Origin of the sequence: Variovorax sp. NFACC27 (assembly GCF_048301545.1) — a bacterium.
Classification (GTDB): Bacteria; Pseudomonadota; Gammaproteobacteria; order Burkholderiales; family Burkholderiaceae_C; genus Variovorax; species Variovorax gossypii.
The window spans coordinates 1348979-1462516 of sequence record NZ_CP157613.1 but is presented as its reverse complement, the minus strand read 5'-3'; the positions used below and the strand labels follow the sequence as shown (position 1 = coordinate 1462516).

At 67.3% G+C, this 113538-nt stretch carries 103 protein-coding genes (2 of these 103 only partly in view); 40 read left to right on the top strand and 63 right to left on the bottom strand.

What is annotated here, in order from left to right; genetic code table 11:
* A protein-coding gene (locus tag ABL840_RS06835; RefSeq protein ID WP_093196840.1) for an efflux RND transporter permease subunit crosses the window boundary here: on the bottom strand, positions 1-2048 show its 5' portion. The gene continues 1123 nt to the left of window position 1, outside the view; the window shows 2048 of its 3171 coding nt (coding positions 1-2048); its start codon is at positions 2046-2048; the stop codon falls past the left edge of the window.
* Positions 2045-3220: an efflux RND transporter periplasmic adaptor subunit gene (locus ABL840_RS06830; RefSeq protein WP_256228265.1), complete on the bottom strand. Its 1176-nt coding sequence runs from the start codon at positions 3218-3220 to the stop codon at positions 2045-2047. Before ABL840_RS06830 ends, ABL840_RS06835 begins: the two co-directional genes overlap by 4 nt.
* A 320-nt stretch (positions 3221-3540) precedes the next feature.
* Between ABL840_RS06830 and ABL840_RS06825 the strand changes: the two genes are divergently transcribed.
* The 6 genes from ABL840_RS06825 to mdoH all read left to right on the top strand — a co-directional run bounded on the left by ABL840_RS06825 (position 3541) and on the right by mdoH (position 11390).
* Complete coding sequence (locus tag ABL840_RS06825; RefSeq protein WP_240652098.1) at positions 3541-3930, top strand: hypothetical protein; 390 nt, start codon at positions 3541-3543, stop codon at positions 3928-3930.
* A 91-nt stretch (positions 3931-4021) separates the two neighbouring features.
* Entirely contained in the window at positions 4022-5371 is a 1350-nt protein-coding gene (miaB, locus tag ABL840_RS06820) for a tRNA (N6-isopentenyl adenosine(37)-C2)-methylthiotransferase MiaB (protein WP_093196846.1), read from the top strand.
* Positions 5371-6798, top strand: coding sequence for a sensor histidine kinase (locus ABL840_RS06815; protein ID WP_093196848.1), 1428 nt, complete (start codon positions 5371-5373; stop codon positions 6796-6798). Before miaB ends, ABL840_RS06815 begins: the two co-directional genes overlap by 1 nt.
* Positions 6799-6856: 58 nt before the next feature.
* The gene (locus tag ABL840_RS06810; protein ID WP_093196850.1) at positions 6857-7525 is read left to right on the top strand and encodes a hypothetical protein; all 669 of its coding nucleotides are present in this window, start codon (positions 6857-6859) and stop codon (positions 7523-7525) included.
* A gap of 61 nt (positions 7526-7586) precedes the next feature.
* Positions 7587-8975, top strand: a complete 1389-nt coding sequence (locus ABL840_RS06805) for a sigma 54-interacting transcriptional regulator (RefSeq protein WP_093196852.1) — start codon at positions 7587-7589, stop codon at positions 8973-8975.
* A gap of 402 nt (positions 8976-9377) precedes the next feature.
* On the top strand, positions 9378-11390 hold the full coding sequence (mdoH, locus tag ABL840_RS06800) for a glucans biosynthesis glucosyltransferase MdoH (protein ID WP_093196854.1): 2013 nt from the start codon (positions 9378-9380) through the stop codon (positions 11388-11390).
* 50 nt (positions 11391-11440) lie between these two features.
* Here mdoH and ABL840_RS06795 read toward each other — a convergent pair whose 3' ends face one another.
* The gene (locus ABL840_RS06795; RefSeq protein ID WP_093299759.1) at positions 11441-11668 is read right to left on the bottom strand and encodes a hypothetical protein; all 228 of its coding nucleotides are present in this window, start codon (positions 11666-11668) and stop codon (positions 11441-11443) included.
* A 13-nt stretch (positions 11669-11681) separates the two neighbouring features.
* Here ABL840_RS06795 and ABL840_RS06790 point away from each other — a divergent pair, with 13 nt between their 5' ends.
* Entirely contained in the window at positions 11682-12578 is an 897-nt protein-coding gene (locus tag ABL840_RS06790) for an RNA ligase family protein (RefSeq protein ID WP_093196856.1), read from the top strand.
* A complete protein-coding gene (locus ABL840_RS06785) occupies positions 12575-13714 on the top strand; it encodes an AAA family ATPase (RefSeq protein WP_093196858.1) in 1140 nt (379 codons plus the stop codon). Before ABL840_RS06790 ends, ABL840_RS06785 begins: the two co-directional genes overlap by 4 nt.
* An 85-nt stretch (positions 13715-13799) precedes the next feature.
* Here ABL840_RS06785 and ffh read toward each other — a convergent pair whose 3' ends face one another.
* Positions 13800-15188 carry a signal recognition particle protein gene (gene ffh / locus ABL840_RS06780; protein WP_093196859.1) on the bottom strand — a complete coding sequence of 463 codons (1389 nt, stop codon included), beginning with the start codon at positions 15186-15188 and terminating at the stop codon, positions 13800-13802.
* Between the two features lie 115 nt (positions 15189-15303).
* Between ffh and ABL840_RS06775 the strand changes: the two genes are divergently transcribed.
* The 8 genes from ABL840_RS06775 to ABL840_RS06740 all read left to right on the top strand — a co-directional run bounded on the left by ABL840_RS06775 (position 15304) and on the right by ABL840_RS06740 (position 25837).
* The gene (locus tag ABL840_RS06775; RefSeq protein ID WP_093196861.1) at positions 15304-16119 is read left to right on the top strand and encodes a cytochrome C assembly family protein; all 816 of its coding nucleotides are present in this window, start codon (positions 15304-15306) and stop codon (positions 16117-16119) included.
* 156 nt (positions 16120-16275) lie between these two features.
* Complete coding sequence (locus ABL840_RS06770) at positions 16276-16539, top strand: PP0621 family protein (protein ID WP_093196863.1); 264 nt, start codon at positions 16276-16278, stop codon at positions 16537-16539.
* Positions 16536-18233, top strand: a complete 1698-nt coding sequence (locus ABL840_RS06765; protein WP_093196865.1) for a two-component system sensor histidine kinase NtrB — start codon at positions 16536-16538, stop codon at positions 18231-18233. Before ABL840_RS06770 ends, ABL840_RS06765 begins: the two co-directional genes overlap by 4 nt.
* Positions 18234-18237: 4 nt before the next feature.
* Positions 18238-19812 (top strand): sigma-54-dependent transcriptional regulator, encoded by a 1575-nt coding sequence (locus tag ABL840_RS06760; RefSeq protein WP_093196867.1) that lies wholly within the window; start codon positions 18238-18240, stop codon positions 19810-19812.
* The gene (ampD, locus tag ABL840_RS06755) at positions 19799-20404 is read left to right on the top strand and encodes a 1,6-anhydro-N-acetylmuramyl-L-alanine amidase AmpD (RefSeq protein ID WP_093196869.1); all 606 of its coding nucleotides are present in this window, start codon (positions 19799-19801) and stop codon (positions 20402-20404) included. The genes ABL840_RS06760 and ampD overlap by 14 nt, the downstream gene beginning before the upstream one ends.
* A 349-nt stretch (positions 20405-20753) precedes the next feature.
* Complete coding sequence (locus ABL840_RS06750) at positions 20754-23672, top strand: ribonucleoside-diphosphate reductase subunit alpha (protein WP_093196871.1); 2919 nt, start codon at positions 20754-20756, stop codon at positions 23670-23672.
* Between the two features lie 193 nt (positions 23673-23865).
* On the top strand, positions 23866-25116 hold the full coding sequence (locus ABL840_RS06745) for a ribonucleotide-diphosphate reductase subunit beta (RefSeq protein ID WP_093196873.1): 1251 nt from the start codon (positions 23866-23868) through the stop codon (positions 25114-25116).
* Between the two features lie 196 nt (positions 25117-25312).
* Entirely contained in the window at positions 25313-25837 is a 525-nt protein-coding gene (locus ABL840_RS06740) for a histone H1-like DNA-binding protein (protein ID WP_093299757.1), read from the top strand.
* A 105-nt stretch (positions 25838-25942) separates the two neighbouring features.
* On the opposite strand, the gene ABL840_RS06735 is transcribed toward ABL840_RS06740, so the two are convergent.
* From ABL840_RS06735 to ABL840_RS06705, 7 genes are all read right to left on the bottom strand, one after another.
* Positions 25943-26845, bottom strand: a complete 903-nt coding sequence (locus ABL840_RS06735; RefSeq protein ID WP_093196875.1) for a carbohydrate kinase family protein — start codon at positions 26843-26845, stop codon at positions 25943-25945.
* Between the two features lie 64 nt (positions 26846-26909).
* Positions 26910-28358, bottom strand: a complete 1449-nt coding sequence (locus tag ABL840_RS06730) for a zinc-ribbon and DUF3426 domain-containing protein (protein WP_093196877.1) — start codon at positions 28356-28358, stop codon at positions 26910-26912.
* Between the two features lie 85 nt (positions 28359-28443).
* Positions 28444-29334, bottom strand: coding sequence for a 50S ribosomal protein L11 methyltransferase (gene prmA, locus ABL840_RS06725; RefSeq protein WP_093196879.1), 891 nt, complete (start codon positions 29332-29334; stop codon positions 28444-28446).
* Positions 29335-29349: 15 nt separating this feature from the next.
* Entirely contained in the window at positions 29350-30699 is a 1350-nt protein-coding gene (accC, locus tag ABL840_RS06720) for an acetyl-CoA carboxylase biotin carboxylase subunit (RefSeq protein WP_093196881.1), read from the bottom strand.
* Positions 30700-30701: 2 nt separating this feature from the next.
* Positions 30702-31175, bottom strand: a complete 474-nt coding sequence (gene accB / locus ABL840_RS06715) for an acetyl-CoA carboxylase biotin carboxyl carrier protein (protein WP_093196883.1) — start codon at positions 31173-31175, stop codon at positions 30702-30704.
* A 100-nt stretch (positions 31176-31275) separates the two neighbouring features.
* Positions 31276-31824 carry a TlpA family protein disulfide reductase gene (locus tag ABL840_RS06710; protein ID WP_093196885.1) on the bottom strand — a complete coding sequence of 183 codons (549 nt, stop codon included), beginning with the start codon at positions 31822-31824 and terminating at the stop codon, positions 31276-31278.
* Positions 31825-32421, bottom strand: coding sequence for a hypothetical protein (locus tag ABL840_RS06705; RefSeq protein WP_093196887.1), 597 nt, complete (start codon positions 32419-32421; stop codon positions 31825-31827).
* A gap of 111 nt (positions 32422-32532) precedes the next feature.
* Here ABL840_RS06705 and mpl point away from each other — a divergent pair, with 111 nt between their 5' ends.
* Together mpl and ABL840_RS06695 are read left to right on the top strand one after the other, a co-directional pair.
* A complete protein-coding gene (gene mpl / locus ABL840_RS06700) occupies positions 32533-33936 on the top strand; it encodes a UDP-N-acetylmuramate:L-alanyl-gamma-D-glutamyl-meso-diaminopimelate ligase (protein WP_093196889.1) in 1404 nt (467 codons plus the stop codon).
* Positions 33933-34451 (top strand): cupin domain-containing protein, encoded by a 519-nt coding sequence (locus tag ABL840_RS06695; protein WP_093196891.1) that lies wholly within the window; start codon positions 33933-33935, stop codon positions 34449-34451. The genes mpl and ABL840_RS06695 overlap by 4 nt, the downstream gene beginning before the upstream one ends.
* Positions 34452-34459: 8 nt before the next feature.
* Here the strand turns inward: ABL840_RS06695 and ABL840_RS06690 are convergent, their stop codons facing one another.
* The 6 genes from ABL840_RS06690 to ABL840_RS06665 form a co-directional block, all read right to left on the bottom strand.
* Complete coding sequence (locus ABL840_RS06690) at positions 34460-35578, bottom strand: 3-deoxy-7-phosphoheptulonate synthase (RefSeq protein WP_093196893.1); 1119 nt, start codon at positions 35576-35578, stop codon at positions 34460-34462.
* 237 nt (positions 35579-35815) lie between these two features.
* A complete protein-coding gene (locus ABL840_RS06685; protein WP_093196895.1) occupies positions 35816-36349 on the bottom strand; it encodes a hypothetical protein in 534 nt (177 codons plus the stop codon).
* Positions 36350-36432: 83 nt separating this feature from the next.
* Positions 36433-37893 (bottom strand): metalloprotease TldD, encoded by a 1461-nt coding sequence (tldD, locus tag ABL840_RS06680; protein WP_093196897.1) that lies wholly within the window; start codon positions 37891-37893, stop codon positions 36433-36435.
* Positions 37894-37948: 55 nt separating this feature from the next.
* The gene (gene rodA / locus ABL840_RS06675; RefSeq protein WP_093196898.1) at positions 37949-39103 is read right to left on the bottom strand and encodes a rod shape-determining protein RodA; all 1155 of its coding nucleotides are present in this window, start codon (positions 39101-39103) and stop codon (positions 37949-37951) included.
* A gap of 32 nt (positions 39104-39135) precedes the next feature.
* Positions 39136-40980, bottom strand: a complete 1845-nt coding sequence (locus tag ABL840_RS06670) for a sensor histidine kinase (RefSeq protein ID WP_093196900.1) — start codon at positions 40978-40980, stop codon at positions 39136-39138.
* 6 nt (positions 40981-40986) lie between these two features.
* A complete protein-coding gene (locus tag ABL840_RS06665; RefSeq protein WP_170217082.1) occupies positions 40987-41721 on the bottom strand; it encodes a response regulator transcription factor in 735 nt (244 codons plus the stop codon).
* 399 nt (positions 41722-42120) lie between these two features.
* Between ABL840_RS06665 and ABL840_RS06660 the strand changes: the two genes are divergently transcribed.
* The 5 genes from ABL840_RS06660 (at position 42121) to mtgA (ending at position 47388) form a co-directional block, all read left to right on the top strand.
* Complete coding sequence (locus tag ABL840_RS06660; protein ID WP_093196904.1) at positions 42121-42714, top strand: YqiA/YcfP family alpha/beta fold hydrolase; 594 nt, start codon at positions 42121-42123, stop codon at positions 42712-42714.
* Between the two features lie 69 nt (positions 42715-42783).
* Positions 42784-44850 (top strand): ribonuclease catalytic domain-containing protein, encoded by a 2067-nt coding sequence (locus ABL840_RS06655; RefSeq protein WP_093196906.1) that lies wholly within the window; start codon positions 42784-42786, stop codon positions 44848-44850.
* 55 nt (positions 44851-44905) lie between these two features.
* Positions 44906-45760 (top strand): energy transducer TonB, encoded by an 855-nt coding sequence (locus tag ABL840_RS06650; protein WP_093196908.1) that lies wholly within the window; start codon positions 44906-44908, stop codon positions 45758-45760.
* A 23-nt stretch (positions 45761-45783) separates the two neighbouring features.
* Positions 45784-46632: a shikimate dehydrogenase gene (gene aroE, locus ABL840_RS06645; RefSeq protein WP_093196910.1), complete on the top strand. Its 849-nt coding sequence runs from the start codon at positions 45784-45786 to the stop codon at positions 46630-46632.
* Positions 46633-46644: 12 nt separating this feature from the next.
* Entirely contained in the window at positions 46645-47388 is a 744-nt protein-coding gene (mtgA, locus tag ABL840_RS06640) for a monofunctional biosynthetic peptidoglycan transglycosylase (protein WP_093196912.1), read from the top strand.
* On the opposite strand, the gene ABL840_RS06635 is transcribed toward mtgA, so the two are convergent.
* Complete coding sequence (locus ABL840_RS06635; protein ID WP_093197245.1) at positions 47354-47776, bottom strand: DUF2809 domain-containing protein; 423 nt, start codon at positions 47774-47776, stop codon at positions 47354-47356. The genes mtgA and ABL840_RS06635 overlap by 35 nt on opposite strands.
* Before the next feature lie 9 nt (positions 47777-47785).
* Here ABL840_RS06635 and ABL840_RS06630 point away from each other — a divergent pair, with 9 nt between their 5' ends.
* Together ABL840_RS06630 and ABL840_RS06625 are read left to right on the top strand one after the other, a co-directional pair.
* Positions 47786-48691, top strand: a complete 906-nt coding sequence (locus ABL840_RS06630; protein ID WP_176947383.1) for a 1-acyl-sn-glycerol-3-phosphate acyltransferase — start codon at positions 47786-47788, stop codon at positions 48689-48691.
* Between the two features lie 7 nt (positions 48692-48698).
* Positions 48699-49688 (top strand): phosphatidate cytidylyltransferase, encoded by a 990-nt coding sequence (locus tag ABL840_RS06625; RefSeq protein WP_093196915.1) that lies wholly within the window; start codon positions 48699-48701, stop codon positions 49686-49688.
* A gap of 149 nt (positions 49689-49837) precedes the next feature.
* Here ABL840_RS06625 and ABL840_RS06620 read toward each other — a convergent pair whose 3' ends face one another.
* Positions 49838-51916, bottom strand: a complete 2079-nt coding sequence (locus ABL840_RS06620) for a tetratricopeptide repeat protein (protein ID WP_093196918.1) — start codon at positions 51914-51916, stop codon at positions 49838-49840.
* A 151-nt stretch (positions 51917-52067) separates the two neighbouring features.
* Here ABL840_RS06620 and ruvC point away from each other — a divergent pair, with 151 nt between their 5' ends.
* Entirely contained in the window at positions 52068-52616 is a 549-nt protein-coding gene (gene ruvC / locus ABL840_RS06615) for a crossover junction endodeoxyribonuclease RuvC (RefSeq protein WP_093196921.1), read from the top strand.
* Between the two features lie 119 nt (positions 52617-52735).
* On the opposite strand, the gene glyA is transcribed toward ruvC, so the two are convergent.
* A complete protein-coding gene (gene glyA, locus ABL840_RS06610; RefSeq protein ID WP_093299754.1) occupies positions 52736-54058 on the bottom strand; it encodes a serine hydroxymethyltransferase in 1323 nt (440 codons plus the stop codon).
* 117 nt (positions 54059-54175) lie between these two features.
* Between glyA and ABL840_RS06605 the strand changes: the two genes are divergently transcribed.
* Positions 54176-55135, top strand: coding sequence for a LysR family transcriptional regulator (locus ABL840_RS06605; RefSeq protein WP_093299750.1), 960 nt, complete (start codon positions 54176-54178; stop codon positions 55133-55135).
* Positions 55136-55245: 110 nt separating this feature from the next.
* Positions 55246-56160 (top strand): hypothetical protein, encoded by a 915-nt coding sequence (locus tag ABL840_RS06600; protein ID WP_126469621.1) that lies wholly within the window; start codon positions 55246-55248, stop codon positions 56158-56160.
* 7 nt (positions 56161-56167) lie between these two features.
* Here the strand turns inward: ABL840_RS06600 and ABL840_RS06595 are convergent, their stop codons facing one another.
* The 21 genes from ABL840_RS06595 to dksA all read right to left on the bottom strand — a co-directional run bounded on the left by ABL840_RS06595 (position 56168) and on the right by dksA (position 80710).
* Positions 56168-56344: a hypothetical protein gene (locus ABL840_RS06595; RefSeq protein ID WP_019656766.1), complete on the bottom strand. Its 177-nt coding sequence runs from the start codon at positions 56342-56344 to the stop codon at positions 56168-56170.
* Between the two features lie 23 nt (positions 56345-56367).
* Positions 56368-57291 carry a UDP-3-O-acyl-N-acetylglucosamine deacetylase gene (lpxC, locus tag ABL840_RS06590; RefSeq protein WP_171022508.1) on the bottom strand — a complete coding sequence of 308 codons (924 nt, stop codon included), beginning with the start codon at positions 57289-57291 and terminating at the stop codon, positions 56368-56370.
* Positions 57292-57547: 256 nt separating this feature from the next.
* The gene (ftsZ, locus tag ABL840_RS06585) at positions 57548-58762 is read right to left on the bottom strand and encodes a cell division protein FtsZ (protein ID WP_093196934.1); all 1215 of its coding nucleotides are present in this window, start codon (positions 58760-58762) and stop codon (positions 57548-57550) included.
* A gap of 170 nt (positions 58763-58932) precedes the next feature.
* On the bottom strand, positions 58933-60162 hold the full coding sequence (gene ftsA, locus ABL840_RS06580) for a cell division protein FtsA (RefSeq protein ID WP_093196937.1): 1230 nt from the start codon (positions 60160-60162) through the stop codon (positions 58933-58935).
* Positions 60163-60190: 28 nt separating this feature from the next.
* Positions 60191-60979 (bottom strand): cell division protein FtsQ/DivIB, encoded by a 789-nt coding sequence (locus ABL840_RS06575; RefSeq protein WP_093196940.1) that lies wholly within the window; start codon positions 60977-60979, stop codon positions 60191-60193.
* A 2-nt stretch (positions 60980-60981) separates the two neighbouring features.
* Positions 60982-61953, bottom strand: a complete 972-nt coding sequence (locus tag ABL840_RS06570; protein ID WP_093196942.1) for a D-alanine--D-alanine ligase — start codon at positions 61951-61953, stop codon at positions 60982-60984.
* Complete coding sequence (gene murC, locus ABL840_RS06565; RefSeq protein WP_093299745.1) at positions 61950-63419, bottom strand: UDP-N-acetylmuramate--L-alanine ligase; 1470 nt, start codon at positions 63417-63419, stop codon at positions 61950-61952. Before murC ends, ABL840_RS06570 begins: the two co-directional genes overlap by 4 nt.
* 130 nt (positions 63420-63549) lie before the next feature.
* The gene (murG, locus tag ABL840_RS06560; RefSeq protein WP_093299742.1) at positions 63550-64614 is read right to left on the bottom strand and encodes an undecaprenyldiphospho-muramoylpentapeptide beta-N-acetylglucosaminyltransferase; all 1065 of its coding nucleotides are present in this window, start codon (positions 64612-64614) and stop codon (positions 63550-63552) included.
* The gene (gene ftsW, locus ABL840_RS06555; RefSeq protein ID WP_093196948.1) at positions 64611-65909 is read right to left on the bottom strand and encodes a putative lipid II flippase FtsW; all 1299 of its coding nucleotides are present in this window, start codon (positions 65907-65909) and stop codon (positions 64611-64613) included. The genes murG and ftsW overlap by 4 nt, the downstream gene beginning before the upstream one ends.
* Positions 65906-68116, bottom strand: coding sequence for a UDP-N-acetylmuramoyl-L-alanine--D-glutamate ligase (gene murD / locus ABL840_RS06550; RefSeq protein ID WP_093299740.1), 2211 nt, complete (start codon positions 68114-68116; stop codon positions 65906-65908). Before murD ends, ftsW begins: the two co-directional genes overlap by 4 nt.
* Positions 68117-68135: 19 nt before the next feature.
* Positions 68136-69314, bottom strand: coding sequence for a phospho-N-acetylmuramoyl-pentapeptide-transferase (gene mraY, locus ABL840_RS06545; protein WP_093299737.1), 1179 nt, complete (start codon positions 69312-69314; stop codon positions 68136-68138).
* A gap of 15 nt (positions 69315-69329) precedes the next feature.
* Positions 69330-70772: a UDP-N-acetylmuramoyl-tripeptide--D-alanyl-D-alanine ligase gene (locus ABL840_RS06540; protein ID WP_093299735.1), complete on the bottom strand. Its 1443-nt coding sequence runs from the start codon at positions 70770-70772 to the stop codon at positions 69330-69332.
* Positions 70769-72328: a UDP-N-acetylmuramoyl-L-alanyl-D-glutamate--2,6-diaminopimelate ligase gene (locus ABL840_RS06535; protein WP_093299732.1), complete on the bottom strand. Its 1560-nt coding sequence runs from the start codon at positions 72326-72328 to the stop codon at positions 70769-70771. Before ABL840_RS06535 ends, ABL840_RS06540 begins: the two co-directional genes overlap by 4 nt.
* Positions 72329-72330: 2 nt before the next feature.
* On the bottom strand, positions 72331-74085 hold the full coding sequence (locus ABL840_RS06530) for a peptidoglycan D,D-transpeptidase FtsI family protein (protein ID WP_093196956.1): 1755 nt from the start codon (positions 74083-74085) through the stop codon (positions 72331-72333).
* Positions 74082-74456 (bottom strand): cell division protein FtsL, encoded by a 375-nt coding sequence (ftsL, locus tag ABL840_RS06525; RefSeq protein ID WP_093196957.1) that lies wholly within the window; start codon positions 74454-74456, stop codon positions 74082-74084. Before ftsL ends, ABL840_RS06530 begins: the two co-directional genes overlap by 4 nt.
* A gap of 1 nt (position 74457) precedes the next feature.
* Complete coding sequence (gene rsmH / locus ABL840_RS06520) at positions 74458-75381, bottom strand: 16S rRNA (cytosine(1402)-N(4))-methyltransferase RsmH (protein WP_093196960.1); 924 nt, start codon at positions 75379-75381, stop codon at positions 74458-74460.
* A gap of 8 nt (positions 75382-75389) precedes the next feature.
* A complete protein-coding gene (gene mraZ, locus ABL840_RS06515; RefSeq protein ID WP_081270207.1) occupies positions 75390-75818 on the bottom strand; it encodes a division/cell wall cluster transcriptional repressor MraZ in 429 nt (142 codons plus the stop codon).
* 272 nt (positions 75819-76090) lie between these two features.
* On the bottom strand, positions 76091-77419 hold the full coding sequence (gene hslU, locus ABL840_RS06510) for an ATP-dependent protease ATPase subunit HslU (protein WP_093196961.1): 1329 nt from the start codon (positions 77417-77419) through the stop codon (positions 76091-76093).
* Positions 77420-77421: 2 nt separating this feature from the next.
* Complete coding sequence (gene hslV / locus ABL840_RS06505) at positions 77422-77967, bottom strand: ATP-dependent protease subunit HslV (protein ID WP_007832466.1); 546 nt, start codon at positions 77965-77967, stop codon at positions 77422-77424.
* 58 nt (positions 77968-78025) lie between these two features.
* On the bottom strand, positions 78026-79699 hold the full coding sequence (locus ABL840_RS06500) for an STAS domain-containing protein (protein WP_093299730.1): 1674 nt from the start codon (positions 79697-79699) through the stop codon (positions 78026-78028).
* A gap of 48 nt (positions 79700-79747) precedes the next feature.
* A complete protein-coding gene (gene dksA, locus ABL840_RS06495) occupies positions 79748-80710 on the bottom strand; it encodes an RNA polymerase-binding protein DksA (protein WP_240652156.1) in 963 nt (320 codons plus the stop codon).
* A 402-nt stretch (positions 80711-81112) separates the two neighbouring features.
* Between dksA and ABL840_RS06490 the strand changes: the two genes are divergently transcribed.
* Positions 81113-82615, top strand: a complete 1503-nt coding sequence (locus ABL840_RS06490) for a YdgA family protein (protein ID WP_093299725.1) — start codon at positions 81113-81115, stop codon at positions 82613-82615.
* Positions 82616-82694: 79 nt separating this feature from the next.
* On the opposite strand, the gene ABL840_RS06485 is transcribed toward ABL840_RS06490, so the two are convergent.
* The 13 genes from ABL840_RS06485 to ABL840_RS06425 form a co-directional block, all read right to left on the bottom strand.
* On the bottom strand, positions 82695-83747 hold the full coding sequence (locus tag ABL840_RS06485; protein ID WP_093196973.1) for a CobW family GTP-binding protein: 1053 nt from the start codon (positions 83745-83747) through the stop codon (positions 82695-82697).
* A gap of 110 nt (positions 83748-83857) precedes the next feature.
* Positions 83858-85072 carry a class I SAM-dependent rRNA methyltransferase gene (locus ABL840_RS06480; protein WP_093299722.1) on the bottom strand — a complete coding sequence of 405 codons (1215 nt, stop codon included), beginning with the start codon at positions 85070-85072 and terminating at the stop codon, positions 83858-83860.
* Positions 85073-85085: 13 nt separating this feature from the next.
* A complete protein-coding gene (locus ABL840_RS06475) occupies positions 85086-86084 on the bottom strand; it encodes a tyrosine recombinase XerC (protein ID WP_093299720.1) in 999 nt (332 codons plus the stop codon).
* Positions 86068-86703: a YdcF family protein gene (locus ABL840_RS06470; RefSeq protein ID WP_176947382.1), complete on the bottom strand. Its 636-nt coding sequence runs from the start codon at positions 86701-86703 to the stop codon at positions 86068-86070. The genes ABL840_RS06475 and ABL840_RS06470 overlap by 17 nt, the downstream gene beginning before the upstream one ends.
* A complete protein-coding gene (locus ABL840_RS06465; RefSeq protein WP_093196977.1) occupies positions 86700-87404 on the bottom strand; it encodes a DUF484 family protein in 705 nt (234 codons plus the stop codon). The genes ABL840_RS06470 and ABL840_RS06465 overlap by 4 nt, the downstream gene beginning before the upstream one ends.
* Positions 87401-88276 (bottom strand): diaminopimelate epimerase, encoded by an 876-nt coding sequence (gene dapF, locus ABL840_RS06460; RefSeq protein WP_093196980.1) that lies wholly within the window; start codon positions 88274-88276, stop codon positions 87401-87403. Before dapF ends, ABL840_RS06465 begins: the two co-directional genes overlap by 4 nt.
* A gap of 80 nt (positions 88277-88356) precedes the next feature.
* Positions 88357-88671, bottom strand: coding sequence for a GNAT family N-acetyltransferase (locus tag ABL840_RS06455; protein WP_093299717.1), 315 nt, complete (start codon positions 88669-88671; stop codon positions 88357-88359).
* 60 nt (positions 88672-88731) lie between these two features.
* Positions 88732-89553, bottom strand: a complete 822-nt coding sequence (locus ABL840_RS06450; RefSeq protein WP_093299714.1) for an alpha/beta fold hydrolase — start codon at positions 89551-89553, stop codon at positions 88732-88734.
* Between the two features lie 83 nt (positions 89554-89636).
* Positions 89637-91238, bottom strand: a complete 1602-nt coding sequence (locus tag ABL840_RS06445) for an MFS transporter (protein WP_093299712.1) — start codon at positions 91236-91238, stop codon at positions 89637-89639.
* Positions 91231-91629: a DoxX family protein gene (locus tag ABL840_RS06440; RefSeq protein WP_093197255.1), complete on the bottom strand. Its 399-nt coding sequence runs from the start codon at positions 91627-91629 to the stop codon at positions 91231-91233. The genes ABL840_RS06445 and ABL840_RS06440 overlap by 8 nt, the downstream gene beginning before the upstream one ends.
* 11 nt (positions 91630-91640) lie before the next feature.
* Entirely contained in the window at positions 91641-93536 is a 1896-nt protein-coding gene (locus tag ABL840_RS06435) for an amidohydrolase (RefSeq protein WP_418116349.1), read from the bottom strand.
* 95 nt (positions 93537-93631) lie between these two features.
* A complete protein-coding gene (locus tag ABL840_RS06430) occupies positions 93632-93925 on the bottom strand; it encodes a DUF1427 family protein (protein WP_093299935.1) in 294 nt (97 codons plus the stop codon).
* Between the two features lie 26 nt (positions 93926-93951).
* Positions 93952-94605, bottom strand: a complete 654-nt coding sequence (locus ABL840_RS06425; RefSeq protein ID WP_093299706.1) for a hydrolase — start codon at positions 94603-94605, stop codon at positions 93952-93954.
* Positions 94606-94783: 178 nt separating this feature from the next.
* On the opposite strand from ABL840_RS06425, the gene ABL840_RS06420 reads away from it, so the two are divergent.
* On the top strand, positions 94784-95695 hold the full coding sequence (locus ABL840_RS06420; protein WP_093299703.1) for a LysR family transcriptional regulator: 912 nt from the start codon (positions 94784-94786) through the stop codon (positions 95693-95695).
* A 25-nt stretch (positions 95696-95720) separates the two neighbouring features.
* On the opposite strand, the gene ABL840_RS06415 is transcribed toward ABL840_RS06420, so the two are convergent.
* Both ABL840_RS06415 and ABL840_RS06410 read right to left on the bottom strand, forming a co-directional pair.
* Entirely contained in the window at positions 95721-96062 is a 342-nt protein-coding gene (locus ABL840_RS06415; RefSeq protein ID WP_093196999.1) for a hypothetical protein, read from the bottom strand.
* Positions 96063-96084: 22 nt separating this feature from the next.
* On the bottom strand, positions 96085-96714 hold the full coding sequence (locus tag ABL840_RS06410) for a 2-hydroxychromene-2-carboxylate isomerase (RefSeq protein ID WP_093299700.1): 630 nt from the start codon (positions 96712-96714) through the stop codon (positions 96085-96087).
* Positions 96715-96799: 85 nt separating this feature from the next.
* Here ABL840_RS06410 and ABL840_RS06405 point away from each other — a divergent pair, with 85 nt between their 5' ends.
* Positions 96800-97987 (top strand): MFS transporter, encoded by a 1188-nt coding sequence (locus tag ABL840_RS06405; protein ID WP_093299697.1) that lies wholly within the window; start codon positions 96800-96802, stop codon positions 97985-97987.
* Positions 97988-97999: 12 nt separating this feature from the next.
* Here the strand turns inward: ABL840_RS06405 and ABL840_RS06400 are convergent, their stop codons facing one another.
* Both ABL840_RS06400 and ABL840_RS06395 read right to left on the bottom strand, forming a co-directional pair.
* Complete coding sequence (locus tag ABL840_RS06400; RefSeq protein ID WP_093197004.1) at positions 98000-98569, bottom strand: DUF3455 domain-containing protein; 570 nt, start codon at positions 98567-98569, stop codon at positions 98000-98002.
* Between the two features lie 218 nt (positions 98570-98787).
* Positions 98788-100431, bottom strand: a complete 1644-nt coding sequence (locus ABL840_RS06395) for an MFS transporter (RefSeq protein WP_418116222.1) — start codon at positions 100429-100431, stop codon at positions 98788-98790.
* Here ABL840_RS06395 and ABL840_RS06390 point away from each other — a divergent pair.
* The 4 genes from ABL840_RS06390 to ABL840_RS06375 all read left to right on the top strand — a co-directional run bounded on the left by ABL840_RS06390 (position 100430) and on the right by ABL840_RS06375 (position 103479).
* Entirely contained in the window at positions 100430-101377 is a 948-nt protein-coding gene (locus ABL840_RS06390; RefSeq protein ID WP_418116221.1) for a LysR substrate-binding domain-containing protein, read from the top strand. The genes ABL840_RS06395 and ABL840_RS06390 overlap by 2 nt on opposite strands.
* 184 nt (positions 101378-101561) lie before the next feature.
* Entirely contained in the window at positions 101562-102587 is a 1026-nt protein-coding gene (locus ABL840_RS06385; protein ID WP_093299692.1) for a M35 family metallo-endopeptidase, read from the top strand.
* Positions 102584-103054 carry a hypothetical protein gene (locus ABL840_RS06380; RefSeq protein ID WP_093299689.1) on the top strand — a complete coding sequence of 157 codons (471 nt, stop codon included), beginning with the start codon at positions 102584-102586 and terminating at the stop codon, positions 103052-103054. Before ABL840_RS06385 ends, ABL840_RS06380 begins: the two co-directional genes overlap by 4 nt.
* Positions 103055-103170: 116 nt before the next feature.
* Positions 103171-103479 carry a hypothetical protein gene (locus ABL840_RS06375; RefSeq protein ID WP_093299686.1) on the top strand — a complete coding sequence of 103 codons (309 nt, stop codon included), beginning with the start codon at positions 103171-103173 and terminating at the stop codon, positions 103477-103479.
* A gap of 110 nt (positions 103480-103589) precedes the next feature.
* Here ABL840_RS06375 and ABL840_RS06370 read toward each other — a convergent pair whose 3' ends face one another.
* Together ABL840_RS06370 and ABL840_RS06365 are read right to left on the bottom strand one after the other, a co-directional pair.
* A complete protein-coding gene (locus ABL840_RS06370) occupies positions 103590-104702 on the bottom strand; it encodes a serine hydrolase domain-containing protein (protein WP_093299683.1) in 1113 nt (370 codons plus the stop codon).
* 120 nt (positions 104703-104822) lie between these two features.
* Positions 104823-105089: a hypothetical protein gene (locus ABL840_RS06365; RefSeq protein WP_418116220.1), complete on the bottom strand. Its 267-nt coding sequence runs from the start codon at positions 105087-105089 to the stop codon at positions 104823-104825.
* Between the two features lie 376 nt (positions 105090-105465).
* On the opposite strand from ABL840_RS06365, the gene ABL840_RS06360 reads away from it, so the two are divergent.
* The 4 genes from ABL840_RS06360 to dkgB all read left to right on the top strand — a co-directional run bounded on the left by ABL840_RS06360 (position 105466) and on the right by dkgB (position 109986).
* Positions 105466-106647 (top strand): hypothetical protein, encoded by a 1182-nt coding sequence (locus tag ABL840_RS06360; RefSeq protein WP_418116219.1) that lies wholly within the window; start codon positions 105466-105468, stop codon positions 106645-106647.
* Positions 106626-107762: a hypothetical protein gene (locus ABL840_RS06355; protein ID WP_143123834.1), complete on the top strand. Its 1137-nt coding sequence runs from the start codon at positions 106626-106628 to the stop codon at positions 107760-107762. Before ABL840_RS06360 ends, ABL840_RS06355 begins: the two co-directional genes overlap by 22 nt.
* 137 nt (positions 107763-107899) lie before the next feature.
* Positions 107900-109102 (top strand): MFS transporter, encoded by a 1203-nt coding sequence (locus ABL840_RS06350; RefSeq protein ID WP_093299678.1) that lies wholly within the window; start codon positions 107900-107902, stop codon positions 109100-109102.
* A 59-nt stretch (positions 109103-109161) separates the two neighbouring features.
* Positions 109162-109986: a 2,5-didehydrogluconate reductase DkgB gene (dkgB, locus tag ABL840_RS06345; protein WP_093299676.1), complete on the top strand. Its 825-nt coding sequence runs from the start codon at positions 109162-109164 to the stop codon at positions 109984-109986.
* A 21-nt stretch (positions 109987-110007) separates the two neighbouring features.
* On the opposite strand, the gene ABL840_RS06340 is transcribed toward dkgB, so the two are convergent.
* From ABL840_RS06340 to ABL840_RS06330, 3 genes are all read right to left on the bottom strand, one after another.
* The gene (locus tag ABL840_RS06340; RefSeq protein ID WP_093299674.1) at positions 110008-110553 is read right to left on the bottom strand and encodes an RICIN domain-containing protein; all 546 of its coding nucleotides are present in this window, start codon (positions 110551-110553) and stop codon (positions 110008-110010) included.
* Positions 110554-110591: 38 nt separating this feature from the next.
* Positions 110592-111611, bottom strand: a complete 1020-nt coding sequence (locus tag ABL840_RS06335) for a patatin-like phospholipase family protein (RefSeq protein WP_093299671.1) — start codon at positions 111609-111611, stop codon at positions 110592-110594.
* A gap of 189 nt (positions 111612-111800) precedes the next feature.
* Positions 111801-112070 carry a hypothetical protein gene (locus tag ABL840_RS06330; RefSeq protein WP_093299669.1) on the bottom strand — a complete coding sequence of 90 codons (270 nt, stop codon included), beginning with the start codon at positions 112068-112070 and terminating at the stop codon, positions 111801-111803.
* A 228-nt stretch (positions 112071-112298) separates the two neighbouring features.
* On the opposite strand from ABL840_RS06330, the gene ABL840_RS06325 reads away from it, so the two are divergent.
* Positions 112299-113538, top strand: the 5' portion of a protein-coding gene (locus ABL840_RS06325; RefSeq protein ID WP_418116218.1) for a serine hydrolase domain-containing protein. Its footprint extends 86 nt past the window's final position; 1240 of the gene's 1326 nt are visible here — the first part of the coding sequence; the start codon lies at positions 112299-112301; its stop codon lies beyond the right edge, outside the window.

Sequence of the window (113538 nt, the reverse complement as noted above, 5' to 3'; positions counted from 1 at the left end):
CTCTGCAGCGTGTACTGGAAGCGCGCCTTGCTCTGGCGGCCGCCCAGTCGCAGGTTCTGCACCGGCTGCATGTAGACGGCGATGCCCGGGATCTCGCGGAAGCGCTGGCGCAATGATTCGAGCACCTTCGACATCTGCGGGCGTTCGCTACGCGGCTTGAGCACGGCGAACAGGCGGCCGGAGTTCTGCGTGGCCGTGGGTCCGCCCACGCCGACGAAGGAGCTCACGTAGTCGACGCTCGGGTCGTCCTTGAGCGCGGCGGCCACGCGGTCCTGCAGGGCCTTCATGGCGGTGAAGGAAATGTCCTCGGCGGCCTCGGTCGTGATCTGGATCTGGCCGATGTCTTCCTCGGGGAAGAAGCCCTTCGGGATGGTCGCGAACAGCCAGCCGGTGACGACGAAGGTCAGCGCCGCCGCCAGCAGCATCACCTTGCGGTGCATCAGCGTCCAGTCGAGGGTGCTCATGTAGGTCGAATGCACCTTGCGGTAGCCGCGCTCGAAGGCACGGCCGATGGCGGTGCCGGGCTCTGGGTGTTCTTCCTCGTGGTCGATCGCGCCTTCCTTGCGCGGCACCTGCTTGAGCAGCCGGCTCGCGAGCATCGGCACCAGCGTGAGCGACACCACGGCCGACACCAGCACCGCCAGCGCCACCACCACCGCGAACTCGTGGAACAGCAGGCCGATCACGCCCGGCATGAAGAAGATCGGGATGAACACGGCCACCAGCGAGATCGAGATCGACACGATGGTGAAGCCCACCTCGCGCGCGCCGCGCAGCGCGGCGGCGAACGGGTCCATGCCCTTCTCGACGTAGCGCATGATGTTTTCCAGCACCACGATCGCGTCGTCCACCACGAGGCCCACGGCCAGCGTGATGCCCAGCAGCGAGATGTTGTCGAGGCTGTAGCCGAAGGCGTAGAGCAGCGCCACCGCGCCGATCAGCGAGATCGGGATGGTCGCGGCCGGGATCAGCGTGGCCACCAGCCGGTGCAGGAACAGGAAGATCACCAGCACCACCAGCGCGATGGTGCCCAGCAGCGTGAGCTGCACGTCGTGCACCGCCTCGCGGATCGACAGCGAGCGGTCGTTCACCATCTGGATCTCGACCGACTGCGGCAGCTCGGCCTTGAAGCGCGGGATGAGCGCGCGCACCGCGTCCACCACCTGCACGGTGTTGGCATTGGGCTGGCGCTGCACGGCCAGCGAGATGGAGTCTTGCCCGTTGAAGCTGCTGGCGGTTTTTACCGACTCGAAGCTGTCCTCGATGGTGGCGACTTCGTCGAGCCGCACCGGCGCGCCGTTGCGCTGGCCGACGATCAGCTTGGCGAAATCGGCCGCCTTCATGAGCTGGCGGTTGGCCTGGATGGTGAGCGTCTGGCGCGGGCCGTCGAGCACGCCGACCGGCGTGTTGGCGTTGGCCGAGTTCACCGCCTTGGCAAGCTCATCGAGCGTGATGTTGCGCGCGTTGAGCAGGTCGGCATTGGCCTTGATTCGCACCGCGAAGGCCTTGCGGCCGTACACGCCCACCTGCGCTACGCCGTCGATGGTCGAGAGCGTGGGCGAGATGAGGTTCTCGGCGTAGTCGTTGAGCTCCGACGGATTCATCGACGGCGAGATCAGCGCGATGAACAGCACCGGCGCGTCGGCCGGGTTCACCTTGCGGTACGAAGGCAGCTGCGTCAGCTCCTGCGGCAACTGGCGCTGGGCGCGCAGCAGCGCGGCCTGCACGTCGACGGCGGCGGCGTCGATGTCGCGGCTGCTCACGAATTCGAGCGTGAGCGAGGTCACGCCCTGCGTGTTCACCGAGCTGATGGTCTGCAGGCCCGGGATGGTCGAGAACTGCTTCTCCAGCGGCAGCGCCACCGACGACGCCATGGTGTCCGGGCTCGCGCCCGGCAGCTGCGCGTTGACGTTGATGACCGGCGTGTTGTAGCTGGGCAGCGCGGCGACGGGGATGCTGAAGTACGCGAAGATGCCGATGACCACCACGGCGGCGGACAGCAGCACCGTCATCGCCGGACGGCGGATGCAGAGCTCGGAAATGTTCATGCGCGTTCCTTGCGCGGCGGCTTGATGTCGGTGCCGTCGGAGGACGCCGCGCTGCCGGGCGTGACGCCCGTGGTGCCGTTGGACGGAGCACCGGGAGCGCCCGGCGCCGCGACGGGAGCCTTCGCATCCACGCGCACCTTGCCGCCGGGTCGCACGTTCTGGCTGCCCTCGATCACCACCTGCTCACCGGGCTCCACGCCGCTCACGGCCACCTGCGTACCGAAGGTGTGAAGCGCCTTCACCTTGCGGCGCGTGGCGGTCTTGGCCTCGTCGACGACGTAGAGCGAAGCACCATCGGACAGCATCATCAGCGCCGCGGCCGGCACCACCGTGGCGCCGTTGAGCGTGCGCACCGTGATGCGCGTGCCGACGAACTGGCCGGGCCACAGGCTCTGGTCGGCATTTGCGAACACGGCCTTGGCGCGCACCGTGCCGATCTGCGGATCGACGGTGTTGTCGACGAAATCGAGCGTGCCCGTCAGCAATTCCTTGCGGCCGGTGACGACCGCCTCGACCTTCGAGCGCGAGCGCGCGGCCTCCAGCAGGTCCTGCAGGTTGCCTTCGGGCACGGGGAAGCTCACGGCGATCGGGTCGAGCTGCGTGACGGTCACCAGCGACAGCGTCGGCTGCACCAGCGTGCCCGGATAGATGTTCACGGCGCCGATGCGCCCCGCGATGGGCGCGCGCAGCGTGGCGTAGCCCAACGCCACCTGCGCCGACTGCACGGCCGCGCGGTCGGCGGCCACGGCGGCGCGCTGCGCCTCCAGCTGCGAGAGCGTGGCGTCGGCCGCGCTCTTGGCGATGAAGTTCTGCGCCACCAGGTCCTGGCTGCGCTTGTACTGGCGCTCGAGATCGGCCAGCGTGGCCTCGTCCTTCTGCTGCTGGGCGCGGGCGCGCGCGAGATTGGCCTGGTCGTTGCGGTCGTCGAGCGTGAAGAGCAGCTGGCCGGCCTTGACGAACTGGCCCTCCTTCACATGCACCGCGCTCACCGTGTTGGTCACCTGCGGGCGCAGGTCGACGCTGTTGAGGGACACCACGCTGCCGTTGACCTGCACGGTCACGGGCACGTCCTGCTTCTTCGCCGTGGCCAGCGTCACCAGCGCGGGCATGCCGCCGCCGGCACCCGCGTTCGGGGCCTTGGCGCTCTTTGTGGCGGACTTGTCCGCGGACATGCTCCACCACCCGCCTGCGACGGCTACGATCAACACGCCCGAAAGGGCGACGGCGACACTTTTCTTCATGGGTTCTTGTGCACTTTGGGCTGACAGCAGCTATTGAATCAGCAGCTGACTTCCGAGGATCACGCCCTCTGTAAAGAAATGTAAAGCAGGTCAACCCGAAGCCCGCTCAACACCCTGTGGCCGACGCGAGGAAACACACCCCCTCGCTAAAATCCCCGGTCCACAGCCTCTGGATAAACCCCATGAACCGCTGCAAGAAACCTACGAATGCTCTCACTTACATAGCGCTTTGCACAGCAGCCATGGCGGCCATGGGCCTTTTCCCGCTCGCCGCCAGTGCCCAGGACGAAGTGCCCCGCCCCCAGACCCAGAACGAATCGCTCGTGGGCGGCCGCGTCTTCCCCGTCGGCACCCTGCGCGGCAAGTTCATGGTGACCAATGCGCCCGACGTCGAGCTCGACGGCAAGCCCGACCGCCTGGGCGCCGGCGCGCGCATCCGCAGCGGCCAGAACATGCTGGTGATGCCCGGCGCCATCATTGGCCAGAAGTACCTCGTCAACTACACGCGCGACGCCGCCGGGCTGCTGCGCGAGGTGTGGATCCTCACGCCCGACGAAGCCACCGCCAGCCGCGAATCGCTGAACAAGCCGTTCCTGAACGTCTGGCCGTTCACCTCGAACGACACCCTCAACACGCAGTAAGAAAGAGACGGGTGGCGGCGCAGCCTCTTGCGCTGCGCGCCATATGCCGTTGCGCCCCGCCGCCGCGCCGGGCCACGAGAGAGAGCTCCCCATGAAAAAAGTATTCATCAAGACCTTCGGCTGCCAGATGAACGAGTACGACTCGGACAAGATGGCCGACGTGCTGAACGCAGCCCAGGGCTACGAGCCCACGCAGAACGTGGACGAGGCCGACCTCATCCTGTTCAACACCTGCTCGGTGCGCGAGAAGGCACAGGAAAAGGTGTTCTCCGACCTCGGCCGCGTGAAGCACCTGAAGGCCAAGGGCGTGAAGATCGGCGTGGGCGGCTGCGTGGCGAGCCAGGAGGGCGAGGCCATCATCGCGCGCGCACCCTACGTCGACATCGTGTTCGGCCCGCAGACCCTGCACCGCCTGCCCGAGATGCTGAGCGACCGCGAACGGCTCGACCGCCCGCAGGTGGACATCAGCTTCCCCGAGATCGAGAAGTTCGACCATCTGCCGCCCGCGCGCGTGGAAGGCGCCACCGCCTTCGTGTCGATCATGGAAGGCTGCTCCAAGTACTGCAGCTACTGCGTGGTGCCCTACACCCGCGGCGAGGAAGTGAACCGCCCGCTCGACGACGTGCTGGTCGAGATCGCCGGCCTGGCCGACCAGGGCGTGCGCGAGATCACGCTGCTGGGCCAGAACGTGAATGCCTACCGCGGCAAGATGGGCGACACCGCCGAGATCGCCGACTTCGCGCTGCTCATCGAGTACGTGGCCGAGATCCCCGGCATCGAGCGCATCCGCTACACCACCAGCCACCCGAACGAGTTCACGCCGCGCCTGATCGAGGCCTACGCGAAGGTGCCGCAGCTCGTGAGCCACCTGCACCTGCCGGTGCAGCACGGCAGCGACCGCATCCTGATGGCCATGAAGCGCGGCTACACCGCCATGGAATACAAGAGCACGGTGCGCAAGCTGCGCGCCATCCGCCCCGAGCTCGCGCTGAGCAGCGACTTCATCGTCGGCTTCCCCGGCGAGACCGAGGACGACTTCAACAAGATGATGAAGCTGATCGACGACTGCCAGTTCGACGCCAGCTTCAGCTTCATCTTCAGCCCGCGTCCCGGCACGCCGGCCGCCGCGCTGCACGACGACACCCCGCACGAGGTGAAGCTCGCGCGCCTGCAGAAGCTGCAGGCCGTGATCGACGTCAACGTGAAGCGCTTCGGCCAGGCGCTGGTGGGCACCACGCAGCGCGTGCTGGTGGAAGGCGCCTCGCGCAGGGACGCGAACGAGCTCATGGGCCGCACCGCCTGCAACCGCGTCGTCAACTTCGAGGGCGACGCCCGGCTGGTCGGCCGGATGATCGACCTGCGCATCACCCGCTCGCTGGCCTACACGCTGCGCGGCGAGGTAGCGACCAACGAATCGCCAATGGCGCTCGCCCACCACTGATGGCGAAGCGACCGTCCATACGGGGCTCGTTCCAGCAGCTCCTCCTCTTCGCCTTTCTCCTGATCACCGCGCTGCTGGTCGGCGTGGCGCTGCGCTCCGTGCTGCAGTACGACGCGCTCATGACGCAAAGCCGCGACGCGGCCGCGCGCGCGCTGCGCCTGTCGGGCGCCTCCCAGTCGCTGGCCGAGCGCAGCGCCGCCATGGAGCGCGCCGGACGCCAGTCGCTGGTGCTGAACGACGCCGTGCTGCGCCGCCGCTTCGACGACGCCGCGCGCGAGGCGCACCAGGTGCTCGAGCGCCTCGAGAAGAACGGCCTGCCGCCCGCCGGCATCGACATGTGGCGCAACCAGCTCGGCGTGATCGAGGGCCTGATGAGCGGCAGCGCCGACAGCGCCCTCGCCCGCGAGAGCACGATGGCGATGCAGTTCCGCGAGCTCGACGCCCTCAACACCAACATCGCGCAGCAGGCGCAGTTCCTCATCGAGACGCAGAACGACGCGCTGGCCCGGCGCATCGAGAACGCGCGCCGCCGGCTGATGCGCGAGGTGGTGGCCGCCAGCGTGCTGGCCGCGGCCCTGGCGCTGGCCTTCGGCATCTGGCTGGCGCGGCCCTTCAAGCGGCTGGAACAGGCCATCGTCGGCCTCGGCCAGAACCGGCTCGACGAGCCCATCGACATCCGCGGCCCGGCCGACGTGCGGCGCGTGTCGCAGCAGCTCGAATGGCTGCGGCTGCGCCTGACCGAACTCGACGCCGACAAGGCGCGCTTCCTGCGCCATGTGTCGCACGAGCTGAAGACGCCGCTGGCTGCACTGCGCGAGGGCGTCTCGCTGCTGGAAGACGGCGTGACCGGCCCGCTGAACCCGGCGCAGCTCGAAGTGGCGCAGATCCTGAACCAGAACACGGTGTCGCTGCAGGGCCAGATCGAGGCGCTGCTGCGCTTCAACGCCGCCGCCTTCGAGGCGCGCGAACTGCGCCGCGAGCGCACCGAGCTGCTGCCGCTGATCGAGGAGCAGATCGAGGCCCAGCGCCTGCAGTGGCAGTCGCACGGCCTGCGCGTGCGGGCCGAGGGCGACCCCGTCACGGCCACGGTCGACCGCTCCAAGCTCGGCACCGCCATCGCCAACCTGCTGAGCAACGCCATCCGCTTTTCGGTAACGGGCGGTGTCATCACGCTGGCCGTGTCGCAGACGCCGGAAGCGGTGCACATCGACGTGAACGACGCCGGGCCGGGCATCGCCGAGGGTGACCGCGACCGGATCTTCGAACCTTTCTTCCGCGGCGAGCGCCAGCCCGAACACACCGTGAAGGGCACGGGCATCGGACTTTCCATCGTGCAGGAGTACATTGCAGCCCACGGGGGCCGCATCACCCTGCAGCCCGGCGGTCCCGGTGCACGCTTTCGCATCGAACTGCCGCGCACGGCCTGACCGCCCCGGCGTCCCCCTCCAGATACTGTCCGACCGCCTCGCGTCCTTTCTTCGACCCATGTCTTTTCCGTTCGTCCGCCGTTCCTCCTTCGCCGGGGCGATGACCGTGCCTTTCGTCCTGCTGCTGGCCGCCTGCGCCTCGCAGCCCAAGCCGCCCCCGGAGGCCGATGCGCTGCCGCCGCCTCCGGTCATGCCGCGCGTGATGCCGGTGGAGGCCGAGCCCAAGGCGCCGGCCACGCAGCCCGCGGCCTCGCTCTTCACGCTGATGACGCAGGGGCCGGTGGCCTCGATGCTGTCGTACGCCGACAAGGTGCGCCCGCTCAACGGCGCCGACCTGAGCGCCGAGATCGCCCGCGTGGGCGACCCCGGCGATTCGCCCACGGCGCAGATGCAGGTGGCGCTGCTGCTCTCGCAGACCCGCGTGCCGGCCGACCTGGCCCGCGCGCTGGGCCTGCTGCAGCGCGTGATCTCCAACCCCGCGCCCGAGGCGCAGGCGCTGCAGCCGCTGGCGCGCGCGCTGGCCGCACGCTACGTGGAGCAGCGCCGCGTCGAGGACGACCGCGACAAGCAGGTGCAGGCACTGCGCGACAGCCAGCGCCGCATCGACCAGCTCAACGACCGCATCGAAGCCCTGCGCGCCATCGAGCGCAGCTTCGCGCGGCCCAACACCAACCCGGCGCCGGCCATGCCTGCCGCGCCGCCCAACACAGGCAAACCGAATCAATGAGCGCAGCGCCGGGCCGCCCCAAGCAAGCTCGCACCGCAGTGCGAAGCACGGAGGTTTTTCGATGAGTACCACCGGCGCCCGCCTTCTCGTGGTCGACGACGACCCGGACATGCTGCGGCTGCTGTCGATGCGGCTGAGTTCGGCGGGCTACCAGGTCACGGCCGTCACTTCGGCCGAGACAGCGCTCACCCAGCTCGAGATCGAACATCCGCAGCTCGTGCTGAGCGACGTCCGCCTGCCGGGGCGCGACGGCCTCCAGCTCTTCGACGAGATCCGCAAGCGCCATCCCTCGCTGCCGGTGATCCTGCTGACCGCGCACGGCACCATTCCCGACGCGGTCGAGGCCACCGCGCGCGGCGTCTTCACCTACCTCACCAAGCCCTACGACGGCCGCGAGCTGCTCGACAAGATCGCGCAGGCGCTGGCACTCGGCGCCCCCGCCGCCACGCCGAGCAAGGCCGGGGACGACAGCTGGCGCTCCGAGATCGTGAGCCGCAGCAACCGCATGGCCGAGCTGCTGGCCGAGGCGCGCATGGTCGCCAAGTCGGACGCATCTGTGCTGCTGCGCGGCGACTCCGGCGCCGGCAAGGAAATGCTGGCGCGCGCCATCCACAAGGCCAGCGCGCGCGCCGACAAGCCCTTCGTGGCGGTCAACTGCGGCGCCATTCCGGAGGCGCTGCTCGAGTCGGAACTCTTCGGCCACATGAAGGGCGCCTTCACCGACGCCCACGCCAATCACAAGGGCCTGTTCCAGCAGGCCGACGGCGGCACGCTGCTGCTGGACGAAATCGGGGACATGCCGCCCGCGCTGCAGGTCAAGCTGCTGCGCGTGCTGCAGGAGCGCGCCGTGCGGCCGCTGGGGGCGAGCCAGTCGATCCAGGTCGACGTGCGCATCGTCTCGGCCACGCACCGCGACCTCGACGCCGCAATGGAGGCCGGCCAGTTCCGCGAGGACCTGTATTACCGGCTGAACGTGGTGACGCTCACGCTGCCGCCGCTGTCGGCACGCCGCGAAGACATTCCGCTGCTGGCCAACCACTTCCTGCAGCGCTTGTCGACCAAGTACGGCAAGCGGCTGTCGGGCTTCGCGCCCGAGGCGCTGAAGGCGCTGACCATGGCCGCCTGGCCGGGCAACGTGCGCCAGCTCTACAACGTGGTGGAGCAGGTCTGCGCGCTGTCGAGCTCGCCGCTGATCCCGCTGGCGCTGGTGCAGCGGGCACTGCGCGTGCCGACTGTGGAGGTCCAGACCTATGCCGAGGCCAAGCAGCGTTTCGAGCGCGATTACCTCGTCGGCCTGCTGAAACTGACGGACGGCAACGTGGCCGACGCCGCCCGCCTGGCCGACCGCAATCGCACGGAGTTCTACCGGCTGCTGCAGAAGCACGAGCTCACCCCGGGACACTTCAAGGCCGACGCTGTCGCTGGGGGCAACGACGCTGTCGCCGAGTAGCGACGCCTCTAAGTCGTTGATTTGTATGGCGTATGCCCACCTGCCCTGGCGGCTTGTCGGGATTCGGCGACAAAAACAGGGTTTTTGAGGCCCTCTGGCGGGTCCAGCCCCCGAAAAATGCCTTCGGATCGCCCTAAGCTGTTGATCTGAAAGCGTTTTTCCAGCCTGGCACAGGGTTTGCCCCTGTACTGGCATGACAGCACTTACCAGCCCATCTTTCGCACTGCGCCAGCAGCGCGACGGCCTGCGTCAAAAGCAGTTTTCCCCCTCGCGGCCCCGCGCCGCGGGCCATTCGCTGGCCGCGCTCGCAAGCGCTGGCGGCGCCGCAACGGATTGCGTCTTCAAGCGCCTTCCGGCCATTGGCGACACCCCCTCCCTCGACAAGCAACGTTGGTAAACCGCATGAAGCCGAACGACTTCTCCCAACTGAACGTGCTGGCCGACACCGATTTCTCGCGCCGCAGCCAGGTTCGCGAAGAACGCCACCCCAACTCCGTCACCGCCCCCCCGGTCAACCGCGGCTCCATGACGCCCCGCCCCTGGCGCGGTTTCTGGAACAGCCTCGGCACCGCCGCGCTGGTCAAGCTCGGCGCGGGCCGTGACGCCGAAGCCGGCGCTCACCCCACCACCGAAGCCAAGCAGCCCTGGCAGCGCGCCGCCGCGCGCCGCCGCTTCGCCTTCATGATGCTCACGCTGCTGAGCACCGTGATAGCGTCCTCGCTCTTCGCCAGCGTGCAACCCGACTACGACAACCTCTGGCTCGAATACGGCCAGATCGGCCTGTACGGCCTGCTGTCGGGCTGGGTCGTGACCGGCTTCGTGACCGCGCTCATGGGCTTCTACGTTTCCGTGCGCGGTGACAAGTACTCCCTCTCGGCGAAGCAGGTGGCCCACCACCCGATGAACCCCGAGGCACGCACCGCGATCATCATGCCGATCTGCAACGAGGACGTGGCCACCGTGTTCGCCGGCCTGCGCGCCACCTGCGAATCGGTCGCGGCCACCGGCCACGCGAAGCAGTTCGACGTGTTCGTGCTGTCCGACAGCTACAACCCCGAGACCGCCGCCGCCGAGCGCGCCGCCTGGGAAGACCTTCGCGCCGCGCTGGCCGAGAGCCCGAACCAGCCGCAGGTCGAGGTGTACTACCGCCTGCGCACCCGCCGCACGCACCGCAAGGCCGGCAACGTGGCCGACTTCTGCCGCCGCTGGGGCAAGGACTACCGCTACATGGTCGTGCTCGACGCCGACTCCGTGATGAGCGGCGACTGCCTGACCTCGATGGTCAAGCTGATGGAAGCCAACCCGACCGCCGGCATCATCCAGACCGCGACGCAGGCCATCGGCCACGTCACGCTGCACGCCCGCGCACAGCAGTTCGCCTCGCGTGTCACCGGCCGCCTGTTCACGCTGGGCATGCAGTACTGGCAACTGGGTGAGTCGCACTACTGGGGCCACAACGCGATCATCCGCGTCGAGCCCTTCATGAAGCACTGCGCGCTGGCCCCGATCAAGGGCACCGGCGGCATGTCGGGCGGCATCATGTCGCACGACTTCGTCGAAGCCGCGCTGATGCGCCGTGCCGGCTACAACGTGTGGCTGGTGTCCGACCTGGTCGGCAGCTACGAGCAGCAACCGCCGGACCTGCTGGCCGAACTGCAGCGCGACCGCCGCTGGTGCCAGGGCAACCTGCAGAACGCCCGCCTGATGGCCGAGCCCGGCATCCACCCGGTGCACCGCGCGATGTTCGTGACCGGCACCATGGCCTACGTCTCGGCCCCCCTGTGGCTCGCGTTCCTGACGCTGGGCACGGCCCTGTGGCTAAGCGGTTCGAGCCTGGTTTCGAGCTGGAACGTGCTGCCCGCCGAACTGGCCGGCCTGTGGGTCTGGACCCTGTGCCTGCTGTTCCTGCCGCGCGTGCTGGGCATCGCCGCCGTGCTGATGCGCGGCGAGCAACGCCAGTACGGGGGCCTGTGGGGCCTGGTGAAGAGCTCGGCGATGGAAGCCGGCCTGGCCATCGTGCAGGCTCCGGTCCGCATGCTGGCTCATTCGCTCTTCGTGCTGGTCGCCCTCACCGGCATCAAGCTCGACTGGAAGTCGCCTCCCCGCGAAGCCGCCGCCGTGCCGTGGAAGGTCGCTGCCTCGCAGCTGGCTCCCATGACGCTGGTGATCGCCATGCTGGCCGTCGGCGTCGCGATGATCGATCCGAGCGCGCTGGTCTGGCTCATGCCTGTCGGCCTGCCGCTGCTGCTGGCGATTCCACTGACCGTGCTGACCAGCCAGATCGCGCTGGGCACCACGCTGCGCGACCGCGGCTACCTTCTGATTCCCGAGGAATCGCGCTCGCCGGCCGTGCTGCGCCGCGCATGGATGCACGCGCTGCGCCTGGCTCGTCCGGCAGCGCTGGCAACCGCCTGATGCGCTGAAGACACACCGCCTCGAAAAGCCGGCCCCTGGGCCGGCTTTTTTCATGGCGCGTGGCTAGAATCGCGCACTTCTTTTTTCATCCACCCACGGATCCCTTCGATCCACAGGAGCGCCAAGTGCCCCGTTTCGCCGTCATCACTCTCTGACGCCGACAACACCGCTTCATTGCCGGTCATGTCGGGCGCCAAGCTGCGCTTTCCGCTGACCGCAATCCGTTCCCCAGCTTCCAGCTTCGCTCCCGCACGTTGTCGGTTCTTCCTGGTTTCCATCCGGAGAACAAACGTGTTTCCTCTCTCTTCTCTTTCATCGATTCCGCTGCTCAAGTACCCGCGTACTGCGCACCTGGAAGACTCGCGGCTGCAGGCCGGCGACAGCGACGACGGCCAGACGCCGTTGTCGGAACTGCACGGCATGCACGTCGTCATCGAGGAAAAGCTCGATGGCGCCAACGCAGCCGTGTCGTTCACCTCGGCGGGCGAACTGCTGCTGCAGTCGCGCGGCCACTACCTCGCGGGCGGGGCCGGCGAGCGCCAGTTCAACCTGTTCAAGCACTGGGCCGCCGCTCATGAAGCGGCGCTGCTGGAGCGGCTCGAAGACCGCTACGTGATGTACGGCGAATGGTGCTTCGCCAAGCACAGCTGCTGGTACGACCGGCTGCCGGCCTTCTTCCTGGAGTTCGACATCTACGACCGGCAGTCGCAGTGCTTTCTCTCGACGCCGGCGCGGCACGCGCTGCTCGACGGCGGCCCGGTGCTGCCGGTGCCCGTGCTCTACGAGGGCGAAATACCGCGCCATGCAAAGGCTCTGCGCTCGCTCGTGCGGCCTTCGCTGGCGCGCAGCGCGGACTGGAAGACGGCCTTCGAGCAGGCCGTGACGCAGGAAGGCCAGCCGCTCGATCTCGTGCGGCAGCAGACCGATCTGTCGGACCTCGCCGAGGGCCTGTACCTCAAGACCGAATCGGACGGCCGGGTGACGGGCCGCTACAAGTGGGTGCGCCCGGATTTCGTCCAGACCATCCTCGATTCGGGCTCGCATCACAGCCGCCGGCCGGTGCTGCCGAACCAGCTCGCGCCGGGCGTGGACCTCTACGCGCCGGCGCCGCGGCTGACATGGCAGGACCTGGGCCTGCGCACCTTGCGCGATCCCGCCGAACTGGCAACCCAAGGGAGGCAGCGATGACATACGACGATCTGCGCTCCCTGGTGCCAGCTCCCGGCAAGGACACCGACTGGGCGCAATGCTGCGACCTGCTGCCGGCCCTGCTGCGCCTCGAGGAGACGCCGCAGGACCCGTACTACCACGCCGAAGGCAACGTCGGCATCCACACGCGCATGGTGCTCGACGCGCTCATGCAGGACGACCACTACCAGCGCGCCGATGCCGACGGCCGCTTCGTGCTGTTCATGGCCTGCCTGCTGCACGACATCGCCAAGCCCGACACCACCGTGATCGACGAGGCCAGCGGCCGCATCGGCCAGCCCGGCCATTCGCGCCGTGGCGCAGTCGACGTGCGCGTGCTGATGTGGAAGGCCCGCGTGCCTTTCGCGCTGCGCGAGGCGGTGTGCCGGATCATCGCGGTGCACCAGGTGCCCTTCCATGCCTTCGCCTCGCGCAAGGGCGTGCGGCCCGAGTGGCTGGTGCACAAGCTCTCGTGGGAGCTGAGCCTGCCCGACCTGTGCTGCGTGGCGCGCTGCGACATGCTGGGCCGCCACTACGAGAAGCGTGCTGACAGCATGGCCGACATCGCGCTCTTCGAGCAGTTGGCGCAGGAGGAAGGCTGCTGGGAAGGCCCGAGAAAGATGGCCGACGCCCATACGCGCCTGGCCTACTTCCGCGGCGCCGACACCAGCCCCGACTACGCGTTGTTCCAGAACGCGGGCTCGCAGGTGACGGTGATGTGCGGCCTGCCTGCCAGCGGCAAGAACCACTGGGTGGCGCAGCACCGCAAGGGCTGGCCGGTGGTGTCCTTCGACGATGCGCGCGCCGAACTGGGCCTGAAGCACGGCGAGAACGACGGGCTCGCTGCGCACCACGCGGTCGACCAGGCGAAGGCGCTGCTGCGCAGGCAGGAGCGCTTCGTCTGGAACGCCACGCACCTGAGCCAGCAGATGCGCACCAAGACGCTCGACCTGCTGTGGGCCTACCACGCGCATATCGAGCTGGTGTACCTCGAGGTGCCGCACGCGGAGCTGATGCGTCGCAACCGCGAGCGCGACACCACGCTGTCGAACGCGGGCATCGAGCGCATGCTGCATCGCTGGGAGCTGCCGGCGCCGGTCGAGGCGCACGAGACGGTCTACGAGGTATCGACCTGAAATGCAGACCTGAAAGACAGAAGGCCCGCCGGTTCATCCCGGCGGGCCTTCTTGCTTTGCTTATATATATGTGTGTGGCGTCCGATCAGAACGGCAGCTTGGGCCCGCCGGGGCCACCCATTCCGCCCATGCCCTTCATGCCGCCCATGCGCTTCATCATCTTCATGAGGCCGCCGCCCTTCATCTTCTTCATCATTCCCTGCATCTGCTCGAACTCGTTGAGCAGGCGGTTCACTTCCTGGACCTGAACACCGGCACCGGCGGCGATGCGGCGCTTGCGCGTGGCCTTCAGCAGCTCGGGCTTGCGACGCTCCAGCGGCGTCATGCTGTTGATGATGCCTTCCTTGCGGCGGATATCGCGCTCGGCGCGGCTCAGGTCGGCCTCGCTGGCCTTGGCGGCCATCTGCGTGGGCAACTTGTCCATCAGGCTGGAGAGGCCGCCCATCTGCTTCATCTGCTGCAGCTGGCCGAGGAAGTCGTTGAGGTCGAAGCCCGCGCCGCTCTTGACCTTGGCCGCGAGCTTCTGGGCCGCCGCCACGTCGACGCCGGCCGTGACCTGCTCGACCAGCGCGACGATGTCGCCCATGCCCAGGATGCGGCCCGCATGGCGCTCGGCGTCGAACACTTCGAGGCCGTCGATCTTCTCGCTCACGCCGGCGAACTTGATCGGCACGCCCGTCACCTGGCGCACCGACAGCGCCGCGCCGCCGCGCGAATCGCCGTCGGTCTTGGTCAGGATGATGCCGGTCAGCGGCAGCGCTTCCTTGAAGGCCTTGGCGGTGTTGACCGCGTCCTGGCCCTGCATGGCATCGACCACGAAGAGCGTTTCGACCGGGTCGAGCGCCGCGTGCAGCTGCTTGATTTCGGCCATCAGCACTTCGTCGATGGCCAGGCGGCCGGCCGTGTCGACCAGCAGCACGTCGAAGTAGTGGCGCTTGGCGTGGTCGAGCGCGGCGCGCGCGATGTCCAGCGGCTTCTGGTCGGGCGTGCTCGGGAACCACTCGGCGCCGGCCTGCTTGGTGACGGTCTTGAGCTGCTCGATGGCGGCGGGCCGGTACACGTCGCCCGACACGGTGAGCACCTTCTTCTTGCGCTTCTCGATCAGGTGCTTGGCGAGCTTGGCGGTGGTGGTGGTCTTGCCGGCGCCCTGCAGGCCGGCCATCAGGATCACCGCTGGCGGCTGGGCCGCGAGGTTGATGTCGGACACGCCCTCGCCCATGGTCGCGGCGAGTTCGCGGTTGACGATGCCCACCAGCGCCTGGCCCGGCTTGAGCGAGCCCAGCACTTCCTGGCCGAGCGCCTTTTCCTTCACGCGGGCGACGAAGTCGCGCACCACGGGCAGCGCCACGTCGGCTTCCAGCAGCGCCATGCGCACCTCGCGCAGCATGTCCTGCACGTTGCTTTCGGTGATGCGGGCCTGGCCGCTCATCGTCTTGACGAGGCGGGAGAACTTTTCTGTGAGGGCGGTGGCCATGAGGGGAATGCCTTGCTGCCCGCTGCGGTGCGGGCCGGATGAGAAGCCTGGGAGACGGGAAAGAACTTGAAGCCGGGCGCCGGGAACGCAAGAGCGAGACGCTAAACTCCGGCCGATGATTTTAGCGATCCCCTCCCCGCTCGGCGTGGCACTGGGCATCGCCACCGCGGTTGCCTACGGATTCGTAGCCGCCGCGGGCACCCGACTGAGCCGCCAATCGACCCAGTGGGCCCTGGGAATCGCATGGCTCCTGCATGCCGCCGCGCTGGGCCACGGCCTCATCGGCAGCCAGCCGCGCTTCGGTTTCGCCCCCGCGCTGTCGGTCACGGCATGGCTGGTGCTCACTGTCTACGCGGTCGAAAGCCGCATGTATCCCCAATTGAAGGTGCGGCGCGCGCTCGCCTGGCTGGGCGCGGCCGCCGTGCTGCTGGCCATCCTGTTTCCGGGCACGCCGCTGCATGTCACGGCCTCGCCGTGGCTGCCGCTGCACCTGGCGCTGGGCATCGCCTCGTATGGTCTCTTCGGCGCGGCCGTGGTGCATGCCTGGCTGATCACCCGCGCCGAAAAGCAGATCCGCCTGGCCGCTGCCGCCGAACCGCAGGGCGGCGTGCCACTGCTCACGCTCGAGCGGCTCACCTTCCGCTTCGTCACCGCGGGCTTCGTATTGCTCTCGGCCACGCTGCTGGCGGGCCTGCTGTTCAGCGAGCAGCTGTACGGCTCCGCCGGCCGCGCCTGGAAGTGGGACCACAAGACCATCTTCTCGGTGCTCGCCTGGATCACCTTCGCGATCCTGCTGATCGGCCGGGCCCGCTTCGGCTGGCGCGGCCGTACCGCGCGCCGCGTGCTCTACGCCGGCTCGGCGCTGCTGCTGCTGGCCTACGTGGGCTCACGCTTCGTGCTCGAAGTCGTCCTTGCGCGCCCTCCTGTATGAAACTCCCCCAGGCTCCGCGCACTGCGTGTCGCTTCGCCACCCCCCTCACCGGGAGCGACACCTGCGGCCCGGCAAAGCCGGCTCCGCGTTGTCCCTTGAACTGGCCATGCCGGTTCCATGGCGTGCAAGCGGCGGAAAGCGCAATGGCCAGTTGAAATGAAATACCTACTCGTCCTCGCGGTGCTATGGGTCGCGATCTGGCTCTGGCGCAAGAACCGGCGCGAAGAGATGCGCGACGCCATGCGCGAGCGCGCGGCCAAGGCGCAGGAACAACAGCAGCGCACGGCGGCCGGCACGCCGCAGGCCATGGTGCGCTGCGCCCACTGCGGGCTGCACCTGCCCGCGACCGAGGCCATCGCCGGACCCGGCGGCGCGGTCTACTGCAGCACCGCGCACCGCGAAGCCGCAGCAAGGCAATGAGCTCCCCGATCTGGTCGCGCGGCGAGCCGGTCACCGACTGGGACGTGCTCGACCAGGGCCCCGGCGAAACCACGGCGCTGGGCCGGCTCTGGCGCGGCTTCATGGGCGCGCGCTGCTTCGTCGCGCTGGTGCTGATGCTGCTGCAGGGCGTGGCCTTCGCAATCGGGCAGACGATGCAGCCGGCGGCCATCGCCACCTCGGCGCTGTATCTGGCCACGGCCTGGCTGGGCATGCGCTACACGCGCTTCCAGCCGCCGATCCGCGGCTTCACCACCCTGTGGCTGCTGACCATCGGCATCGACCTGGCGGCCTTCACCGCCTTGCAGGTGCTGCAGGGCGGCAACGTCAACTACACGCCGCTGTTCGCGCTGCCGGTGCTCATGAGCGCGGTGCTGGGCACCATGATCGTGAGCCTTGGCACCTCCGCCACCGTCACGCTGCTGCTGCTCGCCGACGCGGGCTGGCACTGGCTGCAGCAGTCGGGCGACTCGTCGCCGCGTTTCGTGCAGGCGGCGCTCACCGGCACCGGCTTCTTCGTGGTGGCGCTGCTCGCGCACGAGATGGCGCGCCGGCTGGCCCGCGAGGAGGCCGTGGCGCAGCGCAACCGCAGCAGCGCGCAGATGCAGGCACAGGTCAACGACCTGGTGATCGAGACGCTGAGCGAAGGCGTGCTGGTGATCGATGCCGAGGGCCTGGTGCATGCGGCCAACCCGGCAGCCGACGCCATCCTCGGCCAGGGGCTGGCGAAGCTGACGCTGCCGTTCCCGCTGCATGCCCAACCCGCCTGGCATGCGCTTGCGGCGCTGGCGCGGCAGACCTTCGCGCGGCGAGCGCCGCAGTCGGAAGAAATCCCGGTGGCGCAGGCGCGCGGCGCGGCGCGCGAGGTGCGCGTGCGCACGCGGCTCACACCCACCAGCGAGAAGCGCGCGGACAGCCTTTGCGTGATGTTCCTGCAGGACCTGCGCGAGCTCGAGGCCCGCATCCGCACCGAGAAGCTGGCGGCGATGGGCCGCATGTCGGCGGCCGTGGCGCACGAGATCCGCAACCCGCTGGCCGCCATCACGCAGGCCAGCGCGCTGCTCAACGAGGACCTGACCGACCCGGCCCACCGCAAGCTCACGAGCATGGTGCAGCACAACGCCCAGCGCCTCGCGCGCATCGTGGACGACGTGCTCGACGTTTCCCGCGCGCGCCAGCAGCGCGTGCTGTCGCTGGGCGAGCAGCTGGTGCTCGACCCGGCCGTGCAGGTGCTGGCCGAGGAATGGGTGCGCCAGACCCAGCGCAAGGGCGTGCTGGTGTCGCTCGACGCGCCCAACTGCGACGTGCGCTTCGACGCCGAGCACCTGCGCCGCCTGATCGTGAACCTGCTGGACAACGCCTCGCGCTACGCCAGCACGCGCGAGGGCGCGATCCAGGTGCTGACCGCGCAGCAGCGAAGCGGCAGCAGCCGCCCGAGCCTGATGGTGTGGAGCGACGGCGCGCCGCTGGAGCCGGCGGTGCAGCGGCACCTGTTCGAGCCCTTCTTTTCTTCCGAGAGCCGCTCCAGCGGGCTCGGCCTGTTCCTCTGCCGCGAACTGTGCCGGCGGCACGGCGCCACCATCGGCTACGAGCGGCGCGCGCTGGTGCCGGGCGGGCCCGAGGGCAACGAATTCTTCGTCAGCTTCGCCGCCAGCGAAAACCGGCTGACACAATAGCGCCGTGAGCACCCCGACCTCCTCTTCCACCCAGCGACCGGCGCAGATCCTGGTCATCGACGACGAGCCCGACCTGCGCACGCTCTACGAGCTGACGCTGCTGCGCGAGGGCTATCGCGTCGAGGCGGCGGGCAGCGTGTCCGAAGCCTGGCAGCACCTGGAGGCCGGCCGCTTCGACGCGGTGATCACCGACATGCGGCTGCCCGACGGGCAGGGCATGGAGATCATCCACCGCATCCAGAAGGACCAGCGCAGCGAGCGCTGCGTGGTGATGACGGCCTACGGCTCGGCCGAGAACGCGGTCGAGGCGCTGAAGGCCGGCGCCTTCGACTACCTCACGAAGCCGGTCGACCTGAAGCAGTTCCGCGCGGTCGTGGCCTCCGCAGTGCAGGCGCGGACGGCGCCGCAGCCGGTGGTCAAGCCCGCGCAGGCGGCGCCTGCGAACACCGGCAACGCGGCAAGCGAGGCAGCGCCGGTCACTTCCGGCACCGGCATCGCCGCGCTCGACCGCCTCGTGGGCGAATCGGAGCCGATGCGGCTCGTCAAGTCGCGCATCGCCAAGGTGGCACGCGGCATGGCACCGGTGCTGGTGCGCGGCGAATCAGGCACCGGCAAGGAACTGGTTGCGCGCGCGGTGCATGCCTGCAGCCAGCGCAGCGAAGGCCCCTTCGTCGCGGTGAACTGCGGCGCGATTCCCGAGAACCTGCTCGAGGCCGAGTTCTTCGGCGCGAAGAAGGGCTCCTACACCGGCTCGTCGCAGGACCGCGACGGCTACTTCCAGGCCGCGCGCGGCGGCACGCTCTTTCTCGACGAGATCGGCGACCTGCCGCTGGCCATGCAGTCGAAGCTGCTGCGCGCGATCCAGGAGCGCAGCGTGCGCTCGATCGGCTCGACTCAGGAAGACGCCGTCGACGTGCGCATCGTCAGCGCCACTCATAAAGACCTGCACTCCGAAGTGCAGGCCGGCCGCTTCCGCCAGGATCTTTTCTACCGCCTCAACGTGATCGAGATCGCGGTGCCCGCGCTGCGCGACCGCCGCGAGGACCTGCCCGCGCTGTGCAACGCGCTGCTCTCTCGCATCGCGCAGGACGGCGGGCTGCCGGTGCCACACCTGTCGGACGACCTGCTGCGCCGCCTCGCGCAGCATCCGCTGAACGGCAACGTGCGCGAACTCGAGAACCTGCTGCACCGCGCGGTGGCGCTGAACGACGGCGACGAGCTGCACCTCGACCTGATGGGTGGCTTCACGGCCGCGGCCGAAGCAGCGGCATCCGCGCCGGCTCCGCTCTCTCCCGCTGCCGACGCGCCCGTCGTCCCCGCGGCTGCGCTGCCGATCGCCGCACCGGTCGCGCCTGCGAAGGTCGCGCCCCCGCCGCTGCCCTCCGACCTGCAGGCCTACCTCGACCAGCAGGAGCGCGAGATCCTCGTGCGCGCGCTGCACGAGAGCGGCTTCAATCGCACAGCGGCCGCCGCGCGGCTCGGCATGAGCCTGCGCCAGATCCGCTACCGCATCGCGCGGCTGGGCATCACCACGCCCAACGGTGACGACGGCGCGAGCAGCAGCCATGCCGACGACTGAAGAAGCCCGAGCCGAAGACGGACTCTGGCAGGCCGGCTGGTACCGCTTCGCGAAGGCCCTGCCCTCGCCCAACTTCGGGCCCCGGCCGCAAGGCGCGCAGATCGACCTCATCGTGCTGCACTCGATCAGCCTGCCGCCCGGCGAATACGGCGGCGACGCGGTGCAGCGGCTCTTCACCAACCGGCTCGACTGGGATGCGCATCCCTATTTCCAGTCGATCCGCGGGCTGGAGGTTTCGTCGCATTTCTACGTGCGGCGCAACGGCGAGCTCTGGCAGTTCGTGAGCTGCGACGACCGCGCGTGGCATGCCGGCGTGTCGTCGTGGCGCGGCCGCGGCAACTGCAACGACGACTCCATCGGCATCGAGCTCGAGGGCCTCGAAGGCCAGCTCTTCGAGGAGCCGCAATACGAGACGCTCGCGAGCCTGTGCGCCGCCATCGCACAGCGATTTCCGGTCGCCCACGTCGCCGGGCACGAGCACATCGCGCCGGGCCGCAAGCAAGACCCGGGCGCGGGCTTCGACTGGCGTCTGCTGCGCGAACAACTGGGCTGGAATCCACAGATGTTCCCTGAGCAGGTCAGGCAGCTCTAATTTTTTCAATCGCGCGACGCCTCGCGATGCGCCGTTCCCGCGGCGCAACAATGCGAAAATCGCAAACGCGCGATGCAGCAACCATGCGCCCTGCAGGCCCAAATCGGCCTGCAAGCCACGCCCCATGCGGGTTGCGTGACCATAGGCCAGTATTCACGCGGCATCTTCGCCCGTGGCCTATTGCGGAAGTAATACCGGCAATCCGTGTATCCATTGGAAAACGCTACATCTAGTGGGTTGTATGCCCCCTGCACCCTAGATATAGTGTCCTCCGTCCGGTCCCGTACACCGGTGCGGCGCTGGAACAGGTGCCGCCATCCAACAAGAATTGCCAACCGAGAGGAAGCGAATGCAAACAGCCCTGAACCCCCAATCGACCCCGCGTGCCGTTCCCTCGACGCCACCGCAACAGCAGCGAGACACTGCTGGCTCTCCCTCCGGCCAGAACCTGGCCCACTACCAGATCATCCGCCGCAACGGCGCCGTCGTTCCCTTCGAGCCGAACAAGATCGCCATCGCGATGATGAAGGCCTTCCTGGCCGTGCACGGCACCCAGGGCGCGGCCTCGGCCAGCGTGCGCGAGACGGTCGACACGCTCACGCAGGGCGTGATCCGCGCGCTGGTGCGTTCGCGTCCGGGCGGCGGCACCTTCCACATCGAGGACGTGCAGGACCAGGTCGAGCTCGGCCTGATGCGCGGCGGCCATCATGAGATCGCCCGCGCCTACGTGCTGTACCGCGAGCGCCGCACCCAGGAGCGCTCGAAGCAGGGCGAGCAGGAAGTGCCGGCCGCGCCCGCGCTGCACGTGCTGGACAACGGCGAGCTGGTCGCTCTCGACCTGAACGAGCTCAAGGGCCTGATCGAATCCGCCTGCACGGGCCTGGGCGACAGCATCACGGCCGCGCCCATCGTCGCCGAGACGATGCGCAACCTGTACGACGGCGTGCCGCTCGACGAGGTCTACAAGGCCTCCATCCTCGCTGCCCGCACGCTGATCGAGAAGGACCCCGACTACACCTTCGCCACCGCGCGCCTGCTGCTGCACACGATCTTCAAGGAGATCATCGGCCGCGAAGTGCTGCCCGCCGACCGCGCCACCGCCTACGCCGACTACTTCCCGCAGTTCATCAAGAAGGGCGTGGACAACGACCTGCTCGACGAGAAGCTGCTGCAGTACGACCTGGCCCGCCTGGGCGCGGCCCTGAAGCCCGAGCGCGACAACCAGTTCGACTACCTCGGCCTGCAGACCCTGTACGACCGCTACTTCCTGCACGTGCGCAAGACCCGCATCGAGCTGCCGCAGGCCTTCTTCATGCGCGTGGCCATGGGCCTGTCGCTCAATGAGATCGACCGCGAAGCGCGCGCCATCGAGTTCTACGAAGTGCTGTCGTCGTTCGACTTCATGTCGAGCACGCCGACGCTGTTCAACGCCGGCACGCTGCGCTCGCAGCTGTCGAGCTGCTACCTGACGACCGTGCCCGACGACCTGGACGGCATCTACGAGTCGATCAAGGAAAACGCGCTGCTGTCGAAGTTCGCCGGCGGCCTGGGCAACGACTGGACCCGCGTTCGCGCGCTGGGCAGCCACATCAAGGGCACGAACGGCGAATCGCAGGGCGTGGTGCCGTTCCTGAAGGTGGTGAACGACACGGCCGTGGCCGTGAACCAGGGCGGCAAGCGCAAGGGCGCCGTCTGCACGTACCTCGAAACCTGGCACCTCGACATCGAGGAGTTCCTGGAGCTGCGCAAGAACACCGGCGACGACCGCCGCCGCACGCACGACATGAACACCGCCAACTGGATCCCCGACCTGTTCATGCGCCGCGTGATGGAAAAGGGCACCTGGACGCTGTTCTCGCCTTCGAACGTGCCTGACCTGCACGACCTGTTCGGCGCCGACTTCGAAAAGGCCTACGTCGCCTACGAAGAGAAGGCTGCCCGCGGCGAGATCAAGCCGAGCCGCACCATCCAGGCGACCGACCTGTGGCGCAAGATGCTCACGATGCTGTTCGAGACCGGCCACCCCTGGATCACGTTCAAGGACGCCTGCAACGTGCGCTCGCCGCAGCAGCACGCCGGCGTGGTGCACTCGTCGAACCTCTGCACCGAGATCACGCTGAACACCAGCGACACCGAAACCGCCGTGTGCAACCTGGGCTCGGTGAACCTGCTGCAGCACCTGAAGGACGGCAAGGTCGACCAGGAGAAGCTGAAGAAGACCGTGTCGACCGCGATGCGCATGCTCGACAACGTGATCGACATCAACTACTACGCCGTGAAGAAGGCGCGCGACTCGAACCTGCGCCACCGTCCGGTCGGCCTGGGCCTGATGGGCTTCCAGGACGCGCTGTACGAGCTGCGCATTCCCTACGCCTCGCAGGAAGCCGTGCAGTTCGCCGACGAGTCGATGGAAGCCATCTGCTACCACGCCTACTGGGCATCGACCGAGCTGGCCAAGGAACGCGGCAAGTACTCGAGCTACAAGGGCTCGCTGTGGGACAAGGGCATCCTGCCGATCGACTCGCTCGATCTGCTGGAAAAGGAACGCGGCGGCTACGTCGAGGTCGACCGCTCGGCCACCCTCGACTGGGACGCGCTGCGCTCGAAGATCAAGGCCGACGGCATGCGCAATTCGAACTGCGTGGCCATCGCCCCGACCGCGACCATCTCGAACATCATCGGCGTGGACGCCTCGATCGAGCCCTGCTTCGGCAACCTCTCGGTCAAGTCGAACCTGTCGGGCGAATTCACCGTGATCAACCACTACCTGGTGCGCGACCTGAAGCGCCTGGGCCTGTGGGACGACGTGATGGTGATGGACCTGAAGCACTTCGATGGCTCGCTGCGCCCCATCGACCGCGTGCCGCAGGACGTGAAGGCGCTCTACGCCACCGCGTTCGAGATCGAGACCACCTGGCTGGTGGAAGCCGCCGCGCGTCGCCAGAAGTGGATCGACCAGGCGCAGTCGCTGAACATCTACATGGCCGGCGCATCGGGCAAGAAGCTCGACGACACCTACAAGCTCGCATGGCTGCGCGGCCTGAAGACCACCTACTACCTGCGCACGCAGAGCGCGACGCACGCCGAGAAGTCGACGGTGCAGTCGGGCCGCCTCAACGCGGTGTCGTCGGGCAGCGGCGACGCACCCTCGGGCATGAGCGCACTCGAAGCAGCAGCGGCTGCAGCGAAGGCTCAGATGAGCGCGATTCCCGCTACCGACATCGCGTTCTGCGGCGTGGACGATCCGACCTGCGAAGCGTGCCAATAAACGCGTCGATGCTCGCGACAGTCAGTCAGTGAGGTGCATGCGAAAAATCGCGCGACGTTCATTCAATGAAGCCATCGACTGACATCGCGCGATGCATGCGAGCAACATAACAACCACATAAATGGCGTGCGATGTGAACGGGCACTTTGCAACTCACATCGTTACTCCGATAATTTGAGCATTGGATTTTTCTATGTTGACCTGGGACGAAGAAGTCAAGCCCTCCTTACCAAAGGATATGCAACAAGGTTTGCAGCACCACAACGCATCGACCAGCGGCTTGCCCGCAGGCCGTTCGGTGGACGCTCCGACTTCGTCGATCGCGCAACCCGCACTCCGCACATTCAGCACGCTCGATGACGGCGCTGCAGTGCGCCCGGTTGCAGCGGCAGCAGCAACGCCTGCCGCCACCACCACCCAATCCACCCAGCGCGTCAAGGCTTCCGACAAGCGCATCATCAACGGCCAGACCGACGTCAACCAGCTGGTGCCGTTCAAGTACAAGTGGGCGTGGGAGAAGTACCTCGCCACCTGCGCCAACCACTGGATGCCGCAGGAAGTGAACATGACGCGCGACATCGCGCTGTGGAAAGATCCGAACGGCCTGAGCGAAGACGAGCGCCGCATCGTCAAGCGCAACCTCGGCTTCTTCGTGACCGCCGACTCGCTGGCCGCCAACAACATCGTGCTGGGCACCTACCGCCACATCACGGCCCCCGAATGCCGCCAGTTCCTGCTGCGCCAGGCCTTCGAGGAAGCGATCCACACGCACGCGTACCAGTACATCGTCGAGTCGCTCGGCCTGGACGAGAGCGAGATCTTCAACGCCTACAACGAAGTGCCGTCGATCCGCGAGAAGGACCAGTTCCTGATCCCGTTCATCGACGCCATCAGCGACCCCAACTTCAAGACCGGCACGCCCGAGGCCGACCAGAAGCTGCTCAAGTCGCTCATCGTGTTCGCCTGCCTGATGGAAGGCCTCTTCTTCTACGTCGGCTTCACGCAGATCCTCGCGCTGGGCCGCCAGAACAAGATGACCGGCGCCGCCGAGCAGTACCAGTACATCCTGCGCGACGAGTCGATGCACTGCAATTTCGGCATCGACCTGATCAACCAGCTCAAGCTCGAGAACCCCGGCCTCTGGACGGCAGAGTTCAAGGCGGAGATCAAGGCGCTCTTCCTGCGCGCCGTCGAGCTCGAATACAAATACGCCGAAGACACCATGCCCCGTGGCGTGCTCGGCATGAACGCCTCCATGTTCAAGGGCTACCTGCGCTACATCGCCAACCGGCGTGCACAGCAGATCGGCCTCGAAACGCTCTTCCCGAACGAAGAAAATCCGTTCCCGTGGATGAGCGAAATGATTGACCTGAAGAAAGAGCGCAATTTCTTCGAAACCCGCGTGATCGAATACCAGTCGGGTGGCGCGCTCTCCTGGGATTGAATCTTTCGACAAGAATTAATGAATTCAAGAATTGCCCTTGCCACCGATCGCGCCGAAGAGCGCGGCATGGACGAGGGCTCAGGTGTTCATGGTGCTGGAGCAAAGATTCCAACACCATGAATCGCTTCACGTTACCCAACGTGCGTGGAGTGCTTCAATAGGTTGATTTTTTCAACTTGATCAAGGAGAAATAGAAATGGCAACTGCAAAGAAAGCTCCGGCTAAGAAAGCCGCTGCAAAGAAGGCTCCGGCAAAGAAGGCCGTGGCCGCCAAGAAGGCTCCTGCCAAGAAGGTAGCCGCCAAGAAGGCACCGGCCAAGAAGGTCGCTGCCAAGAAGGCTCCTGCCAAGAAGGTAGCAGCGAAGAAGGCAGCACCGGCCAAGAAGGCCGCTGCCAAGAAGGCTCCGGCGAAGAAGGCCGTAGCGAAGAAGGCGCCTGCGAAGAAGGCTGCTGCCAAGAAGGCCCCGGCGAAGAAGGCCGCTGCCAAGAAGGCGCCTGCGAAGAAGGCTGCTGCCAAGAAGGCCCCTGCCAAAAAGGCTGCGGCCAAGAAAGCCGCGAAAAAGCCTGCTGCCAAGAAGCCTGCTGCCAAGAAGCCTGCTGCGAAGAAGGCTCCCAAGGCCGCTGCCCCTGCCAAGGCTGCCGCCGTAGCGCCTGCCCCTGCGGCGCAAACGACGCTGAATCCCCAGGCAGCCTGGCCGTTCCCCACGGCCAGCAAGCCCTGAGCTTCTCAGCGGCCTTGAAGGCAAAAAGCCCGGCACCTCACGGTGCCGGGCTTTTTTTATTCCCTCATCGCCCCAGCCTCGCCGGGACGCTGGTGGAAAGAAGTATCAGAGACCCAGCGCCTTGCGATCGATCTCGTAGTTCTGCGGGCCACGCTGCGCGATCTTGATCGCACCCACCTTGTTGCCCAGCGCCGCGCATTGCGCGAGCGACCAACCCTTTTCCAGCCCGAAGAGCAGCGCGCCGCGCCATGCGTCGCCGCAGCCCGTGGGCTCGACGACCTCGGTGGCCACCACGCCCGGCACGTGCTCGCGCTTGCCGTTCGTCCACACTTCGCAGCCCTCGGCCGCCAGCGTGACCACCAGGCCGCGCACGCGCTTCGAGATCTCGGCCAGGCTCCAGCCGGTGCGCTGCGACAGCATCTTGCCTTCGTAGTCGTTCACCACCACCCAGCTCGCGAGCTCGACGAAATGGCGCAGCGCCTCGCCGTCGAACATCGGCAGGCCCTGGCCCGGATCGAACACGAAGGGAATGCCGGCGGCGGCGAACTGCTCCGCGTGCTGCAGCATGGCGTCGCGGCCATCGGGCGCGATGATGCCGAGCTTGATGTCGTCGCGCGCCGCCACCTTGGTGATGTGCGCCTGCTGCATCGCGCCGGGGTGGAAGGCGGTGATCTGGTTGTTGTCGACGTCGCTCATGATCATCGCCTGCGCGGTGAAGGTGTCGTCGAGCTGGCGCACGAACTCCGTGCTGATGCCCAGCGAGCGCATGCGCTCGAGGTACGTGGCGCCGTCGCTGCCGAGCGTGGCCATGGGTAGCGCGGCGCCGCCCAGCGCATTGAGGCTGTATGCGATGTTGCCCGCGCAGCCGCCGAAGTCACGGCGTAGCGTCGGCACCAGGAAAGACACATTGAGGATGTGCAGCTGGTCCGGAAGGATCTGGTCGGCGAACCGGCCCTCGAAAGTCATGATGGTGTCGAATGCGAGGGAACCGCAAATCACTGCTGCCATGGTTAGCCGTTGGTTGTGTTGAGTGGATGAAAACGAGAGGGACGCATGCGTGCACGCGCCCCGCTCAGGGATAGAAAGCCTCGACGCGATAACCCGCGACAGGCGGTAGTGCCGCCGCTTCGGAGGCAGACAGGGAGAGAGGCAGCGAGGCAGCGCGATCGGCGCGCGCAGCCAGCACCGCCGGGGCACCGTAGTCCGCCGGCATCAGCACGCGACGCACCACGGCGCGCTCCTGCGTGTCGAGCAGCGAGAGTTCGACGGCCGGCATCGCAAGCGGCACGGTGGCGCCGTTGCGCAGGGTGAAGCTCAGGCGGTAGTCGTTGCCGCCGCTCTTCTCGCGCGCGAAGGCCGCGCCTTCGATCACGATGTCGCCGATCTGGCGCAGCGCGCCGAGTTCGCAGCCCGTGTACTGGCACAGCGCCGCCAGCGCGGGCCGCAGGTTGGGCTGGCGCGCGACGATGCCGTCGCGCTCGTGGTGGATGATCTGCAGGACGAGCAGCAACGCGGCAAGCACCACCAGCAGGACCAGCACGACGCGCACGCCCTTGCGTTGCCAGAAGCCCGTCGGCTTTTCCGCGGAATCGTCTTCGTCGGCAAAGGGATGCCCCACTGGCAGTTCGAAATCCGAAGCGCGCGCATTCAGCTCGGGCTCGCTCTCCGCCTGCACCACGATGGCCGGAGCCTGCGCAGCAACGCGCTCCTCGCGCGCCTTGGCGCTCGCGATCTTGGCCGACTTGGCGCGTGCACGGCGCAACGCCTTCTGCATCTGTACCTGGTCGTGCTCTTTCTCCTGCTGCTCGCGTGCCCTCTCCCGCTCCGCATCTTCGCCTTCGTCGCTGGCACGCTCGATCAGCGTGCGCATCGTCGTCGCCTTGGCGCGCGAAGCGACAGGCAGCGGCGGAGCCGGGGGTGGCGGTGCAGGAGGCGGCGCCGCGAGATTCAGGTCGATGTTCGGGAACGGCGGCAGCGTGCTCGGCGGCGGCCTCCAGGCAGGCTCGCTGACATCGAGGTCGGACCACGGCTCGTCGGCGGCGATGCCGTGCTCGGGCAGGGTCAGCGAGAACGCAGGCAGCGGTGCGGACGGTGGCGGTGGCGGGCGGTCTTGCGCCGGGGGCGACACGACCGCCGGGGCCGGCGCGAGCACCAGGGCATCCGGCGGCAGCAGATCCTCTTCCTCACGGGACCGATGCTGATGCTCGGGCTCGTCGTCGAAGAAATCCGCGTCCTCGGTCGTCGACGCAGCGGGTGCCGGCTCTTTCTCTTCGATCGGGGGCTCAGGCAGAGACGCGGGTGGCGCGGACTCAGGGGCAGGCTGCTGCTCGACCAGTCCCGGCATGTAGCCGCTGCCCTGCACCGGTGCCGGCGAACCGTCGCCCGTCTCGTGCAGGTCGAGCGTGGCATCGAACACATTGCTGCAGCGGCCGCAGCGCACCCAGCCATCCGAGATGCGAAGCTGGTCTCGCACCACCTTGAAGGTGGTGGTGCAGGCGGGGCAGCGCGTGACAAGGCTCATGACCGGGCGATTGTAGGGTTGCGCCCTCGCCGCGGGAGGGCTGCAAGGCGACGCAAAAAGCCGGCCAGCCGCGCGCAGCGGCCGCTCAGCAGCGAGCGGTCATGAGGATCCAGCCGTCCTCGGCGTCGCTGACTTCGAGCGTGGCGTACGGCGCGTAGGCCTCTTTCAGCTCCTCGGCCTGGCGCTCGAGGATGCCGGCCATGACGAGCGATCCGCCCGCCTTCACGTGGCTGCGCAGCAGGGGCGCGAGCACCTTGAGCGGCGTGGCCAGGATGTTGGCGAGCACGATGTCGTATTCGCCCTTGGCGGCTTCGGGCAGCCCGGCCTTCAGCTTCACGCCGTTGGCCTCGGCATTGAGCACGGTCGAGGAAACCGCCGCCTCGTCGATGTCGACGGCGTCGATGTCCGTCGAACCGAACTTCGCCGCGCCGATCGCCAGGATGCCGGAGCCGCAGCCGTAGTCGAGCACGCGCAGGTTGGCCAGCGCGCCCTCGCCCTGGGTCGCGATCCAGCGCAGGCACATGCGCGTGGTGGGATGCGTGCCGGTGCCGAAAGCCAGGCCCGGATCGAGCCGGATCACCTGCTTCGCCTGCCCGGGCGGCTCATGCCACGTCGGCACGATCCAGAACTCTGGAGTGACCTCGACGGGCGCGAACTGCGACTGCGTCAGGCGCACCCAGTCCTGCTCGGGCACCGGCGCGATGCCGAGCACCTCGCAGCCTTCGAAGAAATCCTGCAGCGCGAGCACGGACGAGGCTTCCTTCGCCTGGGCTTCGTCGGGAAACAGAGCGATCACGCGCGAGCGCTGCCAGCCCTCTTTCGGCGGCGGCATGCCCGGCTCGCCGAACAGCGCCTGCTCGGCGTCGGTCTGCGCGTCGGCGTCTTCCACCGACACGCTCAATGCATCGAGTGCATCGAGCGCCTCGCACAGCGTATCGACCCGGTCTTCCGGCGCCATCAGGCGGAGTTCAAACATCGCGATATTCCAGGCTCAGCGCTTGTGCGCAGCCAGCCACTCTTCGAGGTAGTGGATATTGGTGCCGCCGCTCATGAACTTGGCGTCGACCATCAACTCGCGGTGCAGCGGGATGTTGGTCTGGATGCCTTCGATCACCGTCTCGTTCAGCGCTGTGCGCATGCGGGCCATGGCCTGCTCGCGCGTGTCGCCGTACACGATGATCTTGCCGATCATCGAATCGTAGTTCGGCGGCACGAAGTAGTTGGTGTACGCGTGGGAGTCGACGCGAACGCCCGGGCCGCCCGGCGGATGCCACATGGTGATGCGGCCCGGCGAGGGGGTGAACTTCCAGGCGTCTTCCGCGTTGATGCGGCACTCGATGGCGTGGCCGTGCATCTGGATCTGGCGCTGCGTGAACGGCAGCTTCTCGCCGGCGGCGACCATGATCTGCGTCTTGACGATGTCGATGCCGGTGGTGAACTCGGTCACCGGGTGCTCCACCTGCACGCGCGTGTTCATCTCGATGAAGTAGAACTCGCCGTTTTCGTAGAGGAACTCGAAGGTGCCGGCGCCGCGGTAGCCGATCTTCTTGCAGGCCGCGGCGCAACGCTCGCCGATCTTCTCGATCAGCTTGCGCGGGATGCCGGGCGCAGGCGATTCCTCGATCACCTTCTGGTGGCGGCGCTGCATGGAGCAGTCGCGCTCGCCGAGGTAGACCGCGTTCTTGTGCTTGTCGGCAAGCACCTGGATCTCGATGTGGCGCGGGTTCTGGAGGAACTTCTCCATGTACACGGCCGGATTGTTGAAGGCCGCCTGGGCCTCCGCCTTGGTCATCTGGATCGCGTTGACCAGCGCAGCCTCGGTGTGCACCACGCGCATGCCGCGACCACCGCCGCCGCCTGCCGCCTTGATGATGACGGGGTAGCCGATGGCGCGCGCGATGCGCTTGTTGGTGGCCGCGTCGTCCGAGAGCTCACCCTCCGAGCCGGGCACGCAGGGCACGCCGGCCTTGATCATCGCCTGCTTGGCTGACACCTTGTCGCCCATCGTGCGGATGTTGTCGGGCGTCGGGCCGATGAACTGGAAGCCGCTTTGCTCCACGCGCTCGGCGAAGTTGGCGTTCTCGCTCAGGAAGCCGTAACCGGGGTGGATCGCCTCGGCGTCCGTCACCTCGGCCGCCGAGATGATCGCCGGCATGTTGAGGTAGCTCTGCGACGAGGGGGCCGGGCCGATGCACACGGCCTCTTCGGCGAGCTTGATGTACTTGGCGTCGCGGTCAGCCTCGGAATAGACCATCACGGCCTTGATGCCGAGCTCGCTGCAGGCGCGCTGAATCCGGAGGGCGATTTCCCCCCGGTTTGCAACCAGGATCTTCTTGAACATGCTTACTCGATGATGAACAGCGGCTGTCCGTATTCGACCGCCTGGCCGTTTTCGCCGAGGATCTGGGTGATGGTGCCGGACTTGTCGGCCTCGATTTCGTTGAGGATCTTCATCGCCTCGATGATGCAGAGCGTGTCGCCCTCGTTGACCTTGCTGCCGACCTCGACGAACGCCGGGGCGCCCGGGCTCGACGAACGGTAGAAGGTGCCGACCATCGGCGACTTCACGGCATGGCCGGCCGGCGCGGCCTCGGCCGCCGGAGCGCTGGCCACGGCTGCAGCCGCCGGAGCGCCGGCAGTCGCGACGGGCGCCGCCGCGGTGGCCTGGGGAGCGGCCAGGGTCTGCACATACTGCACCGGAGCAGCACCGCCGCCCTTGACGATGCGAACCTTGCCTTCGGTTTCCGTGATTTCCAGTTCGGAAATATTCGATTCGGACACCAGATCGATCAGTGTCTTGAGTTTGCGCAGATCCATGAGACTCCAGTGCCGGCTGTGCCGGTCTTCAGGGCATAACTTGTTCGAAAATCGGTGATTTTCGGCGTTCGGCGTCTAACGCCAGCGTAAGCGACTGATTCTAACCATGAACCAGTTCACGCCGCCAAGTGTCCAGGTCGGTCGTCTCGAGCTTGCCCATTTTACGGGCGGCCACGGAGCCGTTCGCATTCAGGACCAGCGTGAAGGGCAATCCGCCACCCGTATTGCCCAGGTTCTTGACCAGCTCGGTGCCCTGCAGGCCGGCCAGGCCGGTCGGGTAGCTGACCGGCGTACGCTGCAGGAATTTGCGTACGGCGCTGGGCTGATCGATGGCCAATCCGACCACTTGCCATCCATTCGCGCCATTTTGGCGGAAGAAGGCGTCGATCATCGGCATTTCCTCGACGCATGGCGGGCACCAGGTCGCCCAGAAGTTCAGCAGCAGCGGCTTGCCGCGCAGGCTGGACAGGACGAGGCTACCGCCCTCCGGACGCTCGAAGCTCTGGGCCCAGAAGGCCGCGTCGAGCATCTCGCCCCCGCCCGCGCTGCCACCGCGCTCCTTCCACCAGGCGCCGCCGACCCCGGCGGCCGCGGCCACAGCCGCCACGCCGGCATAGAGCATGCCGCGTCGGGTGGGCGAAGAAGTCATTCACTTGTCCTTTTCTCGTTCAATCAGTCGGCGCAGTGCGGGCAGGTCGCCGCGCGGCACGCGCCCCTGCGCGTCGGGCTTCAGGGCCCCGCGAAGGTCGTCGAGGTCGTACACCAGCAGATGCACGCCGATTTCCTCGCCGAGCGCCCGGCTCGATGCATGCACGCTCAGGGCCTCGACCTGCTCGCCATGAAAGCCGGTCACCATGCGCGGCTCGTAGTCCACATGGTGATCGATCAGCGCTATCTCGGCCGATTTGGAATCATCGCAGAACAACTGAATATAAATGTCCGACAGGCGGGTGGCCGTTCCGTGCCACACGGCACCACCCACATGAGGGCGGAAGGCCGCCATGCGCTCCATCCATTCGAGCGCGAGCAGGCGCAATGCATGCAATTCCTGCGGCTGGGTGTCGGCACAGAAAAGCTCGATGTACTCGCGGACCTCGGCCTCGACCTCGTCGTTGTTCGGCAGCGCGGTGCGCGTCGGAAGCCCCAGGTCGCGCAGGGCCCGGCGCTTGGCCGGCCCGTACTCGAGCCCCTCCTCGACGACGAGGCGGGCTGCTGCGGCGGCGATTTCGCGCTTGGACGTGTCCATCGGGGCATTTTGCCCGCAGTAGGCGCCCCTCACATGAACATCAGTACGAAGCCCGGGACAAGCGCGCGAGCGAGCCAAGGGTGCCGCACATCGCTTCCCTAGAATCGACCGATGCACATTCATATCCTCAGTATCTGCGGCACTTTCATGGGCGGCGTGGCCGCCCTGGCTCGCGAAGCCGGCCACCGGGTCACGGGCTGCGACGCCGGCGTGTACCCCCCGATGAGCGACCAGCTGCGCGCCCTCGGCATCGACCTGATCGAAGGCTTCGGCGCCGATCAGCTCTCGCTCGCGCCCGACATCTTCGTGGTCGGCAACGTGGTGTCGCGTGCCCGGCTGCCCGACGGGAGCCCAAAGTTCCCGCTGATGGAAGCCATCCTCGACGCCGGCAAGCCCTACACCAGCGGCCCGCAGTGGCTGGCCGAACATGTGCTGCTGGGCCGCCATGTCCTGGCGGTGGCCGGAACGCACGGCAAGACGACCACCACCTCGATGCTGGCCTGGATCCTCGAAAAAGGAGGCAAGGCCCCCGGCTTCCTGGTGGGCGGCGTGCCGCTGGACTTCGGCGTCTCGGCCCGGCTGGGCGACGGCCCCGCCTTCGTGATCGAGGCCGACGAGTACGACACGGCCTTCTTCGACAAACGCAGCAAGTTCGTTCACTACCGACCGCGCACCGCCGTGCTGAACAACCTCGAGTTCGATCACGCGGACATCTTCGACGATCTGGCCGCCATCGAGCGCCAGTTCCATCACTTGGTGCGCACCGTGCCGGGCACGGGTCGGCTGGTGGTGAATGCCACCGAGGAAAGCCTGCAGCGCGTGCTGGCCCGGGGCTGCTGGAGCGAACTCGCGCGCTTCGGCGCCAAGGGCGAATGGCAGGCCAGCGGCACGCACGACGCCTTCGACGTGCTGCTGCGCGGCGAGACAGTCGGCCGGGTCGAATGGGAACTCTCCGGCCTGCACAACCAGATGAACGCGCTGGCCGCCATCGCCGCGGCCGAGCATGTGGGCGTTGCGCCGGCCGATGCCGCCCGTGCGCTCGGCAGCTTCCGCAACGTGCGCCGCCGCATGGAACTGCGCGGCACAGTCGAGCGCGAAGGCGGCGCGATCACGGTCTACGACGATTTCGCCCACCACCCCACCGCGATCCGCACCACGCTCGACGGCCTGCGCAAGAAGCTGGACGCCGCCGGCCGAAAAAGTGAGCGCATCCTCGCTGCCTTCGAGCCGCGCAGCAACACGATGAAGCTGGGCGTCATGGCGGCGCAGCTGCCCTGGAGCCTGGAATCGGCGGACCTGTCGTTCTGCCACACGGCCGGACTCGACTGGGACGCCGCCGCGGCGCTCGCGCCCATGGGCGAGCGCGCGAAGGTCGCCGGAGCCATCGAACCCCTGGTCGAGCAGGTCGTTGCCGCCGCCCGGCCGGGCGATCACATCGTCTGCATGAGCAACGGCGGCTTCGGCGGCGTGCACGACAAACTGCTTGCGGCGCTACGGGCGCCGACGGCATCATGACCGCCATGCCCATCGCACGCGCGCGCGAACTGGTCGAGACCCTGAAGCTGCAGCCCCACCCCGAGGGCGGCTGGTACAGCGAAGTGTTCCGCTCCGCGTCGAGCGTCACGCCTGCCGATGGGCGCGCTCCGCGCAGTGCGCTGACCAGCATCTATTACCTGCTCGAGGGGGGCCAGCATTCGCGCTGGCATCGCGTGCTGTCCGACGAGGTCTGGGTTCACCTGGAAGGCGTGCCGCTCGCGCTGTGGACCTGCGACGCCGCGATGCGCACGGCGCCGGCCCACGTGCGGCTGGGCCCGGTCGACGTGCATGGCACCCGCCCCCAGCACGTGGTGCCGGCCGGCCAGTGGCAGGCGGCGCAGCCGATCCAGGGTCACAGCTCGGGCGACTACACGCTGGTCGCCTGCATGGTTGGGCCGGGCTTCGACTTCGCCGATTTTTCCCTAGTGCCGCCCGACAGCGACGAGGCTGCGTCGATGCGGCACCACTGGCCCGACCTGGCTGGCCTGCTCTAGCCCGTTTTTCAGCCCCTGCGACGCTTGACCGCTTGCGAGAGCGTGTCCAGCACCTGCACCGAATCGTCCCAGCCCAGGCAGGCGTCGGTGATGCTCTTGCCGTATTCGAGGCCCGAGAGCTGGTCCTTGCCCGGCGTGAACTTCTGGGCACCCGGCAGCAGGTGGCTCTCGACCATCACGCCGAAGACCCGCTTCGAGCCGTCTGCGATCTGTCCGGCGATGTCCTTCGCCACGTCGATCTGCTTCTGGTGCTGCTTAGAGCTGTTGGCGTGGCTGCAGTCGACCATCAGCGTGGGCGGCAGCTTGGCGGCCTCGAGGTCTTTACACGCCGCTTCGACACTGGCGGCGTCGTAGTTGGGCGCCTTGCCGCCGCGCAGGATCACGTGGCAGTCGCGGTTGCCGTTGGTCTGCACGATCGCGACCTGGCCGTTCTTGTGCACCGAAAGGAAGTGATGGCCGCGCGCCGCAGCCTGGATGGCGTCGGTGGCGATGCGGATGTTGCCGTCGGTGCCGTTCTTGAAGCCGATGGGCGCCGACAGGCCCGAGGCGAGTTCGCGGTGCACCTGGCTTTCAGTGGTGCGCGCGCCGATGGCACCCCAGGAGATCAGGTCGCCGATGTACTGCGGCGAGATCACGTCGAGGAACTCGCTGCCCGCCGGCAGGCCCAGGCGGTTGATGTCGATCAGCAGCTGGCGCGCGATGCGCAGGCCTTCGTCGATGCGGAAGCTCTCGTCCAGGTACGGGTCGTTGATGAGGCCCTTCCAGCCGACCGTGGTGCGCGGCTTCTCGAAGTACACGCGCATCACGATTTCCAGCGTGCCGGCGTATTTCTCGCGCTCGACCTTGAGGCGGCGGGCGTATTCGATCGCGGCGGCCGGGTCGTGGATCGAGCACGGGCCCATGATCACCAGCAGCCGGTCGTCCTTGCCGGCCATGATGTTGTGGATGCGCCGGCGGGTGTCCTCGATCAGCGTCTCGACCGCGGTGCCGCGGATGGGGAAGAAGCGGATGAGGTGTTCTGGAGGGGGGAGCACGTTGATGTCCTTGATGCGTTCGTCGTCGGTCTTGCTGGTTTTTTCGACGCGCGCATACCAGCTGTCGCTGGTGGGGGAGTTGTTCGTGCTCATGGTGCTTCTTCCTTGTGTGCTGGAGTTGGAATCGAGGGGCCAAGAAAAAACCGCCGGGGCTTGAGGCCACCGGCGGTTTTGGGAGGGTATTCGTGTGTGCTTTTTACGCGCTCGCCTCTCGTCCGCCGGAAACCGGGAACCAAAAGTAGGCAAAAAAGTAAGCGCGGAGAGCGGACATGGGTTGGCAATGTAGCACGGAAAAGCAAAACCCGGTCAAGGAACCGGGCTCGCTGTTGTTTACCGGTAGCCCGATTCGTTGGCGTTGTGGATGATCCAGATCAGGTTGCCGGAGGAGAAATCTCCCATGCCGCCACCCGCGAAGATCAGGCGGCCCTGGCCCTTGTAGGTCATCTCGAAACGATGGCGGTCGCTGCCGAAATAGAAGGGAATGAAGGCCTTGCCGGTTACATATGCGCCCTGGTCGGTGGGCTGGCCGGCGATGTCGGTGACCTGCCTGGCGCTCATGCCGATCTGCAGGCGCGCGAACTTGCTGTTGCGCGCCGGATTGCCGGTGATCTCGCCTTCGTAGCCGTTCAGGCCCTTGACGGTGCGGCCGCTGCCGGCCTCGACCTTGGACGAATCGGTCACGTTGCCCTGGGCATCCATGCCGGCCTTGGCACCGCCACGCGCGGCGGGTGCCGGAGCAGCGGCCGCGGGGGCCGCCTCAGGCTGGCTGCCCGAACTGCCGCGCGATGCGCAACCGACGGTGGCCAGCACCACCATGGCGGTCGCGGCCCACAGCACGGCGGGCGAATTGATCCTGTTCCCCATTGAAATGCTCCTTGATTCGTCGTTCGCAAAAAAAGGAGCGCAGCTTAGCAACCGAAGGAAACAGCCGGCAAGTGCCGAAAGTCCTAAGCCGTTCCACCTACAGTCAGGCCGTCGATGCGCAGGGTGGGCTGGCCGACGCCGACCGGCACGCTCTGGCCTTCCTTGCCGCAGGTGCCGACGCCCGAGTCGAGCGCCATGTCGTTGCCGATCATGGTCACGCGGGTGAGCGCGTCGGGGCCGTTGCCCACGATGGTCGCCCCCTTCACCGGGTACTGGATCTTGCCGTTCTCGACCCAGTAGGCCTCGCTGGCCGAGAACACGAACTTGCCGCTGGTGATGTCGACCTGCCCGCCGCCGAAATTGGTGGCGTACAGGCCCTTCTTGATGCTTGCGACGATCTCCTCGGGTTCCTTGTCGCCGCCGAGCATGTAGGTGTTGGTCATGCGCGGCATCGGCACGTGGGCATAGCTTTCGCGGCGGCCGTTGCCGGTGGGCTTGACCTTCATCAGGCGGGCGTTGAGCGCATCCTGGATGTAGCCCTTGAGGATGCCGTCCTCGATCAGCACGTTGCGCTGGCTGGCGTTGCCCTCGTCGTCCACGTTCAGCGAGCCGCGGCGGTCGGCGATGGTGCCGTCGTCGAGCACGGTCACGCCCTTGGCCGCCACGCGCTGGCCGATGCGGCCCGAGAAGGCGCTCGAGCCCTTGCGGTTGAAGTCGCCCTCCAGCCCGTGGCCGATGGCTTCGTGCAGCAGGATGCCGGGCCAGCCGGAGCCGAGCACCACGGTCATTTCGCCAGCCGGAGCCGGACGGGCGTCGAGATTCGTCAGGGCGGCCTTCACGGCATGGTCGACGTACTCGGCGATCTGCTCGTCGGAAAAATAGGCCAGGCCGAAACGCCCGCCGCCGCCGCCGGAGCCGATCTCGCGGCGGCCGTTCTGCTCGGCGATCACGGTGACCGACAGGCGCACCAGCGGCCGCACGTCGGCGGCCAGGGTGCCGTCGGCGCGGGCCACCAGCACCACGTCGTACTCGCTGGCCAGCCCCGCCATCACCTGCGCCACGCGCGGATCGCGCGAACGGGCGAGCTTCTCGACCCTCTCGAGCAGCTTCACCTTGGCGGTGCTGTCGAGCGTGGAAATGGGGTCGATGCCCTGGTAGAGCGAGCGGCTGGAGGCGATCTTGCGGGCCGCCGTCTTCACCTTGCCGGCACGGCCGGCTGAAGAAATGGAGCGGACGGTGCGCGCCGCGTCGAGCAGCGAGGCCTCGGAAATGTCGTCGGAATAGGCAAAAGCGGTCTTCTCGCCGCTGACCGCGCGCACGCCGACGCCCTGGTCGATGCTGAAGCTGCCGGTCTTGACGATGCCTTCCTCGAGGCTCCAGCCCTCGCTGCGGGTGTACTGGAAGTACAGGTCGGCGTCGTCCACCCGGTGCGCGGTGATCTCGGCCAGGGCCTTGCTCAGGTGCGATTCGTCGAGGCCGAACGGCGTGAGAAGGAGCTGTTGCGCCGTGGCGAGGCGCTCGATGGTGGGTTCGCGGGAGATCATCCCCCCATTCTAGGCAGCCACCCTCTTCCGCGCTGCCCCGAAGGACACTCCGGCGCTAGTTCTGCGCCAGCCTCCTGGCCCGGGCGATCGACATCAGGATGCCCAGCCCCAGCCCCAGCGTCACCATCGCGGTGCCGCCGTAGCTGATGAAGGGCAGCGGCACGCCCACCACGGGCAGGATGCCGCTGACCATGCCCATGTTCACGAAGGCGTAGGTGAAGAAGATCATGGTCACCGCCCCCGCCAGCAGGCGCGAGAACAGCGTTCCGGCGTTGGCCGCGATCACCAGCCCCCGGAAGATCAGCAGGATGAAGGCCGAGATCAGCGCTAGGTTGCCCATGAGCCCGAATTCCTCGGAATAGGCGGCGAAGATGAAGTCGGTGGTGCGCTCGGGGATGAATTCGAGGTGCGTCTGCGTGCCCTGCATGAAGCCCTTGCCGCCCACGCCGCCCGAGCCGATGGCGATCATTCCCTGGATGATGTGGAAGCCCTTGCCCAGCGGGTCCTTGCTCGGGTCGAGCAGCGTGCACACGCGCTGCTTCTGGTAGTCGTGCAGCACGCGCCAGTCGACCCCGTCGGCGCAGAGCCTCGACTCGAATCCGACGATCAGCGTGATGGCCACCGCGCCGATCACCACCGGCGGCACGATCAGCTTCCAGGGCAGCCCGGCGAAGAAGATCACCGACAGCCCCGCCGCCAGCACCAGCAGCGAGGTGCCCAGGTCGGGCTGCTTCATGATGAGCCCGACCGGTACCGCCAGCAGCGCGGTCGCCACCACGAAGTCGAGCGGCCTCAGCTGGCCTTCGCGCCGCTGGAACCACCAGGCCAGCATCAGCGGCATGGCGATCTTCAGGATCTCGCTGGGCTGGATGACCACGCCCACGTTGATCCAGCGCTGGGCGCCCTTCTTGGTGATGCCGAACAGCGCCACCGCCACCAGCAGCGCCACGCCCATCGTGTAGAGCGGCACGGCGGCCAGCATCAGCCGCTGGGGCGGCACCTGCGCCACCACGAACATGATGAAACCGGCCAGCAGCATGTTGCGGCCATGGTCGACGAAACGGGTTCCGTGGTCGTAACCCGAGGAATACATGGTCAGCAGCCCGGCGAAGGCGAGCAGCAGGACGGCAAAGGCCAGGAAGCCGTCGAAGCCCTGGAAGATGGGCGCAATTCGACGCGCCAGGGAGGGCTGATTGAACACGGCGGACATGAAGGCGGATTATCTCCGCCCCGCCGGCCGCCTCAATCGAATTCGAGCTGAACGACCGTGCGCCCCGGTCGGCTTTCGACCGTCAGCCGGGCCCCGATGGCCCCGGAGCGCTCCGCCAGCGACCGCGGCCTGTGCTTGGCCGCGTCGAAGCCCTTGCCGTTGTCGATCACCCGCAGCTGCACCGTCTTGCCCTGCATGCCGGCCTCGAAGCGAAGCACGGTGGCCTCGGCGTGCTGCAGCACGTTGGAGATGGCCTCGAACAGCAGGAACTGCAGTTGACGCATGCCGTGCGCGTCGAGCCCGGCCACCGGCTCCACCTCGTCCACCGCCCATTCGAACTCGATGCCGGCGGACGCCAGGCGGGGCTCCAGCCGGTAGCGTGCGGCCGCGAGCAACGCGCCCACGTCGCCCGGCGGCAGGTGGATGGAATCGATCTGCAGCTTGAGCTGGTCCAGCGAATCGCGCAGCGTGCGCAGCAGGTCGCCCGAGCTGCTCTGGCCCGACTGCAGCTGCCGGATGGCCGAGCTGATGTGCGAGCCCACGCCGTCGTGCATCTCGCGCAGGATGCGCTCGCGCTCGTGGGTGCGAGCCTGCACCTGCGCCGCCGCCTCGAGCTCGGCATAGGTGGCCGCCAGTTCGCGCTCGCGCTGCGCCACCCGCTCGGCCAGGGCGGCGACCGAGCCCCGCGCCTGCAGCGTCGCCGCGCGGAAGCGCCGCAGCACGATCAGCAGCAGCACCGCGCCGAAGAACACCGACGAATAGCGCACCCAGGTGGTTTCGCCGTAGGCGTCGCTCAGGCGGATCACCAGCCAGTCGCGCGCGGCCAGGGCCACCGTGACCAGCGCCGCGCCGGCCATCAGCAGGCGGTCGTCGTTCGGGTTGCGCAGCGTGGCGACGGCGAAGGCGCCGACGAAGGCGGCGACGAACACGAGCTCGACGGCGAGCCAGCCGGTGAACCACGCCGGCTCGTCCCGCTGCAGCGACAGCGCGCTGAAGATCACCGTTCCGACCACGATGCCCGCCACCGGCCAGCGCACCCAGCGATGGCCGCGCTCGTTGGCCCAGCCCGCGAGGTGGTAGACGAACATCATGGAGGCGGCCGCCCAGCCGGCATAGCAGGCCGCCATCAGCACGCCCCACGGCCCCCAGGACAGCGGCGGCTCGGCGATCAGGCCGTCGACCATGCGCGCCGCCCAGAAGATCTCCGCCAGCGCGGCCCAGAGATAGATGCCCACGCGTCGCTGCACCCCGCCGGCGTCGACGTCGAGCTGCGTGAGCCACAGCGCCAGCGCGATGCCGCCCACGATCAGGCTGAAGGCCATCAGCAGCACCGAGCCGGTGAAGCGCCACGCGTTGGCGCTCTCGAAGAGCTCGTTGCGCACCGTCGCGGCCGGCCCGACGACCACCTGCGACAGCCCCGCGAGGCGGGCGGTGTCGGCATGCAGGCGGATCTGCAGCAGGTTTTCGCCCTTGCGCAGCAGCTTGCCGGGCACGGGTACGTAGATGGGCGCCTTGGCGTAGTCGGCGTCGTTGCCGCGCTTCATGTCGCCATAGGTCTGCAGCAGCGCGTCGTTGAGCTGAACCTCGAAGACGTTGCCCACGCGCGGGATAAAGATGCCCCACGGCGTCTCGGGCTCGGCCTCGAGCGTGAACGGCAGGTCGAAGCTGGCGGTGCCGGGGCGCCCGTTGAACTGACGGTCCCAGTGATAGGAAAGCTCGACCGGCTCCGTGCGGGTGACGCCGTCGACCGTGGTGGTCACGGTGCCCTGGCGCAGCTCGATCGGCGCCTCGGACGCGGCCGCGACGGAAATACCGACGATGCCCATCAGGAGCATCGCCAGCCACGGCATCACCAGCGACACCCAGTTCTGTCGCATCTGCGCTCAGCCCGGATGAGACAGCAGGCCGAGACGCGTCGCCTCGAAGACCGCCTCGCTCTTGGAATGCACCGCGAGCTTTCCGTAGAGGTTCTTGATGTGGGTCTGCACCGTATGCACGCTCAGCCCCTTGAGCCGGGCGATCTCCGCATAGGAGAAACCGCGCGCGATCAGCGTCAGCACCTCGTGCTCGCGCGCCGAGAGCAGGCCGCGGTCGGCCTCCTCCGCCGCCGCCTCGGGCGTGGCGCCCGGCGTCGAGCCGGTGGGCGCCGCGGTCTGCAGGCTACGGTACTTGGCGAGCACGCGCCGCGCGATCATGGGCGAGATCGGCGAGGCGCCGGCCTTCATCTCGACGATGGTCTGCGCGATGTCCTCCGGCGCGGCGTCCTTGTGGATGTAGCCCACGGCGCCCGCCTCGATGCTGGCGAGCACGTTCTCCTCGTCGCCGAAGACCGAAACGACCAGCGGCTCGCAGCCGGGAAAGCGCGACACGGCGTCGCGGATCACGTCGAGGCCGGTGCCGTCGGGCATGCCGAGGTCGACCAGGAGCACGTCGGGAATGGTGGTGGTGCGCGACAGCCAGCCCAGCGCTTCCTGCACGGTGCCGGCGCTGCCGAGCCAGAAAAGGCGCGGGCTGCGCTGCACGCTCGCCTCGAAAAAGGCGCGCGCGCGGCTGTCGTCTTCGACGACGAGCACGCCCCAGCGGCGTAGCGTCGCGTCGTCCTGAGCCTCGATGTTCATCCTCCGAGCATAAGCCTCGGCGCGCACCGGGAATCCATGTGCACATCCCTCGTTCATGGGATACGCGCGGCAATGGGCTTGTCAGAAACTCTGGCCGCTTTTTTCCGGGCGCCTTCCGCCCTGCTCCGCGCAGGCGAAGTAACCGGAACGTAGGCGGTTCGCGCAGCACGCGAACGCAACTTGAATACTTTCGAATTCCAGATGCGCGACATGCACTGGAACGGGACGGGCGGGATGCCGGCGCGACCCCGGGGAGCTCGCAGGCCGGGCTTTACCGAAGAACCCGCCCGGCCGGGTTTTTTGTATGTTGGAGGCGGCCTCGCGAGAACAGACCTCATGCAGAATTACCCGTTCCCGGCAAGCGAGGTGCGGTCGCCGCACCTCCCGTCTCTTCCTCGCATGGATCCGCAAACCACCCACCTGCTCTACCTGCACGGTTTCCGCTCCTCGCCTCGCTCGACCAAGGCCCGGGTCGTCGCGGACCGCGTCGCGCGACGCCATCCGAACCTGCAGTGGTGGTGCCCGCAGCTGCCGCCGTCGCCGCACGACGCCATCGACATGGTGATGAAGGGCATCGCCCACTGGCCGCGCAAGTCGATGGCGGTGGTGGGCTCGTCGCTCGGCGGCTACTACGCCACCTACGTGGCCGGCATGACGCGCTGCCGCGCGGTACTGCTCAACCCGGCAGTGCATCCCGCGCGCGACCTCATGCGCTACATCGGCGACCAGACCGTCTGGCACGACCCGGCCGAGCATTTCTACTTCCGCCCCGAATACATCCACGAGCTGCGCGCGATGGAAGTCGGCCCGCTCACGCGGCCCGAGCGCGTGTTCGCCATCATCGCCAAGGGCGACGAGGCGCTCGACTGGCACGAGATGTCCGCGCGCTACCCCGACAGCAACATCAAGCTGCTCGAGGGCGGCGACCATGCGCTGTCCGATTTCGAAAAGGCCCACCTGGACGACGTGATGGCCTTCATCAACCCGATCTAGGCTCCCCGAGCTCGTCCGGAGCGCCTGCCCCCGGAATTCCGGCGGGTTCAGCATGGGACAATCCGGGCCATGTTTGTATTGTTTGAAGAAGCCGGCAAGTACCTCGGCGGCCGCGTGCTGTCGGAGGCCGAAGCATCGGCGCAGGTCGAGCTCGACACCGGCAAGCGCGTCAAGGTCAAGGGCGCCAACATCGTCCTGCGTTTCGAGAAACCGGCCCCCGCCGAGCTGATCGCCGAAGGGCGCTCGCTCGCCGCCTCCCTGGACCTCGACCTCGCCTGGGAATTCGCGCCCGAGGGCGAATTCGGCTTCGCCGAGCTGGCCGCCGAATATTTCAGCGAGAAGCCCTCGCTCGCCCAGCAGGCCGCCGCCCTGTTCGCGCTGTTCGAGGCGCCGCACTATTTCCGCCGCGCCGGCAAGGGTCGCTTCAAGAAGGCGCCGGCCGAGATCGTCCAGCAGGCGCTCGCCGCCATCGAGAAGAAGAAGGCCATCCAGGCGCAGATCGCCGAATGGGCCGCGCAGCTGGCCGAGGGCGTGTGCCCGGCGCCCGTGCGCGAGCAGCTCTACAAGATCCTCTTTCGCCCCGACAAGAACGCCCCAGAGTACAAGGCCGTGGTCGAGGCCGCGCGCACCACGCAGCGCGCTCCGCTCGACCTGCTGGAGCGCGCAGGCGCCATCGATTCGCCCTACCAGTTCCACTGGCGGCGCTTCCTGTTCGAGAACTTCCCCAAGGGCACCGGCTTTCCCGCGCTCGCCGCGCCCGCCATCGCCGACGATCTTCCGCCGGCCACCGGCGTGCAGGCCTTCTCCATCGACGATTCCCAGACCACCGAAATCGACGACGCGCTCTCCGTGCAGGGCCTGGGCACGGGCACCGTCACGGTCGGCATCCACATCGCGGCGCCGGCCCTGGCGCTCACGCCGGGCAGCGCCATCGACAACGTGGCGCGCGCGCGCATGTCGACGGTCTACATGCCGGGCTACAAGATCACGATGCTGCCCGACGAGGTGGTCGACACCTACACGCTGCTCGAGGGCGGCGACCGCCCGGCCGTGTCGCTCTACGCGCGCTTCGACGAAGCCACGCTGGAGCTGCAGGGCACCGAGACGAAGCTGGAGCGCGTGCCCATCGTGGCCAACCTGCGCCACGACCAGCTCGACACCGTCGTCACGCAGCAGTGGCTCGAGGACGCCTCCTTCCAGGGCGAGGGCACGCCCGAAGCCGCCACCCGCCTGCGCGCGCCGCTGTCCTTCCTGTTCCGCCTCGCGAAACAGTTGAAGGCGCAGCGCGAGGTGGTGCGCGGCAAGCCCGAGAACTTCAACCGGCCCGACTACAACTTCCGCCTCGTCGGCAACGACGGCGCCGAGCCCACGGGCGGCGAGCAGGTGCAGATCAGCACGCGCCAGCGCGGCGCGCCGCTCGACCTGATCGTGTCCGAGGCGATGATCCTGGCCAACAGCAGCTGGGGCGGCTGGCTCGGCGAGCTCGGCGTGCCCGGCCTCTATCGCAGCCAGGCCAGCCTCGCGCCCGGCATCAAGGTGCGCATGGGCACGCGCGCGCTGCCGCACGCGGGCCTGGGCGTGAAGAGCTACGCCTGGAGCACCTCGCCGCTGCGCCGCTACACCGACCTGGTGAACCAGTGGCAGATCATCGCCGCCGCGCGCCACGGCAAGACCGCCGCGCTGGCCGCGCCCTTCAAGCCGAAGGACGCCGACCTGTTCTCCATCCTCTCGGGCTTCGACGCCGCCTACGCCGCGTACAACGCCTACCAGGGCGGCATGGAGCGCTTCTGGACGCTGAAGTACCTGCAGCAGCAGGGCATTTCCGAGCTGGAGGCCACCGTCATCAAGGACATGCCCAACGGCGCCCTGGTGCGCGCCGACACGCTGCCGCTGGTGTTCCCGGTGGCGGGCCAGCAGGAACGCGGCGCGCGCCTGCGCGTGAAGCTCGGCGAGATCGACGAGATCGCCCTCAACGTGAACGGCACGGTGCTCGAGCGCCTCGACTCGCCGAAGGCCGACGCGGCCGCCGGCCAGGAGGGCGACGAAGAGGAAGAAGAAGTGGTTGCGGGCCCGATCGCCATTGCCGTCGACCTGAACGACAGCGAGGCCGCGCCAGAAGAAAACACGCCAGCATGAAACCCGGCGGATCGTCGTCCGGAGAAATGATGCGGCCCCTGGAGGAGTTTCGAGAATGAACTTCAAGGACCTCAGCACGCTGCAGATCGCTCTGGGCGTGTCGGTCGTCGTACACGCCGCGCTGCTCGCGGTGCGCTTCGTCGACCCCGAGTCGTTCAACAAGGTCTTCAGCGACACGCCGCTCGAAGTCATCCTGGTCAACAGCAAGACCAACGACAGGCCCGACCCCGCCGCCCGGCTGCGCGCGCAGACCTCGCTCGCGGGCGGCGGCGACCTCGACAAGGGCCGCGCGACCAGCCCGCTGCCGCCGTCGAGCTTCACCACCGTGGGCGACTCCTTCGAGGACGCGCAGCGCAAGGTCGACGCGATGCAGGCCGAGCAGATGCAGATGCTGACCCAGCTCAAGCGCGACCTGGCCGCGATGCCCGCGCCCGACCCACGCAACGCGGGCGACCCCGCCGAAGCCCAGGCGCAGGAAGACAAGCGCCGCCAGATGATCAACCTGCTGGCCGAGATCGAGCGCCGCGTGAACGAGGAGAACGCGCGCCCCAAGAAGCGCTACCTGAGCCCCTTCACGCGCGAGGCCGCCTTCGCCACCTACGTCGACTCGCTGCGCCGCCGGGTGGAAGCGCAGGGCACGGCCAACTTCCCGACGCTCGCCGGCAAGAAGCTCTACGGCGAGCTCACGATGACCATCACCGTCAACTTCGACGGCCGGCTGCTGTCGACCGTGATCGACGAGAGCTCGGGCGTGCCCGTGCTCGACAAGCGGGCCCAGGCCATCGTCGCGAGCGTGGGCAACTTCGGCACCTTCACCGACGCGATGCGCAAGGAGCACGCCGACCAGATCGTGATCCGGCCGCACTTCCGCTTCGCGCACGACGGCTCGGTCGAACTCTCATCGCAGTAAGCAGAACACAAGAGGCGGACACCATGGACCTGTACTGCATCATGGGCAACCCGGTCGAGCACAGCCGCTCGCCCCGCATCCACGCACGCTTCGCCGAGCTCTGCGGCCAGCAGATGGACTACGGCCGGCGGCTGATTCCGCTCGGCGCGTTCGCCGAAGGCATCGCGGCCTTCCGCAGCGAGGCAGCGCAGCGCGGCGACGTCGCGCGCGGCTGCAACATCACGGTGCCCTTCAAGTTCGAGGCCGCCGCGCTGGCGCAGCACACCAGCGAGCGCGCCCTGCTCGCGCAGGCGGTGAACACGCTGCGCTTCGACGCCGACGGCGGCATCCACGCCGACAACACCGACGGCATCGGCCTGGTCAACGACATCGTGCGCAACGCGGCCGTGCCGCTGCAGGGCAAGGCGCTGCTGCTGATCGGCGCGGGCGGCGCCGCGGCCGGCGTGCTGGGTCCGCTGCTCGACGCGGGCGCCTCGCGCGTCGTGGTCGCCAACCGCACCGTGGACAAGGCCGTGGAGCTGGTGCGCCGCCACGCGGCCGTCGCGCTGCGCCACGGGGCTTCGCTCGAAGCCTGGGCGCTCGACGAGGTGCCGGGCGCCTTCGACGTGGTGGTCAATGCCACCGCCTCCAGCCTCGCGGGCGACGCGGTGCCCGTGAAGGCCAGCGTGCTGCGCGAAGGCGGGCTCGCGGTCGACATGATGTACGGCCCCGCGGCCGCGGGCTTCATGGCCTGGGCGCAGGCCCATGGCGCGGTGCCGCGCGACGGGCTCGGCATGCTGGTCGAGCAGGCGGCGGAATCCTTCGAGATCTGGCGCGGCGTGCGCCCGCCGTCGGCGCAGGTGCTGGCCGAGATCCGCGCCGAACTGAAGTAAGCAAGAAAGAAGATGAAGGCCGCGCTGCGCCTGATCGCCTGCATTGCGGTGGCAGGCCTGGCACTCCAGCTCTTCTTCGTGGCGCGCATCGCGGCGATGGCCGTGATCGATCCGCAGAGCACCGCGTTCCAGCGCTCCGAGGCCTACCAGATCGCCATCCACCAGGGAAGCGGCGGCGGCTGGCGCCAGGAATGGGTGCCCTACTCGCAGATCAACGACACGCTCAAGCGCGCGGTCATCGCGAGCGAGGACTCCGGCTTCGTCGACCACAACGGCGTGGAATGGGAAGCCATCGAGCGCGCGCGCCAGCGCAACGCCAGGGCGGAAGAGCTGGCCGCCAAGCGTGCCGCACGCGCGGCGGCACGTGGCAGGCCGGTCAAGCCCGTGCAACTGCGCGGCGGCTCGACCATCACGCAGCAGCTCGCGAAGAACCTGCTGCTGTCGGGCGAGCGCACCATGCTGCGCAAGGGGCAGGAGCTGGTGCTGGCCACGCTGCTCGAGGTGCTGCTCGACAAGCGGCGGATCCTGGAGATCTATCTCAACAACGTGGAGTGGGGCGAAGGCGTGTTCGGCGCCCAGGCGGCCTCGCAGTACTACTTCCGCAAGCCGGCTTCGCGCCTGGGCACCGGCGAGGCGGCACGCCTCGCGGTGATGCTGCCCAGCCCCAAGTTCTTCGAGCGCCGGACCGGCTCGCCCTACCTGAGCGGGCGTGCTTCCACGGTCATGGCGCGGATGCCTGCGGCCGAGCTGCCCTGAAGACGGCCGCGCCGCGCAGGCCCTCGATGGCCAGCACCGCGGCGAAGCCGATGGTGTAGGCCAGCACGTCCCACCAGTCGGCCGTGCTGCCGAGCACGATGCGCAGGGCGCGGTTCGGAATGTGCAGGTGCCACGTCGCCGCCAGGTACTGCCCGAGCTCGACCGCAAGGCCCACGCCCAGCGCGGCCAGTGCCAGCGGCAGCACACGCGCGGCGATCACCGTCCTGAACACGAAGTACACCCACACCACGGCCAGCACGTCGCCGAAGAAGCTGCGCAGCCAGCCCCAGCGAGCCCCCACGGTGGCCAGCAGCAGGAGAACGAGGAACAGGGCCACGGCCCAGGCAAGGGAAAGAGGATCGAAACGCCATCGCATGGCCCGTATCATCGCGCCCATATGCTGGCAAAGCTCACGGGTTGGTTGCTTCTTGGGATCGTCCGCTTGCTCACGGGTGCCCAGGCACGCTGGTACGGCTGTCCGCCCAAGGCCGAGCAGCGCATCTACTTCGCCAACCACCAGAGCCATGCCGACCTGGTGATGATCTGGGCGGCGCTGCCGGAAGAGCTGCGCAGCATCACGCGCCCGATCGCCGCGCGCGACTACTGGGCCAACACGCCGGTCAAGCGCTGGATCACGACGGAGGTCTTCAACGCGGTGTACGTGGAGCGGCAGGCGACGCCTGCTGCGGCAAGCGCAGCGGCAACCGCACCGACAGCACCGGTGGTGGCCGAAGCACCGCCACCGCCGCCCGTCGTACGTGCACCGGTTCCGTCGCCGGCCGAGCGCATCGAGCCCTCGATGGAACCGCTGCTGCCGCTGACTCCGCCCGAGCCTCCCCTGGAAACCGTCGCGTCCGGCGCGCAAGGCCGGCTCGACCTGCCGGAGCCCCCTGCTCCACCTCCTGCGCCGCCGCCCGAGCCGCCGCCACCATCACCGCCGGCAGAGCCCGAAGCCCCGTCCGTCGCGGCGACTCCCGCTGTCGATCCGCTGGCCCCGCTGGTCGAGGCCCTGCGCAGCGGCGACTCGATCATCATCTTCCCCGAGGGCACGCGCGGCCACACCGGCGAGCCGCAGAAGTTCAAGTCGGGCCTCTACACGCTCGCCACGATGTTCCCCGAGGTGGTGCTGGTGCCCGCATGGATCGACAACGTGCAGCGCGTCATGCCCAAGGGCGAGATCGTGCCGGTGCCCATCCTCTGCTCCGTCACCTTCGGCGCGCCGATCCGCGTCGAGGAAGGCGAGGAGCGCCGCCCCTTCCTCGACCGGGCGCGCGCCGCCGTGATCGCCTTGCGCGACGTCTGACGACGACATGAACCAGTTTTTGCGCAGCCTCAGCCCGACCCAGCAGGTCGCGGCGCTCTTCCTCATCATCTTCGGCGTGCTCGCGATCGTGAGCGCCACGGCCTTCTTCCTGAGCTTCAGGGAAAAGCGCAACCCGGTGCACGACGCCGCCTGGCAGGCCGAGCTGGCGCACTTCCGCGCCCTGCTGGGCACCACCTGGTTCATGGTGCTGGTCTTCTGGATCGGCTGGGCGCTCGGCGAAACGGTGGCCACCGTGCTGTTCGCGCTGATCTCCTTCTTCGCGCTGCGCGAGTTCATCACGCTCTCGCCCACGCGACGCGGCGACCATCGCAGCCTGATCCTCGCCTTCTTCGTGGTGCTGCCGATCCAGTTCTGGCTCGTGGCCACCGCGCGCTTCGACCTGTTCACCGTGTTCATCCCGGTGTACGTGTTCCTCGCGATCCCGGTGACCAGCGCACTGGCCAACGACCCGAGCCAGTTCCTGGAGCGCAATGCCAAGCTGCAGTGGGGCATCATGGTCTGCGTCTACGGCATGAGCCACGTGCCGGCGCTGCTGCTGCTGAGCTTCCCGGGCTACGAGGGCAAGAGCGCCTTCCTCGTGTTCTTCCTGGTGTTCGTGGTGCAGACCTCGGTGCTGGTGCAGCACCTGATCTCGCGGCGCATGCAGCGCGCGCCCTTCGCGCCCAACGTGAGCCGCAGCTTCAACTGGACCAGCTGGGCCATCGGCATCGCGGTGGCGAGCCTGGTGGGCGCGCTGTTCTCGTTCATCACGCCGTTCAAGTTCGGCCAGGCGCTCGCGGTGTCGGTCATCGCGTGCATCTCGGGGTCGATGGGACACCTGGTGATGAAGGCGCTCAAGCGCGACCGGGGCATTCCGAACTGGGGCCAGAAAGGCATGGGCGTGACCGGCGCCAACGGCCTGCTGGACCGCGTCGATGCACTCTGCTTCGCCGCGCCCATCTTCTTCCACTCCATCCGCTGGTACTTCAACGCCTGAACCTGGCACACCCCCAGGCTCCGCGCACTTCGTGTCGCTTCGCCAACCCCCTTGCAGGGGGCAATACCTGCGGCCCGGCGAAGCCGGTTCCGCGGTATTCATGGAAAAGCCTCGCGGGCGGTTCTGCGCGGGGAGGCAGATGAATTCGTTCAGGCCTTGCGGCGCACCACGCGGCCGAAGACTTCCTTCGCCTTGCGTCCGATGGCCCTGGCCTTCAGTGCCTGCAGTTCTCGGGCGAGGCGTGCGCGCTGCTCGGCCGAGAGCGCGGTGCCGAAGCGGCCCAGCGCGGCCTCGAGCGCCGCGCGCTGCGCTTCCACCCGGCCCTGCCGGCCCTCGGCCTCGGCAAGCCACTCGCAGGCATTGACGACGCGCTCGCGCAGCGCGGCATCGCCCGAATCGCCGAAGCGTGCGATGAGAGCGCGATAGGTCTTGATCTGGCCGGCCGGATCGCCGAGCTTGTCCTGCGCCTTGGCCTTGTTGATCATCGACTTCGCGGCCCAGAGCTGCAGCGTGCCTTCCCTCGCGCCGGTGGTGCGCGCGATGGCCTCGTCGTAGCAGGCCACCGCCGCCTCGAGCCGGCCGGTCTGGCGCAGCGTGGCGCCCTTGCGGAACAGCGCGCCGACCACGCGCCCGCGCAGGTCGGGCAGCTCGGAGTTGCCCCAGCGCGCGACGATCTCGTCGTGCACGCGCATCTCGTCGTCGTGCCGGCCGAGGCGGTCGAGCGCGGTGCTCTTGTACTGCATGCACAGCGCGACCGTCTCCTGCATCTCGGTCGAGGAATCGGCACCGTAGCGCGCGTCCATCGCCTCGGCGGCGGCGACGACTTCGTCGAAGCGCTCCAGCGCGACCAGGCAGAAGGCCTTGTGGACCAGCGCCCGCGCGCACTGGCGGCGCAGCTCCGGATGCGGCGACGGGGCATGCGCGGCCAGCACCTCGTCGAACAGCGCGATGGCCTCGCGCGACTCGCCCGCATCGCCGTGCCTGCGCCCCTGCTTGACCTTGTCGCGCACCTCGTCGCGCGTCTCGGGCGACAGCTCCGGCAGGTTGGCCTCGGCGTCGGCCCTGCGCAGCCGCCTGAGGCAGGCTTCGCGGCCGGCGATGGCCTTGGCCAGGGTGTCCTGCAATTCAAGAGCGGGCGCGCCCTGGAGCTGGCGCGCGAGCTGCTGGTACACAGCGAGCGCATCCTCGGCGCGGCCCAGCCGTTCGAGCAGCACGAAGCCCTTGTTGAGCAGCGCGCTCGCGACGGTGCGATGCACCACCGCGTCGGTGTCAGCGCCGAAGGTGGCGAGCAGGCGATCGCATGCGGCCAGCGCGGCATCGCCGTCTTCCTGCTCGCGCAGGCCCACCGACCAGTCGTAGGCGCGGCGCACCGCCATGCGGCGCACCTGCGGCGATGCGTCGTGGCCGTAGCGGTCGAGCAGCCAGCCGACCAGTTCGGCGCGGTTCGCATGCTCGTCGATGCCGAAGCCGTCGAAGAACAGCGTCAGCGCCCGCACGCCTTCGATGCGCAGTTCCGGCGCGGCTTCGGCAAGGCCGGCCTCGATCTGGTCGGCCACGGCGAGGCACATCACCTGCGCCTGGGCATGCTGCGCCAGCTCCCGCAGGTTGAGCACCGACGCCAGGCGCGCACGCGCCACGCGCAGCACCACGCCGGGGTCGGTGCTGGCGTCGAAGCGCTCGATCGCGGCCTCCAACGTGGCCAGCGCATCCTGCGGCAGGCCGCGGTGATGCTCCACCTCGGCCTTGAGCAACCGCGCCTCCACGCGCCAGGTGTCGAAGGCGGCATCGGGCTGGCTGTCGAGCAGTTCGCTCATGGCGTCGCAAGCTTCGCAGCGCGCGGCAGGCTCGTCGATCCACCATGTGCGCTGGTAGAGCGCGTGGGCGATGTGCTCGCGGATCTCGGGCTCGGCGCGCTGGCCGTGCGCCGCGATCAGGCGGTCGAGCGTGGCGAGCGCGTCTGCCGGGCGGTGCATCTGGCGCAGCATGTGCGCCAGCAGGCGCAGCGTCTGGCAGCACGGCACGACCACGCCGACCTCGGGCTTCGCCGCGAATTCGTCGAGCAGCCTGGCGCTCGCGGCCAGCGCTTCCTTGCGACGGCCCAGGTCGTCGAGCAGCTCGATGCGGCGGAAACTGGCGGCCGCGCGTTCGGCGGGGTGCATCTGCAGGCGCGCGATCAAGGCTTGCACCTCGTCCAGTTGCTGCTGCGCGGAGGACTCGACTACATTCACATTCGCTTCCTTGGATGGCGCGCCCCGCGCGCGGCGGGGGGCGGACTGTACGGACCGGGCGGATTCTGCCCGCGATCAGCCCGCTTTCGGCCCTCTCCTCGCGGCTCTTTCGACTCTCTTTATCCGGGCTTAGGCCTTTACGTTTCCTTTCATGCGCATTCTCGGCATCGACCCCGGCTTGCAGACCACCGGCTTCGGCGTGGTCGATGCGGACGGCCACGGGCTGCGCTACGTGGCCAGCGGCACCATCAGCACGCGGCACCTGGGCACCGGCAACCTGCCGGCCCGCCTGAAGGTGCTGTTCGACGGCATCGCGGAAATCACCGCGCGCTACCAGCCCGATGCATCGGCGGTGGAAATCATCTTCGTCAACGTCAATCCGCAGTCGACGCTGCTGCTGGGGCAGGCGCGGGGTGCGTGCGTGACGGCGCTGGTCAGCAACAACCTCTCGGTGGCCGAGTACACGGCGCTGCAGATGAAGAAGGCGGTGGCCGGCCACGGCCAGGCGGCCAAGGCGCAGGTGCAGGAGATGGTGCGGCGGCTGCTCGACCTGCCGGGCCTGCCGGGCGCCGACGCGGCGGACGCACTGGGCATCGCCATCACGCATGCGCAGGTGGGACGCTCGATGGCGCGGCTCGCCGAAGCGGCCGAGCTGTCGAAGACCCATGCCGGCACCTACCGGCAGGGGCGTTCGAGGTAGGCTCGCCCCCCAGGCTTCGCGCACTTCGTGTCGCGCACGCCTTCCCCCTTCCGGGGGCAACACCCGCGGCCCGGCGAAGCCGGTTCCGCGGTGTTTCCCGAATCAGCCCGTAGCTGCTTTCAGCGCACGATGTAGCGCAGCTCGCCAAGGCGCTTGCGTCGCTCGCGCACCTCGGCGGCCACCGATACCACCTCGCCGTCGAGCGCGCGTGCGATCCAGCCGGCCAACTGCGGCATGTCTTCGGGCGTGAAGCCCAGTCGCACGATCTCGGGCACGCCCAGGCGCAGGCCGTTGATGTCGCCCTCCACGGGCGCGATCGGCAATCCGATGCCGCAGGCCAGCAGGCCGCCCTGCGCAAGCTTCTTCGAAGCGTGCTGCCCGCCGCCCCAGCGCGCCGCCTCGAGTGCGAACTGGTGCGACTGCGTGAAGCCGCGCGCCTTCGCGAACACCGGCAGGCCCAGTGCATCGAGCGCTCGCGCGAGCGCCTGCGCGGTCTCGCGCATCGCCGCCGCATAGGCGACGCCGTGCACCTTCCAGTCGAGCAGCCCGCGGGCCAGCGCCGCGGTGCGCCCCGCGTCCGAATTGGCCGTGAGGCCGGGGTACGCGATTGCGTCGATGCGCTCCATCAGCGCGGCGTCGTTCGACACGATCAGGCCGCCCGCCGGACCACCCAGGCTCTTGTAGGTGCTCATCGTGATGGCATGTGCGCCCTGCTCCAGCGGCTGCGGCCACGCCTTGCCGGCCACCATGCCCGAGAGGTGCGCGGCGTCGAAGAGCAGCTTCGCGCCCACGCTGTCGGCGATCTCGCGGATCGCGGGCACCGGGTGCGGAAACAGGTTCAGGCTGCCGCCGATGGTGATGAGCGTCGGCTTCGCCTCGCGCACCAGCTTCGCGAGCGCGGTCACGTCGACCGTGTAGCCGTCGGCATCCACAGGCGCGGAGACCGGCTTCAGTCCGTAGAGCCCCGCCGCGCCCGCCGCATGGTGCGTGACGTGGCCGCCGATGCTGGGCGGCGGCACGACGATGGTGTCGCCCGGCCTGCAGGTCGCCATGAACACGTAGAGATTCGACAGCGCGCCCGAGCTCACGCGCACCTCGGCGAACTTCGAGCCGAACACCTCGGCCGCCAGCTCGGCCGCGACGACTTCGATGCGCTCGATGGCCTCCAGCCCCATCTCGTACTTGTCGCCCGGATAGCCCAGCGACGGACGCGAGCCCAGCCCGCGCGACAGCAGCGCCTCGGCGGCCGGGTTCATCACGTTGGTGGCGGGGTTGAGGTTCAGGCCTTCCACGTCGTGGATGCGGTGGTTGTCGGCCACCAGGCGTTCGATCTCGGCGGCGACGCCAGCCGTATCGCGCGCGGAGGCATCCGCGGCAATGGAAAGCACGTGGTCTTCGCTGGCGGCGGGAACCCAGGGGCGGCGTTGCAGGGCGGCGGGCATGCGGCGGATCTCGCTGGAAGTGATGGATGCACGAATCGTCGCGCGCCGCCGCCGGCCGGGCAAACCGGATAATCTGGCCCCGGGCCATAGAAAAACTTGGCCTGAAGGACCTGCCAGATGCCGCTCGCGCCGCCTCGCCCCCGCCTGCCTCCGCACACGGCCGTGCGCGCCTTCGAGGCCGCGGCCCGCCACGGCAGCTTCGCGCGCGCGGCCGAGGAACTCTTCGTCACGCCGGCCGCCGTCGCGCAGCAGATCAAGGCGCTGGAAACATGGGCCGGCGGCGCGCTGTTCGAGCGGCACAGCCAGGGCATCCGCCTCACCGCGCACGGGCGGCGCGCATTGCCCGCCCTCAGCGCGGCCGTCGACCAGCTCGGGCTGGCCGTGCAGGCGTTGCGCCACGAAACCCAGATCGCCGCGCGCCGCAGCACGCTGCAGGTGGCCGCGCTGCCTGCCGTGGCCCAGCTGTGGCTGTCGCCCCGGCTCTCGCGCCTGAAGGCGGAACTGCCCGGCGTGCAGGTGTCGGTGACCGCGCTGGAGCAGCCGCCGAACTTTCGTCGCGAGCCATTCGATCTGGGCCTCTTCTATGCGCGGGCCGGCGAGCGCATCGAGACCGACGCGGGCGCGCAGGCGATCCCGCTCGTGCGCGACCGGCTGCTGCCCGTGTGCAGCCCGCGCCTGCGGCAGCCCCTGCCCAGCGGCCGCCCGCGCCCGCCCGAGGACCTGATCGAACTGCTGGAGCGCAACGGCGGGCTGCACGACACCGTCTGGCGCGACGACTGGCAGCGCTGGCTGCAGGCCGTGCGGCCCGGCACCACGGCGGCCGAAGCCGAAGCGTTGGCGGCCGGGCCGGACTTCTCGCTCTACAGCCTCGCCCTGCAGGCCGCGCTCGACGGCGAAGGCGTGCTGATGGGCCGCGAGCGCCTCGTCGCGCCCCTGCTTGCTCAGGGCAAGCTGCATGCGCCCTGGGGCCGGCCGAAGGCGCTGGGCGACACGGTCGTGCTGCTTGTGCCCGCGCATCGCAAGGGGCCTCTGCTGGCTCGGCAGGTGCAGGCCTTGCAGGCGCTGACCGAAAACTGAAACACGAGCGCCGGACACTTTCCGCGCCGGGCCTCCCCATTTGCAGGGAGGCCGCCGCGCAGGCGCAGTGACAGACTTCGCGCCGGCGTCCACAACATCGGGAGCGAACCATGGCAGGAGAGGATCACGGTGGGGGAACGCCCGCGCCTTCGTCGCGGGTGGAGAAGGTCACGAAATGGGCCAGCGGCGCGTCGGCGCTGATCGCGGTGCTCGCGGCGGCGCTGGGCCTCTACTGGCAGTACAAGGCCGAAGATTCGAAGAAGGCCGCCGAGGATGCCCAGCATCGCGCAGCGGCTTCGGCGCAGGCGAACGAGGCGCAGCGCATCGACTTCGAGCGCAAGCGGGTCGACAACTCGCTCGAGGAGACGCGCTTCAAGCGCGACCAGTACGTCTACGAGAAGGTGGTCGAAGTGCTCCAGATGGACGAGAAGGCGCCGGGCCGGCATCGCCGCGAGCAGGCGGCCTTCGCGCTCATCAATTCGGTGGCATCGGAAGACCTGGCGGGCCGGCTCTTTCCGCTCGTGGCGCTGTCTTTCGCCGATCCGGTGCTGCGCGCCGAAGCGGGCAAGGCCGGGGAGTTCGCGCAGGAGCAGAAGGCCATCGAGGTCAACCGCAGCGCCGCGGCGGCAGTGGCTAAACCGCCGGCCAGCTCCTCATCGGGGAAATTCGCCGGCTTCCGGGTCGACATCCTGTACTGCACGAGCGAGCGCGATCCGGAGGTCCGCAAGCGCAATGAAGCGCCTGCGCGCGACCTGCTCGCCAGGCTGAAGGCCGCGCGCGGCGACGTCACCTGGCGGCTGCGCGAATTTCCCGAGGCGAGCAACGCCGTTCCCGGCTATCTGATTCGCGGCGTGCAGGTTCGCTACAACCCGCGGGACAACGAGACGGAGGCCGCCCAGGCGCTGCGGCAGATGGTGGTGGAGAACGTCCCGAAGGACTTCGACGAGGTGACACTGCGCGAAGTCTCGCAGCGCACGCCGTCCTACCTGAGCCTGTTCATCTGCCGGCAGGAGACCGCCGGCTGAAGAAAGCTCAAGCCACCCGCTCGGCGATCAGGACCGCGAAGAAGCCGAAGGCCGCCAGCAGCGTCCACTTCAGCACGATCCAGCCGATGCGGCGGTACTTGACCTGCCCCGTGCCCGCGTAGAACGCGAAGCACACGCCGGCCACCAACAGAAGCAGCAGGATGGCCCAGCGGAACAGAAGCATGTGAGAAAGGCGAAGGGGGCCTGCTACCAGGCCCGCGCGACTTCGCCGAAACCGCGCGGCGCGCGCTTCTCGTCCTCGAAGGTCACGACCTCGTAGGCATCGCTGTGCGAGAGCAGTTCGCGCAGCAGCTTGTTGTTGAGCGCATGGCCCGAGCGGAAGGCGGTGTAGGCGGCCAGCAGCGGCTTGCCGATGATGTAGAGGTCGCCCATCGCGTCGAGGATCTTGTGCTTCACGAACTCGTCGTCGTAGCGCAGGCCGCCTTCGTTCAGCACCTTGGTGTCGTCCATCACGATGGCGTTGTCCAGGCCGCCGCCGAGCGCGAGGCCCTTGCTGCGCATGTACTCGACTTCCTTGGTGAAGCCGAAGGTGCGAGCGCGCGCGATGTCGCGGCTGTAGGAATCGGTGCCCAGGTCGAATTCCACGCGCTGGCCGGTGGAATTGACGACGCGGTGGTCGAAGTCGATCTCGAAGCTCAGCTTGTAGCCGTGGTACGGCTCCAGGCTCGCCCATTTCTCGTTGGCGCCCTCGCCTTCGCGCACCTCGACCTTGCGGGTCACGCGGATGAAGCGGCGCGGCGCTTTCTGCAGCGCGATGCCCGCGCTCTGCAGCAGGAACACGAAGGAGGAAGCCGATCCGTCGAGGATCGGCACTTCGTCGGCCGTGATGTCGATGTAGAGGTTGTCGATGCCCAGGCCCGCGCAGGCGGACATGATGTGTTCGACAGTCTGCACCTTGGCGCCGCCGGTGGAGACGGTGGAGGCCAGGCGCGTGTCGGTGACCGACTCGGCGGTCATGCGGATCTCGACCGGCTCGGGCAGGTCGACGCGGCGGAACACGATGCCCGTGTCGGCCGGAGCCGGCCGCAGTGTCAGCTCCACGCGCTGGCCGCTATGGAGCCCCACGCCCACGGCGCGGCTGATCGACTTGAGGGTACGTTGTTGCAGCACGGCCGGGATTTTAGGCGCGCGACGGGCGTGGCGGCCTATGCCCCTCGCTATGGCACCGATAGACATGGGTTCTATGCAATTCCTTCGAATTGGCCTGAAATGGACGCAAAGGGCACGAGGTGAGCGCAGCGCCTAGAGCCAGCGGACGTCCCTTTCGGGTCGTCCCTGTGCCCCTTACGCTCCCTCGTGCCCTCTGCGTCTGGCCGAGTTCACCCCCGCGATGGCCTCCAGCGAGGCCATCGGATGGGGTGTTCTCTCAATCGGCTTGACGGCGCAGGAAGGCCGGGATCTCGAAGTCGTCCATGCCACCCGAAGACAGCGCGTCCACCTTCGCCGCGGCCATCGTGCGGTTGGTGCGCCACACGCTGGGGACGGCCATGCCGTCGTAGTTGGGCTGGCTGCCGCCCGTGCCGCCGGCATGACCCACGCCACCGAGCGTCGGCACGGTGAAGGGGATGTTGTCGGTGCCGGTACGGATCACTTCCAGCGTCGGCTGCTGGCGGCGTGCGTCGGCACGCGACAGGCCGGTGGCCACCACGGTCACGCGCATCTCGTCGCCCAGGCTGTCGTCGTAGGCGGCGCCGTAGATCACGTGCGCGTCCGGCGAAGCGTAGGCGCGGATGGTGTTCATCGCCAGCTTCGACTCGTTCAGCTTCAGCGAGCTCTTCGACGCCGTCACCAGCACCAGCACGCCCTTGGCGCCCGAGAGGTCGATGCCTTCGAGCAGCGGGCAGGCCACGGCCTGCTCGGCGGCGATGCGCGCGCGGTCCGGGCCTGCAGCCGCGGCCGTGCCCATCATGGCCTTGCCGGGTTCACCCATCACGGTGCGCACGTCTTCGAAGTCGACGTTCACGCCGCCGTACTCGTTGATGATTTCCGAGATGCCGCCCACGGCGTTCTTCAGCACGTCGTTGGCCTGCGCGAAGGCTTCTTCCTGCGTGACGTCCTCGCCCAGCACGTCGAGCAGCTTCTCGTTGAGCACCACGATCAGCGAGTCGACGTTCGCTTCGAGCTCGGCCAGGCCGGCGTCGGCGTTGGTCATGCGGCGGCCGCCTTCCCAGTCGAAGGGCTTGGTGACCACGCCCACGGTCAGGATGCCCATTTCCTTCGCGACGCGCGCGATCACGGGAGCCGCACCGGTGCCGGTGCCGCCGCCCATGCCGGCCGTGATGAACAGCATGTGTGCGCCGTCGATGGCGGTGCGGATGTCGTCCACCGCGAGCTCGGCCGCTTCACGGCCCCTTTCGGGCTTGCTGCCGGCGCCCAGGCCGCTGGTGCCGAGCTGGATGATCTTGTGCGCGTTGCTGCGCTGCAGGGCCTGTGCGTCGGTATTCGCGCAGACGAACTGAACGCCCTGCACGCCACGCTCCATCATGTGGGCGACCGCATTGCCGCCGCCACCGCCGACACCGATCACCTTGATCTGCGTGCCCTGATTGAACTCTTCGACTTCGATCATTTCGATGGTCATTTTTAACTCCTTGAATCTTGCAGTTGCCGTTATGTGTCTGTGAATATTTCTTGTGTATTGACGAGATCAACGAAGAGCCCGTCGCGATGGTGGACCTGTTCGTCGCCATCGCTCATTGAAATGCATGGGAGGGCTGCCACGCGCGAGCCAGAGTGGAGACTTGATCATGGCTAGAAATTCCCCACGATGAAGTCCTTGAAACGTCCGAATGCAGTCTTTACCGACCCATTCTTCTGCGCGACCTTGAAGCCACGCATGCGTGCGAAGCGTGCTTCCTCGAGCAGGCCCATCACCGTCGCGGCGCGAGGCTGCGCGACCATGTCCGACAACGCGCTCGAATACTTCGGGATGCCGCGGCGCACGGGCTTGAGGAAGATGTCCTCGCCGAGCTCCACCATGCCGGGCATCACGGCGCTGCCACCCGTGAGCACCACGCCCGACGACAGCACCTCTTCGTAGCCCGACTCGCGCACCACCTGCTGCACCAGCGAGAAGATCTCCTCGATGCGCGGCTCGATCACGCCGGCCAGCGCCTGCTTGCTCAGCATGCGCGGGCCGCGGTCGCCAAGGCCCGGCACTTCCACCTGCGTCTCGGGATCGGCCAGCAGCTGCTTGGCGAAGCCGTTCTCGACCTTGATGTCTTCCGCGTCCTTCGTCGGAGTGCGCAGCGCCATCGCGATGTCGCTGGTGATGAGGTCGCCCGCGATCGGGATCACCGCCGTGTGGCGGATCGCTCCGTTGGTGAAGATCGCCACGTCGGTCGTGCCCGCGCCGATGTCCACCAGCACCACGCCCAGCTCGCGCTCGTCTTCCGTCAGCACCGCCTGGCTGGAGGCCAGCGGGTTCAGCATAAGCTGGTCGACTTCCAGGCCGCAGCGGCGCACGCACTTGATGATGTTCTCGGCCGCGCTCTGCGCGCCGGTCACGATGTGCACCTTGGCTTCGAGCCGCATGCCGCTCATGCCGATCGGCTCCTTCACGTCCTGGCCGTCGATCACGAACTCCTGCGGCTCCACCAGCAAGAGGCGCTGGTCGCTCGAGATGTTGATGGCGCGCGCCGTCTCCACCACGCGGGCCACGTCGGCGGGCGTCACTTCCTTGTCCTTCACCGCCACCATGCCGCTCGAGTTGATGCCGCGGATGTGGCTGCCGGTGATGCCGGTGTAGACGCGGCTGATCTTGCAGTCGGCCATCAACTCGGCCTCTTTCAGCGCCTGCTGGATGCTCTGCACCGTGGCGTCGATGTTCACCACCACGCCGCGCTTGAGGCCGTTGCTCGGCGCGATGCCGAGGCCGGCCAGCTTGAGCTCGCCACCGGGCAGCACCTCGGCCACGACCACCATCACCTTGGCGGTGCCGATGTCGAGTCCTACGACCAGGTCTTTGTATTCTTTGGGCATTGAAATGTCCTCGATTCCTCGGTATTCGCTACTTGATTTTTCTTGGGGCCTCGGGCGAGACCGTGGTGACGCCGCGCAGCCGCAATGCATACGCGTCGTTGTGGCGCAGGTCGGCGCCCTCGACGTCGGCCATGGTTCGGCGGTACTGGCCCGCGACCTGGGTCACGGTCTTCAGGAAGCGCTGCAACCTGGCAGTCACCTCCTCGCCCTGGCCCCGGCCGAGCTCGATCTCGGCGCCGCTGTCGAGCACCACCTTCCAGCTGCCGCGGCTCGACAGCGTGAGCTCGTCGATGCTCAGGTCGTAGGGCTGGAACTGCGGCTGCAGCACGCGGTACATGCCCAGCACCTGGCCGGCCTGCTCGATCGGGCCGTCCAGGCGCGGCAGGTTGTCGTCCACCTCGGCCACGTTGGCCTCGAACACGTCGCCGAAGCCGTTGATGAGCTTCGAGCTCGCCTCGTCGCCCCAGTTGGCCACCGGCACCTGCTCGGTCAGCGTCACGCGCAGCTTGTTCGGGAACTCGCGCCGCACCACCGCGCTGCGCACCCACGGCACCGACTCGAAGGCCGCGCGAGCGCGCGCCAGGTCGATGGTGAAGAAGTTGCCCTTGAGCTGCGGCGCCACGTTGGCGCGCAGCGTGACCGCGTTGTTGTGCGTGACCTCGCCGTCCACCTTGATGCCGGCGATCGGGAAGAAAGGCTGGCGCAGCACCCACCACGCGCCCGCGGCAAGCAGCATGAGCGCCACCGCCGCGAACGCAAGGTTGGCGACGATGTTCATGAGCTTGACGTCGAAGGGCGCGGGAATGCTGTCGGCCATGGCTATAGCGAGCCTCCCGTTGCGTCCAGCGTGGCGGAAGCCAGCACCCGCAGGCACAGCTCCTCGTACGCGATGCCCGCGGCGCGGGCGGACATCGGCACCAGCGAATGACTGGTCATGCCGGGCGAGGTGTTCATCTCCAGCAGGAAGGGCTTGCGGTCGCTGGCGCGGATCATCACGTCGGCGCGGCCCCAGCCGCGGCAGCCGAGCGTGCGGTAGGCGGCCAGCGTGATGCGCTGGATCTCGCGCTCCTCGGCCTCGGGCAGGCCGCTCGGGCACTGGTACTTCACGTCGTCGGTGAAGTACTTGTTCTGGTAGTCGTAGGCACCCTCGGGCGCGGCGATGCGCACCACCGGCAGCGCGCGCGCATCGAGCCCGTGGCCGAGCACGGCGCAGGTCACTTCCTCGCCCTCGATGAATTCCTCGCACAGCACGTCGGCGTCGTACTTCGCCGAGAGCGCGACCGCGTCCTGCATCTGCGAGTAGCCCTGCACCTTGGTCACGCCGATGGACGAGCCCTCGCGCGGCGGCTTCACGATCACCGGCAGGCCGAGCACGTCGGGCACGGCCATGATCTGCTCGCGGCTTTGCTGGTCGAAGGCCAGGCGCACGTACTTGGGCGTGGGCAGGCCGTCGGCCTGCCAGATGCGCTTGGTCATGACCTTGTCCATCGCCACGCTCGAGGCCATCACGCCCGAGCCGGTGTAGGGAATGCCGAGCAGCTCGAGCGCGCCCTGCACGGTGCCGTCCTCGCCGTGGCGGCCGTGCAGCGCGACGAAGCAGCGCGCGAAGCCTTCGCGCTTGAGCTCCGACAGCTCGCGCTGCGACGGATCGAAGGCATGCGCGTCCACGCCGCGCGAACGCAGCGCGTCGAGCACGCCGGTGCCCGACATCAGGGAAATTTCGCGTTCGGCGGAGCTGCCGCCGAACAGCACGGCGACCTTGCCGAAGAGCTTGGGGTCCTGGAGGCTCATGAGGCCCTCCCTTTGCGCGAAGCGCGCTCGGATGTTGAAGGGGCGGCGGCCGCACCGGCCGCCGCGCCGAGTTCGACCACCTTGGCCGGCACCGCGCCGATGGAGCCCGCGCCCATCGAGAGCACCACGTCGCCCGGGCGGGCGTTGTCGAGAATGGCGCGCGGCATGGCGGCGATGTCGTCGACGAACACCGGCTCGACCTTGCCCGCCACGCGCAGCGCGCGCGCCAGCGTGCGGCCGTCGGCGGCCACTATGGGCGCCTCACCAGCGGCATAGACCTCGCCGAGCAGCACCGCGTCGGCCGTGCCGATGACCTTCACGAAGTCCTCGAAGCAGTCGCGCGTGCGGGTGTAGCGATGCGGCTGGAAGGCCAGCACCAGCCGGCGGCCAGGGAATGCGCCGCGCGCGGCCGAGATGGTGGCGGCCATCTCCACGGGGTGATGGCCGTAGTCGTCGATCACGGTGAAGGTGCCCGTGGCGCCCTCGCCCTGCACCGCGACGTCGCCGTAGCTCTGGAAGCGGCGGCCCACGCCCTTGAAGCCGGCCAGGCCGCGCTGCACCGCCTCGTCGGAAATGCCGAGTTCGACGGCCACCGCGATCACCGACAGCGCATTGCGCACGTTGTGCTCGCCCGGCAGGTTCAGCACGATGGGCAGGTCGGGCAGCGTCACGCCGTTGCGGCGCTGCGCGGTGAAGTGCATCTGGCCGCCGACGGCGCGCACGTCGATGGCGCGCACCTGGGCGTCCTCGCCGAAGCCGTAGCTGGTGACCGGGCAGGTCACGTCGGCCACGATCTCGCGCACCGCCGGATCGTCGGTGCAGAGGATGGCCACGCCGTAGAACGGCATGCGGTGCAGGAAGTCGACGAAAGCCTTCTTGAGCTTCGCGAAGTCGTGCCCGTAGGTTTCCATGTGGTCGGCGTCGATGTTCGTGACCACCGCCATCACCGGCAGCAGGTTCAGGAACGAGGCGTCCGACTCGTCGGCCTCCACCACGATGTAGTCGCCGCTGCCGAGCTGCGCGTTGGCGCCGGCGCTGTTGAGGCGCCCGCCGATCACGAAGGTCGGGTCGAGCCCCGCGGCGGCGAGCACGCTCGCCACCAGGCTGGTGGTGGTGGTCTTGCCGTGCGTGCCTGCGATGGCAATGCCCTGCTTCAGGCGCATCAACTCGGCCAGCATCAGTGCGCGCGGCACGACCGGAATGCGCTTCTCGCGCGCGGCCAGCACCTCGGGGTTGTCCGACTGCACTGCAGTGGAGGTGACGACCGCGTCCGCGCCGTCGATGTGCGCCGCTGCGTGGCCCACGAAGGTGCCGATGCCCAGGCCCGCGAGCCGGCGCAGCGTGGCACTGTCGGCCAGGTCGGAGCCGGTGATCTTGTAGCCCAGGTTGAGCAGCACTTCGGCAATGCCGCTCATGCCCGAGCCACCGATGCCCACGAAATGGATGTGACGAATCGCGTGCTTCATACCGGCACACCCCCAGGCTTCGCGCACTTCGTGTCGCTTCGCCAACCCCCTTGCAGGGGGCAATGCCTGCGGCCTGGCAAAGCCAGTTCCGCGGCATTCCCCGAAAGTCCATGGAACATCGACGGGAGCTTCATTTCGTTAACTCCTCGCAGGCGCGGACGACCGCCTCGACGGCTTCGGTCTTCTGCATGGTCTTGGCCTTCGCGGCCTTCTCTATCAGCGCATCGCGCCCGGTTTTCTGTAGCAAGTCAGCCAGCAATTCAGGAGTGAGGTCGGCCTGCTGCACCAGCCAGCCGCCGCCCGCGTCCACGAGGAAGCGCGCATTGGTGGTCTGGTGGTCGTCGACCGCCGAGGGGAAAGGCACGAACAGCGCTGCTGCGCCGACGGCCGCGATTTCTGTGACGGTGCTGGCGCCGGCGCGCGCGACGATGATGTCGGCGTCCGCATAGGCCTGCGCGGTGTCTTCGATGAAGGGCGTGAGCTCGCCCTCGACGCCAGCGGCTTCGTAGTTGGCGCGCAGTTCGTCGATCTGCTTGGCGCCGCTCTGGTGCAGCACCTGCGGGCGCACGGCCGGCTCGATGCGGGCCAGCGCCTGCGGCACCACGGTGTTGAGGCCGCGCGCGCCGAGGCTGCCGCCCACCACCAGCAATTTCAGCGGACCGGTACGGCCCGCGAAACGCTCGGCCGGTTCGGCCTTGGAGGTGAAGGCCGCGCGCAGCGGGTTGCCCACCCATTGCGCCTTCTTCAGCACATTGGGGAAGGCGGTGAACACGCGGTCGGCCACGCCCGCCAGCACCTTGTTGGCAAGGCCTGCGACCGAGTTCTGCTCGTGCAGCACCAGCGGCTTGCCGACCAGCACGCCCATCATTCCGCCCGGGAAGGTGATGTAGCCGCCCAGGCCCACCAGCACGTCGGGCTTCACGCGGCGCACCACGCCCAGGCTTTGCCAGAAGGCGCGCAGCAGCTTCAGCGGCAGCAGGAACAGCGTGAGCGGGCCCTTGCCGCGCACGCCGCCGAACTGCACGGGCTCGAAGGCGAAGCCGCGCGGCGGAACCAGCTTTTCTTCCATGCTGCCGGGCGCGCCCAGCCAGTGCACCTTCCAGCCGCGCTCGCGCAGGGCCTCGGCCACCGCGAGTCCGGGGAAGATGTGGCCGCCGGTGCCGCCGGCCATCACGAGTGCGGTGCGGCCGGTCATACGCGGCCTCCCCGCATCAGCACACGGTTCTCGTAATCGATGCGCAGAACGATCGCCAGCGCCACGAGGTTCATCAGGATCGCGGAGCCGCCGAAGCTCATCAGCGGCAAGGTCAGCCCCTTGGTCGGCAGGGCGCCCAGGTTCACCCCCATGTTGATGAAGGTCTGGAAACCCAGCCACACGCCCACGCCCTGGGCCACGAGGCCCGAGAACACGCGGTCGAGCGCGATGGCCTGGCGGCCGATGTGCATGATGCGGCGCGTGAGCCAGAGGAACAGGCCGATGATCAGCAGCACGCCGACCAGGCCGAACTCCTCGCCGATCACGGCCAGCAGGAAGTCGGTGTGCGCCTCGGGCAGCCAGTGCAGCTTCTCGACGCTGCCGCCCAGGCCCACGCCGAAGATCTCGCCGCGCCCGATGGCGATCAGCGAGTGCGACAGCTGGTAGCCCTTGCCAAGCGCGTGCTCCTCGCTCCACGGATCGAGGTACGCGAAGATGCGCTCGCGGCGCCACGGGCTGCTCGCGACGATGGTGCCGAAGGCCACCACCACCAGCGCGGCGATCAGGAAGAACATGCGCGCGTTCACGCCGCCCAGGAACAGGATGCCCATGGCGATCACGGCGATCACCATGAAGGCGCCCATGTCGGGCTCGGCCATCACGAGCATGCCGACCACCACCACCGCCACGCCCATCGGCAGCACGGCACGGAAGAAGCGCTCCTTGATCTCCATCTTGCGCACCATGTAGCTGGCGGCGTAGAGCACCATCGCGAGCTTGGCCAGCTCCGAGGGCTGGAAGCGCATGAAACCCATCGGCAGCCAGCGGCGCGCGCCGTTCACGTTGATGCCGATGTGCGGAATGAGCACCGCCACCAGCAGCAGCAGCGAGGCCACGAAGAGCCAGGGCGCGGCGCGCTCCCAGGTCTTCATCGGGATCTGGAAGGTCAGCAGCGCGGCGATGAAGGCGAACACCACCGAGGCCGCGTGCCGCGTGAGGAAGTACGAGGCGCTGTAGCCGGCGCGCGCGAAGCGCGGGTTGTCGGGCAGCGCGATGGAGGCCGAATACACCATGATCAGGCCCCAGGTCAGCAGCGCGACCGTGACCCAGACCAGCGCCTGGTCGAAGCCCAGCACGCGCATCGGCGTGGCTTTCGTCTGCGCGATGCCGGCGCCGCCCAGCCGCACGGGCAGGTGCACGGGCAGCGAGTCGATCCCGCTGCGCGCGCGCCTGAACCAGCCGCCGAAACGGCTGGTGGATGCGTTGGGCGTGGCGCCTGAGGCGGCAGAGTTCAAACCGGGTCCTCCGTCGTCGTCGAATCGCCCAGGCCGCGCGGGCTGTCCTCGTAGGCCTGCACGGCCTCGCGGAACACCTCGGCGCGGTGCGCGTAGTCCTTGAACATGTCGAAGCTCGCACAGGCCGGTGACAGCAGCACGGCATCGCCGGGGTTGGCGCGCGCGGACGCGAGCTTCACGGCCTCGTCCATCGAGGCTGCGTGCAGCAGCGAGACGCCGGTCGATGCCAGCGCGGCTTCGATGATCGGCGCGTCGCGGCCGATGAGCACCACGGCGCGCGCGTACTGGCGAACGGGCGCGGCGAGCGGCTCGAAGTCCTGCCCCTTGCCTTCGCCGCCAAGGATGACGACCACGCGGCGCTCCTCGCCCAGCCCGGTAAGGGCGGCGGCGGTGGCGCCCACGTTGGTGCCCTTGCTGTCGTCGAAGTACTCGACCTCGTCGATGATGGCGACGGGCTCCACGCGGTGCGGCTCGCCCTGGTACTCGCGCAGGCCGTAGAGCATGGTGTTCAGCGGGCAGCCGGCGGCGCTGGCCAGCGCCAGGGCCGCGAGGGCGTTCATGGCGTTGTGACGGCCGCGGATGCGCAGCGCATCGGCGGGCATCAGGCGCTGCAGGAAGATTTCTTCCTCGACCACGGCGCCGCGCTTGCGCTTCTGCGTCTCGTCGGCCTCCAGCGCACGCACCAGCCAGGCCATGCCGTTGACGCGCTCGATGCCGTAGTCACCCGGGCGCAGCGGCATGGCGGAGCCGAAGGTGACGTGCGTGCGGATCTGCGGGCGCTGCAGCTTGACCTTGACGGGCGCGGGCAGCATGGCCATCACGCCGGCATCGTCTCGGTTGAGGATCATGAGCCCGTGCGCGCCGAAGATGCGCGCCTTGGCCGCGCCGTAGGCGGCCATGTCGCCGTGCCAGTCGAGGTGGTCCTGCGTGAGGTTGAGCACCGTGGCGGCGGTGGGCTCGAAGCCCTGCACGCCGTCGAGCTGGAAGCTGGACAGCTCCAGCACCCACACGTCGGGCAGCGTCTCGGCATCCATGTGCGCCGTGAGCGTGTCGAGCAGCGTCGGGCCGATGTTGCCGGCCACGGCCACGGTCTTGCCCGCGCGCTCGACCAACTGGCCGGTGAGCGAGGTGACGGTCGTCTTGCCGTTGGTGCCGGTGATGGCGAGCACCGCGGGCGTGTAGCCCTTGGGTGCCTCGGGCTCGACGGGCGGTGCCAGTTCGAGTTGCGGCGAGGGCTCTTCCTCGACGGCGGCCGAGGCCGGGTTGGTGGCGGAGAGCTCGGCGATGCGCGCGACGAATTCCGCGGCCTCCTTGGCTGCCGTCGGGACGTAGGGCTTGCCGGTGGTGGGCAGGCGGGAAACGGTGGCCGGCGCGGGAGCCGCCGGCGGAGTCTCGGAAGACTCGGGGGTAGCGGCTTCGGGAGCTTCCGGCGTTTCGGCCGTGGCCGCGTCGGCGGCTTCCGGTGCCGATTCCGGCGCGGCTTCTGCCACCGGCTGCGCGACGGGTTCCGTGGCTTCGGCAGGCGCGGGCGATTCCTCGGCCTGCGGCGGCTGCGGCGCGGCAACGCTCATCGACGGATCGCGCGGCATTGCTTCGGCTTGCGCGGGCACGGTCGGCTCTGGGGCGGGTTCGGCAACGACTTCAGCAACAGGCGATTCGGCTTCGGCAGGGGCAGCAGGCTGCTGCGCCGGCTCAGCCTTGGCCGCTGCCTGATCGGCAGCCGCGGGCTCGTCCAGCGGCAGTTGCGCCTGGGGCTCCGCCTCGACGGCTTCCACGGGCGCTTCGGCCACGGGTTCGGCCGGAGCTTGCGTTTCGGGCTCGGCCTCGGGTTCCGGCTCGGCCTCCACCACAGGCACTTCCACCGTGCGCAGATCCAGCAGCGCACGCGCGAACAGGTCCAGCTCGCCGCCGACCGGTAGGCCGACGGCACGCGCCGCATCGGCCACCGGCGCGATGGTCTCGGGCGACAGGCCCGGCGAGCGATACACGGCGCGGATCGGCGTGCCTTCGACCAGCGCGGCCGAGAACGGTCCACCTACGAAAGTCACGCCGGGCAGTTCCTCGCGCAGCTTGGAGAGCAATGCCGGCGCCTCGCGCGTGTCGGCCACCGTCACGACCGCGCCGTGCCGCGCGCACCAGCGCGCCATCGCCAGCCCGGACGCGCCGAGGCCGAGGATGAGGACGGGGAGGTCTTTCAGGTGCCGCATGCTTTTCTTCTTCTGTCGTTCACCGCAGCTTCAGCGTCGAAAGGCCCACGAGGCACAGCAGCATCGTGATGATCCAGAAGCGCACCACGACCTGCGTCTCGCGCCAGCCGCTCTTCTCGAAGTGATGGTGCAGCGGCGCCATCTTGAGCACGCGACGGCCCTCGCCGAAGCGCTTCTTCGTGTACTTGAAGTAGGTGACCTGCGCCATCACCGAGATCGCCTCGACCACGAAGATGCCGCCCATGATGAAGAACACGATCTCCTGGCGCACGATGACCGCGATGGTGCCCAACGCGCCGCCCAGCGCCAGCGCGCCCACGTCACCCATGAACACCTGCGCCGGATGCGTGTTGAACCACAGGAACGCGAGCCCCGCGCCGGCCATGGCCGAGCAGAAAACCAGCAGTTCGCCCGAGCCCGGGATGTTGGGAAACAGCAGGTACTTGGAATACACCGCGCTGCCCGTGACGTAGGCGAACACGCCCAGCGCCGATCCCACCATCACCACCGGCATGATCGCCAGCCCGTCGAGGCCGTCGGTCAGGTTCACGGCATTGCTCGCGCCCACGATCACGAGATACGTGAGGATCACGAAGCCGATGCCGCCCAGCGGATAGCTCACTTCCTTGAAGAAGGGCACCAGCAGGTTGATCTTGGGCGGGAAGTCGAGGTCGAAACCCGACTGCACCCACGCGAAGAACAGCTGCACCACGCGCCAGTTGGAGCTTTCCGAGATGCTGAAGAGCAGGTAGAAGGCCGCGATCAGGCCCACCACCGACTGCCAGAAATACTTCTCGCGCGAGCGCATGCCCTCCGGGTCCTTGCGCACCACCTTGCGCCAGTCGTCCACCCACCCGATGGCGCCGAAGCCCATGGTCACCCACAGCACGATCCACACGAACCTGTTGGAGATGTCGAACCACAGCAGCGTGGCGAAGGCGATGGCGAACAGCACCAGCACGCCGCCCATGGTGGGCGTGCCGCTCTTGGTGAGGTGCGTCTCCATGCCGTAGCCGCGCACCGGCTGGCCGATCTTGAGCGCCGTGAGGCGCCGGATCACGTAGGGGCCGGCCACCAGGCCGACCACGAGCGCCGTCAGCGCGGCCATCAACGCGCGGAAGGTGAGGTACTGGAAGATGCGCAGGAACCCGAACTCGGGCGACAGCGTTTGCAGCCATTGGGCCAGTGTCAGCAGCATGTGGTTTCGCGCGGCTCATGCGTCATGGCCGCCCTCCTCTTGTTGTTGTGGTTGTTGTGCCTGCTCGACGACCTGCACCACGCGCTCCATCTTCATGAAGCGCGATCCCTTCACGAGCACGCTGCCGACCTGCGGCAGGCGCGCGAGCACCGCCGCGCGCAGCGCGTCGAACTCTTCGAAATGGCGTCCGTCCGAACCGCCGAAGGCAGCGACGGTGTGCGCCATCGCTGCGCCCAGCGCGTAGACGGACTCGATGCCGCGCAGGCGGGCATGCTCGCCGACCTCGGCGTGGAACTCGGGCGAGCGGTCGCCCACCTCGCCCATGTCGCCCAGCACCAGCAGGCGCGGGCCCGGCAGGGCCGCGAGCACGTCGATGGCGGCGATCACGGAATCGGGGTTGGCGTTGTAGCTGTCGTCGACCAGCGTGAGCGCATGGCCGCCCGGCAGGGCGATCTCGCTGGCGCGCGAACGGCCCTTCACCGGTTCGAAGGCCGACAGGCCGGCCCCGATGGTCTCCAGCGACACGCCCGCCGCGAGCGCGCACGCCGTGGCGGCGAGCGCGTTGACGACGTTGTGCCGGCCCGCGATGCGCAGGCGTGCATCGAAATCGCCCACCGGCGTGCGGATGCCCACGGCCCAGGCGCCCTGCTTCCATTCGGCGCGCAGCAGCGAGACGTCGGCGTCCTCGTTCTCGCCGAAGGTCAGGCAGCGGCGCGAGCCGCCGTCGTGGGCCATGTCGGTCCACAGCGAGGTGAACTCGTCGCCGTGCGGGAAGACGGCCGTGCCGTCCTCGGGCAGCACCGCGAACACGGCGGCGTTCTCGACGGCCACCGCCTCGACGGTGGCCATGAACTCCTGGTGCTCGCGCTGCGCGTTGTTGACCAGCGCGATGGTTGGGCGCGAGATGGCCGCCAGCCGCGCGATCTCGCCCGGATGGTTCATGCCCAGCTCGAGCACCGCGCGCTGGTGCTGCACGCGCAGGCGCAGCAGCGTGAGCGGCACGCCGATCTCGTTGTTGAAGTTGCCGGCCGTGGCGAGCGCACGTTCGGCGCGGAAGGCGAACAGCACGGCCGCGATCATCTGCGTGACCGTGGTCTTGCCGTTGCTGCCGGTCACGGCGATCAGCGGCAGGTCGAACTGCGCGCGCCAGCCCGCGCCGAGCGCGCCGAGCGCGACCAGCGAGTCGGGCACCTCGAGGCCGGCGAGGCCCGCGGCCTCCAGGCCATGGTGCGCAATGGCGGCCACCGCGCCCTGCTTCTTCGCATCGGCCAGGAAATCGTTGGCGTCGAAGCGCTCGCCCTTGAGCGCGACGAACAGGTCGCCGGGCGCGAGCGTGCGCGTGTCGGTGTGCACGCGGGCGATGACGATCGAGCCGTCGCCCACCAGGCGGGAACCCGGAATCCATTGCTGGATCCGGGCCAGGGTGATGTCGAGGGGCGTGGTCGTGGCAACGCTCATGCCGCTGCTCCTCGTTTCGCCAGCGCCTGCAGCGCATGGGCCTTGTCAGAGAACTCGATGCGCTGGCCGGCGATTTCCTGCCAGGCCTCGTGACCCTTGCCGGCGATCAGAACGACGTCTTGCGGCGCGGCCTGCGCGATCGCGTCGGCGATGGCGGCCGCGCGGTCAGGCTGCACCTGCGCCGCGTCGGGGCGCGAGAAGCCGCGCAGCACCTGGCTGATGATCGCGTCGGGCTTTTCGCTGCGCGGGTTGTCGCTGGTGACGATCACGCGGTCGGCCTGGCGTTCGGCGACGGCGGCCATCATCGGACGCTTGATCGGGTCGCGATCGCCGCCGCAGCCGAACAGGCACCACAGCGCGCCGCCGCGCTGCTTGGCCAGCGGGCGCAGGCCGATCAGCGCCTTGTCGAGCGCGTCGGGCGTGTGGGCGTAGTCGACCACGGCCAGCGGCGCGCCTTCGCCGGTGCCCGCGCGGTCCATGCGGCCCGGCACGCTCGTGAGGTTGGCGCAGGCGGCCACGGCCTGCTGCAGCGTGAGGCCCAGTGCGCGCAGCGTGCCGAGCACGCCCAGCAGGTTCGACACGTTGTACTGGCCGATGAGCCCGGTCGACAGGCGCTCCATGGCAGCCGTGCCGTGCTCGGCCACCGAGAACTGCAGGCCCTGCGCGTCGTAGCCGATGTCGCGCGCCACGAGGCGGGCCGGCTTGCCGCCGGCCGAGACGGTCCAGACGTCGAGCGCGCCGATGCCGGCGTCGATCAGGTTCGCGCACAGGCTGGCGCCGTGCGTGTCGTCGATGTTGATCACCGCGGCGCGCAGCCCGGGCCAGCGGAACAGCTCGGCCTTGGCCTGCCAGTAGGCGTCCATGCTGCCGTGGTAGTCCAGGTGGTCCTGGGTGAAATTGGTGAACACGGCCACGGCGATCTGGGCGCCGTCGAGGCGGCGCTCGGCGATGCCGATGGACGAGGCCTCGATGGCGCAGGCGCCGAAGCCGCGCTCGACCAGCGAGCGCAGCTCGCGCTGCATCATCACCGGGTCGGGCGTGGTGAGGCCGGTGTAGGTCAGCTCGGGCGGCACGCCGATGCCCAGCGTGCCCATCACCGCGCAGGGCGACGGGGCGTCGCGCTGCATGGTGCCGTCGGGCTTCATCACGCGCACGCCGCCCGCCGCGCGCAGCGTGGAAAGCGACTCGGCCAGCCACCAGGCAGTGGAGGTCTTGCCGTTGGTGCCGGTCACGGCCAGCAGCTCGAGCAGGGCCGAGGGGTTGTCGTAGTAGGCCGAGGCGATAGGGCCGGTGGCAGCCTTCAGGCCGGGGTAGCTCACGATGCGCTCGTCACCATCGAAGCCGAAGGGCTCGACGCCCTCGTGCTCCACCAGGCAGACGGCGGCACCCTGCGCCAGCGCGGCGGCCACGTGCCTGCGGCCGTCGGTGGCGGCGCCCGGCCAGGCGATGAAGACGTCGCCCGCGCCCACGGCGCGGCTGTCGGCGTGCAGCGCGGCCTGCGGCGCGCGCTCCTTCAGCCAGGCGGCGACCAGTTGGGGGGAAGTGAAGGTCAGCATGTTCAGAAGCTCTCGTCGACGCCCTGCGTCATCACAAGCGGTTTGACCGCCAGATCGGGCGGTACGTTCATCATGCGCAGCGTCTGCTGCACGACCTCGCTGAACACGGGAGCGGCCGCCAGGCCGCCGAAATACTGGCCGTCGCTGGGCTCGTCGATCATCACGGCGACGATGATGCGCGGCTTCTCGATGGGCGCCATGCCGGTGAACCAGGCGCGGTACTTGTTGCTGGCGTAGCCCTTGCCGACCTGCTTGTGGGCCGTGCCCGACTTGCCGCCGACCGAGTAGCCGACCGTCTGCGCGCGCGTGCCGGTGCCGCCGGGGCCCGCGGCCATCTGCAGCATCTTGCGCACCGCCAGCGCGTTCGAGGGCGAGAACACGCGCACGCCCACCGGCGGCTCGGAGTTCTTCAGGATGGTCACCGGAATGAGCGAGCCGTCGTGCGCGAACGCGGTGTACGAGTGCGCCATCTGGAACAGCGACGCCGACAGGCCGTAGCCGTAGGCCATGGTGGCCTGCTCGACCGGCTTCCAGGTCTTCCAGGGGCGCAGCCGGCCCGTCACGGCGCCGGGGAACTGGATCTGCGGCTTCTGGCCGTAGCCGAGCGCGGTGTAGGTGTCCCACATCTCGTGCGGGGTCATCTTCTGGGCGATCTTGAGCGCGCCGACGTTGCTCGACTTCTGGATCACGCCTTCGACGGTCAGCGTGCCGTAGTTGTGCGTGTCGCTGATGGTGAAGCCGCCGATCTGGTAGCGGCCGGGGCCGGTCTCGATGAGCGTCGAGGGCTTCACGCGGCCGGCTTCCAGCGCCATGCCGACTGTGATGGGCTTCATGGTCGAGCCGGGCTCGAAGGTGTCGGTGATCGCGCGGTTGCGCAGCTGCTCGCCGGTCAGGTTCTGGCGCTTGTCGGGCACGTAGCTCGGGTAGTTGGCCAGCGCCAGAACCTCGCCGGTGACGGAATCGAGCACCACCACGCTGCCGGCCTTGGCCTTGCGCGCGGTCACGGCGTCGCGCAGCTTCTGGTAGGCGAAGAACTGCACCTTGCTGTCGACGCTGAGCTGGATGTCCTTGCCGTCCAGCGGCGGCACGGTCTCGCCCACGCCCTCGACCACGCGGCCCAGGCGGTCCTTGATGACGCGGCGCGAACCGGCCTTGCCGGCCAGGTCCTTGTTGAAGGCCAGCTCGATGCCTTCCTGGCCGTTGTCTTCCACGTTGGTGAAGCCCACCACGTGCGCGGCAGCCTCGCCCTCGGGGTACTGGCGCTTGTATTCCTTGCGCTGGTAGATGCCCTTGAGGTTCATCGCCGCGATCTGCTTGGCAATGGGCTCGTCGACCTGGCGCTTGATCCAGACGAAGGTCTTGTCCTCGTCCTCCAGCTTCTTGTCGAAGTCCTTCTGCGACATCTCCAGCAGCTTGGCCACCTGCTTGAGCTTGGCGCGCACCTCGGGGTCGTCGCGCTCGATGTCCTCCGGAATGGCCCAGATGCTGGGCGCGACCACGCTGGAAGCGAGGATGAGCCCGTTGCGGTCGAGGATGCGGCCGCGGTTGGCCGGCAGCTCGAGCGTGCGCGCGAAACGCACCTCGCCCTGCCGCTGGAAGAAGCTGTTGCCGATGACCTGCACGTAAGCAGCCCGGCCGGCCAGCACCAGGAAGCCGAAGGCGATGCCGGCCACGATGAGCTTGCTGCGCCAAACCGGCGTCTTGCTCGCGAGCAAGGGGCTGGTGGTGTAGCGCACGCTGCGGTTGCCCCGGTTCATCGCGTGGCCCTCGCTGCGGTGGCCGGCTTCGCCGCCGGTTTGGCTGCCGGCTTGGCGGTCGTGGCGGCCGGCATCGGCGCAACCGGCGCGACGGCCGGGATCACCGAGCCGTCAGGCCGTACGTACTGCGTGATCGCCGGGGAAGTGGTGCGCATCTGCAGCTGCTCCTTGGCGAGCCGCTCGACGCGCAGCGGCGTGGCCTGCGCGCGCTTCTCGACCTGCAGGCGGTCGCGTTCGGTTTCCAGGCGGCGGGCGTCCTGCTGCACGCGGTCGAGCTCGGTATAGAGCTGGCGCGACAGGTACTGGGTGTGCACAAGGTACAAAGCCGTCGCAATGACGGCCATCAGCAGGAGCAGGTTCACACGGGCCATGTCAGTCGGCCTCCGTGCGTTCCGCCACTCGAAGAATGGCGCTGCGGGCTCGCGGATTGCCGCTCACCTCGGCCTGCGAGGGCTTGATGCGCTCCAGGGCGCGCAGCTTCATGGCCTTGGGCGCGGCGAACGGCGCGCGGCGGTCGTAGACCTCCTTCGAGTGCTTGGCGATGAACTGCTTGACGATGCGGTCTTCGAGCGAGTGGAAGCTGATCACCGCGAGCCGCCCGCCGGGCTTCAGCACCGAGAGGCTGGCTTCTAGCGCCTGTTGCAGCTCTTCAAGCTCGGCGTTGATGAAAATCCGAAAAGCCTGAAATGTGCGCGTTGCAGGGTTCTGGCCCGGCTCGCGGGTTTTGACCGTGCCAGCCACGAGCTCGGCCAGTTCGGCGGTGGTTGAAACTGGGCCCCGTTCTTGTCGGCGAGCAACAATCGCCTTTGCAATCTGAACAGCAAACCGTTCTTCGCCATAGTCACGGATCACCTCTGCAATCTGCTGTAGTTCGGCCGTTGCCAGCCACTCGGCCACGCTCTCGCCGCGCGTGGTGTCCATGCGCATGTCGAGCGGGCCATCGAAACGAAAACTGAAACCGCGCACCGGGTTGTCGATCTGCGGCGAGCTCACGCCCAGGTCCATCAGCAGGCCGGCCACGCTCGCGTCGGGCAGTTCGCCCAGCGAGCGGAATCCCTGGTGGCGGATGGAAAAACGCGCATCCGAGATGCGCGCTGCTTCGGCCACTGCTTCCGCATCCTTGTCGAATGCGATGAGCCTGCCTTCCGGCGCCAGCCGCGCGAGGATCGCGCGCGCGTGCCCTCCCCGTCCGAAGGTGGCGTCCACGTAGGTGCCGGTGGCTGCGGTGCTGCCGGATAGAAGAGCTTCCACCGCCTCGCCGAGCAAGACGGTCGTGTGGGTCCAGGGCGTGTTCACGGTGCCCCTCAGAACGCGAAGTCCTGGAATACGTCCGGCATCTCGCCCTGGGTGGCCTCGGCCTCCTTGGCCTCGTAGGTGGCCTTGTCCCAGAGTTCGAAGTGGTTGCCCATGCCCAGCAGCAGCGTCTCTCGCGTGATGCCGGTGGCCGCGCGCAGTTCGGGCGACACCAGGATGCGGCCGGTGCCGTCCATCTCGACGTCCATGGCGTTGCCCAGGAAGACACGCTTCCACCACTGCGCCGACATCGGCAGCGCGGCGATGCGCTCGCGGAATTTCTCCCATTCGGGACGGGGGAACACCATCAGGCATCCGTGCGGATGCTTGGTGATCGTGAGCTGGCCGCCTGCCGTCGCGCTCAGGACGTCACGATGCCGGGTCGGCACGGAGAGCCGCCCCTTGGCATCCAGACTGAGCGATGAAGCGCCTTGAAACACGACCACGAAACCCCTGTGTTGGGAGTGCTGCAGCACCCGAAAGAGGCACTACTCGCACTTTTTCCCACTTAACTGCACTTTTTTGCACTGTAGCAGGAAACACTTCGGAAGCAACTGGCCGTTTGGGCTATTTTTTGTAATGGAATCAACGACTTAGCGCCGATTCCAAATCCTTGGAATCGGCGAATTTCGTTGAAAATGAAGTACTTAGCTCACGCAGTGAAAGTGATGCGTGAAGGATTCCCCCGTTACAGGGGGAAGGAGAAGCGGCTTCAGAGGATGAAGCGCGAAAGGTCTTCGTCGTGACTTAGTGCCGCAAGGCGCTGGTCGACATAGGCGGCATCGATGCGGATCGATTGCCCTTCGAGGCGGGTCGCGTCGAAGCTTACCTCATCCAGCAGGCGCTCCATCACGGTCGACAGGCGGCGCGCGCCGATGTTCTCTGTGCGCTCGTTCACCTCGAAGGCGATGGTGGCCAGCCGGTTCACGCCTTCGGGCGTGAATTCGAGCGTCACGCCCTCGGTGGCGAGCAACGCCTGGTACTGCTTCACGAGCGAAGCACGGGTCTGCGTGAGGATGCTCTCGAAGTCCGCCACCGAAAGCGACTGCAGTTCCACGCGGATCGGAAAGCGCCCCTGCAGCTCGGGAATCAGGTCGCTCGGCTTGCTCAGGTGGAAGGCGCCGCTCGCGATGAACAGCATGTGGTCGGTGCGCACCACGCCGTACTTGGTGCTGACGGCCGTGCCCTCCACCAGCGGCAGCAGGTCGCGCTGCACGCCCTGGCGCGACACGTCGGAGCCCTGGGCCTCGCTGCGGGTGGCGACCTTGTCGATCTCGTCGATGAAGACGATGCCGTTCTGCTCGGCATTGGCGATCGCCTGCGTACGGATCTCGTCCTCGTTGACCAGCTTGGCGGCTTCCTCGTCTGTCAGAAGGCGCAGCGCCTCGGCGATCTTGAGCTTGCGCGTCTTGCGCTTGCCGCCGCCGAGCTGGCCGAACATGCCGCGCAGCTGTTCGGTCATTTCCTCCATGCCGGCGGGGCCCATGATCTCGAGCGGAGCACGGGCCTCGGCGAGGTCGAGCTCGATCTCCTTGTCGTCGAGCTGGTGCTCGCGCAGCTTCTTGCGGAAGGCCTGGCGGGTGGCGTTGCTGGAGTCGGTCGCGGCAGCGGTGCCGTCGGCGCCGCGCGCTGCCGGCAGCAGCACGTCGAGGATGCGCTCCTCGGCAGCATCTTCGGCACGCGCGCGCACCTTCACGCTCTCGGCCTCGCGGGTCTGCTTGACGGCGATCTCGGCCAGGTCGCGGATGATCGAATCGACGTCCTTGCCCACATAGCCCACCTCGGTGAACTTGGTGGCCTCGACCTTGATGAAGGGCGCGTCGGCCAGGCGCGCGAGGCGGCGGGCGATCTCGGTCTTGCCCACGCCCGTGGGGCCGATCATGAGGATGTTCTTCGGCGTGATCTCGTGGCGCAGCTTGTCGTCGACCTGCTGGCGGCGCCAGCGGTTGCGCAGGGCGATGGCCACGGCGCGCTTGGCGGCCGGCTGGCCGACGATGTGGTTGTCGAGCTCGGAGACGATCTCCTGGGGGGTCATGGACATGGTCAGAGCGCTTCCACCGTGTGGTTCATGTTCGTGTAAATGCAGATTTCTCCGGCGATCGCCAGCGATTTGCGCACGATCTGCTCGGCCGAGAGCTCGGTGTTCTCGATCAGCGCCTTGGCCGCCGACTGGGCATAGGCGCCGCCCGATCCGATGGCGATCACGCCGTCCTCGGGCTCCAGAACGTCGCCGTTGCCGGTGATGATGAGGGAGGTGGTGGCGTCGGCCACGGCGAGCATGGCCTCGAGCTTGCGCAGCACGCGGTCGGTGCGCCAGTCCTTGGTGAGCTCGACCGCGGCGCGGGTCAGGTGCCCCTGGTGCTTCTCGAGCTTGGCCTCGAAGCGCTCGAAGAGCGTGAAGGCGTCCGCCGTGGCGCCCGCGAAGCCGGCAAGCACCTTGCCGTGATAGAGGCGGCGCACCTTGCGCGCCGTGCCTTTGATGACGATGTTGCCGAGAGTGACCTGCCCGTCCCCGCCGATGGCGACCTGGTCGCCTTGGGGGGTCTTGCGGCGCACGCTCACGATGGTGGTGCCGTGAAACTGTTCCATCGCAGCCATCTGGGGGTGGCCAAAAGCAATGCAACCCGCGCAAGGGCCGGCCGGGCCCTTAGTTTTTTCTAACTGCCACGGTCGCGTGATCGGCAATGCCTACCAGGTTGAACAGCGCCGCGATGAGCCGGTGCGCATCGACGAACTGCACGCGCTCGCCGTTGGCATCGCGCGTGCGCACCCAGCTCAGCAGCGTGCCCGCCGCCGCGAGGTCCATGCGCAGCAGCGCGGCGCACGAGATGACGGGCGCCGTGGTGTGGCGCAGATCGTGGTCCAGCCGCTGCCAGTTCGAAAGCGACTCGCCCCGCAGGTCGCCCGCCAGCGCGGCAAAGCCGCTGTCGGTGGAGGGGAAGCTCTCCGAGTCGCCGCCGACCGACAGCAGCGACCACACCGAGCTGGGCCGGCTCGCGGGCGGCGCAGCCAGCGAGGTGCATTCGCCCTTCGGGTCCTGCCAGGCGGGCGGCGACACCTCGTAGGTGATGCAGTAGTTGAGCGCCACCAGCTCGAAGTCGTCCGGCAGGTGCATCATGCGCAGCGCAGCCAGGTGCAGCTGCCACCAGACCTCGTCGGTGCCGCGCTCGTTGTTGGGCGCGGCCTCGGACAGCACGGCCAGCAGTTGCGCCGAGCCCATGAAGCGAAGCTGCACCGGCGAATCGGCCCAGTGGGTGAACAGCACGCGCAGCGGCGCGGCGGCCTCGGGCTCGACGGCATGCAGGCCGCGCCAGTCGAGCGTCCAGACCGAGCCGGCCTTCGACAGCGCACGCGTCAGGTCCATCAGGCCATCGCGCCCCAGGCGCGTGGGGCAGGTCCAGTCTGCATGGGCGCTGGCGCCATCGGCGGCGGCTCCGGCAGCCTCCTCGCTGGCGGTGACGGCCTTGACGCTGCGGGCCAGTTCTTCGAGCGAGACCCAGTCGGGCCCCATGCGCCGCATGCGCTGCGCATAGCGCATGCGCGCGGCGGCGAACTTGGCGGCATCGCCGGTCGCACGGTACAGGTCGAACAGGGCTCGCCAGCGGCTGTCGTCGCGCTCGGCGGCTGCATCGTGCCCGCCGTCGGGAATCGACGCGCCTTCGGAGGAAGCCAGGGCCTGCAGCAGGATCGCCTCGGCACCCGTGTCGTCGCCGTGCGCGAAGCGGATCACCGCCTCCTCGAGCGCGCCGTCGTGCGCAAGGCGCGACGACAGCAGCGGCACGCCTTCGGCCACGGCCGGAGCGGCGGCGCCGCTCGGGGTCACCGCCGCGGCGGGCAGGGCCTCCGCGGGCTCGGAGAGCAATTCGTCGGTGTGCACCGGCGGCAGGGTTTCCGCGCCGGCGTCGGGCGGCGGATTGACGAGCGTTTCGCCATTCGGCCCCCGCCCCTTCCACCACTGCTGCGACATCTGCTGCTCGATCTCGTCGATCTTCTTGAGCGTGAGCGCGCGGCCCTCCGACCTTTCGGAGGAGCTGTTGATGTTGAACGAGGACGGCGTGACCGTCGCCTCGAAGGCATGCGCCGCGGCTTCGCGCTGGCGCAGCTTGCGCAGCATGTCGAACTCGCGCCGGCGCACGAAATCGTTGCGCTGGCGCCGCTCGATCATCTCCTTGAGCATCTCCCGGCTGTAGGTCTGCGCCGGCAGCGACGAATCCGAGGGCGAAGCGGACGCAGGGGCATCCAGCTCCGACCAATCCTTCAGGGGATTGCGGACAAACTTGGCCACCTTGGACAGAAGGCGGCCCGATTCTTCCTTTGGCATTCGGCGAAGGCTATCGAAGAGGCTGGCTTTTATCTACCTTGCTTTGTTTCAATCCCCGAACATCTTCTGCTTGAGCTCGCGGCGCTGCTGCGCCTCGAGCGACAGCGTCGCGGTCGGGCGGGCCAGCAGGCGGCCGACGCCGATGGGTTCGCCGGTTTCGTCGCAGTAGCCGTAGTCGCCGGCGTCGATGCGCTGGATCGACTGCTCGATCTTCTTGAGCAGCTTGCGCTCGCGGTCGCGGGTACGCAGCTCGAGGGCGTGCTCTTCCTCGATGGTGGCGCGGTCGGCCGGATCGGGCACGACCACCGTGTCTTCACGCAGGTGCTCGGTGGTCTCGCCGGCGTTCTCCAGGATGCCGCGCTTGAGCTCCTCGAGCTTCAGGCGGAAGAACGCCATCTGCTTTTCGTTCATGTACTCGTCGTCCGGCATGGCGATGACTTCGGCATCGCTCAGTTCTGCGGGCGACTTGGTTTTCCAGTTGTTGGCCAGTTTCGGATCTTTCTTGATGGCGAGGGGCGGCGGAGGCACCAGCGCGTTGGAGTGGCTTTGCGAGAAAGTGGACTTGGCGGCCGTCGATGCCACCGACTGCGGCATCGAGGGGACGGTCAGTTGCGACAGCCGGGACACGCGGCCACCACGCGCGGCGGGTGCGGGCGTGGCGGTTTGAGCGGGCATCGAGGGTGTCGCCGGGGCGGAAGTGGAGGCGGCAGCCGTTTTTTTCATGGGGATCGGGGGGACAGAAGGAACGGCAGCAGGGCGGCCGACGGGTTTGGATGACGATGAGCCCGCGCCCGCGGTCTTGGTGGCGGCAGTTGCAGGCTTGGCGGACTTCTTTGTCGCAGCGGTCGCGGCTTTGGCCGGTGGTGCTGCGGGCTTTTTGGATGGCGCGCTTTTCTCCTTGGTCGCGGAACCGGAAACCTTCCTGGCCGCAGGTACAGCCTGCTTCGCAGCCGTCGCCTTCTTGACGGCGGGCTTGGTTGCTGGCGTAGCCTTGGCGGCGGGTTTCTTCACGGTGACTGGCTCCTTGGACGAACTGGAACGCGCTTTCACTGGGTGTCTCCTCCCATGAGGCCCCTTGCGGCTTTCAGACCGCACAGGCCCCGTTGTCGGGGTGCCCGCCAAGTGGCGAACCCCGGGGTTATACCCCCGAAAGCCCGCCAGAAACGTATGGCGCCCCGTGCCGGAAGTCACATCTTGTCCTTGGGAGCAGGACGTGGCTTGCGAAACAGGCGCGCGATTGTATAGAGAACTCGACGGCGCGGGACATGTTCCGGCGTGCCGTCCGACTCCGTTAGCATCGCCCGGCGCCGCCGGAGGGGGCGACGCGCGGGCCCCGGCCCTTGTCCATATGGCGCAGGGGGCCTATCCGATCATTCCGATCAATCGCAAGACAGACAGAAGAAAGCACAAGCCTTGAACAAGAAAGCAGTTTTGGGAGTCCTGGCCGCGGCCATCGCGGTCGCCTACGGCGGCAGCACCTGGTGGGCCGGTTCGCAGATCAAGTCCCGCTACGACACCGCGCTTGACGAGCTGCCGAAGCAGACCGCGCTGGTGCGCGTGACCGAGCGCAAGTACGAACGCGGCTTCCTGGGCGCCGTCAGCACCGTCACGCTGGAAATCGGCTGCGCGGCCGATGCCGCCGCCAGCCCGGCTGCCAGCCAGCCCACCGCCGGCCAGGACGAAGAGGAAAAGGAAGACGGCGAGGAAGACGACACCCCCGCCATCAAGCCGCCGAAGCAGCTGCGCCTGACCATCCGCGACACCATCCACCACGGCCCGCTGGCCGGCGGCACGCTGGCGGCCGCCACCATCGACAGCGAACTGGTGCTCGACGCCAAGGCGCAGGCCGAGGTCAAGAAGCTCTTCGGCGAGGCCAAGCCCCTGTCGGCCCGCACCAAGGTCGGCTTCGATGGCGCCTTCACGACCGACTTCACGGTCGCTCCCGCCAAGCTGGCCGAGGACGGCAAGGGCCGCCTCGACTGGCAGGGCCTGCAGGCCCGCGTGAACGTGAACGCCGCGCGCACCCAGGCCCGCTACGACCTGAGCATGCCCGGCCTCGACTTCAACGACGTGAAGAGCGGCGTGACCATGAAGATGGGCAAGCTCGTCGCCAAGGCCGACATGGACAGCAGCTCCGGCTGGTTCCTGGCCACCGGCAAGAGCGAGGGCCGGCTCGATTCCCTGGAGTTCACGGTCAAGAAGAAGGCGGCCGAGGACGGCTCGGAACCGCCGAAGGCGCTGCCGGCCGTCGTGCTGCAGAACATCGACCTGGTGGGCGACGCGAGCATCAAGGACGGCCTCTACGCCTCCACCGGCACGCTCAAGGGCACCGGCAAGATCGGCGAGACGAAGATCGACAAGTTCGAGCTGACCAGCGGCGCGCGCCGCATCCACGGCGCCGGCTACAAGAAACTGGCCGACGCCTGGATGCAGTCCAGCGCCGCCAACAGCTGCGGCAAGGGCGGCAGCAAGGCCTCCCAGGCGGCCATGCAGGCACTGGTCGAGCAGCTCACGCCCGACCTGAAGGCCATGGCCAAGTACTCCCCCGAAGCCGGCATCGACAAGCTGCTGGTCGAGATCGACGGTAAGCGCGCCGAACTCGGCTACTCGGCCGGCATGGCCGGCGTGACCGACGAAGACCTGCAGCTGCCGGGCACGGCGCTCATGATGAAGCGCGGTGTGCTCAAGGCCCACGCGCGGCTGCCCATGAAGTGGCTCGAGAAACTGGCCGAGACCGGCGCCGAGAGCGGCCAGACGCCTCCGCCCGAAATGGTGGCCGGCCTGGTCGAACAGGGCGAGGAAAGCGGCTTCGTGAAGCGCGACGGCGACGACGTCACCGCCCAGGTCGAGTTCAGCGACGGCGCCCTGAAGGTCAACGGCAAGCCTCTGGGCGGGATGGGTGGCGCGGGCAAGTAAAACCGCCCTGCCCCAATGAAAAACGGCGCTGGCCTCCTGGGGCCCGCGCCGTTTTTTTCAGGGAGCCTTCAGTTCAGGCTCAGACCAGGCACTGCTCCAGCCCCTGCTCCAGGATCTCGCGCGGCAGCTCGATGCCGATGAACACCATGCGGCTCTGGCGCGCCTCGTCCTTGCCCCATTCCGGGCCCAGGTCGCTGCCCATGAGCTGGTGCACGCCCTGGAAGATCACCTTGCGCTCGGTGCCCTTCATGTTCAGCACGCCCTTGTAGCGCAGCATGCGCGGGCCGTAGATGTTGACGATCGCGCCCAGGAAGTCTTCCAGCTTCGCCGGATCGAAGGCGCGGTCGGCCTTGTAGACGAAGCTCTTGACGTCGTCGTCCACGTGGTGATGGTGGCCATGGCCCTCGTGCTTGTGCGATGGATGGTCGCAGTGCTCGCCATGCGCGTGGTCATGGTCGTGATGATCGTGGTCGTCTTCCGTCAGGAAGTCGGGGTCGATGTCGAGCTTGGCGTTCAGGTTGAAGCCGCGCAGGTCGAACACGTCCTTCAGCGGCACCTCGCCGAAATGCACCTTCTGCTGCGGCGCGCGCGGGTTCATGTGCTTCAGGCGGTGGATCAGCGCGTCGGTCTCGTCGGCCGACACCAGGTCGCTCTTGCTGATGAAGATCTGGTCGGCAAAGCCCACCTGGCGGCGCGCTTCCTGGCGGTCGTTGAGCTGCTGCGGCGCATGCTTGGCGTCGACCAGCGTGAGGATCGAGTCGAGCAGGTAGCTCTCGGCGATCTCGTCGTCCATGAAGAAAGTCTGGGCCACGGGGCCGGGGTCGGCCAGGCCGGTGGTCTCGATCACCACGCGGTCGAAGTCGAGCAGGCCCTGGCGCTTCTTGGCGGCCAGCACTTGCAGCGCCTCGCGCAGGTCTTCGCGGATGGTGCAGCAGACGCAGCCGTTGCTCATCTGCACGATCTGCTCCTTCGATTCGGTCACGAGGATGTCGCTGTCGATGTTCTCCTCGCCGAACTCGTTCTCGATGACCGCGATCTTCTGGCCGTGGGCCTCGGTCAGGATGCGTTTGAGCAGCGTGGTCTTGCCCGAGCCGAGAAAGCCGGTGAGGATGGTCGCGGGAATGAGGGCCATGAGGAAAGTGCTCCGGAAGCGGAAAACAGGAAATGGGGGCCGTGGAAGGCGCGGCCCGGCAGTTTAGCCAATGCCACTGAGTTGCGTTGGCGGCAGGGTCAAGCCCCGCTTCAGGCGGGCTTCCTGACCACCACCAGGCCCTTCAGGTACTCGCCTTCCGGGAATTCGATGGTCATCGGATGGTCGGGCGCGGCGCCCAGCCGCTCGGCGATGTAGCCGTCCACGCCCGCGTCGAGCCCCGCCGAGGCCACGATCTTGTGGAACAGGTCGGCGCTGATGCCGCCCGAGCACGAGAAGGTCAGCAGCACGCCGCCCGGCTCCAGGATCTTCAGGGCCAGCCGGTTGATGTCCTTGTAGGCCCGCGATGCGCGCTCGGCATGCGCCACCGTGGGCGCGAACTTGGGCGGATCGAGCACGATGGCGTCGAAGGTGCGCCCCTGGTCTATGAACTCGCGCAGCACGGTGTTGACATTGGCGTCGAGGAACTCGGTCTCGATGCCCTGCCCCTCGAAGCCGTTGAGCGCCAGATGCCCCCGCGCCCGCTCCAGCGCCGGCAGCGAGGAATCGACCGACACCAGCTGCGCGCCCTGCAGCGCATCCGCCGCCTTCAGCCCCGCCAGCGCCGCGACGGTGAACCCGCCCGTGTAGCAGAAGCAGTTCAGCACGCGCCTGAAGCGCCGGTGCTGCGCCAGCTCGGCGAAGCGCTGGCGGCTGTCGCGCTGGTCGAGGTAGAAGCCGGTCTTGTGGCCGGTGGCGATGTCGAGCGAGAGCTTCCAACCGTGCTCGCGGATGACGATCTCGGTCGGCCCTTCCCCGCGCAGCCAGCCCGTGACAGGCTTCAGCCCCTCGCGCTCGCGGCCGCTGGCGTCGGAGCGCTCGTAGAGCTTCGAAAGGCCCGTGGCCTTGAGCAGCGCATCGGCCAGCACGCCCTTCCAGCGCTCCACGCCGGCCGAGAGGAACTGCGCGACCAGCGTGTCGCCGTAGCGGTCGACGATCAGTCCCGGCAGCCCGTCGGCCTCGCCATGCACCAGCCGCACCCCGTCGCTCTGCAGGTCGAACAGGCCGCGCGCAGCCACGGCACGAGCGCACAGCGATGCAAGGAAGGCCGCGTCGATACGCTGCGTCTCGACGAAGCTCCAGGCCCGCGCGCGGATCTTGGAAAGAGGACTGAAGGCGGCCCATGCGAGAAAAGTGCCGTCGTGCGACTCGACGCGCACCGTCTCGCCGGCATCGGCGCCGCCGCGCGCGATGGCGGATTCGAACACCCAGGGATGGCGGCGCTGCAGCGAGCGCTCCTTGCCGGGTTTGAGGCGAAGGGTTTTCATTTTTTGTGTTTGCTTACTTGTCTTTGTCTTCCCGGGCCTTGGCGCGCGGATGCGCCGCGTCGTAAACCTTGGCCAGGTGCTGGAAATCCAGCCGCGTATAGACCTGAGTGGTCGCGATGTTGGCGTGGCCCAGTAGCTCCTGTACCGCGCGCAGGTCGCTGCTCGACTGCAGCACGTGGCTCGCGAACGAATGGCGCAGCATGTGCGGATGCACCGGTGCCGCAAGGCCGGCCTTGAGGCTGCGCTCGCGCAGCAGCTTCCACACCGCCTGCGACGACATCCGCATGCCCTTGGCGCTGATGAAGAGCGCGCCGGCGGCCTGCGGGTCGCGCAGCCGGGCCGTGGCCAGCCCCGGGCAGTCGTCGCGCACCGCGAGCCAGTCGCGCAGCGCCTCGGCCGCCTTGCCACCCATCGGCACGATGCGGCGCTTGCTGCCCTTGCCGAGCACGCTGGCCTCCATCGCATCGAGATCGACCCAGCCGCGCGCCGTGTTGCTCGCCCGCACGTCGAGCCCCGTGAGCTCGCTCACGCGCAGGCCGCAGCCGTAGAGCACCTCGACGATCGCGCCGTCGCGCGCCTCGGTCCACGGGTCGGCCTCGGGGTCGTAGAGCTCGGCAAGCCGCACAGCGTCGTCCACGCCCAGCGCCTTGGGCAGCGGCCGGCCGGCCTTGGGTGCGTGCACGTCCTGCACCGGGTTGAAGCCGACCAGCCCTTCGTGCCCCAGCCAGCGGTAGAAGCTGCGCCAGCACGACAGCACCAGCGCGATGCCGCGCGGCTCGCGCCCGGCGCTGTGCAGTTGCGCCATCCAGCGGCGGACGTGGGCGGTCTGCACACGGTCCAGCGGCAGCTTCGCCTCGTCGGCATGCTCGCGCAGGGATTGCAGGTGGAAGGCGTAGAGCTCGACCGTGCGCGCCGCGAGCCGGCGCTCGACGCGCACGTACTCCAGGTATTTTTCGATCCAGTCCGGGGAAGTCGACGGAGCGGATGCAGCCGGGTCAGAAGAGATACCCATGCCCGGCATTGTTGATGATGGCCGCCGGCTCGCGCAATGCGCCCTTCGAGAACGGCCCGAGCGCCTGCCAGCAGGAGGTGGGCGCCGCCGCGTACTGCACGTCGAAGCTCTTGTCGAAGCCGCTCATCTTCACCAGCCGCTCGACGCGCCACAGGTGGAACGGCTCCGACACGATGACCACGCTGCGCACGCCGGCCGCCAGCAGCAGCGGACGCGACAACGACAGGTTCAGCCGGGTAGAGGTCGACGCAGGCTCCAGCACCATCGGCCCGGTGAATCCCGAGGCGATGGCGTGCTCCTGCATCGTGATGGCCTCGATGCGGCTGTCCTCCAGATCCACGCCACCCGAGAAAGCCAGCTGCCTGACCAGCCCGGCGCGTGCCAGCGCCAGGGCGGTATCGACCCGCCCTGTGAGGCACGGATGGGGCTTGCCGTCGAGGTAGGCACGGCTGCCGAGCACCAGCGCGGCGTCGGCCTGCCGTTGCGGCGGGTGCGCCAGCAGTTCTTCGGAATGACGCCAGATGAAGGCGCCGACGGCCGCGTACACCAGCGCCACGACCGCCAACCCACAGGCCAACGCGACCTGCCAGGGCCGCCGCAACCAGTGCGGACGTTTCAAGGACGCAGCCGCGAAAGCGCGCCCGAGGCCAGCTCGGCGATGCGCTCGAGAAAATCGGTGCCCATCTCGGCGTTGAAGCGCTGCGCGTCGGGCGAGGCCAGCACCAGCAGGCCGAAGGCCGGCGACTCGGCGTCGGGGCGCAGCGGAATCAGCGCGATCGACATCGCGGCCTGCGGCTCGGGCAGCCAGTTGGCGGCCTCGAAGCCCGAATTGAGCCCGCAGTAGGGCGAGGTCAGCGAGGTGGCCAGCGCCTTCACGTCGTCGCTCACCCACTGGGCGTAGGCCTCGTTGAGGTATTCGCTGCCGCAGTCCCACACCTTGATGGCCGTCTGCGGCACCAGGAAGAGCGACTGCAGGTCGACCGCGATGCGGTACGGCAGGCTGCGCGGCTCGCGGGTGGTGAGAAGGCCGCTGGTCCAGCGCTGCAGGCGGTCGGCGATCACGACGTTTTCGGTGCCGTGGCGCATCATGTCCATCAGGCGATGCTCCAGCGCCTTGATCTTCTCGCGCAGCATCTCGGCCTGGCGCTCCTGCAGGCTCACGGCACGGTTGCCGTGCGGGCTGGTGAGCTGCACCTGCGCCAGCAACTGGGCATGGCGCTCGAAGAAGTCGGGCGTGTTCGCCAGGTAGTTGGCGATGTCGTCTTCGGTGATCGGGTTCATGGCGTTGGCGTCGTTGTTGTTGCTCGTGAAGTTGGTCATGGCAGCTCCGGCACCTCGATGTCTCCCTCGAAGACCGTGACGGCCGGCCCGGTCATCAGCACCGGCTGGCCCTCCCCCTGCCACTCGATCGTCAGCACGCCGCCGTGCGTCTGCACGTCCACGCGGCGCTCCAGCAGCCCGAGGCGGATGCCCGCCACCACCGCCGCACAGGCGCCGGTGCCGCAGGCCAGCGTTTCGCCGGCGCCGCGCTCGAACACCCGCAGCCTGATGTTGGAACGGTCGACCACCTGCATGAATCCGGCATTCACCCGCTGCGGAAAGCGCGGGTGGTGCTCGATCTGCGGACCCTGCTCGGCCACCGGGGCGGTGTCGACGTTGTCGACCACCTGCACGGCGTGCGGGTTGCCCATCGAGAGCACAGCTACTGAAACGATAGCGCTGCCGGCGCGGGTGCCCAGGGCCAGGTGCCACTTGTGCCAGGCGCCTTCGGGCTGCGGGTCGAGCCCGGCGGGGTCGAAGGGCACGCGCGCGGGTTCGAAGACGGGGGCGCCCATATCGACCGTCACGCGGCCGTCGCCGCCCATGCGGGGTTCGATCACGCCGGAGAGCGTCTGCACGCGCACCTGCTTCTTCTCGGTCAGGTGGTGTTCGCTGACGAAGCGCATGAAGCAGCGCGCGCCGTTGCCGCACTGCTCCACCTCGCCGCCGTCGGAGTTGTGGATCACGTACTGGAAGTCGATGCCTTCGGCAGGCGAAGGGCGCACCGTGAGGATCTGGTCTGCGCCGACGCCGAAGTGGCGGTCGGCCAGAAAGCGGTATTGCGCGGCGCTGAGGCCCAGCGTGCCGCGCGTTTCGTCCAGCACGACGAAATCGTTGCCGGCTCCCTGCATCTTGGTAAAGCGGATTCGCATCCCGGGATTATCGCCACGGGCATCGCCCCTGGCGACCATGGGCCCAAGCCCTCCCCTGCGGCGCCGGGAAGCAGGCGGCCTCAGAGACCGAGCAGCGCGCGGCCTTCGTCGGACAGCAGGTCGTGCGTTTCGGGGTGCGCGCGCATGTAGGCGGCGAACACGGGGCACTGCGGAACGACGCGCAGGCCGCGCTCGCGAGCGGAGGCCAGGCCCGCGAGCACCAGTTGCCTGGCGACGCCCTGCCCTTGCAGCGCCTCGGGCACCAGGGTGTGGACGAAGGTGATGACGTCGCCCTCAAGGGTGTAGATCGCGACCGCGCGTTCGCCTTGCGATGCGAACTCGAAACGGTGCTTCGACGGATTGTCCTGAACGACGGGGGAAGGAGGCGTGGTCATGAAGATGGTCTCGAGTGGGGAAGGAGGCGTCCGCGCATGCGGCGCGGACGCCACGGACGATCAGCCCTGGATGAACGCCAGCAGGTCGGCGTTCACCTGGTCCTTGTGGGTGGTGCAGGTGGCGTGCGGCGCGCCTGCGTAGACCTTGAGCTGGCTGCCCTTGATCATCTCGGCCGCGAGCTTGCCGGTGGCCTCGAAGGGCACGACCTGGTCGTCGTCACCGTGGATCACGAGCGTGGGCACGTCGATCCTGGCCATGTCGGGGCGGAAGTCGGTTTCCGAGAACGCGGTCACGCAGTCGATGGTGGCCTTGATCGAGGCCTGCAGCGCAATCTGCAGGGTCTGCTTGAAGACACCCTGCGACACCTTGGCGCCGGGGCGGTTGGTGCCGTAGAAGAGCGTGCTGAAGTCGTCGAGGAACTGCGGACGATCGGCGGCCAGGCCGGCGCGGATGCTCGCGAACAGCGAGGCGTCGGGGCCCACCGGGTGGTCGGCCGTCTTCATGAACAGCGGCGTCACGGCGCTGATGAGCGCGAGCCTGGCCACGCGAGCGCTGCCCTTGCGCGCGATGTAGCGCGTCACGTCGCCGCCGCCCATCGAGAAGCCCGCGAGGATCACGTCCTTCAGGTCGAGCTTCTCGATCAGCTCGGCGATGTCGTCGGCGAAGGTGTCGTAGTCATAGCCCGTCCACGGCTGGCTCGAGCGGCCGAAGCCGCGCCGGTCGAATGCGATCACGCGGTAGCCGCGTTCCGCGAAGAACAGCATCTGGGCATCCCACATGTCGGCGCTGAGCGGCCAACCGTGGCTGAAGAGAATGGGCTGGCCCGAGCCCCAGTCCTTGTAGTAGAGCTCGGTGCCGTCGCGCAGTGTGAGAGTTGTCATGGTTTTCAGTGAAGTGAAGTGAAGGGGAAGAAGGGAGGAAAGAAAGCTTTTCCTTGAGGTCCGGCGGCACCCGCCGGAGAAAGTCAAAGCGCGAGAAAGTGATGCACCTCGGGCTTGTCCGGCCCGATGTGAAAGCGCAGCACGTCGCTCTGCAGGTCGGCATCGGCATGCGACACCCGGTGGTGCTGGCGCAGGTGCTCCGCCCATGATTCGACGAGGAACCACTCCATCACCCGCTCCGCATCGGCCGTGTGCTCGTGCACGCCCCAGGCGTAGGCGCCGTCGCGGCGGCGCTCCAGAGAGAGACGCTTCATCGCATCCAGGAATGCAGGGCGGTCCTCCTTGCGGATGCGGTACTCGACCTGGATCATCACCGGCCCGCGGTCGTGCGCCACCGGCTCGGCCAGCAGCGGCTCCGGCCAGTGGTTCGATGCCTGCAGGTCGGCCTCGCCGGCCGGCAGCCGCACGCGGTGGAAGACCAGGCCCGCCGCCACCAGCCCCACGGCGCCGGCCACCAGCGTCATCGGCACGCCGACCTGCTGCGCCACCAGGCCCCAGCCCAGGCTGCCGGCCGCCATCGCGCCGTTGAACACCGTCAGGTACACGGCCAGGCCGCGTCCGCGCACCCAGTTCGGCAGGATCGACTGGGCCACGCTGTTGAGCGTGGTCAGCGCCACGATCCAGCCCAGGCCCAGCACCAGCAGCAGCGCCACGGCCAGCCACTTGGGCGGCGCGAAGACCAGCGCACCCATCACCGCGGCGGTGAGGAGCGATGCCAGCAGCATCATCCCGTCGGCATCGAGCCGGGCACGCAGGCGCGGCATCACCAGTGCGCCGCCGATAGCGCCGGCACCCACCGCGCCGAGCAGTACGCCGTAGAAGCCGGCACTGCCGCCGAGCATCTGGCGCGCCACCAGCGGCAGCAGCGCCCACACCGAGCTGGCGAACAGGAAGAACACCGCCGCGCGCAGCAGCACCACGTGCAGCTCCTTGCTGGCGCGGGTGTAGCGCATGCCGGCACGGAAGGCGCCCAGGAAGTTCTCCGAAAGCGCGGTGTCTCCAGCCGGCGGACGCTTCCACCACAGCAGCGCCGCGATCACGAACACATAGCTCAGCACGTCGATGCCGTAGGTGGCCGCTGCGCCGAAGCTCGCGAGGATGAGCCCGCCCGCGGCCGGCCCGATGGAGCGCGCGATGTTGATGCCCAGCGAATTGAGCGCCACCGCGCCCTTCAGGTCGGAGCGCGGCACCAGCTCCGGCACGATCGACTGCCAGGTCGGCCCCATCAGCGCCGCGCCGATGCCGCCCACGAATGTCAGCGCGATCAGGTATTCCACCGTGAGCGCACCGGTGTGCGAGAGCACCAGCAGCGTGCCGCTCACGGCCGCCAGCACCAGCTGCACGAAGATCAGGAAGCGCCGCCGGTCGAGGATGTCCGACAGCACGCCCGCCGGAATGGCCAGCAGGAAGATCGGCAGCGTGGCCGCCGTCTGGATCAGCGCCACCGCCGTCGGGCTGGCCGACAGGTCGGTCACCAGCCACGAGCTGGCCACGTCGCGCATGAAGCTGCCGATGTTGCCGAGCACCGTGGCGGCCCAGAGCACCGCGAAGACCGGCTGGCGAAGAGGCGCGAAGGCTCCGGGTTGCGGAGCCGGCGCTGTTGCGCCGTGCGAGGTATCAGACATGTGCACGCTCCTTCAGGTCGAGCCAGGCGACGAGCAGGAAGCCGCCGACCAGCCCCAGGTGTTCGAAGAAGGAGTTTGCCGCCATGAAGCGCTCCTGCCCGACGGGCATCTGCCAGAAGCGCAGCGCCACGAAAGTCGCCATCAGCGTGAAGCCGGCCAGGGCCAGCGCGCCGAGCCAGCGCAGGCGACCGGTGAGGATCATCGCGGCGGCGCCAAGCTCCAGCACGATCACGGCGATCGCCATCGGGACGGCGGGCGAGAGGCCGAAGTGGTTCATCTCGGCAATGGCCGCCGGGAAGTCGAAGGCCTTCTGCAGGCCGCCCTGCAGGTAGGCCGCGCACAGCAGCAACAGGGCGATCCAGCGCAGCAGGGGTGTGGTTGTCCAGCGCATCGTCATCTTCCTCACACCGCCCAGCATGCGCAGCCGAGCGCGCCCCAGAAGCTCTTCAGGTCGCCGACGGGCAGCTTGCTGCTCCAGGCCGTGGCGTGGCTGTGGCCGTGCACGTTGCAGTTGTTGGCGCAGCCGCAGGACATGGCCGCATTGCGCATCACCTTCTGCAGCGGCGCTCCTTCCTTCTTGTCGGCCCAGCCGGCATAGCCGCCGAAGGTGCGCGCGGGCGACCAGTCGGGCATGGCCGGCGGCACCGAGCCTTCGTCGTGCGAGGCGAAGACGCCGGCGCCGTAGACCACCTTGCCGCCCACCATCGTCAGCAGCGCGGTCGTGTCGGCGATGTCCGATTCGGGGCAGGCGAAGAAATCGCGGTCGGGCACCACCAGGTCGGCGAGCTGGCCGGCCTGGATGCGGCCCTTCTTGCCCTCCTCGTTCGAGAACCAGGTGACGTTCTCGGTCCACATGCGCAGCGCCTGTTCGCGGTCGAGCAGGTTGCGCTGCGGCGTGATCTGCAGGCCGCCCACCGTCTTGCCCGTGACCAGCCACGACAGCGACACCCACGGGTTGTACGAGGCCACCCGCGTCGCGTCGGTGCCGGCCGAGACCTTCAGGCCGCGCTCCAGCATGCGCTTGACCGGCGGCGTGGCCTCGGCCGCGGCGGCGCCGTAGCGCTCCACGAAGTATTCACCCTGGTAGGCCATGCGGTGCTGCACGGCCACGCCGCCGCCCAGCGCGGCGATGCGGTCCATCGACTTCTCGGAAATGGTCTCGGCATGGTCGAAGAACCAGTTCAGGCCGGCCAGCGGCGTATCTTTGTTGACCTTCTCGAACACGTCGAGCGAACGGCTGATGGTCTCGTCGTAGGTGGCATGCATGCGCCAGGGCCAGCGGTTCTGCGCCAGGATGCGCACCACGCCTTCGAGGTCGCCTTCCATCTCGGGCGCCATCTCGGGGCGCGGCTGGCGGAAGTCCTCGAAGTCGGCGGCCGAGAACACCAGCATCTCGCCGGCGCCGTTGTGGCGGAAGTAGTCGTCACCCTGCTTGTACTTGGAGTTGGCGGTCCAGTTCAGGAAGTCTTCCTTTTCCTGCTTCGGCTTCTGCGTGAACAGGTTGTAGGCCAGGCGGATCGTGAGCTGGCCGTCGTCGGCGAGCTTCTGGATCACTTCGTAGTCGTCGGGGTAGTTCTGGTTGCCGCCGCCCGCGTCGATGGCGCCGGTCACGCCCAGGCGGTTGAGCTCGCGCATGAAGTGGCGCGTGGAATTGAGCTGGTAGTCGAAGGGCAGCTTCGGGCCCTTGGCCAGCGTGGCGTAGAGGATAGCCGCGTTGGGCTTGGCCAGCAGCAGGCCCGTGGGGTTGCCGGCGCTGTCGCGCACGATCTCACCGCCGGGAGGCGCGGGCGTGTCCTTGGTGTAGCCCACGGCGCGCATCGCGGCGCCGTTGAGCAGCGCGCGGTCGTACAGGTGCAGGATGAACACCGGCGTGTCTGGCGCCACCGCGTTCAGCTCCTCGATGGTCGGCAGGCGCTTTTCCACGAACTGGTGCTCGGTGAAGCCGCCCACCACGCGCACCCACTGCGGCGCCGGCGTGATCGCCACCTGCCGCTTGAGCATGCTCATGGCATCGGCCAGGCTGCGCACACCGTCCCAGCGCAGCTCCATGTTGAAGTTCAGGCCGCCGCGGATGATGTGCAGGTGGTTGTCGATCAGCCCCGGCAGCACGCGCTTGCCCTGCAGGTCGATCACGCGGGTGGCGCCGCCGGCCAGCGGCAGCACGTCCTCGGCGCGGCCGACACGGGTGAAGCGACTGTCCTTGATGGCCACGGCGTCGGCCACCGGGTTGGCGCGGTCCAGCGTGGTGAAGCGGCCGTTGTGCAGGATCAGGTCTGGGGTTGCGGTATTGGTGGTCATGGTGTCGGAGAAAGAGGCGACCGCGAGGCCGGGGGCTGCGAGGGTGGCGCCGAGCGCTCCGAGGAGGCGCCGGCGGCTGGGGTCTGCGGTCGGGTTCATGCGTCGCGCCTTCCGGAGGACGGGGCCTCGGCGGTGCTCGCCGCCGCGGGTTGGGCGCACTTCGGCAGTTCGCCGAACACATGCGGCTTGACCTGGTGGTGCAGCCACGAGGTGGCCACCGCGTCGGGCTTGATCACGCTCTTGATGAGCGGCGGGATCTGCTCGCCGAGCAGGATCCCGAGAAGCCCCACCAGGGCGATGACCGGCGGCGCCGGCGAGCGCACCTGGAAGAGTGCGTAGATCACGCCGACCAGGAGGCCAAGCGCGAGCGACAGGACATAGGGCTTCATGATCTCGTCGGCCTCGGTGTTGTCGATCAACCCTCGTGCGCGCCGAACATGGTCTTGGCGTAGGTCACGCCCAGGCCGTAGGCGCCGCCCACCTTCTTCGCGATGCCGGTGGTCAGCTCGTAGGTCTCGCCGCGGGCCCAGTCGCGCTGCAGCTCGAGCAGGTATTGCAGCGAGGTCATCGGCTGCGCGCCGGCCTGCACCATGCGTTCCATCGCGCGGTTGTGCGCCTCAGTCGACACGTCGCCGCAGGCATCGGCGATCACGTACACCTCGAAGCCCTGGTCGAGCGCCGACAGCGCCGGGCCGACGATGCACACGCTGGTCCACAGGCCCGACAGCACGATGCGCGGCTTGCCGATCTGGTTCACGCGCTCGATCACGGCGGCGTCTTCCCAGGTGTTCATCGAGGTGCGGTCCAGCATCTTCTGGCCCGGGAAGGCGTCGGTGATCTCGCTGAACATCGGGCCCGAGAAGCTCTTCTCGGCCACCGTCGTGAGGATGGTCGACACGCCGAAACCGGCCGCCGCCTGCGCCACCAGCGCGGCGTTGTTGCGCAGGTTCACGGCGTCGATGGAGTGCGTGGCGAAGGCCATCTGCGACTGGAAGTCGATCATCACCAGCGTGTGGTCGGTGGGGGTGAGCAGCTTGGCGCCGGCGGTGGGGGTGGCTTTGATGGACATGTGAAAAACTCCTATGGGTTGGTTGAATGTTCGATCTGATTCACAATCGCTTCCGGAGAGAAATCTCCTTGGCATGGAACGAATCATCGTGGGCCCAGAGGCCGTCATCGACGAAACTTTTCATATTCAACGTTCGAATTTTTCGAACATAGATTTTCCACCCTCCACGGGCCATCGCATGCTCAAGCTCAGCCTGGAAGCCATCGAGATCGTCGATGCCATCGCGCGCCACGGCTCCTTCGCCGCAGCCGCCTCGCATCTGAACAAGGTGCCCTCCACCATCTCCTATGCCGTGGGCAAGCTGGAGGAGCAGCTCGGCATGCTGATCTTCGAGCGCAACGGTCCGCGCGTGAGCCTCACCGCCGCCGGGGAAGAAATGCTCAAGGAAGGCCGCTGGCTACTCGGTGCCGCGAGCGACCTCGAATCGCGCATGCGCCAGATCGCCACCGGCTACGAGTCGGAAATCCGCCTGGTGCACGACTCGCTCATTCCCACGCAGGCCCTCATCGGCGACATCCGCGCTTTTGAAGACCTGCGCTGCGGCACGCGGCTGCGCATCGGCTGCGAGGCGCTCACCGGCAGCTGGGAGGCTTTGCGCGAGGGCCGCGCCGACATCGTCATCGCCGCCGGCGACGGCCCGGCCGGCGGCGGCTACCAGGCCGTGACCGTGGGCAGCCTCGACTTCGCCTTCTGCGTGGCGCCCACGCACCCGCTCACGCGCCTGGGCCGGCCGCTGCAGCGCGGCGACCTGCTGGAGTGCAACGCCATCGTGGTGGGCGACAGCGCACGCACGCTCTCGGAACGCACCGTCGGCCTGCTGGCCGGCCAGCCGCGCATCACCGTGCCGTCGATGCCCGCGAAGATCGCCTGCCAGGTGGCCGGACTGGGCCACGGCTTCCTGCCGCGCGCCTGCATCGTCGACGAGCTCAGGCGCGGCACGCTGGTCGAGCTGCCCACCGAGGAACCGCGCGCTCCCGAAGCCTTCTGGCTGGCCTGGAAGACCGGCGCGCAGGGGCAGGCGCTGCGCTGGTGGCGCGAGCGGATGAACCGCACGCTGATACCGGCGTTGCTGCCGCGGTCGGCCTTCTGAGTCGATGCGGCGACGCCTTCTGGACCTATCCGGATGCTCTCGGATAGTCGGACACGAAACCGCCAGCCGTCGGATATCTCGTAAAGAACCACATGGAAGTCTCGTCATCCAGACGGATGCAGAACAGCTTCTCGTCGAGATCGATCAACCTCAGCCCGTAGGCGTAGATCTGCTCTTCGACATCGTCGAGCAGCGAAAGCACGCCGTCGTCGACGAGGCCGTTGTACTCATCGATGAGCGCGACCAGCTCTTGCGGAAACCGGTTCTCGAGAACCCGGGCGGAGAAACAGTACGGGATGTCTTCGTCGGCCCTGTAGTCGATGACGGCAAAGACCTCTCCGTGCTTCGACACGATACGGTCGATCATCGACTCGGCCTTTGCAGGGCGCTCAGCCCGCCGCGCGCAACTTGTCCAGCGCCCGGTCGAGAAACGCGAGCCGGTCCTGTCCCCAGAAGCGCTCACCATTCAGGATGAAGGTCGGCGCGCCGAACACGCCCGCCTCCACCGCCTCCGCGCTGTTCGCGCGGTACACCGCCAGCACCTCGGCCGACTGCTCCATCGCCTGCAGCGAGGCGCCGTCGTAGCCGTTCTCGTCGGCCACGGCGATGCGCACCTCGGCCTTCGAGGTGTCGCGCTCCTCGGCCCACAGCGCGCGAAGCAGCGCGTGCGACAGCGGTTGCGCGTCGAGGCCCTGCAGCTGGGCGGCGATCACCATCCAGCCCGGGTACTTGTTCCAGTTCGGATCGGTGGGCGCGCCCTTCGGGTAGTGCGCGGGCTCGAGGTTCATGGGCATGCCGAGGTAGTCGCTCCAGCGCGCGAGCTCGAGCGCGTGGTACGTGCGGCGCGGCTCGGGGCGCGTCTTCAGCGGAATGCCGCCGGTCTGCGGCACCACGGCCTGGAAGTCGTAGGGCTTGAGCGTGAGCCGCACGTGGTGGCGGCGCACGATGTCTTGAAGTTGGGGGCCGCCGAGGTAGGCCCAGGGGGAGGAGAGGCTGTAGTAGCAGTCGAGCGCGATCATGTTTCGATTATCTTCAGCGCATGCCCGCCCTCGCCGCGCCTTCCACCCTTCTCCCCTCGGGGTCTGCGCGGGACATGACGGCGCGATGAAGTTCCCGGCCTTTCTTTTCTCGCTGTTCCTCTCCCGGCTCGCCGACCAGATCCTGCTGTTCCTGGTGCCGCTGGTGGTGTTCCAGGTGACGCAGGACGTGGCGTGGTCCGGCTACGCCTTCGCTGCCGAGACGCTGCCGCGCTTTCTGTCTTTTCCCGTCTGCGGCGCGCTGTGCGACCGGGTGTCGCCGCTGAAGCTGCTGCGCGGCAGCCAGATTCTTCGCGCGCTGGTCTGCGTGCTCGGCGTGCTGGCCAACGAGGCGATGGGCGGCATCGGCTGGCTGGTCGGCCTCTCGGCGGTGTGCGGCGTGCTCACCACCCAGGGCGTGATGGCCCGCGAAGTGATGCTGCCGCAGATCGCCACGCAGCACGGCTTCGACAAGGTGCTGGCCTATGCGCAGACCGCCGAACAGACCGGCACCGTGCTCGGCCCGCTGGTGGCCGCGGCCCTGTTCGCGCTGTGGCCGTGGCAGGCGGTGGTCGGCGCGGCCGCCGGTTTCTTCCTGCTGGCCGACGTCGCCACTTCGTACTGGCGCAGTGGCAACCCCGTGCAGCTGCAACCGCCGCAGGGCGCGCCGGGCCACTTCCTGCAGCCCATCATCACGGCCCTCGGCCACGTGCTGCGCCTGCCGGGACTGCTGCGCCTGACCATGCTCACCTCCGGCGTCAACCTGATGCTCGGCACCACGCTGGCATCCGCCGCCGCGATGGTCACCGGCCTGCACCAGCGCTCGGCCACTTATTACGCCGGACTGCAGACGCTCGGGGCCGTCGCCACCATCGCGATCCTGCTGGCGATCATTCGCGGGTCGATCCCGCTCAAGCGCATGGGCGTCACCGCCTACGCGCTGATACTGGCCGGCGGCCTGCTCACCGCCGCGAGCACCAGCCACTGGGGCTATGCGGCCGGCTTCCTGCTGGTGATCGGCTTCGACAAGATGTTCAGCATCTACATCCGCATCCACCGCCAGCGGATCATTCCGGCGCAGGACTACGGCAAGACCACCGGCGTGATCGTGCTGCTGAACAACCTGACGCAACCGCTGGCCGGGCTGATCGTCGGCGCGTTCGCGGATGCGACGCAGACGCGTGGGGTGATCTTTGCGGTGTGCTTGCTGGTGGGGGCGATCGGTGCTGTTTCAGCCGTGGTCGCCCGCAGGAAAACCGGCGCCACGCAGGCCTGACCACCTTTCCACTCAGGACGCCTTCCAGAAGATGTAGTCGGCCTGGTACTGCACGACCTGTTTCTGGCCCTTGGTGGCCGGCGTGCACGGCACGTTCGCCGGCGCCACGCCGCCTTGCAATGCCACACGCTGGATGTAGGTCACGCCCGTCATCGCACCGGTGCCCACGGCCGGGTTCGCCTTGACGAGCTGGAACGGCAGGCTGGTCGGCCCCGAAGGCGCCACCGCCAGCTGCGTGGCCGTGAGCTTCGAGCCATCGTTCGACTCCCAGGTGGCCGGCGGACCGTAATACTTTCCGACCTGCTTGCCGCCGCGGTCCCACAGCTTGGCGTCGGGGCCGACGAACACCCATTCGGTCTGGCCGGGCGCATTGGCCTTGTCGCGGCACTCGTAGGTGATGTCGCCCTTGCCCACGGTTTCCATGGCGACCTTGTTGCCGGCCGGCACCTGGATCGTCGGCGGCAGGCTCGACTGGTTGAACGCGGGGGCCATGGAGCCTGAAGACATCGAGCCGCATGCGGTGACGAGCACGGCAGCGGCCGGAACGACGCCGAGCGCGGCGATGAGACGGGTGGTGTGCATGAGGGTTCTCCTGGTTGTAGATGGGTAGACGGACGGCAGCAGCTCCTCGCTGCTGGGGCGTTTACGCACTGGAGACGGGGTTGGATGTGGCGGGGGTGATTTCACCTTTGAGCCATAGGGACAAGCCGCAGATCGAACGTGCGCCGCGCCGCGAGACACGAACCCGGCAACGACGGCCCGCCGCATGAGCCCCCCCGTCGCGCCAAGGCAAAGACTCGCTACCGCTTGCCGAAGCCCGTCCTGAGCCCTTGCGCCAACAACGTCAGCACAGCGAACCCAAGAATCACCCACACCCCCGCATAAAGCATCCCCAACTCCGTCCCAGGCCCAATCGCCGCAGTCAACACCGCCAACCCGCAAGCCCCACCCACCTGCAGCGAACTGTTCAGCAGCCCGGCCGCCAGCCCCTGCTCATCGTCGGCCACGCCGTTCGTCCCCGCCACCATCAGCGCCGAGATGCTCAGCGCGAACCCCAGGCCCCACAGCACCGAGGCCGGCAGCAGCACGCCCCACAAGTCAGGCTCGGTCCCGATGCGCAGCATCAGCAGGTAGCACGGCACGAATGCCAGCAGGCCGACCATCAGCACGCGCGTCACGCCGAAGCGGCTGATGAGCGCGCCGATCTTCGGGCCGATCACCACCACCATCAGCCCCGCCGGCAGCAGCACCAGCGCCATCTGCCACGGCTTCCAGCCCTGGATGTTCTGCAGGTACAGCGCGATCAGAAACTGGAAGCCCATCGCGCCGCCGTACAGCAGCGCGGCGCTGATGTTGGCGGCCACCAGTCCGCGGTTGCGGAAGATGCCCAGCCGCACCAGCGGCTCTTTCACCGTGCGTTCGATGACGACGAAGGCCGCCAGCAGCGCCGCGGCCACCACGAAGCCGATGACGGTGCGCGGCGACGACCAGCCCGCCTCTTCCACCGACACCACGGTGAACACCATCAGCAGCATGCCCGCCACCAGCGTGACGGCGCCGCCGATGTCGAGGCGCTGCCGCTGCGCTCCTTTCGCGCGCGGCGCATCGGGCGGCAGGTAGCGCAGCGCGGCCAGCAACAGCAGCATCGCGACCGGAATCGGCAGCACGAAGATGTAGCGCCAGTTGAGCGCCGCCAGCAGCCCGCCGATGAGCAGGCCCGACGAGTACCCCGATGCCTCGAACAGATTGAAGATGCCGAAGGCCTTGTTGCGCGCCGGCCCTTCGGCAAAGGTGGTGGTCAGCAGCGACATCGCGGCCGGCCCGGTGAAGCCCGCCGCCATGCCTTTGACGAAACGCGAGACGATCAGCAGCCCCGCGTCGGTGGCGAAGGCGCCACCCACCGACACCAGCGCGAACACCGCCAGCCCCGTCACCAGTACGCGCCTGCGGCCGAACAGGTCGGCGCAGCGCCCGCCCAGCAGCAGGAAGCCGCCGAAGGCCAGGATGTACGCGCTGACCAGCCACTGCGCCGTGGCCGCGCCGATGCCGAAGGCATGCTGGATCTCGGGGATTGCCACCGCGATCATCGAGATGTCGAGCCCATCGAGCAGAATCACGCCGCTGAAGATGAGCAGCGCGATCCACATGCGCGCGGGCCAATGCAGGGGGTCCTTGTTTCTCTCCGTCGCGGCGACACCGACAACATCAACAACAACAGCAGCGCCCTCATCGTCAGGGCGCGCGTCGCGCGGGTTCAGGCTGGCAGACATCCGATTGCTCCAATCAATCCATGGTTTCTTGATTGGCCCGATCGTCCCGCGCCCGCCCCGCGATGAGAAACGAGTAGTTCTCAACGAACCGTCAAACGGAGCTTGAAGATCGATGGCATCCACGCCGATGACGAACAACAGCAGCACTACCAATAACAACAGCAGCAACCGCATGCTCCCCGGCACCCGCGCCCTGCGCACCTTCGAGGCGGCCGCGCGGCACCTGAACTTCACGCGCGCGGCCGACGAGGTGGGGCTGACGCCCGCGGCCGTGAGCTACCAGATCAAGGAAATCGAAGACCAGCTCGGCGTGGTGCTCTTCACGCGCACCAGCCGCAGCATCCAGCTCACGCCCGCCGGCGCCGTGATGTTCGAGGCCACCGCCGACGCGCTCGACAGCCTGCACCGCGCCGCCGGCCGCGCGCGCAAGCTCACGCGCAGCGCGGCGCACCTGCGCGTGTCGCTGAGCGCGCGCTTTGCCACCAACTGGCTGCTGCCGAGGCTGCCGAAGTTCAGGGCCGCCAACCCGGGGCTGGAGCTGAGCTTCGACATCACCGACGAGCTGCGCGACTTCGAGGCCGACGACATCGACATTGCCATCCGCTTCGGCACCGGCAGCTATGAAGGCGCACGCGCCGACCGGCTGTTCGACACCCTCATCGTGCCCGTGTGCAGCCCCAGGCTCATCGAGACCGGACCGCCGCTGAACGAGCCGCGCGACCTGCTGCGCCACAACCTCACGCTCTGCCATGTCGACTGGAAGACCGACACCATGACCTGGCCCGACTGGCGCATGTGGATGGCCGCGGCCGGCGTGGACGGCAACGACATCGACGACAGCCGTTTCGTGGGCTTTACCGATTCGAGCTTCGTGGTGCAGGCCGTGCTCGAAAGCAGCGCCGTGGGGCTGGCCGACCTGGACATGATCGCGGGCGACCTGGCGCAGGGGCGGCTGGTGCGGCTGTTCGACATCGGCGTGCGCATGGCGCAGCCGTATGCGTACTACCTGGTGTGTCCGCAGGGGAGCAGCGAGGACGCGCGGGTCGTGGCGTTTCGGGAGTGGCTGCTGGGGGAGATGAAAGATCGTGGCGAGGGCCAGCCAGACGGGGCGGCCGCCTGACGATCCTGGCCAGCTCGAACACCACCTGCTCGAAGGGAAGATTTGAACCGCGTCAGCACGCGGTGCATCTTCGAATTCAAAAACTCCAGCCAGCGTGAAAAATATGTAGCCGGTTGACGTTAGTCCACAGTGTCAACACGCGCATCCTTCTACAACTCCCCGACTCAACAAGGGAGGTTTCAGGATGATGCGCAGAGTTGTCTTGGTCGGTGATCTACCGGCCGCTGGTGGGAGGGTGCTGCCCTACGAAGGCCCGATGGTCGATTTCTTCGGGCATCGGCCCGCGCTGATCGGTGGCAGGGCGTACTGCGAAGGATGCAACAGCGTCGGCATCATCGCGAAGGCAGGAGGGCCGCGGCGGCCGCAGTTCATATCGGAGATAGCGCTGGAGGGGGACGTGGTGGTGTGCCACTGCCCAGTGCCGCAGCCGCTGCTTTCCGGGTTGCGGCAGTCGGCGGAATATGACGATGAGGCATGGCGTGCGAGTGGAACCATGCCAACCATGGCTCCTACGGAGGACACCACCTCTGGTTTGGAAATGGCAGCCTTCAAGAAAATTGTCGATGAGGGTGTCACGCATCCGCCGGAGGCCGAACAGACCGAAAACATCTGTCCGAACATGACAAACAAGGAGTTCGCGGCCCTGATGATGAGGCTGCGCGATACGGCGATCGACTACATCACAAAGAAACGACTACCCGAACTCGAACGCTGGGACAAAAGAGCACAAGCTCATGTGAAGACATGGTTTGGCGTCGCGGATCACGAAACGCGTGAATATCTGCGCAAAGGCTTGGCTGGATGCGTTCGCACGCTGAAAGGCCTGGAACCCAAGAATTTTGTCCGTTTCACCGAGAGCGGAAGGCTTGCAACCTGCGTCATGGGGAGTTCCGCAGGAACCGTCGCAGCAGTATGCAAACCGGACACTGCCACTCATACCATCGCAATTGCCCTGCCCTTTTGCACCTTCGAGTGGGACAACAAGACCCACTTCGAAACAGGTGAAGTCATGAACGGTGATTCGAAGCTGCTGACGCTGATCCATGAGATCACTCACTTCGATGACACATTCAGCTCCAACGACGAGTGGTACGGAACAATGATCTCGAAACTGAACGCCATGAACGCAAGGAATCGAGCCAAGGCAAGGGTGAACGCAGACAGCATCGCCGCATACATCCTGGGCATTGATCAAGACACAGCAGCATGAAATATCTCCACGCCATCATCCTTCTCGCCTTGGGGCTTGCGCCTGCATGGACCACGGCCTGCTCTTTCGCCGGGCTCCAGCGCGATGTGCGGTTCCCATCGACAAGCACGCACCTCGGGTCGGAACAGATCATTTCTCTGACAAACTGGTTCATCGAGCAGAAGGACACAAGCAGAGCGACACACGGCATATACCGCGCCGACATCTTTGCTTTTGCAGTCAAGGGCGATGCCGATTCTTCGGAAAAGGCACATCGCCGACTTGCGGAAGTCGCCGGACTTCTGAGGACGCTCAGCAACGGGTCTCCTTTCGAAGTGGAAACCCATGTCGATGAACTAGAGAGCCCACCGACGAAACGACCCGAGCGCCTGGACAGTCTGCAAGCCACAGTTCAACCAACGTGCGCCAAGACACTTTCATGCTGCAAGTGGATTGAAGGCCCCACCGCGTCGCCCAAGCAGCAGTGAGCGTTGCGCGTTTGAAGCTGCCCAGGCTGCATGCCCTCAACCTCGACGCCTCCATATCAAGCTCTGAGCCGAGAAACACCAGTGCCGGAGCATTTCTTCAAGAGAGGCGCAATTCGATGATGAAGGTCTGGGGACGTCTTCTACTCAGCGTGCTGGCATGGTTCCTCGCGATGCCGGCCATGTTCGTGCCTGTGGGGGCGCTGGACCAGCGCAAGTTCCAGCCACTCTTCGAGAACATCGTTCCGATCACCGCCACGATCCTTTTTGTATGGGCGGCCTGGATCTATTGGCGCCTCGTTCCGAGCGCCCCTCGAATCTGGCAACGAATCGGCTATCTGGCCGCTTTTCTGCTGGGGATGTATCTGCTTGGAGCAGGCGCACTGTGGGTGACCTTCTGGGTCATGCTGGCGATCCACGGCGCTTAGCGGCCACAGCCGCCGGTGCCGCACTGGGGAACGACTTCGAAGGGCCCGTGCACATCCAAGCTTCACCGTGATTCGAAACGCCCGGCGCCTCAGCCCTCACTCAGCCTCACTCAGCGACAAGGAGCATCCGCAATCATGCGGACCGCGCGCAGAAAGTCCTTCGGCGCGACCCAGCTCACATTCCAGTTGCCCGCCACCGGCACCTCGCGCTTGTGCGCAACCACCATCTGCCGTTTCGGAATCACGAGGATGTACTGGCCATGGACGCCCCAGGCCATGTAGGCGCCGCTCAGCGGCGAGTCTGGAGGCTCTTCCAGCAGCCACCACAGGTAGCCATACCCGAAGCCCCGGCGAGCCGTGTGCGGCGGGTGCATGTCCGTAGAGGGCGTTCGCTGCTGTGTCATCTGCCTGACCCAGTCGGCCGGAATCAGTTGCTGCCCGCGCCAGTTGCCCTCTTTCAGCATCAGGTAGCCCAGCCGCGCCATGTCGCGCGTGGACAGGTAGAAGGGGTAGGCCAGGTGCTGCGACAGCCTGGCATTTCCGCTTCGCTTGTGGCGGGCCAGGTCGAAGTCTTCGAGTGCAAGAGGCGTCGCGAGGTCGTCCGCGAACGCCCGGTAGATGCTGCGTCCGGTCAACTGCTCGAACACCGTGCCGGCCGCGTTGAAGTCCCAGTTGTTGTAGAGGAAGTAGCTTCCGGGCTTCTGTGACCCGCGTGCCGGTGCGGCGGACGCATCGTCGCCACCGTTGGCTGCTGCGTGATAGACACCGGAACGCGCCGAAAGCAGGTCGCGCACGCGCGCCTGGCGCTCGATCGGCAGCAGGCCGCCGATATCGTCGATGCCCAGGTCGGCAAGAGAGCGGTCGAGATCGATCGTGCCGTTCGCCACGTACTTGCCGTACATCATCGACAACACGCTCTTGCGCGCGGAGAACACGATGCTGACCGTCTGCACGGGGCCGTAGCTGAACAGCACGCGGCCGTCCTGCACAGCCATGAGGGCGGTGGAGTCCAGCGTATGCAGGTAGCCACGCGCCGCATCGAGGTCGCGCCGACACGCATCGCTCAGGGACGATGCGGGAATGGCCTGCCACGAAGCGGCCGGATAGGTGGCCGCATCCGCGGCAGCGGGCGGCCTCTCGAGCGTCGAGGTGCATGCGCCCGCCACCATCAAGGCGGTGCAAGCGCAGCAGAGCGCCAATGCGCGCATCAAGGTTCGTTGCATGACCGGGGGTTATCGGGGTGGCCCGCCATCATGCGTCATGGTCTTGCGGCTGAGGTCAATCTGTCTCGAAGGCAGCGTGGTGGGGCTGACTCGTCGATTGACCGCCTCTTCGCCGCTACCTCACGCGAGGCCCGGCTTGCGCACTTGCAGCGCTTCGCGCACCGCGCCTGCCGCGAGGTTGATGGCGTCGATGCGCGCCGTCAGTGCGTCGTTGAGCACACCGAGCAAGGCGCTCAGTTCGGTGCGGCTGGGGGTGAGCTCCTCGCTGTCGTTCAGGGCGCTGGTGTCGACAAGCTTCCTGAGCGCGGCGTAGGCGCGCATCACGTCGTTGAGGTTTTCGGCGTCGTCGCAGGCTTGCAGGGCGAGGTCGTCGAGGTCAAGTGACACCGATTTGGGAGGGGTGGAAGGAATGCGAGGTTGCGCGCGGGTGCGAGCGGATTCAGCCATGAAATGATCTCCAAGATTCGCAGGGGCTTCATCAGGCTTCCAAACCCGGCCGCACCACCTAGCACGACGCGCAGCAGTATATCGGCGCGGCGTTGGCAACAATGCGCCACGCTGTTGGAGCATTGAACCATGATGTACCAAAGGCATAAGAGGACACTGGCGCCGACGCGAGTTGACTCGTCAGTCCTTCGTTTTCATTTTTTTCTCGAAGCGCACCAAGTGGCGGCTACAGTTGACAAACTGTTGACCACGCAACCGTCGAGATGGCCGTTTGACAAGATAGCAATGCTCAATATTTTCAAATAGAAAGCAATTCATGGACACGATTTTTTTAGAAGACACACGTGTAAATTGCCTCTCCGGCCTAGGACATCTGGATGTCAAGGATTATTTATCCCTTGTCAATGATGTCTACAAAGAAAACGGAGGGATCGCGGGGCAACGGGCGCCATTAAAAACAAAAACTGGCATCAACATCAGAAAACGCATGATTGATGACATCAAGAGAGGTGCCATTCTCCCTCCTATCGTAATAGGTGCCGTAGTACCAGCAGCAATATTCGATCAAGCGCTCGCGTGCGCCTCCAATGAGGATTTTTCCAATCTAATAAAATCAATCGACAGGTCAGCACTATCGATTATTGATGGAATGCAAAGAACAACCGCATTAGACGCGGCAGTAGGCGAAGCTGAGTCCGGGAAATTCAACAAAACCATTCGAATTGACTTTTGGCTCGCCAAGAGCATTGATAGCCTTGTTTATCGCATGCTCGTTCTTAATACCGGCCAAGTCCCATGGGATATAAAGCGGCAACTTGAAACCATATACAAGCAAATCCTTGTAGTCATCGGAGAAGCGATCCCCAATATCGACGTATTCAATATCGATGAAAAGGAACGGCGAAGCGGTGCGGGTCAATATCGGGCAACACGAATCGTCGAACTCTTTCTTGCATTTACCTCAAGAAAGCCGCACATCGAGATTAAAGAGAAAGTTGCAGAGGATTTCGCTCGCATGGAAGCCACTGAAGCAACCTCAAATGAACAGGCTCTTCCAGCGTTCATTGAAACGATGAAGCTACTTGCCGCGCTAGACGAGGGTTTCGCTTCAACAGCGACTCCTCATGAATATATTGATGAGAGCACTCGATTCAAAGAAGGTCGAGATATCTTCACCAGTGCGCCTGCAAGCATTGCTTTCTCTGCTGCTGCGGCTCAGTATCTCCTTGGCAAACCGGGCTATCCGTTTGAATTCTCCGAGCTTACCGAAAAATTAGAAGCATTGCGCAAAAGCGTGCTAACCATAACAAGCAAAATAGCCGAAGCATCTTCGAAGGCAGATTTCATTGATTACCTAACCCTCAATCAAAAAATATCTGCCCGATCTGGACGAATTGGCGAATATGAACGCGAATTTTTCTTCAGAGCTTTTGAACACATGTTTGCTCATGCTGAAGATCTTCAGACGCTAACTCCTTGCTGGTCAGCGTACAAATGACGAAAAATCTGAGGGAGCTTTCCAATGCGTTACTTGGGAAATTTCTAGATCCGACAGGAAAACCTGTGTCTGGGAAATTGAGCAGCCCGAGCAACCTACAAGAAGAAATCGAATCTCTCAAACAACTTGTCCCTGGAAATATTTGGCGATCACCCAGCAATGCACGAGTTTTTGAATTTATGCATGAGGACAGTTATTGCCAAGCACTGACCCTCTCACTTTCCGATGAAGATCTAACCGATCTCAAAGAGCAAAGTGAAAACACCATTCAACCCATAGAAATTCCAGGATCCATATATCTTTTTTTAGCCAATCAACTGAATCTACAGGTAAAAAACAACGACCCTCAGCTTGTAGACGAATATATCGCTGCCCCTGCAGAAGAGGATGGCGTTGATTTAGACGTTATCAAACCATTGCTGGAAGATATAACGGTACTGCGATTAACCGATTCTTCAATTTTCAAGAACCCAACTCCCGGCAGATATGTTGCAAACTATATTTGCACATTTGACCCAAAATCCAAAGGAAGCAACAAGCTCACATCTCGTTCTCTAGAAATTATCCGTGAGATTTTTCTACAGGAAAAGGATCGCCTTATTGAAGAGAACTTATTTGAAGCGATGGCAACCCCGCTGCTGAGGCATGCATTCCTAGAGATCTATCGCATACTGGAGTTTGTCTTTACTCTTCCTCGCGCGACGTCTTTGCTAGAACAATTAAGACTTGCCGGAGGGAAGATTGAAATAAAAATTCTCGACTTCGCGCGCCATTGCCATAAACAACTGGGGTGGAACCGCATCGAGCGTGATTCGATTAAGAAATTATTTCGAGAGTATTCGTCCGTAAATTATTCGGCGTTTCTCACCCTCTCCGTAGGCTGCTCTCCATTTTCAACAATCACCATTGCCCCTCAAACCTCATCAGAGGAAGAGCGTGTGGTATATGTTGAAAAAATAGCAGACAGGGTCTACCAATTACGCAATCAAGTTGCACATCAATTCTGGCCTGATGAGATGGTTTCGTGCACCGATGCGGATTGGCAGGAGTTAATTGAATTCACTCTTGGCTGCATTAGCTATTTCTATAACCAGCACCTAAGTAAAAGCATTTGACTTATTTTTAGTGCGTCTGAAAAATAAGCAGGAAATAAGAATATTTGATTTTTCCGCAACTATCTTCTGCCAAATCTCCTATTAATCTGCAAAGATAACCACGAGACACTCCTCCTCATCTAAGAAGGAGTGCCCTCATGCCCATCGCCCTACTGGCGCTAACCCTCAGCGCCTTCGCCATCGGAACGACAGAGTTCGTCATCGTTGGCCTCATCCCCACAGTCGCTGCCGACCTCCACATCGGCCTCCCCTCCGCCGGCCTGCTGGTCAGCCTCTATGCACTGGGCGTCGCCATCGGCGCGCCGGTGCTCACCGCGCTCACGGGCAAGCTGCCGCGCAAGGCGCTGCTGCTCGGGCTGATGGCGCTGTTCACGCTCGGCAATCTGCTGGCGTGGCGGGCGCCGAGCTATGAATCGCTGATTGCCGCCCGCGTGCTCACGGGGCTGGCGCACGGGGTGTTCTTCTCCATCGGCTCGACGATCGCCACCGGCCTGGTGCCGAAGGAAAAGGCGGCGAGCGCCATCGCGATCATGTTCACGGGCCTCACGGTGGCGCTGGTCACGGGCGTGCCGCTGGGCACGTTCATCGGGCAGCACTTCGGCTGGCGCGAGACTTTCCTGGCCGTATCTGCGCTGGGCGTTATCGCCTTCATCGGCAGCTGTGTATTCGTGCCCGGCAACATCCGCCACACGCCGCCGGCCTCGCTGGCGCAGCAGGCCAAGGTGCTGGCCGAGCCGCGCCTGCTGCTGGTGTATGCGAAGACGGCCATCGGCTATGGCGGCTCGTTCATTCCGTTCACGTTCCTCGCGCCGATCCTCACCGAAGTGTCGGGCTTCAGCGCTGGCGCCGTGGGCTGGGTGATGCTGGTTTACGGCGTGTCGGTGGCGGTGGGCAACATCTGGGGCGGCAAGCTGGCCGACCGCAAGGGCCCGATTCCGGCGCTGAAGATCATCTTCGCGCTGCTGTCCGCGGTGCTGCTGCTTTTCAACTTCGCGGCGCCGCACAAGTGGCTGGCCCTGCTCGCGGTGCTGATGTGGGGCGCGGTGGCTTTCGGCAACGTGCCGGGGCTGCAGGTGTACGTGGTGAAGCAGGCCGAGCGCTTCACGCCGCAGGCGGTGGACGTGGCCTCGGGCCTGAACATCGCGGCCTTCAACCTGGGCATTGCCGGCGCGGCGTGGGCCGGCGGGCTGATCGTGACGCACCTGGGGCTGATGCACACGCCGTGGATTGGCGCACTCGTTGTGCTGGTGTCGCTGGCCCTCACGCAATGGAGCGGAACGCTCGACCGCCGTGCCGGCATTCCGGTGCGGGCTTCGGGGCCGGTGCCGGTCGGGCACTGAACGTCCCGCTCCTCTTTTCTCTTTCTTCTTCTCTCTTTTCAACGCACAAGGACAACACCATGAACACGAACGTCACGAAGAACCCCATTCCTGCCTTCGGCCTCGGCACCTTCCGCCTGAAGGGCCAGGTGGTCATCGACTCGGTGAAGAACGGCCTCGACGTGGGCTACCGCACCATCGACACGGCGCAGATCTACGGCAACGAGGCCGAGGTGGGCCAGGCGATTGCCGAAAGCGGCGTGGCCCGCGAGAGCCTCTTCATCACCACCAAGATCTGGACCGACAACTACGCCAAGAGCAAGCTGGTGCCCAGCCTGAAGGACAGCCTCGCGAAGCTGCGCACCGACCATGTGGACCTGACGCTGATCCACTGGCCCTCGCCCGGCAACGCGGTGCCGGTGGCCGAGTTCATGGGCGCGCTGGCTGAAGCCAGGGCGCAGGGGCTCACCAAGCACATCGGCGTGTCGAACTTCAACATCGCGCTGATGAAGGAAGCCATCGCGGCCGTGGGCGCTCAGAACATCGCCACCAACCAGATCGAGCTGCACCCCTACCTGCAGAACCACAAGGTGGCTGAATTCGCGAAGAGCGCCGGCATCCACATCACGTCCTACATGACGCTGGCCTACGGCAAGGTCATCAACGACCCGGTGATCGAGGCGATTGCCAAGGCGCACGGCGCAACCACCGCGCAGGTGGTGCTGGCCTGGGCGATGCAGCTGGGCTACGCGGTGATTCCGTCGTCCACCAAGCGCGCGAACCTCGAGGGCAACCTGAAGGCGCTGCAGTTGAAGCTGACGGACGCCGATATGGCGCAGATCGAAGCGCTCGACCGCAATGAGCGCCTGACGGACCCGGCCGGTCTGTCGCCGGCCTGGGACTGACTGCTCTGCGTGCTGCTGCGACTACGCCGGTGCAAACCCCCAGGCCTGGGTTTCAAACCCGGTGAAGCTGATGGCGCCAAGCACTGCACGCGCAGCGGTCTTGTCGCCGTCGAGCGTGAGGATCATCGGCGTCGCCGAGTTGCTCGCACCGCTCTTGTTCTGGATGTACCAGTAGCCGAGTTTCTCGGTGGGCAGCAGGCACCAGAGCTGCAGGCTGCTGTCGGCAACAGCACCCCTCTTCATCATCACGATGGGTGTGGGTGGAGGCACCGGGACAATGCCTTTGGGTACCACGGTCATCACGAGGCCCGTGCCCATGTTCGTCTGCAGATACCACCATCCCGGGTTGTTCCCTCCGGCGGGAACGAACATCCATTGCTGGTTGGTGCTGCCCTTGTCCGACTTGCGCGTCCATGAGATGACCGCGGTGCCTTCTTTCGTGCTGCCGCCGTCCACATCGAGCACGTAGCGGGTGGGCAGCAATTGCTGGATGACATGCGGGCCGAGGTCCTGCGAGTCCAGGACGCCGGCGACTGCTTCGGCAGTGTTCTCTTCAGTGATCGACATCGTTCCTCCTGTTTCAGGAATGCGTTCGGGGGTGCCGCTCACGCGCGATTGGCGGAGGCGTTTGCGGGGGGCGTGACGGGACCGAGCGAGTGGTTCACCCAGTAGGCCTGGAGCAGCGCCTCGGCCTTCGCGGTGTCGGCCGACTTGCCCTTGGCCTGCAGCAGATCGATGGCCTGCGGGTAGGTGGTGTTCTCCGGAATGAAGAACGGCAGCGTCGGGTTGATGTTCGCGTAGCGGTCGCCCAGCAGGAATCCGGCGAGCATGGGCATGATCTGGGCCGACGTGCCGCTGAGGCTCGCGTCGAGCACCGGCCCGGGCGTGGACTGGTTCATGAGAAAGGGCGGCGTGACGTTGAACGGATTGGGCGTACCGGTCATCCACTGGTTGGCGCCCCAGTTGTGGGTGTCGCTCGCGATCCAGTCGTACATGAGGCCGGTGCCGATGGTGATGGCCGTGATGTCCTCCAGCGCGTACCCGGCCTTCACGGCCAGCGCGATGGCGGCAACCGTCGGATCGTGATTGAAGAAGGCGCCGTCGATGTTGCCTTCGTACGAGCCCAGTTGCCCCGGCATCGCGCCGCTGGACGTGGCAGCCTTCGCGACCAGCACGTCGCCGTGGTCCGCGATCATGTTCGTGTACATGACCGGCTCCCACGGCGTCGGCGTTTTCACACCGTCCTTCAGCGCGGCACCGCCGACGTTGAACGATACGAACAGCGCGCAGCGCCCGAGGTCGGACACCTTCGCCGTGGGGTGCAACTTGAGCTGCGAGGCAAAGACCTCGTCGATCGAGTACGCGGGCACGTTCGGGTCCGAGTTCATCCTGTTGTAGAAGTCGATCTCCTTCGTGGTGAAGAAGGTGATGAGGTCCTGCGGCTTCGTTCCCGCGAGCAGTTCGCTGGTGATGATCGAGCCCGTCGAGCACCCCGCGATGAGGTCGGTGTTGTCGATGATCTGCGGGTACTTCGTGTACAGCTTGTTCAGGATGGTGACCGACATCAGGCCCCGTATGCCACCGCCAACGAACGAGAGGATGGTGAATTTCTGCTTTTCCGCCATTGCCAACTCCTTTCAAGAGAAATGACTTCCATGAAATGACTTCCCGGCCGGGGAAGCGGAGTCTGGGCGCTCGGCATGTTTGCCGCTACGAGTGGAATCCCGTTCAATCCAACTCTGTAATTCCGCAAGCCGCGCAAGCATTCGGAATGAAACCTCGAGCGCCGGAAATTGGCGCGAAGGTTCTCTTCTTCATGCGGCGCAATCGCAAAGCGCATCGAGCGCGTACCTAAGTTCGCGCTCTTCGTCCGAGGTCAATACGAGTACGAGGTTGCGGAATTCGACCTTGTAGCAAGGCAGCATCAGTGCTGCGGTGAGTGCGTGTGGGCTGTCGCTGCCGCGCGCGATGTGCGCGTTGCACGCCGCCACGCTTCGATGGATTTCGAGCGCACGCGCGACCCGGGCGGAAGGCGGCTTCGTCGCGCTGCCGCTGCCGCTATCGCTGCTTCTGGTGATGAACATTGCCAGCTCCTCTTGGCGCGCTTCGAGTGGCGCCGTGAGGTCACTCTATTCAGAGACTGGCGGAATGGTGAGTAACAACATCGTCGTGAATTCCGACGGCAGGTTTGGTGCCTGAGCGCATGAGTGCGATCATCCGCGGCGGCAAGGTGCAATGCCTTGCCCATGGCGCGCAGGTGCCATCACCAACAAACAGACGAGGAGATTCGCGTGGATCAAGGTGTCCGGAGGGTGTTTGTCGTTGTGCGCCCGGTGCGTGCCGCGTTGTCGGTTTCGCTGATTGCAGCCGCTGTGCTGCTGGCGGCCTGCGGAGGTGGTGGAGGCGGCGGTGGAGGTGGAGGCGGTGCCATCCTTCCCATCGTCGTTGCACCTCCCCCAGCCAGTGGCGGCGGCAATCCGGGCACCGGCAGCGGCTATCCGCATGCCTCGGAGCCCATCGGCACGGTCCGACAGATCTACGACGGCGCCCTGTCTCCAGACCTCGCCGTCAACACATACCGCAACACCGACCGGCTGTTCCCGACACGGACGATCGAGCCCGGCGGCACGCCCTACGCGCTGCCCGCGGCCGCCTCCCAGTTGACCCAGCTGAGCTTCTCGACTGGCGGCGCGACCTACAGCATGGCCGACTTCATGGCCGCCAACCGCGTGGCCGGCTTGCTGATCCTGAAGGACGGCAAGATCGCCAACGAAACCTACCAGTACGGCAACACGCAGAAGACCCGCTGGATGTCCATGTCGGTGGCCAAGTCGATCACGTCGACACTGGTCGGCCTGGCGGTAAAGGACGGCTACATCGCCAGCCTCGACGACCAGGTGGTCAAGTACGTGCCTCGGTTGGCGGGGACCGCCTATGACGGCGTCACGGTGCGCAATGTGCTGATGATGGCCTCGGGCGTGAAATGGAACGAGACCTACACCGACCCCACATCCGATCGCCGTCAGTTGCTGGAAGCACAGCTCGGCCAGAAGCCGGGTTCGGCCATGGACCTCATGAGCAAGCTGCCTCGCGTGGCCGCGCCGGGCTCCGTGTACAACTACAGCACCGGTGAGGCGCGGGTGGCCGGCGAGATCGTCTACAACGCGGTCAAGAAGCCGCTGGCGCAGTACCTGTCAGAGAAGGTCTGGTCGAAGCTCGGCATGGAAGCACAGGCCAACTGGTGGCTGGACTCGCCGGACGGCATCGAGTTCGCGGCCGGCGGCATCAGCGCGACCTTGCGCGACTATGGTCGCTTCGGCATGTTCGTCATGAACGACGGCTTTGCCGGCGGGCAGCAACTGCTGCCCACGGGATGGGTCACGGACGCGGGCTCTCCCAAGGTACTGAGCACCGGCACCGCGTCGGACTACGGCTACATGTGGTGGATCCCCACCAACAAGAGCAGCCAGTCCGCGGTGGACGGCGCATTCTTCGCGGTCGGGATCATGGGCCAGCAGATCTACATCAACCGCAAGGAAAAGGTCGTGATCG

Coding starts and splice junctions, on each gene's coding strand:
- ABL840_RS06830 (WP_256228265.1), bottom strand. CDS start 3,220: ATGTCCGCGGACAAGTCCGCCACAAAGAGCGCCAAGGCCCCGAACGCG.
- ABL840_RS06825 (WP_240652098.1), top strand. CDS start 3,541: ATGGGCCTTTTCCCGCTCGCCGCCAGTGCCCAGGACGAAGTGCCCCGC.
- miaB (WP_093196846.1), top strand. CDS start 4,022: ATGAAAAAAGTATTCATCAAGACCTTCGGCTGCCAGATGAACGAGTAC.
- ABL840_RS06815 (WP_093196848.1), top strand. CDS start 5,371: ATGGCGAAGCGACCGTCCATACGGGGCTCGTTCCAGCAGCTCCTCCTC.
- ABL840_RS06810 (WP_093196850.1), top strand. CDS start 6,857: ATGTCTTTTCCGTTCGTCCGCCGTTCCTCCTTCGCCGGGGCGATGACC.
- ABL840_RS06805 (WP_093196852.1), top strand. CDS start 7,587: ATGAGTACCACCGGCGCCCGCCTTCTCGTGGTCGACGACGACCCGGAC.
- mdoH (WP_093196854.1), top strand. CDS start 9,378: ATGAAGCCGAACGACTTCTCCCAACTGAACGTGCTGGCCGACACCGAT.
- ABL840_RS06795 (WP_093299759.1), bottom strand. CDS start 11,668: ATGGAAACCAGGAAGAACCGACAACGTGCGGGAGCGAAGCTGGAAGCT.
- ABL840_RS06785 (WP_093196858.1), top strand. CDS start 12,575: ATGACATACGACGATCTGCGCTCCCTGGTGCCAGCTCCCGGCAAGGAC.
- ffh (WP_093196859.1), bottom strand. CDS start 15,188: ATGGCCACCGCCCTCACAGAAAAGTTCTCCCGCCTCGTCAAGACGATG.
- ABL840_RS06775 (WP_093196861.1), top strand. CDS start 15,304: ATGATTTTAGCGATCCCCTCCCCGCTCGGCGTGGCACTGGGCATCGCC.
- ABL840_RS06770 (WP_093196863.1), top strand. CDS start 16,276: ATGAAATACCTACTCGTCCTCGCGGTGCTATGGGTCGCGATCTGGCTC.
- ABL840_RS06765 (WP_093196865.1), top strand. CDS start 16,536: ATGAGCTCCCCGATCTGGTCGCGCGGCGAGCCGGTCACCGACTGGGAC.
- ampD (WP_093196869.1), top strand. CDS start 19,799: ATGCCGACGACTGAAGAAGCCCGAGCCGAAGACGGACTCTGGCAGGCC.
- ABL840_RS06750 (WP_093196871.1), top strand. CDS start 20,754: ATGCAAACAGCCCTGAACCCCCAATCGACCCCGCGTGCCGTTCCCTCG.
- ABL840_RS06745 (WP_093196873.1), top strand. CDS start 23,866: ATGTTGACCTGGGACGAAGAAGTCAAGCCCTCCTTACCAAAGGATATG.
- ABL840_RS06740 (WP_093299757.1), top strand. CDS start 25,313: ATGGCAACTGCAAAGAAAGCTCCGGCTAAGAAAGCCGCTGCAAAGAAG.
- ABL840_RS06735 (WP_093196875.1), bottom strand. CDS start 26,845: ATGGCAGCAGTGATTTGCGGTTCCCTCGCATTCGACACCATCATGACT.
- ABL840_RS06730 (WP_093196877.1), bottom strand. CDS start 28,358: ATGAGCCTTGTCACGCGCTGCCCCGCCTGCACCACCACCTTCAAGGTG.
- prmA (WP_093196879.1), bottom strand. CDS start 29,334: ATGTTTGAACTCCGCCTGATGGCGCCGGAAGACCGGGTCGATACGCTG.
- accC (WP_093196881.1), bottom strand. CDS start 30,699: ATGTTCAAGAAGATCCTGGTTGCAAACCGGGGGGAAATCGCCCTCCGG.
- accB (WP_093196883.1), bottom strand. CDS start 31,175: ATGGATCTGCGCAAACTCAAGACACTGATCGATCTGGTGTCCGAATCG.
- ABL840_RS06710 (WP_093196885.1), bottom strand. CDS start 31,824: ATGACTTCTTCGCCCACCCGACGCGGCATGCTCTATGCCGGCGTGGCG.
- ABL840_RS06705 (WP_093196887.1), bottom strand. CDS start 32,421: ATGGACACGTCCAAGCGCGAAATCGCCGCCGCAGCAGCCCGCCTCGTC.
- mpl (WP_093196889.1), top strand. CDS start 32,533: ATGCACATTCATATCCTCAGTATCTGCGGCACTTTCATGGGCGGCGTG.
- ABL840_RS06695 (WP_093196891.1), top strand. CDS start 33,933: ATGACCGCCATGCCCATCGCACGCGCGCGCGAACTGGTCGAGACCCTG.
- ABL840_RS06690 (WP_093196893.1), bottom strand. CDS start 35,578: ATGAGCACGAACAACTCCCCCACCAGCGACAGCTGGTATGCGCGCGTC.
- ABL840_RS06685 (WP_093196895.1), bottom strand. CDS start 36,349: ATGGGGAACAGGATCAATTCGCCCGCCGTGCTGTGGGCCGCGACCGCC.
- tldD (WP_093196897.1), bottom strand. CDS start 37,893: ATGATCTCCCGCGAACCCACCATCGAGCGCCTCGCCACGGCGCAACAG.
- rodA (WP_093196898.1), bottom strand. CDS start 39,103: ATGTCCGCCGTGTTCAATCAGCCCTCCCTGGCGCGTCGAATTGCGCCC.
- ABL840_RS06670 (WP_093196900.1), bottom strand. CDS start 40,980: ATGCGACAGAACTGGGTGTCGCTGGTGATGCCGTGGCTGGCGATGCTC.
- ABL840_RS06665 (WP_170217082.1), bottom strand. CDS start 41,721: ATGAACATCGAGGCTCAGGACGACGCGACGCTACGCCGCTGGGGCGTG.
- ABL840_RS06660 (WP_093196904.1), top strand. CDS start 42,121: ATGGATCCGCAAACCACCCACCTGCTCTACCTGCACGGTTTCCGCTCC.
- ABL840_RS06655 (WP_093196906.1), top strand. CDS start 42,784: ATGTTTGTATTGTTTGAAGAAGCCGGCAAGTACCTCGGCGGCCGCGTG.
- ABL840_RS06650 (WP_093196908.1), top strand. CDS start 44,906: ATGAACTTCAAGGACCTCAGCACGCTGCAGATCGCTCTGGGCGTGTCG.
- aroE (WP_093196910.1), top strand. CDS start 45,784: ATGGACCTGTACTGCATCATGGGCAACCCGGTCGAGCACAGCCGCTCG.
- mtgA (WP_093196912.1), top strand. CDS start 46,645: ATGAAGGCCGCGCTGCGCCTGATCGCCTGCATTGCGGTGGCAGGCCTG.
- ABL840_RS06635 (WP_093197245.1), bottom strand. CDS start 47,776: ATGATACGGGCCATGCGATGGCGTTTCGATCCTCTTTCCCTTGCCTGG.
- ABL840_RS06630 (WP_176947383.1), top strand. CDS start 47,786: ATGCTGGCAAAGCTCACGGGTTGGTTGCTTCTTGGGATCGTCCGCTTG.
- ABL840_RS06625 (WP_093196915.1), top strand. CDS start 48,699: ATGAACCAGTTTTTGCGCAGCCTCAGCCCGACCCAGCAGGTCGCGGCG.
- ruvC (WP_093196921.1), top strand. CDS start 52,068: ATGCGCATTCTCGGCATCGACCCCGGCTTGCAGACCACCGGCTTCGGC.
- glyA (WP_093299754.1), bottom strand. CDS start 54,058: ATGCCCGCCGCCCTGCAACGCCGCCCCTGGGTTCCCGCCGCCAGCGAA.
- ABL840_RS06605 (WP_093299750.1), top strand. CDS start 54,176: ATGCCGCTCGCGCCGCCTCGCCCCCGCCTGCCTCCGCACACGGCCGTG.
- ABL840_RS06600 (WP_126469621.1), top strand. CDS start 55,246: ATGGCAGGAGAGGATCACGGTGGGGGAACGCCCGCGCCTTCGTCGCGG.
- ABL840_RS06595 (WP_019656766.1), bottom strand. CDS start 56,344: ATGCTTCTGTTCCGCTGGGCCATCCTGCTGCTTCTGTTGGTGGCCGGC.
- ftsZ (WP_093196934.1), bottom strand. CDS start 58,762: ATGACCATCGAAATGATCGAAGTCGAAGAGTTCAATCAGGGCACGCAG.
- ftsA (WP_093196937.1), bottom strand. CDS start 60,162: ATGCCCAAAGAATACAAAGACCTGGTCGTAGGACTCGACATCGGCACC.
- ABL840_RS06575 (WP_093196940.1), bottom strand. CDS start 60,979: ATGGCCGACAGCATTCCCGCGCCCTTCGACGTCAAGCTCATGAACATC.
- ABL840_RS06570 (WP_093196942.1), bottom strand. CDS start 61,953: ATGAGCCTCCAGGACCCCAAGCTCTTCGGCAAGGTCGCCGTGCTGTTC.
- murC (WP_093299745.1), bottom strand. CDS start 63,419: ATGAAGCACGCGATTCGTCACATCCATTTCGTGGGCATCGGTGGCTCG.
- murG (WP_093299742.1), bottom strand. CDS start 64,614: ATGACCGGCCGCACCGCACTCGTGATGGCCGGCGGCACCGGCGGCCAC.
- murD (WP_093299740.1), bottom strand. CDS start 68,116: ATGCGGCACCTGAAAGACCTCCCCGTCCTCATCCTCGGCCTCGGCGCG.
- mraY (WP_093299737.1), bottom strand. CDS start 69,314: ATGCTGCTGACACTGGCCCAATGGCTGCAAACGCTGTCGCCCGAGTTC.
- ABL840_RS06540 (WP_093299735.1), bottom strand. CDS start 70,772: ATGAGCGTTGCCACGACCACGCCCCTCGACATCACCCTGGCCCGGATC.
- ABL840_RS06535 (WP_093299732.1), bottom strand. CDS start 72,328: ATGCTGACCTTCACTTCCCCCCAACTGGTCGCCGCCTGGCTGAAGGAG.
- ABL840_RS06530 (WP_093196956.1), bottom strand. CDS start 74,085: ATGAACCGGGGCAACCGCAGCGTGCGCTACACCACCAGCCCCTTGCTC.
- ftsL (WP_093196957.1), bottom strand. CDS start 74,456: ATGGCCCGTGTGAACCTGCTCCTGCTGATGGCCGTCATTGCGACGGCT.
- hslU (WP_093196961.1), bottom strand. CDS start 77,419: ATGTCCATGACCCCCCAGGAGATCGTCTCCGAGCTCGACAACCACATC.
- hslV (WP_007832466.1), bottom strand. CDS start 77,967: ATGGAACAGTTTCACGGCACCACCATCGTGAGCGTGCGCCGCAAGACC.
- ABL840_RS06500 (WP_093299730.1), bottom strand. CDS start 79,699: ATGCCAAAGGAAGAATCGGGCCGCCTTCTGTCCAAGGTGGCCAAGTTT.
- ABL840_RS06485 (WP_093196973.1), bottom strand. CDS start 83,747: ATGGCCCTCATTCCCGCGACCATCCTCACCGGCTTTCTCGGCTCGGGC.
- ABL840_RS06480 (WP_093299722.1), bottom strand. CDS start 85,072: ATGAAAACCCTTCGCCTCAAACCCGGCAAGGAGCGCTCGCTGCAGCGC.
- ABL840_RS06475 (WP_093299720.1), bottom strand. CDS start 86,084: ATGGGTATCTCTTCTGACCCGGCTGCATCCGCTCCGTCGACTTCCCCG.
- ABL840_RS06465 (WP_093196977.1), bottom strand. CDS start 87,404: ATGACCAACTTCACGAGCAACAACAACGACGCCAACGCCATGAACCCG.
- dapF (WP_093196980.1), bottom strand. CDS start 88,276: ATGCGAATCCGCTTTACCAAGATGCAGGGAGCCGGCAACGATTTCGTC.
- ABL840_RS06455 (WP_093299717.1), bottom strand. CDS start 88,671: ATGACCACGCCTCCTTCCCCCGTCGTTCAGGACAATCCGTCGAAGCAC.
- ABL840_RS06450 (WP_093299714.1), bottom strand. CDS start 89,553: ATGACAACTCTCACACTGCGCGACGGCACCGAGCTCTACTACAAGGAC.
- ABL840_RS06445 (WP_093299712.1), bottom strand. CDS start 91,238: ATGTCTGATACCTCGCACGGCGCAACAGCGCCGGCTCCGCAACCCGGA.
- ABL840_RS06440 (WP_093197255.1), bottom strand. CDS start 91,629: ATGCGCTGGACAACCACACCCCTGCTGCGCTGGATCGCCCTGTTGCTG.
- ABL840_RS06435 (WP_418116349.1), bottom strand. CDS start 93,536: ATGACCACCAATACCGCAACCCCAGACCTGATCCTGCACAACGGCCGC.
- ABL840_RS06430 (WP_093299935.1), bottom strand. CDS start 93,925: ATGAAGCCCTATGTCCTGTCGCTCGCGCTTGGCCTCCTGGTCGGCGTG.
- ABL840_RS06425 (WP_093299706.1), bottom strand. CDS start 94,605: ATGTCCATCAAAGCCACCCCCACCGCCGGCGCCAAGCTGCTCACCCCC.
- ABL840_RS06420 (WP_093299703.1), top strand. CDS start 94,784: ATGCTCAAGCTCAGCCTGGAAGCCATCGAGATCGTCGATGCCATCGCG.
- ABL840_RS06415 (WP_093196999.1), bottom strand. CDS start 96,062: ATGATCGACCGTATCGTGTCGAAGCACGGAGAGGTCTTTGCCGTCATC.
- ABL840_RS06410 (WP_093299700.1), bottom strand. CDS start 96,714: ATGATCGCGCTCGACTGCTACTACAGCCTCTCCTCCCCCTGGGCCTAC.
- ABL840_RS06405 (WP_093299697.1), top strand. CDS start 96,800: ATGAAGTTCCCGGCCTTTCTTTTCTCGCTGTTCCTCTCCCGGCTCGCC.
- ABL840_RS06400 (WP_093197004.1), bottom strand. CDS start 98,569: ATGCACACCACCCGTCTCATCGCCGCGCTCGGCGTCGTTCCGGCCGCT.
- ABL840_RS06390 (WP_418116221.1), top strand. CDS start 100,430: ATGCTCCCCGGCACCCGCGCCCTGCGCACCTTCGAGGCGGCCGCGCGG.
- ABL840_RS06395 (WP_418116222.1), bottom strand. CDS start 100,431: ATGCGGTTGCTGCTGTTGTTATTGGTAGTGCTGCTGTTGTTCGTCATC.
- ABL840_RS06385 (WP_093299692.1), top strand. CDS start 101,562: ATGATGCGCAGAGTTGTCTTGGTCGGTGATCTACCGGCCGCTGGTGGG.
- ABL840_RS06380 (WP_093299689.1), top strand. CDS start 102,584: ATGAAATATCTCCACGCCATCATCCTTCTCGCCTTGGGGCTTGCGCCT.
- ABL840_RS06375 (WP_093299686.1), top strand. CDS start 103,171: ATGATGAAGGTCTGGGGACGTCTTCTACTCAGCGTGCTGGCATGGTTC.
- ABL840_RS06370 (WP_093299683.1), bottom strand. CDS start 104,702: ATGCAACGAACCTTGATGCGCGCATTGGCGCTCTGCTGCGCTTGCACC.
- ABL840_RS06360 (WP_418116219.1), top strand. CDS start 105,466: ATGGACACGATTTTTTTAGAAGACACACGTGTAAATTGCCTCTCCGGC.
- ABL840_RS06350 (WP_093299678.1), top strand. CDS start 107,900: ATGCCCATCGCCCTACTGGCGCTAACCCTCAGCGCCTTCGCCATCGGA.
- dkgB (WP_093299676.1), top strand. CDS start 109,162: ATGAACACGAACGTCACGAAGAACCCCATTCCTGCCTTCGGCCTCGGC.
- ABL840_RS06340 (WP_093299674.1), bottom strand. CDS start 110,553: ATGTCGATCACTGAAGAGAACACTGCCGAAGCAGTCGCCGGCGTCCTG.
- ABL840_RS06335 (WP_093299671.1), bottom strand. CDS start 111,611: ATGGCGGAAAAGCAGAAATTCACCATCCTCTCGTTCGTTGGCGGTGGC.
- ABL840_RS06330 (WP_093299669.1), bottom strand. CDS start 112,070: ATGTTCATCACCAGAAGCAGCGATAGCGGCAGCGGCAGCGCGACGAAG.